A 115,343-nucleotide genomic window follows, 5' to 3' on the forward strand; every position below is an offset into this window, starting at 1 on the left:
CCTATTATTACTATCGGAAACAACCATAAATATTTTTACTATTAATTTTATTTTTTACCTAAAACAAAAAAACTTGAAGATCATTCGTCTCCAAGTCCTTTTTCTGTAGGCACTAGTTTTGATAGCTGTGACCAATCCAATTTGGTTTGGGTGGCCATTTTATTCTCTTCCTGTATCGCAATATATATCTCCTTGCGATGTACATCAACATCTCGAGGCGCAGATATTCCGATCCGAACCATGTCTTTGTCAACGGCAATTACCTTTATTTCAATCTGATCGCCAATCATAATCGACTCATTTTTTTTCCGAGATAGTACCAGCATGTTCTCACCTACTTTTTCACAGGCTTATTCTGTTGAGGAAGCAATGGTTGGCGTAGATCGTACGTATCATCTTTCAAGATGATTTGCTTCGCTTGACCTGTTTTCACATTTACAATCAGCGGAGCCTTTAGGTTAACTGTAATTTGATTATTACCACGAACAGTCATGATGTTTAGTACACTAACATCATGTTGTTCGTTAATATGTAGGCTTTCTTTTACGGATTCAGGTAGATTGAACTCATATTCTGGATAAAAAACAAATGGTTCTACTACCCAGAAACTAACATTCTCATCTTTTTCAGCTTGTAAAACAAAGAACGGAGAGCCCTCTTCCTCTTGGGTTAGTTGATACTCCTGCAATTGTGTAAAACCAATCATTCCCTCTATTACATAGAGTTTTCCCATTTTTTGCTTCTGATACATCATTGGACAACTCCTCTTATCTTGCTAGGTTCACATTCATGCCAACGACTTCAATATCTAGCCGATTCCACTGACGTACATACGCCTCTACCTTTGCAGGAGTGTATATATGAACAGGTGGATTCACTTTTACATCTATTTTAGCTCCTCTTTCTTGCACAGAAATAGAAAGAGGCTCATGCTGATAGTGGATTTCGAGTCCATCCCCGACCATGAACCCTGCTGCCACGAATGGTTCTCCAGTAAAGAACTTGGTCTTCTCAAACCCAATATCTGAAAAAACATTATTATTCTTCTCAACTGCCATCATGCGGTCACCTTCAGATGCAGCATCCGCAATCGCTTCCATTGCCTGACGATATCCATAGTCCGCATTATCTCGGGTACGCGCCAAAGGACCCTTCAAATCAATATTTTCCCTGGCTTCCGAAGAATCCATGGTCAAACGTCCACGTGCTTGCCTGATATCCATGATAGCAGGCTCTTGTGTAATATTTTGTTCAGCACGTGGCTGTTCGATCTCTTGTTTACCTCGCGGGCTTTTAATATCAAGCAACAGTGGGGTTGATGTCATGCTTAAACGAGCAATTTGCATGGTTATTTCCCCCTATCGTCCTATCTCAGGAAATCTAGTAAAGATGGTTGAATAATGCGTGCACCTGCTCCTAATGCCTGACGATGAACCGACTCCTGCATTTTTAGCTGAGTGATTACTTCGGCTTGGTCAACATCCTCATTTTCAGATAACATCGTATAAAGACTTACTTCTTCGGATTCTAAACGGCTCATCATCATATCCAGACGATTCGATTTAGCACCTAGACCGGCACGTTGTACTAATAAATTCTCTACCTGTTCATCCATTTCATCAAGGGAGTCAGCGGCAGATTCACCTTTTTCCAGCTTAGCTATAATTTGTTCCAGCTTAGTAAAAATATTGTCTGTCGCAGATGGATGGTTAAAAATCTTCTGTCCATCAATATTAATTTGCATCTGGATTCCTGTTCCCATTTCTACTTCCACTGTACCATCATTACCTTTAAAAGTTTCTTTTCCTAGTGGATCAGTTGTAAGCGGTGGATTAGAGGTATCGTCCCCTGCAAAAATATATTTACCATTCACTGTCTGATTAGCAAGTGATCCTAAATGTTTTTTTAGTTCTTTTATCTCTGCTGCAATTGTTTCTCTATCTTTTTCACCATAAGCTCCATCCCCCGAACTAACTACTAACTCACGAATACGATGATACACTTTTCCAACCTCATCCATTGTAGTATCATACGAATCCATCCAGTTTTTTGCTGTCCCAGCATTGCGGGTAAACTGCTGATTCTCAGTCAATGATGTTCGATAATACATTCCACGTGCAGCAACAACGGGGTCATCAGAAGGACGAGAGATTTTCTTTCCAGTGGACAATTGCTCAAAGTATTTACTCATTGAACTCATAGAATTATTCATATTTCTAATCATGGCGCTGTTCATCATATTCTGTGTAATACGCATCCTGATCACCTCTCTGATATTTCTACTTCGTCATATTTTTTTAGAAAACTTGGCTTTACCAAGCCTCTGGCGCAGGTAAAGCCTTAGATGCACTTATGCAGATAAGAATTTTTATTAATTCTTATCTGTTAAAAAAGGTACCGTCCCTGACGGCACCTAATAATCATTCGAATCTTTCCTTTAATAGGTTATTCTATAACCCTACTCTACCCATGCCATTAATTATTTTATCCAAAATCTCGTCCATACTAGTCATTACACGAGCCGCAGCAGAGTACGCTTTTTGGAACTTGATTACATTAACCATCTCTTCGTCAACGTCGACACCAGAGACAGATTGACGGTTCATCTCAATCATATTTCCAGTGATGTTTGCATTTTTAAAGTTACGAACTGCTTCTTGTCCATCGACACCCAATTGAGCAATAGCATGTCGATAAAATTCGTCAATGGTAGTATCCTGAGGAAAATCATTAGGACCCGTTCCTGCTGGAATAGGCTTATTTTTCAACTTGGCAATTTCTAGTGCCATCTTGTTATTACCATCATTTGGAATACCAGGAGTACCTTGTGCAGCTGCGATTTTATCCAAACTTTTGAGGATCTCTGGATTAACCTTAATATTTCCCGCACTGGTAGGATCACCTGTACCTCCTTCAATAACAAAGAAACTAATTTCCGGTCCTTTTTGACCGTTTTTGATATCGTCTAGGTTGTACCCTTGGCGGTGAAAATTATTGATTTCTCTTGCCATATTGGTAGCAAGGATATCCAGTTTCTTCTTCATATCAGCTGTTGTCTCATCACGACCAACAATCGCAGCAGAAAGTGTTCCTGATCCTTTTGCCGGCTGGAAAACAGCTCCTCCAAGTAAAACTTCATTTTTACCTGTATCCGCATTTTTCTGGGTAGTCACTGGAGTGGAAGTAATACCAGTAACAAGTGGCTGCCCGCCAATTGTCACGTTTACAATACCATTATCGGCATGTGTCACTTTTACATCTGCCATCCCAGATAGTTTATCGATTAGTACATCGCGTTGATCGTATAAATCATTTGGCTGATAGCCATGAGGTACGATTTCTCCAATTTGTTTGTTAATCGCTGCAATTTGTTTAGCGATTGAATCTATCGAGGAGGCTTGAATAGCCACTTCGTTATCCTGATCCGCCTGTAGTTCATTTAATTTTTTATTTAAATGGTTAAAAGTATCTGCAACAGCTACAGCTCGCTCACGTAATACAGAGCGTGATGATTCATCTTTAGGATCAGTGGTAACATCTTCCCATGCTTGCCACATTTGGTCCATAACCTTTTGTAAGCCACTATCGGAAGGTTCATTCATAATATCTTCCACTTGGCTAATTGTGTTCACAGTGTTATTCCAATACCCCGTATTCTTATTAGCATTACGGAACTGTACATCCAGAAAATCTTCCCTAATACGCTGGATATCTGTTACATATACCCCTGTACCGAGTAATCCGGGTGCTCGATCAGCATTCATGCCAATAGCAGGAAGTCCTGTAGGAGTAGCCATGTTGGCACGTTGTCTGGTGTATCCTAAAGTATTTATATTGGAAACGTTATGACCTGTTACGCTAAGTGCTGCTTGCTGAGCAAATAGCGCGCGTTTACTTACTTCGAGGAGATGAAATGTCGAACGCATGTAGGCACCTCTTTTTCTTAAGCTTTATGGTTAATAATGGAACGGTTTACTTGTGAAGATGGTTGGTTACCTGGATGTTGATAGATAAAATCTTCCTCTGGACGATCTGTAAATAAATCGAGACTCAGTTCAACGTATTCCAGAGAGTGTCCCAGTAACTGCTGGTTTAACTCATTTTCTATTTGTAATTGACCGATCACGCGTAATAACTCATCACGATACCCAGTCAGTTTTTCTTTTATTTCAATATCTGTGCTCAGTTTAATCAGGTCAAGTAAGGTACCGTTCACAACAGATACTCCCTTTTCCTGAAACAACATGGTTGTCAGGTTTTGCCGCTCTGCTTCTAGTTGCTGAATTGCTTTTAATAGTTGTTGTTCGGACTTCATCAGCTCTGTCAGCTTGGGTATATCATTTTTTACAAGCACTTCCCTTTTATCATTGGCTAGGGTATATAGTGCTTGATGTAGCTTCGTCGTATTCTCCAAGACGGCAAAAAGTTGTTGTACATAAGTATTGTTCACGCTTTTTGCCTCCTATGATCTAGACCAAAAAGCAAGCAGCTTCTCGGCAATTTTTTCACTTGATACATGGTACGTACCATTGTTGATCTGATTTTTCAAATCATCAATTTTAGTTGTACGAGCTGCATCCATTTCCTGCTCCTCACCCATTTTCAACATCTCCATACCTTCATTGGAAATGGAAACCTCATCTTTACCCCATTTATGTTTGTACTCACTTTTTTGGTGCATCGGATTTGTCTTGTTATAGGCTTGAATCATACCTGTTCGATTTGGTTCATGAATACGCAACGCGTTCACCTCGCAATCTTAAACTAATAAAGCTGGCCTGGCACTTTTCGCTACTTGATCCATTTTCAAAAGTGACTTTGTAACAGCCTGTTTGTTATACTAACCGCAATAATGTTCTAGTAGTTACATCGGCAAAATGGCGACATTCGATTAATGAAAAGCCAGAAAAAGGATCTATTTCCCTATCCCTTTCCCTATTCCCCTGCCATTTGCACCGTGCTATTTGTCCTCTCTTTTGTACTGATACACCTTGTTATTAGTCTTTCGCTCTTCATCTGCCAGACGACGATCAACATCCATTTGTTGTGTGATCTGTCTCTGTAGAGATCCCATGCATTCTGTGCACAAATTCCCTGTACGAATGAGCGTTCCACATTTTTCACAAGGATAACCAAGATTCGGACTGTTCTGTAAAGAAATTCGTCCCTCACGTATAAATTTAGTTATCTGCTTAACAGCAACGCCTGTCCCCTCACTTAACTCATAAATGGTTGAACCGCGGTTTTCCCGTTTACGCAAATATTGTGCACAAACATCATATTGTTTCTCCTGCTCTTTGTAGCAATTGTTACAAACGTCCCGAATTCCTTTTACAAATAACGCATCACAGATTGGGCAGTTAGCCAATTGTCCTAAACCCATTTTTCATTCCTCCTTCATGCAAGTTATCTATTACAGAACGATATTTTGATGTGTTTGATCCCCCTCCATTTATTGAAAGGAAGTCAATTAAATAATTGTGGTATGATTAATGAAGAGAAGAATTCTTCAGAGTAACGAAAGTCGTACCGTTATTACTAACGGATGAATAGACTGTTGTCAACTATAAGAAGCTTGGAGGTTTCCGTTTTGGTCGTACTTAAAACAAAAGAAGAAATAATGAAGATGCGTGAAGCAGGCATCTTGCTAGCTACTATCCACCAAGAAATTGCCAAGATGATCAAACCAGGCATTACCACTTGGGAGATTGACCAGTTTGCAGAACGCTTCATGAAAGAACATGGAGCAACACCTGAACAAAAAGGCTATCATGGCTATCAATTCGCTACCTGCGCTTCTGCGAATGAGGTTATCTGTCATGGTTTCCCATCAAAAAAAGCGCTAAAAGATGGTGATATCGTTACCATCGACATGGTTGTTAATCTAAATGGTTGGTTAGCTGATTCCGCATGGTCGTATTCAGTAGGCAATGTGTCTGAAGAAGCTGATCGCCTCCTGACTACTACCAAAGAAGCACTGTTTCTAGGTATCGAACAGGCGGTTGTTGGTAATCGAATCGGTGACATTTCCCATGCCATTCAAAAATTCGCTGAAGGACGTGGTTACTCCGTTGTTCGTGACTTTACAGGTCATGGTATCGGAAAAAGTATGCATGAAGATCCTTATGTTCCTCACTACGGCCCTGCCGGAAAAGGTGTCCGTTTGAAAGAAGGCATGGTTCTTACCATCGAGCCAATGTTAAATGTGGGAACCTATCATGCTGTCGTTGATGAAGAAGATGGTTGGACTGCTCGCACACGCGATGGAAAACTATCAGCTCAGTACGAACACACTCTCGCCATCACAGAAGATGGTCCCTTGATTCTAACTCAGCTATAACCCTCTATTATCTACATCGGCAAATTCTGCTTGACAGGTTTGCCGTTTTTTATTATTTACGTGAATAATATTTTGGTTGGTATTGACCATGCTACACAAACTACCTGGCAAGTGTCATACTCCGAACCTCATGATCGCCCCATAACTCGCTCGATAAAAGCACATCGGCACAAGCCTGCAAAGTTGCTCCTGTCGTATAAATATCATCTATTAATAAGATTCGCATTCCACGTCTCGTTTTGGTGAATGGTCTCATCCACCAGGTATTTCGTGGGACCGAAAAATCTTGACTGGCTTCTACCCGTAATTGAAAAGCATCCTGCATACTGAAAAAACGATTCGTTCGTCCTTTTTGTTTACTTTGCTTCGTCGTTTCCTTTGTGCGCTCCAAAAGAGGGCGACAAGGAACTTTCAGCTTGATACTTAATGCTTGTGCCAATACCTCTGCTTGATTAAACCCTCTCTCTTGTAATCGACCAGCATGCATTGGCACATAGCTGATACAATCAAACCGTTCATTTGAATAATAACGAATAAAACCAATCTGTAAAAGAGTGCTACACAGTTTGGTTAGACGTTCATCTCCACGATATTTCCATTGACTAATCAACTCTTTAGTCCATTCTTCATAACGAAGTACACTACGGTTATGTATAGTAGTAGTCCGCTCTACCTGCTGCTCCCGCTTCACACAATCTCGACAATGCGACGTTCCCCCTACCCTCTCATCTCTCCCACACTGGACACAGGAGAATAGACTAATAATCGGTAGCTTATCTATGCATGTCTCACAAAGCTCCATGCTTTGAAACAACTGATAACAGACAGGATATTGATCAGAAGTAAAATATGTAGGAAGACGATCCACTAATAGTTCTGTTTTTCTTCCAGAACGCAACCATTTCCTGCATCCCAGACATGTCTGATAGCCCACTTTCATTCCCCTTTTTTCGACAGTTCTCTCATCTATAAGCTTCCTAATTTATTCATGCGCTGAATTTGTCGTATTGCCTTCCGTGGTGCTGTCGCTTTTTGACCTACTAAGAAAAGAACATCGCCATCTGGTGAATCCGCCGAACGTCCAACTCTACCAGCAATCTGTACCAGTGAGGCTTCATCAAAGATCGCTGCTTCTGCCTCCAATACTACACAATCACTACGCGGTATCGTGACGCCCCTTTCCAAAATCGTAGTGGTAACTAGCATGATGTATTCTTTTTGCCGAAAAGCCTTTACCTTATGCTCCCGTTCAGGATCAGCAGCATGAACCCCCTCTATCTGCCCTACGAAATCTGGAAAGTGTTTTCGTAAATAAGTAAGTACGACAGGAATCATTTCGATACGGGCAACAAAGAGAAAAATCTGCCGGTTTTCACGTAGGGAATCATTGCATAATTCCAGTAATGGAGGGATGGGGAGCTGTTTTTCCAGCTTGTATCGCAAGCGAGATATCCGTTCCACTCGTGGTACAGGAAGCGGAAATCCATGATAGCGGGCAGGTAGAATAGCGTGGCTCTGTGAGGATAATGGTAGGCTACTGTAATTGGTCTTCCTCCTCAAGAAGCAGCCACTTCTTGTGGTCATATCACCGAATTGTACCAATTGTTTTTGTAAATAGGTTGGCGGTGTAGCACTTAAATAGAGGGTCTTCCCACCAGGTACGAGTGAGCGTTTCACTGCATGATATAGCATTTGATCCCCGTGATAGGGAAACGCATCAACCTCATCAATTATTATTAAATGAAAGCGTTGATAATTACGTAGCATTTGATGAGTGGTAGAAATAACGATCCTGCTATTTTCCCATTTTTGGAGTGAACTACCGTGGATAGCCAATACCGAGATGGTAGGAAAAACCTGTGCAATGCGTGGCGCTAATTCCAGGACAACATCTTTACGTGGAGTAGCAATGCAGACATTTCCCCCGAGCTGAAGAATCTCTTCCATAGCAGGGAAAATAAGCTCTGTCTTACCAGCACCGCAAACTGCCCAAATAAGAAAAGAAGGTGAAACGGATGTTACGAATGATCTCGCCTGCTCTGCCACTGATGCCTGTCGTGGTGAAAAGTTACCTTTCCACCGTAAGTAAACGTTATCCTCTGCATGCATGTGTAAGGGTCCCTCTTGTTGCTCTAAGGATGCTAAGGTAGCAGGCGGTGATAATCTGGTAGCCAGTGTATTTAATTGCGAAATCGGACGAGTAGGTAAATTCGCATGTAGAGAAAGAGAAAGCTTATCCCCATTTGGTATACAAACCAGTGGAACACAGCACTTGCATCTTCCCATGCTCAAACAGTTAAAACAGTACGCACATGCTTGTCCACATGTGTAACATTCCACCTTATCAATAGTAGCCTGACTACTGCAACGTTCACAGGTAAACAGCAACTGGTTCTTCCAGGCTGATCGCTTTACTTCTAATCGTACGCTGGGTTTCCATTCAGCCTTTTCTAACAATACTAGCCTTTGAAAACCTGCTATCCAGCCTGTTTCTAAATGTGGGGCTTGCTCCAACCACTTTTTTGTCTCTTCTAACAGAAGTGCTCGACCTTTTACATGAGTTTCGATGAATGTGGCGCACTGATCTACCAGATTTTGAGTCAGGAGCTGATTATTCGATTTTGATTCCGACTCCAATTTGTACTCCTCATGTTCTTGAATACTCCTCTTAAAATCTCTGCAACTCTGCCCAAGAGCTTTTTCAGTCTGTTGTATATCCATTTGAAAACAAACAGTGTTACCATAGCCTGTTTCCCTTGTTTCACGGACATATAACCTATTTACCTCCTTCGTATAGTCACCAGCCGCTTTTTTTGCTCTATCCAATGTTTTATCTAACCATTTATTCTCTGGAAGACCATCTTCATTTCGTACATCCTTCAATTGTTGATTTACCTTTTCCCGTAATGCAAAAATCAAGGCAAGCGATCGGCTCCTACCAATTATGTGAAGCCTGCTTCCTTCCTGTTCAGCCCAAAATTGCTGATCCACTTCATACACAGGCGTAATATGTGCACTTGCTGTCCGATCTCTTTCTTTTACATACAACACATATTCTCGCATGCCCTTTCCCCCGCTCCCATTCCAATTTCTTTCATTTTGGTAAAAGACAGCGAGCGCCGCAAGAAAATCAAAAAAAGCCGCCTCTTTGGCGACTTGGTAAAAAATGAACTGATTTTCCTATTCATTACTTATTGAAATAATAGATAAAAATCCCTAAAAAAATAACGGTACATACTGCATAGATTGCTATTAATCTGGTTAGATTTTTTTTGGTCCTCGTTCCGTAACCTGATTCTTTCGGTTTCAAGCCTACCATGACTGTACCTATAGCTGCTACTACAACGAGAGCAAGAATTACAAAAATCATTTGCATAACTCATTTCACTCATTTCAGCGATTTTCATATATCATACCCCAAGTTTTACATTAGACCTACAGTTAAATTTGAATGAATTGGTAAATGTATGTAAAATTACCCAATTAACATAAAAAGAAGCTAGCCTTTTCAGCCAGCTTCCCTTTGCAACGTTCGTAGATCAATAATTACCACGTGCTCCAAACCATCTTGCTCTTCTGTTAATGTGCTTTCATGTACACGATGCAGGATCTCCTTCATTTTAACAGTGTCGTCTGACGAACCATCGTCCACAATGGAAATCTGAATCGAACGTCCATATAAGCCTGACTGAAACATTAACTTGCGGACTACTGCTTCCAATCTATGCTCAGAATTGTATACAAGCAATTGATAATGGGTCATGGGTTCCGTAACCGTAATGAGGGTCGTCTCTCGATTCAACAATATGTAGCCCATTTTAAGCAAAAGAGTGGAGCAGCCATAAGCTGCAAGCAACCAGATCATAAAATCAGTCACCACGGTCATCCCCTCCTGTAATAAGGTATGCCGCAGTGCTTGACTTGGTTGCTTAATCTCCACTCTTTTTATTAGAAAACTTGGCTTCATTATTCCTCGTTTTACAGCTTCACCCAACCATTTTTGATTGAGATAACTACCGCTTGCGTACGGTCCTGCACATTTAGCTTTTGCAGAATGCTACTTACGTGATTTTTTACTGTTTTCTCACTGATAAACAGGAATTCACCAATCATTCTGTTACTCTTACCTTCTGCCATCAGTTGCAGTACTTCACGCTCACGACGTGTGAGAGATTCAATAATTCTCGGGTCCATAACCGGAGCCTCTTCAAAGGATACATTACGATCCATCGACTCTTCCTGTTCGCTCAAGCGACGGAACTCATCAATCAATTTCCCAGTAACCTTAGGATGAATGTACGCTCCACCTTGAGCTACGACACGCACAGCTTCCACCAATTCAGATGTACCCATATCTTTAAGCAGGTATCCTGAGGCTCCAGAACGAAGTGTACGATATACATAGCCCTCGTCATCATGAATAGACAGAATAATTACTTTTGTTTCTGGGCTGATTTTTACTACTTCTTCAGCCGCCGCTACACCGTTAACGTTAGGCATATTGATATCCATAAGCAATACGTCAGGTTTATGCTCAGCTACCAGTGTAGGGGCATCTGTTCCATCCGAACCCTCCCCCACGACCTTAAAGCCGGTTTCCATATCTAGAATACGTTTAACACCTTCACGAAACAGTTGGTGGTCATCCACAAGTACAATTTTAATTTCATCTATTACTTTTTCCACTGTATTCAACCTCCTCTATTTCTATCATTTTTTTGATTTAGCAGATGAACGGAGTGGTAATTGAATGACCACCTTCGTACCACCATGGATATTCGAAGTAATCCCCAATCTTCCGTCTAATAATTGACAGCGCTCTTTCATACCCATAATTCCAAACGAGTTACCTTTTTTCTTCACTTCTTTCATGTCAAATCCAATTCCGTCGTCTTTAACAACAATAAATACGTTTTCCATTTGGAATTCCACTTTTATCTGCACAAAATTGGCCTTCGCATGTTTATCCACATTATTTAAACATTCCTGCACTAGACGAAAAGCTGCTGCTTTAAAGGAACTTTCCAAATCTTGTTCCTTTCCAAAAACAATCAGATCAATATGTACTTTGCTTCGATCCTCAAATGTTTGAATATATTTTTGGAGGGTTGGAATTAATCCTAGATCATCAAGTGCCATAGGACGTAGATCAAAAATAATTTTGCGTACATCTGACAAACTCATTCGAACTATTTCTTTTAAGGAAGCTAATTCGGTTTTTGCATCTTCCACCTGCTGATTTCGTAGCATCTTCTCTACAATCTCTGTGCGTAAAACCACATTCGCCATTGATTGCGCAGGCCCGTCATGAATGTCGCGTGCAACGCGTTTACGCTCTTCCTCTTGAGCCTGGATAATTTTCAGACCCATCAATTGATGTTGCTTGGCTGACTCTAAAGCTTCCTCAACCTGAGATAAGTCACCTGCCAAAAAGCTATGCACTACACTAATTTGGCTAAGAAGTCCTTCTGCTCGATCGATCGTATCCAGGATATTGCGCAAGCGCAGTTCCAATTCATCCCGTCTCTTTTTTAAATTATTTTCTCTCTCGCGCATCAGAGAGAGTTCGATCTGGATGTTATGAGCTTCCTCGTAAGCAGAGCGAATATTTGATTCTGAAAAACTTTGAAAATTGCGGCTTACTTGTACTAGTCGTGCCCGAGAACGCCGTGATTGTAATTCCAGGTTGTCCACGGTTTGAATGACATCTGCCAATAACTGACGAATTTCTACAATTTCTTTTTTTATGGTATTACTCTCAAGACGAGCGCTTTCCGCAATCTGAAAGATTTGTTCCTTGCTCATCTCGACAGTTTTAATTGTTTTTTTAATGACCCCATCCAGAAGACTAATATTTATGCCCTGATCCATGTGCTTCCCCCTTACTCTTCCAGTTTCACCTTCGTAAACAACTCGTGAAGTTGAGCTGCACCGATTTCTTTTTTGCCCACATCAATTCGCGGGATGGCATAAGGGTTCTCATTAGGTCCTACAGTACCAGGACGGGAGGTAAACGCATACTGATATCCAGCTTCTTTTGCAGATTCTATTACAATATTGCTCGTAAACCCTAGTGGCATTGATATCACCTTGGCACCTTGATCCAAGAGATCCTCCAGTGCCACTCTGGACATCATAAAGTCCACGTACAGTCTATCTCGATATTCTCCCTCGTTTTCAACGCGATATAGATCTTCCAGAAATACAGGTTCCGTACCTGCTTTAGGCTGTCCCCACTCGTTAGTCGCTTCCTGATGATGTAAGCTGTATGTATGCGATCCGATTGAAACCAGACCGGAATCAAGCATTTCTTCAATCTGTTGATGTGTCAATGGTGTAGTCATATTCTCACGCTTTCGGTCCAACGAATCTCGTAATCTGCTTGTAATAACAAAATTAGTTGATGGATAGCCGAATTGTCGAAGTAATGGATACGCCTCGGTATAGTAGCTTTCATACCCATCATCGAAGGTAAGAAGAACTGCATTAGGTGTCGAAATATGTTTTGTCTCCATGAATCGGATAAATTCATCCATACTAATCACATGAAAACCATTTTCCCTTAAAAAGGTTAAATGTTCCCGCAGCCGATCAGATGTCATAGCATAAGCCTGACTTGAATCTTGATTAATATGGTGGTAATTCAATATGACAACCTTATTCTTATACCACTCTTTTGAAGGGACTGAGGCATCCTGTTTACTACCAGGTAAAGTATCTGTTTTTGAGGAGTTTGCATCTTTATTCATTTTCGTATCAGGATATTCGCCACTATTTACCATACCATTTTCATTCGCATTTTGGCTACTCTCTCTGCCCAATGTTGTATTCCAAAAGTTTTCTTGTTGCAAATTCTGCATATTTTCACTCTTATTAGAAGAAATGTAAAGGAATATCCCCGTTGCTAGTAAAGCCGTGATAAACACTACAACCACAATCCAAACTGGATTATTTTTCATGTTGCAAAAGTTCCTTTTCTTCTTATTATAGTGCTTTTCGACAAAGATTTACAGATTCCTTTGTTGTGCTATTTATCACAATCATATATTTTTTCATTTTGATGTTCTTTTTACGTTTATTATTCTTACCACTTAAAAAAGCCCCAAATCACATTATCTCGTGATTTGAGGCTTTACCTACTTATCTAATGGTCCTACAAAGAGGCTGCATCCTTCTTCAAATCTTCCGCTTTATCTGTTTGCTCCCAAGGAACATTCAAATCGTTGCGTCCGAAATGACCGTAAGCTGCTGTTTGTTTGTAGATTGGGCGACGAAGGTCCAATTGCTTGATGATTCCTGCTGGGCGTAGATCGAAGTGCTTACGGATCAATGCTACCAGATCGGATTCAGAAATAGTTCCTGTGCCAAAAGTATCAACAGCGATTGATACCGGTTGTGCTACCCCGATTGCATACGCTACTTGTACTTCACATTTTTCAGCAAGTCCTGCTGCTACGATATTTTTCGCTACATAGCGAGCTGCATAAGCACCGGAACGGTCAACTTTGGTTGGATCCTTACCAGAGAATGCTCCACCGCCATGACGAGCGTATCCACCGTATGTGTCAACGATGATCTTACGTCCTGTAAGACCAGCATCCCCTTGAGGACCACCGATAACGAAACGTCCTGTTGGGTTGATGAAATACTTCGTGTTCTCGTCCAACAATTCAGCTGGAACGATTGGCTTGATTACATTTTCAATTAGATCTTTTTTGATCTGATCCAGTTCTACTTCTGGAGCATGTTGCGTAGAAATAACGATCGTGTCGATACGAACTGGTTTATCACCATCGTATTCAACCGTTACTTGTGTTTTACCATCTGGACGCAGGTAAGTAAGCGTACCATCTTTACGCACTTCAGTCAGACGGCGAGACAATTGGTGAGCCATGCTGATTGGAAGTGGCATTAATTCAGGAGTTTCATTACATGCGAAACCGAACATCAAGCCTTGGTCACCAGCACCAATTGCTTCGATTTCTTCATCAGTCATGCTACCTTCGCGAGCTTCTAATGCTTTATCTACACCTAGTGCAATATCAGCAGATTGTTCTCCGATAGCAGTAATTACACCACATGTATCTGCATCAAAACCATACTTGGCACGATCATAACCGATCTCACGGATTGTTTCGCGCACAAGCTTTTGAATGTCTACATAAGTAGAAGTAGTAATTTCGCCTGCTACTAGTACAAGACCAGTAGTAACAGAAGTTTCACACGCTACACGTGCATTCGCGTCTTTAGACAAGATTGCATCTAGAATGGAATCTGAGATTTGGTCACAGATTTTATCCGGATGTCCTTCCGTTACAGACTCAGAAGTAAACAAACGACGACCTTTTTGCAATGCCATAAATAAACCTCCTCAATCTAATTACGTCATACTTTATATAAAAGATTGCCGAGCCAGGTTCTAATCACTACAAAACGTTTGAATTCGTTTTGTTGTTCACATGTAGTAATTTCTTTTTTGTAAAAAAAATGAAAATACTTCTTTACACAAAAAGAAAAACCCTTCCCTCGGCAGAGGAAAAGGTTGCTTTTTACATGCGTTCCCTAACCTCTTATCGGCCAGAGTGAATCATTCTCACTCTGCTGGTTAGCACCGCTCAAAACGGTTGCCGGGCTTCATAGGGCCAGTCCCTCCACCTACTCTGGATAAGAGTAATATCCATGATTTATAGAATAATGCTTTTTCTATAGCGTGTCAACGTCGTTTTGACATTTTCCATCCACTCCTACAGTTGGAACGCTTTGGTTAGTACTGTGGAGGTCTCACCACGCAAAACAGCCCGATCTGGATAGAATTTTCCATCGTTGTAACCTTTTAACCAACCGTGAGCTGCCAATGTTTCAATTGCTGCAGCCCCCCAATGAGTACTAGGTACATCTTTAAAGGAAATGGATGTGCGCGTATAGGTAGACAGATTTTTTGCCCGCGCGATCATTAAAGCCATCTCTGCTCTAGTTACAGATCTGTCTGGCTCAATTTTTTTGTTTGCACCATTCATGATTCCAAGTGATGATGCTTGAAGTAAGCTATTGTAGGCCCAATGTCTTCCATTCAAATCTTTATAAGGATTGCTGCCTACACTTCCAGTAGACAAGCCCTTTGCCCGTAACGTACGAATCAACATATCTGCAAATTCTGCACGAGTTGTATTGGCATCAGGACGAAATAATTGATTAGATGGTGCAGAAACAATTCCATTGCTAGCCAGCTTACTAATGGCAGGCTTCGCCCAGTGCTGTCCGATATCCCTGAATCCGCTCACCATGTCTTGTCGTGTCATGCTAAAACGATACGCATCATAGAAAAATGGCGTCGTACTGGAAATTTTGATGTAATACGTTCCTGGAGCTAATTTATCTTCAAAAACCACCTCGTTATCTTCCCCGCTCGCATTACGAGCATCAATAGAATAATCCATGTTACGGCTATTATAGACCGCAAGACGAACCGTAGCCTGAGGTGGAATATATGGAGCACGAATGGTTACATAACTTTCATTAGATATCGTAAATGTGAACCAATCCGTATCCGACTGAGACGGAATTGTTCCAGTTAATAGATTGGTGGTGCCCCCGCCAAGCTTGGTTGCCAACCTTGGGTTATCATTCGGCTCATTCGTATCCTTGCGCTGAGGCATATAATGCAACTGCATGAAGTACTCTCCGTTTACCGCAGCAGGAAAGCTGTTCTGCAGTTTAAACAGATAACGCCCCGGCGTCACATCTATATTCACCTTTTCCGTGGTATCAGTTGGGGTGCTTGCATCGAGGAAATATCCTTTTGCATTCCCCTCTTTACGTACACTTATTTGGGGATCGAGACGCAGTGTGTCTGTATCCACCTGAATGAACATCTTGCCTGTATCTCGGACATAGTAGGAGTACCAGTCCACATCATTAGCTGTGTGAAAGTTCCCTTTTACCTCAATACGATTTCCCGCTGGCAGTGGACGAATTGCTTCCATCGTATTGTTAGGCTCATAGCGATCGGGAGCTATATTGAACTTACTGGTAATGGTGTAATTCACATTGCTTACACCAGCTCCACGCAAGTTGTGATGAACCTTTCCTTTTTTAACGGGAATGGTAAGTGAGCTATTATTAGACAGCGAATAGGTATCCTGTACTTTTCCGTCCTGATATACAGTGATAGCAAGAGCTCCCCTAAAATTGGTATTTAGCTGCGTGTTTATTACTAGACTCCCATCGTATGGAATATCAGTATAAAACCAGTCATTCGGATCACTAGCACTGATTTGTCCCCGAATCTGATTATCCATGGGAAAGGCTGCCGCTTTACTCATCGAATTGTTCGGTTCATTGATATCACCAGTCGGAGTAAGCTTTAGGGCTCTACCAACATGTAAGACTCCATACCCCGTTTCCTTCGTCCAGCGTACTCCGTTAATTTTTGTAGCAGAGTGATACAGCTGCTGTCTTACATCGATGGGCTTCATGGAAGGATTTTTTGCTAGCAATAAGGCAGCCGCTCCAGCTACTTGTGGGGCTGCTGCTGATGTTCCACGCATTGAGCTATACCGATTGGAACGAGCCGTCGTAAAAATATCCAGTCCAGGAGCCACAATATTTAGTTCAGGACCAAAATTAGAGCGATTGTGTACTTTATTGTTGTTCGTTACAGCACCTACAGCAACCACGGTAGGAAAAGCTGCTGGATAGTTGACCCTGCTGCCTTCATTTCCACTCGCTGCAATAACAACGATACCGCGCGATTCCGCCAGATTAACAGCGTCCTCCAGCTCTTTGGAATAGTAAAGCGTGCTGGCAGACATCAGAATGACCTTTGCCCCTTCAGCAACCGCCCTACGTATACCGCTAGCTAAGCGCTCTGAAGATGCTTCTCCATTCCGATCCAATACCTTAATTGGCAAAATTTTCGCATCCCAAAGTACACCTGTTACTCCAATGCCGTTATTTCCTTTAGCCGCCAAAATTCCAGCTACCTGTGTACCGTGACCGTTTAAGTCATCTGCACTTTCACCTGGTACCAGATTAATGGTAGGAAGCATATTATCTTTCAAGTCTGGATGATCCTGATCGACTCCTGAATCAAGTAGTGCAATTTTAATTGCCGGATTTCCTTTCACCAAGCTCCACGCTTCTGGGGCATTAATGATATCCAGGTGGGTTTGGTTAGGAAAATAATAGTCATTAGGTTTAACAGCCGCATACACCACGCTTGCCTCTCCCGTAATAACGGTACACAGAACGACCGCGATAGCCGTTATCCAGATCAAACCTTTTTGTAGTTGTGGGTATAACATATGCTGTTTCCCCTTCCTCTAACTCACAACCAAATAATTAGGCAAATCCCCTAATATATTGGACAACTTTCACCTTCATTTGGTGACAACATTATACAAGTTATACGTAACATTTTTGATTACGTTTCAATTTATATCATCCATATCCTTCTGTTATATAGTATCAAAATATAAAACTCAACCGCCAGCCATTGCCTTTCACCAAATATTTCCAAAACTTCATACATTATTCGTAAAATATTCGTAAAATCCTTTTTTACTGCAAAAAATCCCTCTGAAAAAATTCAGAAGGATCATATTTTAATAGAAAATAAATGAATGTATCCGCGAACCGTGAGTGAATTACTGAATAAGTCCGTTTTGATCGTTCATTCGTTCTTGTTGACGCTTTACATCTTTGTCTTGTCTTGCTTCTGGAACGTACGCTTTACACTTGCTAACATCCATATCTTTTGCCTCAATCGAGCTAACTGGTATATAGAAGCCCCACAATCGACGATTGTTTGGTTGAACTTGCAGGCTTTGCATTCCAAAGTGCATATTGGCGATCTGACGGCCTTTTTCATCACAAATGATAACAGGAACCTCTGTAAATTCTACACGTTTTTCTAGCCCATTCATGAAAGCAACGATTACTTTTAATCCACCATCTTTCACTTGTACCAAATCGATGGCTTGTAATTCTACCTGACCTTTTTTGATTGGGAAAAGTTCTTCTACTTTTTGCGTATAGGTCTCTTCTTCCTCATCAGTCAAGCCATTATGTTTCTCTACTAGTTCCTCGTCACGCTTAAACTGTTTTACTGTGTCATTATCATAAACCATAGTCAATTGAGTATCTTCATCAGGCATTTCAATGAAGTTCTCCCAATCGAACTTGAACTCCAACGGGCGGCTGGACAATTTAGGCACTGGCCCAACAGCTAATAATTCAAATGTCTTGCGAGCATATACGTTACCCTTTGCATCAACTAGTGCAAGTGGAAGCTTGTTCAAAATGATATCTTTCTCTGTTGCATTGCGCAGGAATGTTATAACCAAGAATCCATCATTTAGTACATTCGTGAAAAATGGAAAAACACCAATTTCATCACGCACCACACTAGGTAGTTCGTCGTGGATCATTTGCAGGAATTCTAGTTCGACATCATCTAGTTCTTTTGCCCAGAAGCTGTTTTCATAAATCTCCAGTTCCTTCGAGGATAGACGGTTGGATGACAGCTCAGGTTGTTCAAGACCAGATACACCTAAATAAACTTCTTTTTGCAGGTGATCATGGATATCTTTACGAGCCTGATCCAACCCTTCCGTAGATCCAAATAAATTAGCCAATTTATAACTCATTGTTTAACCTCCTATGCATGAACAAGGGAAGGTGACTGACCAACTAAACAGTCACCCTCCGCCCTCAACTTCCTTACACTTCTTTTACTTGGATTGCCCAGTTTTTCTTCGTTAAGTCTTCTGTATTCTTCACCTTATCAGCAGGGAAGACCAGAATCCATGGACGACTATGTCCAGCTTGTACTTTTACACGGCTAGCATCTACTCTACCTTGTGCTACTATTTTGTTTGTTTCGGTGTTACTAATTACTATATCCCATTTTTTACCATTATAAGTATTACGTGTTGCATTACGTATCAACATAGCTGCTACTAACTGCCCATTTTTCGCCAATCCAACATCATATCCAGTAAACGAGATCGTCCCTTCTTGAAGTGGCGGTAAATTTTCAACCAAAAAATGTAATTTCTTTTTCATGGAATCAGTCATTTTGGCTTCCATTTGTGGGTCTATCTCAAGAGTTTTTGGCCAAATATATTCTGGCTGCCCCATTCGAATAGCAAGACTCCAGTTACTAAAGTCCAGCGAGCGATCGTAAACGATGAATTCATCAGCAAAAGTTGCTTCCCACGGACGACTGCTGTATGGAGGAATTTCTCCTGCATGGCTTAGGTCGATGTTTCCTTCTGCAAAAATCTGATCTTCTATCTTTAGGATCAAATCCACGTCTTTTAAATTAATCGGTTTTGAAGATGCGTTACGTAAAAACATAGATACCGTAACGCCTTTCTCACGAGGAATTAAGCTAAATCCGGTAACAGCAAACGTACCTTCAGGAATCTTAGGTAATCCTTCATTTATAAAACCTAGCGCATACTTTTTCGATTGATCCAGATTCATATCCCACATTGGGTGTAAAGATAACTCAAGATCCACTTCTTTCCTCTGTTCAGCGGTTTTCTCCTCAATGCGATTAACCGATGTCTGAGACAGGTCTTTTTTCAACTCTTCTGTGTTGCGCATTTCATCGCTGTCTTTGTTCAACCATGACTTCAAAAAACTAAACATACTGCTCCTCCTCACCGTTCCAACGGAATCTTTTTCTATCATATCATTTCACATGTATAGGTCAATTAGCTGATTACTGGGAAGGAACTTGCACCTTCCAACGTGATAAATCAGGTTCTTGTTTACAAACACTGTCTGCCGGGAAAATAAACATCCACGGCTTGCTTGTTTCTTTATGGACCACAAAGTTAGTAAGAGTAAACAATCCTTCCGCCACTTTGTCCCCTGCTGCATCATACATCGCGAGCGGGAGTTTCTCAATAGATAAATCTTGGGTGGAACCATTTCTTATTAAGAGAATCGTACGAATCGTGCCATCATCTTGCTTGGATGCCTGAACACTTTGTACATTTACCTCGCCTTCTTTTAATGGAGGTAAACTTTTCGCCAATTGAATGAAGTAATCCTTTTGTTTATCCGTAAGCGACCTCATCCATGATTCTTCCAGCTCCAGGTTTTGCGGGAGAATCATCTTCTTCTGTGCCAGCTCAAAAGCGAGCTTCCAGTTAGCTAGAGCAATATTCGTTATGAGATAATGCTCTTTTTTAAAGAGGAATGACCATGGTCTGGCTGAGTAGGCAGGGATTTCACCTAATTCACCCATGTCGAACTCTTGACGAGTAAACAGACGGTCGCCTTCGATCAGAATGAGAAGTGTCATTTTCCCTAGTCGTGTCGGTCTATTCGTACCATTCCGCACGAATGCAGTTACTTCAATTCCTTCTTCATGAGGAACCATATGTAAGCCCGAAATCGCGATATTCCCATCTTGCAGTGGTTCTAGCTCGCTCGCCATAAAAGAAAGGCTGTATTTCGCATTATTATCTAATTCTCTCTCCCATTGCGAATGGAGTGAGAGCTCCGTTACATGTTTGGAATCCGTAGCAGTAACTGAAGATGCTCCATTTGTAGGAGTTGTCTCCCTGGTTTCTTCCGTCGAATCTGTAGAATGATGGTCCTCTACTGGCAATACCGACTCTTCGGTACTTTTTGGCAACTCTTCTTTCTCTTTACCCGAAAGCATGTTTTTAATAAAGGAAATCATCTGATTCTCTCCTAATAAATAGTATCGTCGGTCACATACTCCATCTTTTCACTATATCATAACCAGCGTATGAAACACAAAATACGACAACTGATAAACTCTGTTTCTTCCTTATATATAGGTAGACGTTTCTACTTGTAAAAAGTTGTATCAGAAGCGTTACCAGTCTTTACAAAAAAACGGTCATGACCGTTTTTTTGTTTGACCGCAAGCGGTCACATCCAATGTTATGAAAAACGTCGAGACGTTTTTCACAGAAAAAAAAAAGGCCGTATTAAACGCCCGTTTAGATGTCAATTCATAGCGAATGGTGACCGTTCTTCTGTTTCTTTCCCCCTGTTATTCCCTGTTTCCCGGTTAGGAGCCTTCTTTAACAGATCTTGCAAAACGTCTCTGAAGCAAGATCAATCTCCACATAAGCAGAATCGCCCCGAAACAAAGACCAGCAATTAATCCGATCCAGTAGCCATACGCTCCCAGGTCAGTAATCCGCACAAGCAGAATACCCAGTGGTAAACCTACTATCCAGTATGAAATCAATGAAACCACAAAAGTAACATTCACATCTTTATAGCCACGTAGCGCTCCCTGTATTGGTGCAGCAACCGCATCAGATAATTGGAAGAAAATCGCATACACAAGGAAATGCTGTGCCAGCTCGAATACTTCAATATCCGTAGTATAAAGGCTCGCCACCTGCTCATTAAACAATAGCAGGACAATCGAACAGACTGTTCCTAACGCCACTGCGATCCCAATGCCTAAAAAGCTGTATTGCCTTGCATCCTGCAACCGTTTCGCTCCTACCTCAAAACCAACCACAATCGTAAGCGCCATGGCGATACTCATCGGGATCATATAAAGGAAGGAAGCAAAATTCATTGCCACCTGATGAGAAGCAATCGTAATCGTATCAAATTGACTCATCATCAACGTAACCGCTGCAAAGATACTCGTTTCGAAAAAGATGGAAAAACCAATCGGTACGCCCAGCTTAAGCAATTCTTTCCATGCGCTCACCGCTACTTTATATAGCTTGCTAAAAATCGCGTACTCCTGGAATGCACCTTCTCTTCTAATAACATAGAAGGTAATAAACAGGATGATCCAATACGTAATCGCAGTAGCCACCCCTGATCCCACACCTCCAAGACGCGGAAAACCAAACTTACCAAAGATCAATAGATAGTTAAGCACGACGTTTACCGGTAAAGAGATCAGCGAGATGATCATGGTAACTCGTGTATAGCCGAGTGCATCGATAAAGCATCGTAACACGGTATAGACAAAAACGGGAACAATCCCAAACCCAAGGGAAACCAGATAGTAAAATGCTACATCACGTACCCCGGATTCCAGACTCATGCTATTTAATAGGGGCGCAAGGAAAAAGACTCCTAATAAAATGACAAGCACAGCGATTGCGACTGCCAGATAAACTCCTTGCATGACCATAAACGGAACACGTTCACGATTTTTGGCACCAATTAATTGCGCCACAATAGGTGTAACCGCAAGCAAGATCCCGTTCAATCCAGTAAAAATCGGTGACCAAATGCTCGTTCCGATCGCTACACCAGCCAGATCAATCGCGCTAGCATGCCCCGACATTATCGTATCGAAGAAGCTCATGGAAAAAAGCGCCACCTGCGTGACCAGGATTGGTAATAAGATGATCATAAACTGTTTTGATTTTTGTGAAAGAGTAAAGGTTTGATTCATGGTTGACCTCAAATTTGTTTATTTGTGAAGAATAGTATGGTTTTATGCCACTCTGTTGCCATTCATTACAACTGAAATGAATGCATAAAAACTATTCTACTACTTCTCTTCACGTAACACTATCCTACTTTCTGTATTATTTGCTACATACAGCATCCTTTACTCCAAAATGAAGTCACTATTAGCAATATCCCATAAAAAAATGGAAATCTCACTTCCAAATTACGTTTTTTTCCATTACTTGTTTTTTGGCGTGTTCTATATTCCTTTTTTCTACAAATGGTCATTCAACATTGGGTTAAAAAATGGTTTTATTGAGGTAGTTTTAGCAATTGTCAAAAAAATACTAATAGTTGTAAGCGTAAGTGCTATTACCCTTACAACAGTAGAAGTTACTCTTGAAGCACCAGCTGAAACTGTTGCTGCAGGAGATTTTGTAGTATCTCTAGGTGAAGAAGCTATTACCGTAACAGATGTTGCATTGAAAGAAGGAACAGAAAAAACTTATGCACTAACGATCCCATCTCTAGATGGTAAATCTGGTACTTTGACTGTTAATTCTGTCGAGTCTTCTTTTGACTTCACTTCCGCTACACTTTCTGCTGCAATTGATGCACTAAAATCAGCAACAAATGAAACAATTATCGGGCTATTAAATGCTCCTGTTCTTAATATTGCTAACGTTAATCCAGCTTTAGCAGCTGAATATAAAGCTGAAATCGATAGTAGCTTCACAAATACACGTGAATTGATTCAAAAAGCTGTAGATCGCGTGAACGCTGATGCTACAGAAGCAGATCAAGCAAAAGTTGACGCTGTTAAAAATGCAAAAGGTCCAGTAGAACTATTAGCAGCACTTGATGCTCTTAGCATTGAGCGCGAAATTGAATCTATTGCATACCCATATTTCGTAGCAATCTCTTCTAACACTTCTATCAACACAAAAGCCGATATCCAAGGAATTATTGATTCCGTAAATACTGCTGAAGTAACTAAACTTGTTGTTGACGCAGAAGCAAAAGTTACAACTGAAGCTGTTGCTACAGCTGACGCATTGCTAACTAACTTTACTGGAACTGAAATTGTAGATGATGTAGACGTTGCTAAGGAAGCATTTGAAGCTAGACTTGCTGTAGTAACGGATATCGTGGCTGTAAATGATACCGTTTCAGCTACAACAGTTGAAGCTGATCTTCTAGCTGCATTACAATCTGAAACACTTGCTCTAGGCGAGATCGTTATCCCAGCTAACGCAACAGATTATGTTACTGAGGCTTCTGCTAAAGTATCTGCTGATGCGAACTTCAAATTTACAACAATTGATCAAATCAAAACATTTGTAAATGAAACAAATGCAAAAGCTGCTGCTAGCCTGATTACCGCAGTAAACAATGCTGATACAGAAGAAGCTTTCTTCACTGCACTAACTGCACCAAAACTTGGTTTGACTGATGTTAGTGATAATCCAGTTTATAAAAAAGTTTACTTTGAAACTGGTAAAGATCTAACGTTCAAAACTCCTGCAGACATTCAAGCATTCGTAACGAAAGCTAACGAAGCTGCTAAAGAATATGCATACGTTGATGCAATCAACAATGCTTCTAAATCTACAATTGTTGCAGCTGTAACGGACTTCGTAAAAGTATACAACAATACTGCTTACATTAACCTAAGCACAGATAATCGTCTAGAAGCAATTTCTACCTTCTGGGTAAACCACGGTGAAGGAAGAGCGGAAGCATTTACAACAACTGCAGAAGTATCTCAAGCTTTGACAGATGCTGTTACTGAATATCAAGGATATCTTGATGGTATCAATGCTTCTACAAACACTTCCGAACTTCTAGCAGCATTCAACGTAATGATTGATGACCTTGAAGTTGCTTATGGTGATGAACTTGCTTCAAAAGTAAAAGAATTGAGCTACACTGAAATCTATGATAATGGCTCACTTACTATCGAAGCAGCAACTGCGATCTTCGAACAATTGCAAGCAAATCGTTCTGATGATATTACTAGTAACGATAATTTCGCAACCGTTGCTCAAGCTTATGAGCCTGCAGCAAAGTTGATCACAACCCCTTAGTCATTTCGGCTTAAATAGCATACGAACTATAGTTGGTAAGGAAAATCCCCTTAGATATGATTATCTAGGGGGATTCCTTCTACCTAAAGCTACTCTTTAGAATACATACAATAACAATGTTGAAAAAAAGAATGTTGAAAATAGTGAAATGGTTACATCAAGAATGATACTTTAGAGAACCACTTACAATAATTGTATTTTTATGTAATTTAAAGTCTGATTTTTTTATATTCATTTAATATTTTTAATTAAATTAACAAAGTTATAAAACTATCAAAAATGGCTACAATGATTACTAGATTTCTCGAGTGAATTAATATGTTTGCACTATGCTTATTCGCGTAAGGTGGGTTGAAATGATGGTATTAATCAGCACAGTTCAAACCTTTCTTGACTATATGTTGTCTATTGGTCGGAGTGAAGAAACCATAAGTGGTTATCGAAAAGATTTGGTTTTTTTTACTCGCTTTCTAGAAGATAAATATAACTGTGAGGCCTATATCGATGAAGTAACTGTCACTGATATTGAAGATTATCTCTTTTATTTAAAAGTAAAGCGTGGTTATGCCCCAGCAAGCAGGCTTCGTAATCTACATACCCTGCGTTCTTTTTTCGCCTATGCCTGTAAAAAGGAACTGATTGTACGAAATGTCGCATTATCTGTGGAAAAGATCAAGGTTCAACAAAAGGAAAGAGTCTATCTAACTGAGGATGAAGTAGAGAAATTGGTCCATTCTATTACTCACGAACTCATTCGTCTAGTCGTTATTGTCTTGTATATGACTGGTTTACGTATTTCAGAATGTCTGAATCTTACTGTAAACGACGTCAATCTAGAAGATAAACTGATCCAGGTAATTGCAGGGAAAGGAAACAAGGACCGAATTATCCCTATTTCCAGTCGATTACTCCCACTGCTTGAAGACTATCTTATGTTCAAACGGCCAAATACCAGCTCTCCTCTCTTTTTTTGCACAAAAAAAACTGGAATGTTATCTCCAGTCTATGTGAACAAAGAAATATCAGATGCTGTAAAAAGGCTAGGGTGGAGAAAGAAAGTAACTGCCCATATTTTGCGTCATAGCTTTGCCAGTCAGTTAGTGAAAAACGACGTTAATCTGGTGCAAATTCAGAAATTATTAGGACATTCATCTCTGAATGTTACGAGTATCTATACCCATACCAATCTAGATCAACTGACAGAAGCAATTAATACGTTATAAACATAGAGACAATCGGTTGTAAATAAACGATATATTTTCGTAGGAGTGTGTAAGTTGGAACAATCTACTGATAAAAAACCGATTTATGATGATCGCGTGCAACTAATCTTGCGCAGTATGGTAGAAGGAAAAACCAGAGATCAGCTAGCTTTGGAGCTAGGACATAAAAGCTACAAGACACTAGACATTTATATGCGCCGCAAGAACTTCATGTGGGATCGTGATCGGCAGAGCTATGTACCTATCTACAACCGCTTGGATCATTACGATTCAGGTAAAGAGGTCTTCAGTTCTTCTAAGCTATCTACCATAATCTCTTTGTTCAACAAGGAAGATGCTGATGCGAAAACGATAGCAAAACGATTAGGCTTTACCAATCATCGTGAAATGGCTACTTACATGAAGTCCAAAGGATACGTATGGTCAGCCGAAAAGAAGAACTATCAAAAAATGCTTGGTAAGGTACAGGAAGAAAGAGAAGTTATTCAGGACATTCCTGCTGTGGAAAAAGATGAAATCTCACCTGAGCCACTACAAGCCCTTCCAGCGAGTGTAAAGACAGGACGGTTAGGTACAGATCATCTAGGTGATTACATTCCGCTATTGGAGCTTCTAGACCGTAATAGAGATCGCTTGATTGATCTGATCGTCCCGGGGTCTGAAACAGGTAAAGTACCTCGCTATGCTGTTCCAGGAATTTTTGTAACCAAATCGGTTCATATGACTAATACTTTGGATCAGTTAGTGCGAGAATACAGCAAGGAGAAGAATATTAGTCAGCGCGATATTTTTGCCGTTGCCTTGATTGAATTCTTTCAGAGGTACGGGTATGAGAGAGAGATGGAGACTTTGTTAGGGAAAAGGTAGGGCGTATAGACTCCTAGATTGGCATAAGATAAGCGAAAAAGGGTGAGTTATCCTTTTTCGCTTTTTTGATTTGGAAAATGACAAGTAAGCATTGTCTTTTTGCATCTCCTTTCTACAATAATAGAATTGCTCTCCCTTTCTCTTCTTTACTTGTATGAATGTAGTAGTAAGCCGTCGTTTGTATATGTCCATGCCCTGCTAACTTGCTCACAGTGGTGAGTTCTACACCTTTTTTTAACAGTCTCGTGCAGAAGGTGTGACGAAATTTATGAGGATACATGCGTAATCCTAGTCGCTTACCCAATCCTTCTAACATCGTGTTGACAGCATCTTTGTGCAATTTAGAAGAACGCTGACTTAACAAAAGATAAGGGCTATCTTGGTGTTTACTTTCCTGTCGATCCGTTTTCATATGCTCCTTGATTAGTTCCATAAGATCGGGACGTATGGGTATCTCACGATACTTCCCACCTTTTCCTGTTACCTGAAGATTGCTGGTAAGGAAGTCTATGTCACTGAGTTGGATGCCACACAATTCACTCACACGGACACCCGTGTACAAAAGCAACCAGATGATGAGATGGTTTCTTAGGCTGACCTTGATTCTGTCTTTCCGCAATGTAACCACTTGATCATTGGTCAGTCTGCGATCAATCAGAAACAGATTGAATGCTTGAAGGGAGTTAATTTTCTTATTGATCGTTGCTACCGCATACTTGTTTTCCATCAGGTGGTTTTTGTAACTGGAGACATAAAAACGTTTCAGGTCAGTTAGTTGCTCCACACCCATCTCTATCAGGTACACAGAAAAAGCTCTCACGTCACCAACATAGGATTCAATTGTTTTTGGTGCGATTCCATTTTCAACTAAATACTGCTCAAATTCTTCGATTGGGTTCATACCATTTCCCTCCCCTAACACATTCCTAACGTATTCCAAAACAAAATACCCTCCATCATCTTGGTAGGGAGGCTAAGAAAAAGCATATAAAACAACTCCTTCCATTGTTCATTCAAGGAAATAATATATGCTTCACTTTTAGCTTATTTCGAAACAAACAGGGGTGATTTAACTTGTTGAACGGATCACAACTTAGGTAAGGTTGCGTATGGAAATGACTACTAGGTTTCGAGGGGTGTTGCTGTAACTAGCCGCAATTTTTATATTCTTCAGTAAGAGTACCAAAGTATTAAGACTTTCCGCTTGTTGGCGTGCTTGGAAAGTATTTTTCCAATCGAATATAAGTGGTTTTTTCAGTGAACTGAATCAGAGTTTTACAGTAAGTTGATGGGACAAATAAAAAAAGACCCCGTACACATTTCTGTGTATAGGGTACAGTTTCTGCTTTCTATCGCCCGCGTTATTTGAGCTTATTAAGAAAGTGTTTTACTTTTTAACAGGTACACCAACAATAGCCTTCAACTCATTTGTATTTACATCAGTAATATTGTTATCCTTTTTGATGTTTACTACCACTACAGCAGATTCAAATTCATCTGCTGATACAAAATCGTCACCAGTAGTTGTTACTAGTTTAATAGTATTAGTAGCTACATCAATCTCAGCGATAGGAGCAAGTGATGCTTTTGTACCATCAACCAGTACTTCAATACCTGCTACTACATCATTAGTTACAATGTTTTCAGAGAAAGTAAGAACGATCTCGCTTGCACCGTTAAATTGAGCTTTAGCAATAGTTGGAGCAACATTCTCTTTGAAATCGCCAGTGTAAGTGTATGCTTTTGCCAAAGCCACACCATTTTTGGCTTTTACATTTTTACTGATCTCTAAGTCGTAAGCACCATCAAATTCAATGGCTTTATCATTTAGAGTCAGTTCAACCACGTTTTCCTCTTCTATAAAGATTGCTTTATCAAATACTTTCTTACCACTCACTGTGTAATTATTTACATCAAGGGCAGATTGTCCCATAGGAATGGTGTACTCTACACGTACCGCTTTATTGGTGATTTCAACCTTATCATTACCGGTTCCTGCATCAACTTTAATTGCAGGTACAGAAGAATCTACAGATTTTGCAATGTCAAATGTAAGTTTCAAATCCTCTTGAAGGCCTGGGCCAAATACAGCTTTAGGTACGCTTACTTCGTATTTACCAACAATAGGAGTTAGAACTTTAATTTTTACTACCTTCGCGTTTGCTCCATCCAGTGATAGGTTTCCTGAAACAGGATAGTTGACTGCTTTCACTACATTTTCTGGGGTAGTTACTTTACCGATGATGTCGCCAGTTAGGGAAGTAGCAAGAGTTACATCATTCTTGAAAGTAAGCTTAACGATAGTATCGGTGCCATCTTTCACAACTTCTGTTTTATCGACAGTCGGAATAATATCACCAAACACTACGTTTGAAGTGAAACTATCTCCATCATTGCCAGCCAAATCTTTATAAGCAGATACAGTAACTGCTTTAACTCCAGCTGCATTAACACCGGAAACTGTTAAAGTTACAATGTTAGTCTTAGAATCATAGGCTTGTGCATCTACAGTAACTCCAACTGCATTCAATGTGAGGTAGTTAGGAATTTGAGGTGTACCTTGATTCTTAATTGGTTCGCTAAACTTAATTTCGACTTTATTAAAACCAACTGCTTTAACAGAAGTAACTTCTGGATTAATTGCATCAACCACAGTTGATTTCACAGTAACTTCCAATGGATTTGGGTTAACCAAGTTGTTGCTCCAGTCTTTAGCACCAAGAATAACTACACGGTATTCTTTATTCGCAGCAAGACCAGCCAACTCAATGCCTTTTCCATCAGCAGTCAGTTGAGAATTAACTGTTTGAACTTCGCTACCATCAGCAAATACTTTTACTGTACCGGCAGCAAGAGGTTGCAATTCTTCAGTGAAGTTAACTACAGCCACACCAGATTGTGGATATTTTACATCAACAAGAGCAGGTTTTACAGTATCACTAAAAGAAATGGTTTTAGTAAACTTAGGAGATTTTACTTCCGCATCTGCTTTAGACTGAATTTCATCCACTGTTACTACAAAAGTTGTGCCGTTAGCAATAGGATTTGTCAACGTAATTACAAGTGTTTTGTTGTCGTCTTTAAGATCATAACCATTCGCAATTACTGGATTTGTACCAAGCCCTACAATAGTATAGTTTGCTACATCTTTAGCTTCAGTTGCATCAACTTCTTGGCTAAATTTAATTTCTAGTTTTTTAGCGTTAATAGCACTTACGCTTTCAACTTTCAAATCACCAGCAGGAGTTTCGTCTTGCTCAGGAACTTTTACTTTATCAGTAGCAGCAGTACCATCTGGGTTTACTGCGAAGAAACCTTGTTCTCCACCGATTGCATCAAAAGCAGCTCCTGTAGCTGGTTTGAAAGCAGATGCGCTACTGGTATTGCCTGCATCTAAAGCAGCTTCCATATCTTGAAGAGTAGCTACTCTATTTTGGTTATCTACGAATAGAATTTGGTTTTTACCCAAAGCTGGTAATTCTGATGCAAATTTAGCAGCAGCTGCTTTGTTAATTAGAGCATCGCCGCTGTAATATTTATCTACATCGCCACCTAGGTAGAAACCTGTGGATGCTGCAAATGCAGAAGTTGCCATGCTAGTAACAAGTGCTGTAGATAGCACTGATAGGACTACTTTTTTATTCACTTACTACCCCTCCAAACAGAATTGTTGTTGGAAATCTATTTTTCTGTAAATTCATATATTGTAATACCTGTAAATCACTAGGCAGATCAGAGGATATTATCCTCTGATCTGATTCGTGATTAATATAGTTTTTTACTTATTTGCTCTCAACAATTTTAACATCTTCTTCATGAATCTTTTCAGATCCTTTATAAACAGTTACAGTTGCTTTAGTTTCTAGAGCTGCACCAGCATCGCTCCAGATACCAGCAGAGAACTTAGCATCTTTTACATCAACTGTTTTAGTTACAGAACCTACTTTAATAGTAACAGAGGTACCTTCTGCAGCCTTACCAGTCAATTCCCCTGCAATACCGTATAGGTACAGTCCACCTGCATATTTTTCATAAGTGTTGTTAGTGAAGTCGATATATTCTGGGTCTGGATCAACTGGGCCTGGTTTACCATCCAAGAATTTCTTCATATCCCAATCTTTTTCATCCACTTCAGATTCGTCAGTAACGATCAATACGAATTCAAGAACTTCATCATCTTCTCCAGAGAATACGAATGCATAGTCGTCTTCGTTAATTTGACCAACTTCTTCACCATCAATATCGAGGTAAATAGTGTCAGAATCTGTACGATATTCTTCTTTACCAAAATGGATAATTTTACCTTTAATGTCATCAACAAAGATTGGTGCTTTAACAGTCAAATCTGCTTTAGCAGCATCATCATCAAGTCTCATATCTGGTGCATCAGGTTTAGTGCTTACTAGTTTGTAGATGTCATCTTCATCAATTTCATCTTCGTTAGTAGCAGTGAAGCGGACGAAATGGTCTCTGAACTGTGCAGGTTTGTCTCCTTCATATTTGAACTTCTTGGAAACCCATTTGCCATCCTCATCAAGGTAGTTCATTTCTAGGTAATCTTTACCATTATTGTAAGTAGCGCCTGTTACAAAACCGAATTCGCTAGTGCTAGCTAGGCTATCAGCATCCAATACGAATGCTGCATCTAGTTCAGAGCCATCAACCAATGCCCATACAGTAGCTTTTTTCTCAGCGATGCTTTTCCATTTAAGCATTTTAACATTGGTATACTCGTCGTCTGCTGCTTTGAATCTTGTTAAGTCAAAGAATGATGCGTCAGAAGCTAGATCGTAAGTTTTGCTACCGATTGTTACACGGTTTTTGTCTTTGTTGGAGTTATCTCTCCAGTTTTTAACTTCTTTAAGATCACTGGAATCAACTAGACGAACTTCTTTAACTTTGTCATCAGCGTCGAACTCAACTTTAACTACTACTGGTTGGTCTGCAGAGATTTGAAGTTTATCAACATCATTTTTGCCAAATTTATTACCTTTAGCATCACGGATGTCAGATGGATCAAGTTCTAGTTTTTTCTTTTTACCTTTTTCAGTTACGACCGTGAATACATATTCATTGTTGATTTTGTCGTACTGAGCAGATCTGGAAACAACTGCAGTTTGTTTGCGAGCGTTAGCTTCCAATGCTTCGATATGACGAACAGTACCAGCTGAATCTAAGAAGAGTTTTACGTTAGTGCCGTCAAGAGATTTGATCTCGTCGTTAGTAATTTCGTTAACAGCATCTTTCTTCTCATCATATTTGTAAGAAGCTTTGTTTAATTTGTAATCTTTACCGTTGATTCTGATTCTGTTTTTCTTAGCATCAGTATACAGTTTAACTTCTTCAACTTTACCTTCAATCATAGTACGGTTAGCGAAAATAAGAAGTTTGTCTTTGTCTCCATCAGGACGGTATGCAGAGTACGTATCGTTTTCTTTCAGGTCAGCCAGTTTAGCTGGTTTTCCATCCAAGAATACCAAGTAATCTTTGCCTTCTTCTAAATCTTTCAGAGATAGATCTTTACCAACTAGGGTTTTGATTTCTTTCGTAGATACAGATTTAACTGTTTCAGAACCAAATTTGTTTTCTACCCAGTTTCTGTCAACAGTTTTGTCGTCAACGATGTACAGATAGCTAACTTTACCCTTTTGGTCAAGAACAACTTTGATGGAGTACTCATCAAGGTATTTAACCATTCCTTTTAGGGCTTCAGCAACTTTTTTCTCGCTATCACCAATGCGTTGGTAGTTGTAAGTCAAAGTTACGTCTTTAGCTAGATCGTATTTTTTACCGTTAACTAACTCGACAGATACGTCTCCATCATCAAGAGCGTCAGCTAGATCAGCTTCTTTAACGTCATCTTTTACTTCTTTGCTCTTGATATATAGGGAATCCAAACGATCTTTAACAACTGTTTCGGATTCAGAATCTTCCATCCAAATTACAGTGTTATCACGGTTTTTAACCCATACTTGTACGTGTTGACCAATGAAGTCGTTTGCGTTGATTCCTTCAGTAACAACGTATTTTGTTTTGTTGAATGCGTTAGATCCAGTAAATTCAACTTCGTTAGCAGCCAATTTACCAAGACCGATAACTGGTACGTTAGTTACAACTGGAAGATCTTCTGGTTTGTTGTTACCAGTTTGAGTCCATTTTGTATCATAAACGTTAACTTGTAGGTACTCGTTCAACAGGTTACGACCTTTAAGGATTTGGAAGTCGTTGTTAGTACCCCAAGAGCTTTGTTTTGCAATGTCAACAGTTAGAGAGTTGTCAAGCATTTTGAAAATGTCGCCACGAGTAGCAGCTTTGTTAGGGTCGATAGACACACCTTGAGAGATTCCAAGTTCGGAAGCTACAGCGATGTGGCTGTTAGGCCATTCGCCTTTTTGTTGTGCGTATAGGTCATAACCTAGTGCACGAACCATCATAGTTACTGCTTGTGCATAGTTAACATCGTTGTTAGGTTTGAATGTTTTGTCAGCATAACCAACGATCAATTTTTCGTTAACTGCGATGCTTACCCAACCTTTGAACCAGTCAGATGCAGTAACGTCTTTGAAGTAAGGAACGAAAGTAGCGTTTTGAGCTGCTTCAGCTTTTCCTACAGAACGAACCATGATAGTCGCGAATTCAGCGCGAGTAATCGTTTTGTCAAGTTGAAGATCTCCTGTCTCATTACCTTTGATTAGGCCAAGAGCAGACAAACGTTGTACTACTTTCTCCATTTGTGGATCCAATTTTACAGGTGTTGCCGCATCTTCTGCTCCAGCAACTGTTGGTATTACGGATAGTGCTAGGGCACTCACCAATAAGCTATTAACAACCTTTTTCATAACCTTAGGTTCTCCTCCTCTGGTATATAACAAATTATTTTGGGATATCTTATTACTAGATGTCTCTTTCTTTTTCCAGCCCGAATCCTGCAAGCGCGTTTCACCTCCTTTCGCAGGATCGCTTTATTGAAAGAATAACTTCTTCATACTTCCATGCATTAAACTAGCGAATCGTGTCTAAAAGTGCAACAGTCATTAGTGTATCATAGTTGCTAGACTTCGTGAATCCTTTTTTAGGAATTTAGCCGCAATTGCTTCGACATTCTATTAAACGTGTTTTAGCTTAAAAAGTTGCGGTGATTCAAAAAAATTTTTTAAAAAACTTCTCTTATCCCATTTTTTAGGGACGTCTTACTACAAAAATCATTATAATATTGCCAAATCTGGCTGTCATCAACATCTTTTTACCAATTTTCCAAGTGAAACTTTGTCAGAAATTCGCGAAGCTTCCTATATTTCCAGTTTATCTAGTGACCTCCACCGGATACTGGCAGGTAAATCGCGTTTTCGAATTGCATTACAGCAAGGTTCAATTGGTGTACACGTTGCTGATAACTGGATTCACTCTTCGAAAGTTCTTCTCCGGCACCCATAACCTCAATTGCCGTTGCCAGCCCATTCTCGAAACGCAGTTTGCTCAAGCGATAGTTTTCTTCTGCTGCCTCTTTACCCTTTTTCAGAGCATCTAACGCATTCTTTACCGAATCAACCTGGTAATGTGCCTGCATCAGATCCACTTTCACTTGTTCCTTGGTTTGTTCCACATCCAGTTTTACTTGTTCCATCTTATTTTTTGCCAGACGAGCAGCAAAACCGTACATGGTGGCATACTCGTCGATGACTTTCAGCTCTTTCTCTGCTAGCACTACCTGTTGCTCTGCCTGTTTCACATCAAGCCGCTCTTTCAATGCTTTGTCGATAGCTGGCTGCAATGCGATAACATCAGTCTTGATATTAGTAGAGTTGGTTAGTAGCTCCCATTTCTTGTTTAAGTCTACGCCCATGAACTTGTTTAAATTCAGGCGTGCTGTTTCAGCCTCAATTTCTGCCTGAGTTAAGGCAGCTTTCGCCTGAGCGAGGCCTGCCTCTGCTTGCAAGACTTCCGTTTTCGCACGCGTTCCTACATCAAAGGCAGCATTTGCAATTTTTAATTGTGATTCAGAACGATCGAAACTGAGTTTTTTCAGATTCAATTCGTCTTGTGCATGTAACAGATCATAGTACGCTTTTTCAGCACCTAGCTTATACTGTCCCTCAGACAACTCTACACTTAACTTGGAAAGCTGTGCACCAATTTCAGCACGCATTGTCTGAACATACTTGGCTTGAGCCGTGCCTAGATCCTGTACCCAGTCAGATTTAATCTTGTTACTTCCGAACTCTACTTGGTCAGACGTAATGTCCGCTGCAGCTGTTTCAAGTTTTTGCTTTTTCAGGCTTGTGTTGTTAGCAAGGGTCAGTTCAATTGCTTTTTCTACAGTCAATTGGTTATCTGCAATTTTCTTATCCTGCTTAGATACCTGTGACGCTGGCTGCTCCTGCTTCACCTCCGGCTTTGCCTCCTGAGGGGTTGCAGCAAAAGCCACTCCACCACTTGATGTCATGACCATCGCTGCTATGGTGAGCGCCATCCATTTTTGTTTGGAATAAGGAAAATTCATTTTTAATCTACTCCTTTAGCTCAATCATTTTTAATAATCTTTCTGGCTACGGTCACTTACTATAATCATACGTTATCTATCAAAGAAAAGAGCAGTATCTCTTGACAATCTGTCAAACGCTACAATTGGTAGAATCAAGCTCAACCTTTATTATGCTTATCGGCTCATTCACTCTGATATGACAACTTTTTTCATAGAAGTGCCCCACACTTCATATGGAATACGAATATTCCTGCAAAAAATTTCAGCCTAGTTTGCAACAAGGCTTATTTCTAGATATGCTTACCTATGGGGTGATTGATATGTTACAACATTATAAAACCGTGGCCGGATATGGCGAGGACGAAATCGTCATCGATCGGTCACGTTTTATTGGATATGCACAGCGAGTTACCACAGAAGAAGAAGCTGTGGCGTTTATCGCCATGATTAAAAAGAAACATTGGGATGCTACCCATAACTGTAGTGCATTTATCATCGGAGAGAACGACCAAATCCAACGTTCCAACGATGACGGCGAACCAAGTGGTACTGCCGGTAAACCTATTCTGGAATGCATAAAGAAAAACGGTGTAAAAGATACAGCCGTCGTGGTTACCCGTTACTTCGGTGGAATTAAGCTGGGTGCTGGCGGGTTAGTTCGAGCTTATACAGCAGGAACTGTAACCGCGCTAAAGGCAGCCGGAATCGTTGCTCACATTCTACACCAGGAAGTCATCATTACGCTGGACTACCATTGGTGGGGAAAGATTGAGAACGAGCTTCGCCTTGGTAACCACCGCGTAGACGGGATTGATTATGCTGAATTGGTTGCTGTTCGTGTCCAATTGCCAGCAGGTGAAGAGATAGCCTTCATGGAACGCATCACTGATCTGACGAATGGACAGGCTAGACTTGAGCTAGGTAATAAAGATTATATCGAACTGCCAGTCGAAGCCATTCAGGATACCGAGTAACATTTAGTTTATGGACAAACATTTTTGCAAGTAACCATATTATATAGAAGAAACTCATTTTGACTCTGATATGTTAGACGCTCCAAGTTGCAGATAGGTTGCGCCCAACTATTGGATAATAACCTTAACTTTCTCTGAAGAGCCTCTTAAGAAGTGGCTTTTTTCTTTGGAAAGCGGCGGAATAACTTGAACAAAAATCTTCATCCTACTTTAGTGGAGAAAACCAGCTTCTCTTTTCACACTTTGCTAAGAGTCTTCGCCCCAAATGGGGTTAGACTGTCCGCTCCGCACTATTCATCGGGGAAGCTCACAACGAAGTCTTCACTGTAAGACTTGCTGGGGCTCGCTTCTTTTTCCCGATGAATAGTGCTCCGCTGGGTCGGCCTACGCCAAGTCGCTCTGTGTGAAAAGAGAAGCTGGTTTTTTCATGCTTTTGGTTTTAATTGTATTTTTTCTTTCCACAGTAGCCCTTGGCAGAAGAAGCACATTTTTTGGCTAGAACTATTTAAGGTCCTACCTAGCTACACAGCAAAGAGTGCGGATTAAAAAGCGCAACCCATGAGATACTGCGTAGCACTTTCGTCTTTTTGCGCTTTCCGCACTATTTGCTGTGTAGCGGACAGTCTCAGCATCCTTGCTGGACCTTAACGAGTTCACGGACAAAAAATGTGCTTCTTCTGCCAACCCACTACAGTAGTCATTAAGATCATTCAAATTACAAAAAAGAGCCACTTCTTACGAAGCGACTCCCATTTATTACTGACCTCTGCGGGTCGTATTATTAACCTTTTTCAATCGTAAACGCTGATACGTGTTAATGATTGGACGATTTTTCTTACCAACCAGTCCAACGATTTCAGTGACCATATGAATCACAAAACCCAGAACTGCCAGAATAATAAGCGTCATCCAAAAAGTGTGACCAGCCGTGTTTATCTGAGTTAAGAGAATCGCAGCTGCTCCAAAGAAAGCACTCATTCCATAGATCGTGATTACCGTCATCCGGTGAGACAATCCCATATTCAACAGACAATGATGCAAATGACCTTTATCTGCACTTGAGATTGGCTTGTTGTTCAGCAAGCGACGCACAATCGCAAAGAATGTATCCCAGAGTGGTACACCTAGAACGACGATCGGGATGATAAAGGAAACAAATACCGCTTCCTTAAAGCCCATGATCGAAAGGGCAGCTAGGTTAAATCCAAGGAACAATGCTCCTGTATCACCCATAAAGATTTTGGCTGGATGGAAATTGAAGTACAAGAACCCGATGATCGCTCCGAACAAAATGAAGCTGTACATCGCAACGCCTGTATCCTTCATGATGATAGCCATAATCGCCATCGTCGCTGTTGCAATCGCTGATACACCTGCTGATAGACCATCTAGTCCATCAATCAGGTTAATCGAGTTGGTTACCCCAACGATCCAGACCATCGTGATAGGAATCGCTAGCCATGCTAACCATCCTTGAGTAAAATCAATACTATTTACGCCAAGCGGCAAGTTAACGACACCAATTTTGAGTCCGAATCCTGCAACAACAACTACTGTTGCTAACAATTGCCCGGCAAGCTTCCACTTAGGAGATAACTGATACTTGTCATCCAGAATCCCTGTTATCAGGATGATGACTCCCCCGATAAAAATCCCCATCATCTCTTTCGACAACAATTGCTGTGTCATTGGTGCGAATATCGCAAATGACACCACAAAACCTATAAATATCGCCAAACCGCCCATGCGGGGCATAATTTTCGTATGAACTTTTCTGTGATTTGGTGCATCAACCGCCCCAATTTTTTCAGCTAGTCGCTTCACATATGGGGTAGCGATAAAAGCTACGACCATTGAAGTTAACAGTCCGAGGACATAACTAGACATGATGTTTCCCCTCTCTACTGCGATTAGGTTCGCTTATTTAACCGACCCCACAGCACTGCAACAATAAACTTTGGTATTGCCACTTGTCTTCTCCAGCGTGACGGTGTGGCTAGTAGACGATAAAACCATTCCAGATGAATCGCTTGCCAAAATTTTGGCGCTCGCTTCACCTTTCCAGAGATGATATCCAGACTTCCTCCTACACCCATCGCTAAGTTAACAGGCAATGCCTCCCAGTGTTTAGCAATCCATTCATCTTGTTTTGGAGCTCCCATAGCGACAAAAAGTAATTCTGGCTTCTTTTCTCTAATGTCTGCCACAATCTGCTTTTCCTGTTCCGAGTTAAAAAATCCATCTTGCCTTCCCACAATTCGTGCATGTGGATAACGTTCGGCAAGAATTTCTGCTGCTTTTTGGCTTACATCTGGCGCAGCACCCAAGAGGTAAACACCCCAGTTATTTTCATTAGCTTTCTCCATCAGGCTTACTAATAATTCAACGCCCGTAACTCGTTCTGGAATCGGCTGATTAGTCCAGCGTGCTGCTTTTACAATACCAATTCCATCTGGTGTGACGTGGGCTTGTTCAATAAGTTTCCTCATGGATGAATTCCCTTGAGCCATCATGACCATTTCCGGGTTGACCGTCATAACACGCGTCCGATTCCCCGCCTTAATCTCAGCCGTAAAATAATCGACTGTTTCCTGAAAACCCAGTTTAGAGAAAGGGACCCCAAGGATCCGAATGACGTTCATAATATATGCCCCCACTATATCTATTATGTAGGCAATCAGTATTAGGTTGCACGTAGCCAATTTTACTCTAAAAGAAAAGCACATTCAAGATAAATTCCGCGAATGTGCCTTGGTGTTTGCTGGGTACTATTCCTGTTTGTTACCAATTGCAAACATAATTTCGCCTTCTGCTGCTATCTTTTCGCCTATACGTGCGACAGCATTTCCTTTGCCGACAGAACCACGTACACGGGTCATTTCTACTTCCAACACGAGTGTATCACCCGGTTTTACCTGCTCCTTGAAGCGGAAGTTATCAATCCCTGCAAAAAAGGCTAATTTTCCTTTATTCTCTTCTTTACCTAAAATAGCTACCGCACCTACTTGTGCTAACGCTTCAACAATCAGTACACCAGGCATTACGGGGTATCCAGGGAAATGCCCTTGAAAAAATGGTTCGTTCACGGTTACGTTCTTAATCCCCACCGCTTTTTTCCCATATTCTACTTCAACAATACGGTCTACCAAAAGAAACGGGTAGCGATGCGGAATAATCTCCTGAATCTGTACAGTATCCAATACGGTTGTAAATTCCATCTAGATTCCCTCCACTTCCAATATTTCACCATGATTTTGACGAATGACATTACTCATATGTACTTACAATAACAGTATTCTCTTGCTCTTAACCGGGCAAGGGGTTTCTATAAGGGAGCACTTCGTTACGGAGTGCTCTTTTCATTCCAATCCTTATTTAACAAGAGGAATTTGGATAAATAAATCGCACTGGTTAAAAAGGAAAAAACGATAACCGCCCACAGCATCATTTCTCCATAAGGTATCTTAAACATGATCATCGTAAACACGATATAGAATAATACGGTTGTTACTTTCCCAAAAATATTGGCTGGCACGGTCTGCTTTCCTCGAAAGTGAAAAAAGGCAGACAAGACAATCATCGCAATATCTCTGAAGAAGAATACAGAAGCAGCCCAAATGCTGATCCGATCTGAAAGCAGAAAAGATAAAATAACTGCAATCATCATCAATTTATCAGCAAGCGGATCGAGCATTTTACCAATAGCAGTGACTAATTTATACTTACGTGCAATGTAACCGTCCGCCACATCCGTTATTCCAGCAAGGACCAGAATGAGATATGCCACAGTAATATGGTGTTCATAGCTTGAGAAAAAGACAGCTAGGTAGATCGGGACTAGTACAATGCGGAAGACTGCGAGCGCATTCGGGACATTCACCGAACATACCTCCATTCATCCTCGCCTACATATAGTAAGGGAGATTCGTATACTTTTTAAACATTTATGACAATAAACAAGCTTTCTTATTATACCCTTTAGAAGGAAAGTAGATCAACTGTAACTACACGGTTCAACTTACTCCTACAGTATGCTCTCCCTTAGAAAACTAGGATTTTTCATGGATGCTGCTCCATTTCATCCTGCTTTAGAGGAGAAAACCAGCTTCTCTTTTCACCCTTCGCTAAAAGTCTACGCCCCGCAAGGGGTTAGACTGTCCGCTCCGCACTAATTCTCGGGGAAGCTCAAAACGATGTATTCACTGTAAGACTTGCTGGGTTTCGCTTCTTTTTCCCGATAAATAGCGCTCCGCTGAGTTGGGCTTCGCCAAGGCGCTCTATGTGAAAAGAGAAGCTGGTTTTTCAGGGTGTTGGGGTTGGTTTTGCTTTACCTCTGAAGCCGTTTGCAGAAGAAGTACATTTTTTGTCCAGAACCTTTAAGGTCCTACCTAGCTACTGAGCAAAGAGGGCGGATTAAAAAGTGCAACCCTTGAGATTACTGCGTAGCATCACATCTTTTTGCGCTTTCCGAACTCTTTGCTCAGTAGCGGACAATATTTGCTTTCTTGCGGGACCTTAACAGTTCGCAGACAAAAAATGTGCTTCTTCTGCATACCCACTACAGTATTTTATCAAGGAAGCAGTCCTTTCCCATACAGTAAAAAAACGACCCTCTTCCAGAAGAAGAAAGTCGTTATTATCCTAAGCAATATTACGTGCCAGCAAACATTAAATCAAAGATATGCTTGTAGGTCTCTATGCTAAATGCTTGCGAGAGAGGCATTTTCCCTAATACAGAGTACCCGATGGAAAGGCCTATTACCATAGAGAAAAATAGAAGTAATGGAACCATGCCCATCTTGAGTAGCCTCTTTGGCCAGCTTTTCTTCTCTTTTGGGGTACCATTCTCTTTTTTCACTGTGTCTTGTAGTTCTTGTCGTCCTTTCACCTGGCTCACTGCCCGGGTCCTCCAATCTATTCAGTAAATTAACGGCTACGCAGCATATTGGCTGTGCTCATCATCTGATCACTGATGGACAAAGCTCGTGCATTTAATTGGTAAGCGCGCTGTGCCATCATCAGCTGGATCATTTCCTGATTCATTTCTACGTTGGAACCTTCCAGCATTCCTTGACGAATCGTTGTCTCATCTGGACGCAATGACTGTACATTAGCAAGACCAGCTACATCCGTCGCTACCAACAGCCTACCCTGACCTGCATGCTCATAATCATCCGGATTATTGATACGAATCAGTGAAATGGAGTCTGTTGTTGGAGCACCGTTTATCATGATTTGTCCAGTTGGACTAATCGAAAACTCCCCACCAGCTGGAATATCCAGTTCAACCTCTATTCCTCGATCATCGACCAAGGTATCTCCTGAAGCTGTTACCAGATTATACAATCCATTACCTGCCATTTGCAAATGGAAATTACCATTACGCGTCGCATAATATTCTTCTACAGGTTGACCATTTTCAAATCGAACTTGTCCATTAGCATCCAAAAACTGCTTGCGGACCATGAACATTCCGTTCCCCTCGATCATCAAATCGGTCGGATTATCCGTCTGTTTCACACTGCCTTGTGCCATATTAAGACGAGTCATTCCCACTTTTACCCCACTGCCAATTGGCAATCCAGTAGCAGTCATACGGTCACTCTTGTCTTTATCAGGCTGCTTGTCCATTCTATCATACAATAACTCAGAGAACTGCGCATCTCGTGCTTTATATCCAACCGTATCGATGTTAGCCATATTATTGGAAGTAACATCAATTACGTTCTGTACAGCTCTGAGTGCAGACGTACTAATATGAAGCGATTGCATTATGATCCCCCTTCTCTAACCAGTTAGACACGTCCTATTTCATTAGCCGCTTTTTCCAGCGTTCCATCCAATGTGGAAATAACGCGCTGGTTGGCTTCATAGGCTCGTAGGACCATCATCATATCGGTTGTGGTACGAGTAGGGTCCACATTTGAACGTTCTTGCCAGCCTTGACGAAGGGCGTAACGACCTTCATCCGCTGCTCCAAGTGCCACGACATTATCCGGGTCATCAGCACGATACAGATTATTTCCTTCACGAAGCAATTGATATGGATTTGTTACACTGACCAGATTCAGATCAGCATTTGTATTATTAGAGAGTGTTACTCGACCATTTGCACCTACCTGGAACGTACCGTTTAATGTGTCAGTTCCATTATTAATTTGAATAGGGCGATTCGCTCTGTCAAGTAAATAATAGCCATCGTTCGTTACCAAATATCCTTGTTCACTCACATTCCAGCTACTATTACGTGTTAAACGAATGGTATCGTCTTCTGCTGCTTGAGTAGGATCGCCCATACGTGCCACGCTAATAAACATTTTAGGCTGAATAGGTTTATTATTATATTCCTCTGCATCTTGTGGGATCTCAAGGTTGTCTGTAAAAGCTACATCAAAAGGGCTATACGTCTGTGCAATGTCCCCCTGAGAAAATACAGGAATGGCTTCCTGCATATAAACACCATGAGCTAACCTGCCAACTGGAGCAGGAGTAACACCTGGAATAGGATACCCTTTTACAATTGACTCGTCCTGATCGTTCATTCTCAGAATTAATTCTTCCGGAAAGGTACGTAGTACTCCCTCCGTCTGCTTGTAACCGGGCGTATTAACATTTGCCAGATTATTTGACAGCGCTTCCTGACGATTCTGTAAAGACGTCATGCCTGAAGCTGCCGTATACAGTCCTCTGATCAAGCGAACTCCTCCTTATCCAAAAAACTTTCTTCGACTGCTCGGGAGCTTATCCAGGTAATCCAGCATCATTCCTGTACCCTTGGCAACGCAGTTCATCGGCTCTTCAGCAACTAAAACCGGAACCTTCAATTCTTCTGACAGAATATGATCTAGACCATGAAGCAATGCTCCTCCGCCTGTCAGAAAAACTCCCTTATCAATTATATCGGCAGAAAGCTCTGGAGGTGTTCGTTCTAAAACATTTTTGGAGGCTTGTACAATCTGACTAACCGATTCAGCCAGTGATTGGCGTATTTCCTGCGAACAAATCGTGATTGTTTGCGGTAAACCGCTTACCATATCTCGTCCGCGGATATCCATTTCGTCCTGGCGTGAATCGGAGACTGTTCCAATCTCGACTTTGATGTCCTCAGCAGTACGTTCTCCGATTAATAATTTATATTGATTTTTTATGTATTTCATAATAGCTGAATCAAATTTATCTCCTGCAATCTTGATAGATGAGGCGGTGACGATATCTCCCATGGAAAGAACAGCTACGTCCGTGGTACCACCGCCTATGTCAACAACCATGTTACCGGATGGCTCGAAGATATCCATGCCAGCTCCGATCGCAGCCACTTTTGGTTCTTCTTCAATAAACACTTCACGTGCGCCTCCGCTGCGTTCTGCCGCTTCACGAATCGCTTTTTGTTCTACAGAAGTGATATCAGTCGGGCAGCAAATCAATATGCGGGGCCTTGCGAATAAGCTTTTTGCTCCAATTTTGGCAAAAAAGTGTTTCAACATAGCTTCTGTCACTTCGAAATCAGCGATAACCCCATCACGCAAAGGACGGATAGCGACAATATTACCCGGCGTGCGACCTACCATTCGTCTTGCTTCATTTCCTACTGCCAAAACTTTTTTCGTTTTTTCGTCTATGGCTACTACAGACGGTTCATCTAATACAATTCCTCTGCCTTTAACATAAACCACTACGTTAGCAGTTCCTAAGTCGATTCCAATATCTTTGCTTAACATGAAAAGGGCCTCCCTGTACTCATTAACCTTGTAACTACTACTATAGGAATATTTTCGCAATTGTACAAGGAAAACCTTTCACGTACTTCATAATTCCTATACACTCTCTTCCTGCTCTTTACGAGCTTTTTTATTTTTTCGCTTGTACTTGATCTTGGTTGCCTCACCACCACGCAAGTGACGTATCGCTTTGTGATATTCCAGAATCTCCTTTACCTGGTTAGCCAACTCGGGATTTATCTCCGGCAGTCTCTCTGTTAAATCCTTATGCACCGTGCTTTTAGATACCCCGAACTCCTTGGCGATCATGCGAACCGTATTCCTTGTCTCCACAATATATCTGCCAATCTTAATGGTTCGCTCCTTGATGTAATCGTGCACGCCCCTCGCCTCCCTGCATCAAATTGTCTGATACAATATATGGGTAGGCGAGGACACATATTCTACATATCCGTAACGTACAAGCTAACAAGTACCTACTTTTTTCGAGGGTTTGTACAATTAGGTACATTTCTTCATTCAAAAACTTGGCTAAACCATTAAAAAAAATCGTCTTCATCCAACTTTCGGGGAGAAAACCAGCTTCTCTTTTCACCCTTCGCTAAAAGTCTTCGCCCCGCAAGGGGTTAGACTGTCCGCTCCGCACAATTCATCGGGGACGCTCAAAACGATGTCTTCACTGTAAGACTTGCTGGGTTTCGCTTCTTTTTCCCGATGAATAATGCTCCGCTGGGTCGGGCTTCGCCAAGACGCTCTGTGTGAAAAGAGAAGCTGGTTTTTCATGCTGTAGGTTTTGTATGAGTCTTTTCTTTCCAGTGCAGCCGTTTGCAGAAGAAGCACATTTTTTGTCCAGGACTATTTAAGGTCCTACTTAGCTACACAAAAAAGAGTGCGGATTAAAAAGTGCAACCTATGAGACACTGCGTAGCATCACTTCTTTTTGCACTTTCCGCACTCTTTGCCCAGTAGCGGGCAGTATTTGCTCCCTTGCGGGACCTTAACGAGTTCGCAGACAAAAAATGTGCTTCTTCTGCCACCCCACTATCAATGAAGTCCATAAAAAAACCGGGATGTTTCACCCGGTTTTTCTTATAGACTACGATATACGTTTTTGTTATTGCGCCTCAGCTGTTTTGATAAATTGGTGTGGATCTACAGAGTTACCATCTTGACGAACTTCGAAGTGAAGATGTGCTTTCAATTCTTTTTCAAAGTCGTTGCGTCCTGCTGCACCAATTACCTGGCCTTGTTTTACTACATCGTTCACTTTTACTTTAACGCTTTCCAAGCTTTGATATACAGTTACCAATTTGTCTGCATGTTCAATCTCGATTAAATTGCCAACCAATTGATCGTTGTGTTTTACTTTTGTTACCTTACCATCTTGGGCTGCTGTCACATCGAATGACTTACCATCTTTGGATACAAGATCGATTCCTAGATGCGGTACGAAGGTGTTGTCATTAAATTTTACCATCGTTTTCGCCTGTTCATCAGCAGTAGCTTCTTCGTTGAAGAATCCCATGCCTAGATCATAAACTGCTTCTTTGGCTACTGGCCATGAAAGCGTCAATGGTTGCTTGTTAACCGCAACTGCTTCTCCATCTTCATTAACGTTTGCAGGGTTATTAACACCCTCATTAACCGTTACCGTTTCAGTTGCTTGCGGCTTTTGTGTTGCTTCTTTCACTAAACTACCCTGATACCACATCACGAATGCTAGAATAATTGCGGCTGAACCGATGTAGATAGCAGGAAATGCCCATTTTTTGCCCAAGATGCTTCTCCATGCTGATTGTTTTGCTGGAACAGATTTCTTTTGATTTCTTTGTTCTTCCATTTATTATCACCTCATCCCTCAGTATCGCCAGTTTTTTGACGTATAAACCTGAAAAAGATGAGGAAATGAAATAATTTACTAGATTGAGACTATTTTTCGATAATCTTGTAAGGCAATCCCCTGGTAGTAATACATGACGATTTGTTCAGCAGACCTGCCCGCTTTTGCCATTCCGTTCGCTCCCCACTGGCTCATTCCCACTCCATGTCCATATCCTTTTGTGGTAATCTCCACTTGTCCTTTACCTAATTTCATAGTAAAAGCACTGGAAGACAGTTGTAGCTTCTCTCTGATCTCCTTACCGCTGAACTCTTTCTCCCCGATTACAATTCTTCCAATCCGGCTTCCCTTCGTCCACTCTGTTATCTCGTACCAACTCCCATTAGATGCTGCTTGGGTGATTGTCACACCCAATTTTTGTTGAAACAAAGTGACGGGGATTGAAGTCACCTGAAGATAGTCGGGAGATTCGCTGTCCCAAGGACTTGCGACACTACGTAGATAAGGTATAGGCTGCGTCCAATAATCCTCTGCATTCTCGGTAAATCCATTACTAGTGGAGAAAAAGGTAGCATCAATCGGTTTGTCTTCATAAGTAAGTACCTTCCCTTTCGTGCTAGCTACCGCTTCCTTGATGCGTTCATTTTTCCACTCAAATAATTTGCCCCAGCGTTCTTTCCGTTCTGTTTCATCTACATATACCTGATGCTTGGTCGTATCCAAGACATGAGCTCCATTTGGCACATCATCCCATTTACCTTCTGCCAAACGTCTCACAATGTACGTACGAGCTGCCAATGCCTGCGCCTTTAAGGCTTCCATTTCAAATTCTGCGGGCATCTCAGCCGCCAGCACCCCTTCAATGTAAGTTTCTAGTGGCATGGATTCTACTTGTTTGATCTTGGATCGATAGACGTTAATTTGCGGTCCTCTTTCTTCCGGTATCACTATCTCCTGTTTTGGTTGCATAGCTGTTGGTTGCTTTTCTTCCGATGAATAGAGATGAACGACTGCAGCAGGTAGGATAACCAGCAGAATGGGCAGCAAGATTACGACGTGAAGAATATATCTTTTCACAAAAAAATCCCCCCACCTGTCAAACTGGACAATTCGTTGTTGTTCCAGTCTATGAAAACAGGTGAGAGGATAGAACGTTACTAGAGAATGAAATGCTAGGAAAGACGTTTGGATACGAAGCGGTCCATACATTCCAGTGCTTTTTTTAGTTGTTCTAGTGAAGTTGCATAAGAACAGCGTATGTGTCCTTCTCCGCTAGTACCAAATACATCTCCGGGTACAACTGCTACTTTTTCTTCCATCAATAGCTGTTCAGCGAAATCTGCGGCTGTAAGCCCCGTTGCTTTGACGGATGGGAAAGCATAGAATGCACCAGCAGGTGTGTGACAGGTCAGGCCCATATCAGAGAGTGCCTTCACTACGTAATTGCGTCGTTGGCTGTAGCTTTCTACCATTTTCTCTACATCGCTACGATTGCCTCGAAGTGCTTCAAGAGCCGCCATTTGAGCCATTACAGGTGCACACAGAATCGTGTACTGGTGGATTTTAAGCATTCCAACAAGTAGATCTTCTGGAGCACACACATACCCAAGACGCCAGCCAGTCATGGCAAAAGATTTAGAGAATCCTGACATCAGGATCGTCCGGTCTTTCATCCCTGGCAAAGTGACGATACTTTCATGTTTTTGGCCAAAGGTAAGCTCTGCATATATTTCATCCGATAGCACGAGTAAATCATGCTTTTCAATGATAGGCACTAATGTTTTCCATTCTTCCAGGGTCATTATACTACCTGTCGGATTATTAGGATAACAGAAGATAATGGCACGAGTACGGTCCGTAATCTTAGATTCCAGCTCTTCAGGCGTCAGCTTGAATTGGTGCCGAGCACTGGTCTGCAAGAAAACAGGCACTCCTCCTGCCAAACGGATAATTGGTTCATACGAAACGTAACAAGGCTCTACAATCAGAACTTCATCTCCTGGATCGATAATCGCCCGTAGCGCAATATCAATCGCCTCGCTCGCTCCAACTGTCACAAGAATTTCTGTTTGCGGATTATATTGAACTTGAATTAAATCTTCGGTGTAATAGCTAATCTCTTTGCGTAATTCGAGCAAACCTGCATTGGAGGTATAAGCGGTATATCCTCTCTCCAAAGAAGAGATAGACGCTTCTCTGATACGCCAAGGCGTTACAAAATCAGGTTCCCCTACCCCAAGCGAAATAACTCCTTCCATCGAGGCAGCCAAATCGAAAAATCGACGGATACCAGACGGCTTCAGTTCTTCTACGGTTGCTGAAAGTCGACTTTTTTGCACGATCGAACTCATGGCGTAACCACCATTCTACGATCATCTTCATAATCTTCCAGAATCGTGCCATCATGCTTGTAACGTTTCAAAATAAAATGAGTCGCTGTGGATACCACGTTATCGAGTGGAGCCAACTTTTTCGTTACAAAGTTAGCAATCTCATGCATGGTTTTTCCTTCGAGAAGGACGGAAATATCATATCCTGCACCCGACATCAAATATACAGCTTTCACCTCCGGGAAGCGAGCAATGCGCTCTGCAACTTTTTCAAAACCAATATCCCGTACTGGTGTCACTTTTACATCGATCATCGCTGTAACTAATGGGTTGTCCTGCACCCGTTCCCAGTTAATTAACGCTGGGTATTTCACAATGATCTTTTCCGCTTGCAAACGCTTGATTTCTGCTTCGATCTCTTCTTCCGAGCAATCAAGTAACAATCCCAGTTGGTGGCTACTTAGTCGGCAATTTTCCTCTAGCAGCATCAGCAGTTTCTTTGTTGTACTTTGGTCCATTTGTGTCCTCTCCAATCCTTCCTAGCAAACTGCACGTTTTTCTTAACCCCCATCATACCACGACACTTTTGTGATTTACAGTGATAAGACGCTGATAAGTTATTGACATGTCTGTCAAAAAGATTTGGTCCTGATTTTTTAATACAAATGAAACCGAGTATGGTATCCATCCGTCATTTTTATTACAGGATAATCTAGTCTGTCATACAAAAAAACACCCTGTCTCCACTATCTCTAGCGAAACAGGATGCTTCCTATTCTTTTTTATACAATATTAGCTGACAATTTGATCGGCAGAGGTCTCACTTTTTTCTCGAGAACTTCTGCAGTAGCCGCTTGTTCTTCAATCTTGACACGCATAACGTTAGCACCAAGCTGTTGCAATTTACCTGTAAAATTCACGTAGCCACGATCAATGTGATGCAATCCGCCTACTTCAGTCTCTCCTTCGGCAACTAAGCCTGCCAAAATGAGAGCAGCACCCGCACGCAAATCTGTTGCGTTTACTTTTGCTCCTGTTAGCGGAACGCTTCCTTCTACGATCGCACTGCGACCTTCGATTTTAATATGAGCACTCATGCGGCGGAACTCTTCCACGTGCATAAAGCGATTTTCAAAAACCGTCTCGGTTACAATGCTAGTCCCTTCCGCAAACAGTTGCAACGCCATCATTTGAGATTGCATATCTGTTGGGAAGCCTGGATGAGGCAACGTTTTCAGGTCAACTGCTTTTAGCGGACCTGTACGCGTTACACGAAGACCATTCTCTTGTTCTTCAATGGTTACACCCATTTCACGTAGCTTTGCTGTTACCGATTTAACATGATCAGCAATTGCACCTTCCACAAAAACGTCTCCACCTGTAATAGCAGCAGCAACCATGAAAGTACCTGCTTCAATACGGTCAGGAATAACGCAATGTGTGCAACCGCTCATTTTTTCTACACCTTCAATGCGGATGGAACCTGTTCCAGCACCGCGAATCTTAGCGCCCATGCTGTTCAAGAAGTTAGCCAGATCTACAATCTCAGGTTCTTCCGCAGCATTTTCGATAATTGTGGTACCTTCAGCCAAGCAAGCAGCTGTCATAATATTTTCAGTGGCACCAACGCTCGCAACATCCAGGTAGATTTTTGCCCCTTGTAAGCGTCCATCTACTGTAGCTTCAATGAAGCCTTGTCCGATCTCGATTTTGGCACCCATTGCTTCAAAACCTTTTAGATGTTGGTCAATTGGACGAGTTCCAATTGCACATCCTCCTGGAAGAGCAATCCGAGCTTTCCCTTGTCTAGCCAAGAGCGGTCCCATCACGAGGAAAGAGGCTCTCATTTTACGCACCAGTTCATATGGAGCTTCCATACCATTCAGCTTCGTTGCGTCAATACTCAACGTCTCGTCTTGGTATGTAATATCAATCTGCAATGTTCGCAGTAATTCACAAATGGTATAAACATCATCCAGACCCGGAACGTCATGGATGAAACAAATTCCTTCTTCTGCCAATATAGACGCAGCAATAATCGGTAGAACCGCATTCTTTGCTCCAGAAACTTTTACATTTCCCGCTAATGCCTTACCACCGCGGACCATAATTTTTTCCAATGTTATACCCCTCCGCGTGCTTAGTATTCCGCTGTGATGATAGGTGACCCTATTGTAATTCGTGTTAGATTGTTTACTGAATCTACGTGTGTAGCTACTTGTACATTCATTTTGTGTTCATTCGTTATAATGTAGGAATTCCATTGATTGATATAGCCAGAAATACTAGTTACAGATTCATCCTGTAAACGCTCAATTTCATTTGCTTGGAGGAGGGAAAAAACATTACCAATTCTAGCCTCCTGCCAGCCAACACTCAGTTTATCATTGTATATTCCGCGAATACAAGTGCTAAATTGCGGAATCAGATCCATACTTTTGACCTTAGCCACAACATTTACATATGAAGTCTCAATGTCTTCTGCATGCTCCTGTTTTCCTTCCAATGACAACACAATATAAACTTGAATGCCCTTCTCATCAGGTATCCCTATTAAGCGAAGTTTACGTTCAGTGTGATCAATTGTACCTTCAGACTGGTATAAGAGATGTTCCTCTTTTGTTAAAGCTTTGGTGATCGTAATCCCCAACATCTTGCTCCATGTCTGACCGAGAGAAAGAAGCTCTTCTTCTGTTCTCACCGGAGGTAACTGTAAGCTGGTTCTATGTTGTATATCGGTAATAATAGCACCTGATTTTTCTGCTGCCTCTATTAATTTCTTCGCAACCGAATGGTTCTGATCTTCGGACCAAAATGAAAAACCACCAAAAACAAACAAGCTCACAATACTTAGAGCAAGGTAAAGCAAAACCGCCTGCTTTTTCATCTTTTCCCTCTCCCCGAACACAACTTTTATCTCTTATTTTCATTGTGTACGTAAAAATGGAGGGTTATACCAACTACTGGAACAATTGATTAAGTAGTAGGGAATGTCCTAGATAATCAAAAAAGAAAGTGGATACTCCGTGACCTATAACAATGGCTAGGAGAATTTGCAATAACTTTGCCTGAGCACCTTTTGGATTTTTCACAAAAAGGTCAAAGCGGAAAGATTGCAACGCCCACCAACTAATACCGATACAGACAATTGATATTGTAATGTTCATGAGGGAAAACAATCCGCTTGAACCAAACATCAAATCTCTCACTTCTTTCTATAAACGCTTTTTCACATTTTGTAACACATTTTCAGTGATTGAATCAACATCTCGTATATAAACATATACTTAACCTACTTTACCATAGTCCGATACCCATTGAAAGGCACGATAATAGCTCTATTTTATGATAAAGCGATGATAATTACATAAATTTTCTGTTCTTTCACTAATGTAGCAAGATATTACTTAACAGGATTTTTAAGGATAGATCTTCACCTGCTTTAGTGGAGAAAACCAGCTTCTCTTTCCACTCTTCGCTAAAAGTCTTCACCCCTCAAGAGGTTAAAACTGGCCGCTCCGCACTATTCATCGGGGAAGCTCAAAACGATGTATTCACTGTAAGACTTGCTGGGTTTCGCTTCTTTATCCCGATAAATAATGCTCCGCTGGGTCGGGCTTCGCCAAGACGCTCTGTGTGAAAAGAGAATCTGGTTTTTCATGCTTTTGATTTTATTTTCCCCTGAAGCTGTTAGCAGAAGAAGCACATTTTTTGTCCAGAACCTTTAAGGTCCTACCCAGCTACACAGCGAAGAGTGCGGAATAAAAAGTGCAACCCATGAGATACTGCGTAGCATCGCATCATTTTGCACTTTCCGCACTCTTCACTGTGTAGCGGACAGCCCTCACTTCCTTGCTAGACCTTAACAGTTCGCAGATTAGAAAACTTGGCTTTACCAAGCCTTGGCGCAGGCAAAGCCTTAGTTGCACTTATGCAGATAGGAATTTTTATAAATTCCTATCTGTCAAAAAATGTGCTTCTTCTGTTTATCCACTACAGTTGTCATGTAAAACACATGATAAATTTATATAAATTCTTTTCTATAAAAATAGAGGATGGTACATGACCACCCTCTACTTACGCTATAGCATATCACCTAAATTAAAGTACGGATTAAAAAAGTCGTGAATATAGTTGATCAGAATTTCTGGCAAAATACCGAGCACAAATGTGCCTAAAGCCGCTACAATCACAACAACCAAAACACCAGCTGGGAGCTTAAGCGCAGCTTCCGTCTCTCCAGGACGCATATACATCTGTCTGATGATTCCAAAATAGTAGTAATACGAAATTACGCTCGTAGCAAGCATAATTCCTACTAACCAGAAGCTTCCGTTACCAATCGCTCCGAGGAAAATATAAAACTTACCAAAGAATCCTGCTGAGATAGGAATCCCAGCGAGCGATAGTAGAAAGAGTGTCATCGCTACTGCTGCTAGTGGAGCACGATGATATAAGCCGGCGAAAGCCTTGAGATCTTCTGTCTTCCTATCTCTTGTTACAACCATAATGATCGCAAAGGTACCAAATGCTGCTAATAGATAGGCTGATAGGAAAAAGATCGTTTGCTCAAAGATAAAAGATTGGGTGAAAATGACCAGTGGTACCAAGAGATAGCCAGCTTGAGCAATTCCCGAATACGCCATCAATCGTTTAATATTCGTTTGGCGCAATGCCATCGTATTACCAATGATCATGGAGAGCGCTGCAATAATGGATACATACCAGAGTAAATCCATGAACATGCTCATTTGTGTCTCTGGATTAAACAATCCGGCAAAGCTAAGTATCACTACACGTATGATCAGGGCAAAACCAGCCGATTTCGATACAACCGCCAGAAATGCTGTAACAGGAGTGGCAGCACCTTGGTAAACATCTGGAGCCCACATATGGTTGGGGATTGCCGAAATCTTGAAGGTCAGACCGACGATCATGAAAGCAAACCCAATCAGAATCATGAATCCAAACCCATTATGGTACGCCTCTGCCAACCTTTGCGTCATCTCATATAAATTGGTTGTGCCACTAAACCCATATAGATAAGAGATCCCGAACAACGTGATTGCCGTAGCGATGGAACCAGTCACAACATACTTAAAGGCTGATTCATTGCTCGCCAGATTCTTCTTACGCATTCCCACCAATATATAAGACGAAAGGGATAGAATCTCTAACCCAACAAAAAGTGTGATTAAATCTGCTGAGGATGCCATTACCATTGCTCCAAGGAGCCCTGTTAATAGCAAGTAATAAAACTCACCCGTATGCTTTACCTCATCCGATTCTTTTATATAACTGATGGACAAAAGAATCGCAAATGCCACACCAGTTAAAAACAGGAGCTTAAAAGCATTACCAAATGAATCAACACGCATTGTATCAAAGAGATATGAGTAAGGTTCTTGTAATGTTGCAACATTATCCAAAACAAAATAAGTTGCTATCGCAATCCCTACCAGAGCAAACCAGCCGAGTATCGTCCGGTTTAACCTTTTTCCTGCGATCATATCCATGATGGACAGGATGGTTGCAAAACCAAGGATGGTAATCTCGGGCATAAGGTAGGTCCAGTCATATGCAAAGATATCTTTTACACCCATAATTTACCCTCCTATTCCTGTCACTTGGATGACTAAAGTTTTTAACGTTTCTTGCAGTGGATTACTCAGCATAGCCGGGTAAATACCAATTAAAATAATAAATCCAAGCAGAACAACAATCGGAATGACTTCCATCGGTTGAGCATCTGCCAACTGCTGATACTTCGTCGGAGTTGGTCCAAAAGTCGCAGCCATAATTGCTCGTAGCACGTATACTGCCGTAACAATTAAGCCCAAAGCACCAATTGCCGCCAATACCGGATGACTGCCAAATAGACCTAGGAACGCGAAAAATTCACTGATAAACCCAGACATCCCTGGCAGACCAAGTGAAGCCATACCCCCAGCAAGGAATACACCGCTAACAAATGGCATCGATTTTGCCAATCCACCCAGTTCATCTATTTGAGACGTACCCGTTCGTTCCCAAATGACGCCAATCAGGAAAAACATCAACGCAGAGATGAACCCGTGGGAGATTACTTGGAACATTGCACCTTGGAAGCCGAACAGATTCATCGCGGCAAATCCGAGCAAAATAACCCCCATGTGGCTAATACTTGAGTAGGCAAGTACCATTTTTAAATCCCGTTGAACAAAAGCAAGCGTCGCCCCATACAGGATATTGATTAAACCAAGGATCGCCATTCCGACAGCCATTTTCTGTGCCACATCCGGGAAAAAACCAATTCCCATCCGTAATAGTCCGTACGCACCCATTTTAAGTAGAATCCCTGAGTGAATCATAACAATGGCTGGCGGAGCTTGAACGTGCACCTTCAGCATCCAGCTGTGGAATGGGAAAATCGGTAATTTGATCCCGAAAGCTATGACAAATGCCATGAACAATCCAAACTTGAATGACTCTGGAACATTAGTCACGAATGCATTTCCTGGCGTAGTTAACGCTTCAACCAGTCTCCAAATGCTAATAGTAGGCTCTGGGGAAACTAGTGAGCTAACAAACAGCATAGCAATGAAGCCAAGCAGCATGATCGCTGAACCAATTCCGTTGTAGATCAGGAAGCGATTGGCTGCTTTTTCTCGATCTACATACCCCCAGATTCCGATCAGGAAGTACATCGGCACTAACGTAAGCTCGAAAAACAGGAAGAAGAGTAACAAGTTTTGAGCAGTAAATACACCGAACATCCCGATCAAAAGAAGATGGAACAGGATAAAATATTCTTTCGTGCGTTTCTTGATATTCCATGAAGCTACTGCCGCTAATGTAGCGATAATAGAAGTCATGAATACCAATGGCATGGATATACCATCTACGCCCATTTCATAATCAATGTTCAAATAGTACGTCTGATTGTCTGCCATTAACGACAGAGGTATCTGAATCCACGATGCATGCTCGTAAAATTGCATACCTATCTGGTGATAATCAAATGATACGAACAGCATTGTCGCAAGAATTAGCGGTAAAATTGTTCCCAATATGCCCAGTTGCTTGATAATCGTAATCTGGGACTTAGGCACAAGCAGTAGAATAAGAATCGCTAAGAGCGGTGAAAAGGTAATCAGTGATAAGAGAAAGCTATTGTCCATAAGGCACACCTCCCAGCGTTGTGAGACTTACCACCAGGATGACGAGTCCCATCAGAACAACTAAGCCGAACATCTGCAATTGACCTGTTTGCAAGCGACTATTGACTCCCCCAATTGCTCTTGCTGTCCAGCCTACTAAGAAGCCAATTCCACCCACTACGTATCGATCAAACAGGGATAGCAAGTGACCAAGTCCTCGGAAGGAACGCACAAAAACTACATCATATATTTCATCAATATAATATTTTCGATAAGACAAGCGGTATAACCACGGTACTTGCTCAGAAATGATATCGCTTGATACGCTCTTTTTACCATACATCAGATAGGCAAGTCCGATACCTAATAGCGAAATGACAACCGCAGTCACTTGCAGCCATACACCACCATGACCAGCTTCTTCTGTATATCGTTCCATAATGTACTGACCTACTGTTCCGCTCATTAGCCAGTTGCCCAGAATAGGATTATTTGGCAGATTAATAAATCCAGCTATAATCGCTAGCACTGCCAGAATCAGCATCGGTAGAGTCATTGTGCTAGGAGATTCATGCGCTTTTTTGGTCGCCTCTGTCGTTGCCTCTCCCTTAAAGGTGAGATAGTAGAGTCGGAACATGTAAAAAGCAGTACAGAATGCAGCTAACATAGCAATAATCAGTAGATCAAAACGACCTTGTGAAAAGATAGCAGCCAGAATTTCTTCCTTCGACCAGAATCCTGAAAACGGTGGAACGCCGGCAATTGCCAGACATCCGATCAAGAATACAAAACTGGTGATCGGCATTCGTTTTGATAACCCACCCATTTGAAAAACATCCTGAGTATGCACAGCATGAATAACGCTTCCAGCTGCCAGGAATAGCAATGCTTTAAAGAAAGCATGCGTCATCAAGTGGAATGTACCAGCCACATAACCAGCTGCTCCAGCCACCCCAAGTGCCATCATCATGAAACCTAGCTGACTTACTGTGGAATATGCTAACACTCGCTTAATATCTCGTTGCGTAATCCCGATGGTCGCAGCAAATATCGCTGTAAAACCACCCACATAGGCAACCACATTTAATGCCTCTGGAGAAGCAATAAATAGCGGGAAGGAAGCAGCAACCAAGTAAACACCCGCCGCTACCATCGTGGCAGCATGGATTAATGCCGATACGGGCGTAGGACCTTCCATCGCATCAGGTAACCAGGTATGTAGTGGAAATTGACCTGATTTCCCTGCTGCCCCTACGAAAATTAGAATGGCTGAAAGCGTAATGATCGCAGGTTCAACCTTTCCATTTTCAACTGCGGTAAAAATATCCTCAAATGCAAAGCTTCCTGTTTGCCAGAACAGTAGACAAATAGCGATAAATAGCCCAACATCACCAATTCTGGTAACAATAAATGCTTTCTTTGCTGCCGCTTTCGCCTGAGGTTTGAAGAAGTAATATCCTACAAGCAAGAAGGAACATGCCCCTACTAGCTCCCAGAAGATATATACCTGTAGCAGGTTTGGCGAAATGACCAAGCCTAACATAGCAAACGTAAATAGCGCTAAATATTGATAAAAAACAGGAAAGCGACTATCGCCATGCATATAGCCACGTGAATAGATTTGTACGAGCAAACTTACTGTGGTTACAATAACCAGCATCATCGCATTCAGCTGATTTATCTCAAAACCAGCAGGAATTACATAGTCGCCCACCTTCAGCCATGTCATGCTAAAAACGTAATCTTGTGCTCCATCTTTAAAACGTTCCCAGAATGTAAGGAGGGAGAGCAATAATGATGCTCCGGTAAAAAGAATACTTATGTATGCGGCTCCCTCTTTCAGTTGCCTTCCGAACGAGAGGATAATGGCAAAAGCAATTAGAGGGAAAAGCGGCACAAGCCAGGCGTATTGCATCATTGTATCCATATCTTCACCTTTCCTTTTCCCTTTCTAGTCTTTCAACTGATCCATCTCGTCCACGTTAACCGTATCCCGATTACGATAGAGCGAAATTAGTATAGCAATTCCCACAGCAACTTCAGCCGCTGCTACTGTCATAGTAAACAAGGTAAAGATTTGACCCGATATGGCAGCATTTACACCGTATTTGGAGAAAGCCACCAGATTAATATTAACCGCGTTTAGCATTAATTCGATTGATAGTAGTACCACGATAGCATTTCGTTTTGTTAATGCGCCGAACAGACCAACACAGAATAGGATGAGGGCGACGAGCAAATAGGAAGAAATATGTACATCCATACGCCTTACTCCTCCTCTTTTTTAGCCATAACGATTGCGCCTACCAATGCTACCAACAGTAGCACGGAGACTAATTCAAACGGAATGACATATTTCGTAAAAACTTCAATTCCAATTTCTTTTACATTACTTAGCGAGGAAGTATTCTCTTTAACAGGAATAGCGGACCAATTTGTATTCTGGATGCCTGTAAAAATTACGACAAACAGTGCTGCTACACCTAAAAACGTCAGCCACACCCGTCCTTTACTCTTGGAACCCTCTTCGGAAGCATCATGTTTTGTTAACATGATTCCAAATAGCATGAGAATAGATATAGCGCCAGAATAAACGAGTATTTGAGAGATTGCTACGAACTCTGCACCGAGCAAGACAAACAATCCCGCTATGCTCAGAAAAGAAACCCCTACTGCGATCACCATGTGCACAACTCGTTTGAAGTTAATCATAAATACGGCTCCACCGATTGTGAGAAGACCTAGCAGGAAGAATACTAGATAGGAAGCACTCATGTTAGTTCTCCTCTCTCACGTTGGTGTTATTGTCATCTAACCATTTCAAATCCTTATACAATTCATCACGGCTATAGGCGGCCAGCTCAAAATTATTGGTCATCACGATCGCTTCTGTTGGACAAACTTCTGTACAGAGATCACAGAGAATACAAATCTCGAAATTGATATCATACGTATCAATTATCTTCCCTTTTTTATCCGGGTCTGGATGTGATCTACCTGTTAACTGAATACATTCGGTTGGACACACACGAGCGCACTGATTGCAGACAATACACTTCTCCGGTGAAAAATGCTGAATTCCCCGGAAGCGAGGTGGCATTTGATAAGGAACGTCCGGATACAGCGTCGTTATTTTTTTCTCAGATAACTTTTTCAAGGTATATCCGAGACCTTTGGCAAATCCCAGCACGTCATTCCCCCCCATCAACTAAGTAGTAGGCTGTTGTTTCGAACGGTTCTATCTACATGAACCCATTTTGATACGTAATCACAAAAGCAGTCAGCATAATATTGAACAAAGCGACTGGCAGTAATACCTTCCAGGCAAAACCCATTAGCTGGTCCGCACGGAAACGTGGCATTGTAGCCCGAAGCCAGAACTGTAAAAACACATAAAACATGAATTTAATAATAAACCAGATAATCGGCGGGATAAAGTCTAGGCTAGGGTGAATCGGTAGCCAACCTCCCAGGAATAAAACAACAATCAACGTTCCCATGCCGAACATGTACACATATTCAGCCAGCATGAACATGGCAAAACGGAAGCCGGAATACTCCACGTGATAACCGGCTACCAATTCAGACTCTGCTTCTGGCAGGTCGAACGGCGAGCGGTTCAACTCAGCTTGAGCAGCAATCAAAAAGACAATAAAGCCTAAAAATTGCGGGACAATATTCCATACATCCTGCTGTGCGTAAACAATATCCTTCAAGTTCAGACTGCCTGTCATCAAGATAATACCAACAACAGACATGACAAGAGGTACTTCATAACTAATCATTTGGGCAGCAGAACGCATACCCCCGATTAATGAGTACTTATTGTTAGATGCCCATCCGGCAGTAATGACACCCATAACGGTGATGCTGGAAAGGGCAATATAATACAAGACTCCAACTCCCAAATCTGCGAACTGAATCGTGTCCGTAAATGGCATTACTGCAAGTACAGCAAATGCCGGAGAGTAGGCAAGGATTGGAGCTAGCGTGAAGAGTGCTTTATCAGCATGCTTTGGTCGTGTATCTTCTTTAAGCAATAGCTTGGTTACGTCCGAAATCGTTTGTAGAAGCCCAAGTGGACCAACTCGGTTAGGACCTGGACGCAGCTGCATCCATCCAATTACTTTCCGTTCAAAGTAAATCGCATAAGTAACAAATCCCAAAACCACCAGGAGCAGAGCAACGGCAGCCAGGCTGTAATGAAGTACATTAGTAAGGGATGGGGCTTGTTCTAACCAACTGCTCATCTAAGCGTCAACCTCCCCTACCACGATATCAATACTACCTAGAATCGCCACCATGTTGGACATGTTGACACCCTCCAGTAATTTCGGCAAAATTTGCAGATTGACGAAAGAAGGTCGGCGTAGCTTGAATCGCCACGGTTTATCTTTACCTTGGCTAGCTATGTAAACGCCCAACTCACCGCGTGGCGCCTCGATTCTTACATAAACCTCTCCGACGGGCGGTCTGATCACTTTCGGAACCTTGCCCATGACCTCGCCTTCTTCTGGGAACTGATCCAGAGCCTGTTCGAGGATACGAATAGATTGCTCGATCTCTTGTAGTCTCAGATGGTAGCGTGATAAGCAATCTCCCTCTGTGGCAACTGGTACATCGAATTCAAAACGATCATAGATGGAATATGGCTCATTTTTTCGAATATCCCAATTTTCTCCTGTACAACGTAACATGACGCCAGAGAGTGAGTGATCCAAAGCATCCTGTCGGCTATACGTTCCTATTCCTGTTATACGGCTTTGGAAAATTTCATTACCACTTACCAATACATGATAATTTGGTAGCTCACTTTTTAGATATTGCACAAATTCCTTTGCTTTTTCAATCCACCCAGGGGGTGCATCCCATTTCACTCCACCAATTCTCATATAATTGTAAGTTAATCGGGCACCTGACAGCTCATTGAACAGATTAATGATGGTTTCCCGGTCACGGAATGCATACAAAAACGGTCCAATCGCTCCAATATCGAGCAAATATGTACCCCACCAAACAAGATGACTGGCGATGCGATTCATTTCCATAACAATGACGCGAAGAAACTCTGCTTTTTCTGGGATGCTTAGTCCCATTAACGTCTCAACAGCATGACATAACACATAATTATTTGTCATGGAAGACAAGTAATCTATGCGATCCGTATAAGGAATGATTTGTGTATAAGTCAAATTTTCCGCCAATTTTTCTGTTCCTCGATGGAGATAGCCCATAACAGGAACTGCTTCCTTTATCGTCTCACCGTCGATTTTAACCACTAAACGAAACACCCCATGTGTACTAGGATGCTGTGGCCCAATATTTAAAACCATCTCTTCTGTGCGAATTCCTGTAGAAAATGGAGTAGGCAAGGTTATACCCCCTCGTCAAATGGCTCGTAGTCTTTGCGTAACGGATGACCTATCCATTCATCCGGCATCATGATTCGTACCAGATTTGGATGTCCGGGAAAATCAATGCCTAACAAATCAAAAGTTTCCCGCTCATTCCAGTCGGCCCCTGCCCAAATATCGGTTACAGATGAGACTGAAGCATTCTCGCGAGTTGTTTTTACTTTGACAGCTAAGCTGTGATGATGCTCATACGAATAAAAATGATAGTAGACTTCCATGCGGTCTTCATAATCAACCCCATGCAAGTTAGATAGATAATCAAATTGTAATGCTGGTTCTTCCTTTAGAAATTGAGCAATACCATGCCAGTGTTCATTCTTGATGAGTAAAGTGGGGACTTCTTTTGACAGCCTGTTGATGTAGGAATCTTCTATACTTTCCTTACCGAATCGCTCTGTAAGGATTTGAACATATCGATCAAGATAAGGCTGATTCTTGGAGGGTGGGGCTTCTTCTGCTGTTGGTTCTACTGAGCTAGCTCCCGTATTTGACTTGATCGCTGCTGCCGCTTTTGCTTTCGCCGCTGCTGCTGCTTTTGCCTTGGCTGCTGCCGCTGCTTTTGCCTTCGCATCTTCATCCATACCTGCATCAGATGTTTCACCTGCATTGGCTTCTCTAGCAGCTTTCGCTTTTGCCGCCGCCGCTGCTGCCGCTTTCGCCTTGGCTGCCGCCGCTGCCTTTGCCTTCGCATCTGGATCAGCATCGCTTGTTGTTCCATTTGCAGCTTCTCTTGCTTCTTTAGCAGCTTTTGCTTTTGCCATAGCTGCCGCCGCTGCTGCTGCTTTTTCTTCCGGCGTTGGCTTGCGTTTTTCTATAGGTGGCTCTGCTTGGGGTGCGTCTGCTCTGCCTTCTCCATTCGGTTCGCCTGTGTCGGATTCCGCTGCATTCGCCTGTGCTTCTCTTGCTTCTTTAGCAGCCTTTGCTTTCGCTCTAGCTACCGCCGCTGCTGCTGCTTTTTCTTCTGGCGTTGGCTTGCGTTTTTCCTCACTCACTGTAGATCCACCCGCTTTCCTGTCTTGGATTCATAGCGGATTTTTTCTTGCAACTTGTTAATTCCATAAATTAAAGCAACCGGACTGGGCGGACATCCAGGAATATAAACATCCACAGGACAAATCTGATCGACACCTTTAACTACACTGTACGATTTGATATAGGGACCTCCTGCTGTTGCACATGATCCCATTGCAATTACCCATTTGGGCTCAGGCATTTGATCATACAACCTTCTTAATAGAGGTGCCATCTTTTTCGTTACTGTTCCAGCTACAATCATGACGTCAGATTGTCTTGGTGAAGGTCGAAAAATGACTCCAAAACGGTCTAAATCATAATGTGCTCCACCTGTTCCCATCATTTCGATGCCACAACAGGCAAGTCCAAATGTTAACGGCCAAAGAGAGTTACTTCGAACCCAACCTTTAAGTGTTTCTAGAGATGTGAATAATACATTGCGGTTTAGTTCTTCTTGCAATTCATGTTCGATGCTTTGTAAATCTATTCCCATTCCAGCACCTTCTTTCTCCATGCATACAGTAGTCCCGTAACAAGCAGAACAATAAAGATGCACATTTCTACAAATGCAAAAAGACCAAGTTGATTGTAGGCGACTGCCCACGGATAGAGGAATAACGTTTCAACATCGAAAATAACAAAAAGGAGAGCAAAAATATAATACTTTACATTAAAACGAACCCAACTGTCTCCAATCGGGATGTTACCACTCTCATAGGTGGTTTGCTTCTCAGGCGTAGGCCTATGTGGGCGCAGCATTGGCCCGATTATACTTACCGACGCAACTGGCAGCAGTACACCCAGGAGTAAAAAGATGGCTACGATTACATAGTTGTTTGCATAAACTGCATCCATCCACTTTCCCTCCCTATTACTCTAGGTCTTTAAATTTCTTCATAATTATAACAAATCTGTACATTACAGTACAAGAAAGCCCTTTCATTCATCTCAGGATTTTATTGTAATGAGTACATCAATGCACTTATTTATTTTATCAAAAATTTCATTTAATTTATACTCAAAGAAAAAAAGACCATATCCACTACTGATAAATTGTAGGGATGTGGTCTTTTTACTATTCTTCTTACTCGCTACTACTTATCCTTACTTACATACTTTTTTTAACGTCATCATCGTCGTCATCATCTTTTACTTAAATTTAACTCTAACTTCAACCTTTTGTTTAATTGAAGGCACTTTGGAAGAAGAGATTTCGACTGTAAGAATCACTGGATCTTTTAGTTTCCCTTTTGGTACAGAAACCAAGTATCCATCATTGTCAATGTAACGAGTTCGAGAGCTCTCCACGACTTTATAAGTGATATCTTCCGTCGTTTCTGGCAATTCAAGAACTGCCTTATTTACCTCGTTTACATTTACAACTTTTGCTTCGAAATCTTTTGCAGCTTGCTTAATCGCTGCTTTTATTTCCGCATTTTCCGTACTGTCTATATCATTTTGAATAGAGAGTGTTTTCCATGCTTGATAAATCAATGGCTCTTCTTCCGTACTTTCTGGGTCCTTATACATAGCTACAGCTCGAACGTTGTATTTACCGCTTTCCGCTTTAACAATCTCGTTTGTTTCGTAGCTTATATACTCTCCATTAATATCAGAAAATGTGATCTTACCTGGCTCCAGGATACTCCAGTTACCATTTGCATCTTCTTTGTAGTATGCACCTAAAATACCTAGTTCCACATCATCCAGAGAGATCAATTCCAAATAGACTATATTCGCATCTTTTGCCTGTAAGTCAACAGTGGCTGTCACAGTAGGAGTATCCGGGTTAATATTACCTGTGAATTTGAAATCATCTAAACCAATTCGGTTATCAATTCTTTCATCACCGATATGAACTACAAATGGCAAGTGAAGATCAGGGTGTCCATCTTTACTAGTCAGACGCACTTCACCTTCGTATACACCATCTTTCGCTTTCTTATCCGGTTTTACCTCTAGTGTAAATTGGGTTATTTCCCCATCATCAGCCTTAATATTGCTCTTCGATACATCAACCTTTATGTCTTTTACATTTGGTGTAGCTTCCGGATATTTCGGATGAGTAGTTACCTCATCATGCATAATAACCTCTGCTTTGTAGCTCACGTCATCATCAGAAAGGTTTTTCAACTGAAGTGTTTTTACTTGCTTCTTACTATCAGCTGACATCATACCGAAGCTCAGGTTAGAGCCATTGTACATAATCGTTTTTGGGTTAAAGTTGGTATCAAGAATCGTTACTTTTTCAACTGTTTGCAGAACTGCAGGGGTCTCAATTGCTGCTAAACCATTAGCGCGTCCTGAACCTTGCGAGTATACATCATATTGAACATTTTCCTCATCTTGAATGTTATCAGCCGTATTAGCCAGAGCTGCTTTAATATCCATTGGAGTCCAATCTGGATGCGCTTCTTTTAATAAGGCAACTAGACCAGAAATATGTGGCGCAGACATACTTGTTCCATTGGAGCGGCCATAAGCGGTGTCATAGTTAGCATTTGGGATGTCCTTTTGCCAAGCTGGTCTTGCAGACAAAATAGAAACCCCTGGAGCCGTAATGTCTGGCTTAATAGAGTAATAATCATCCATAGCAGGTCCACGGGAACTGAAACCAGCCATTAGATCTCCTTCATCTTCCGTAATTGGATAGTCCGCACTGAATGTCATTGTTAATGAAGCAGCACCTGCTGGGTCAGCCAAAATTTGCTTAGCCAGTGCCCATCCATCGGAACCTTTCATATCAAAGGTAGGTACACCATCAGGTTGGTCACCTAGGTTGGTGTTGCTATAGCCTTCACGTCCTGGATTATCCAGGTCAGCCAGCCCATCACCGTTTGCATCATTACCATTGAAGATAATAACAGCAACTGCTCCTGCCTTGTATGCATTAGAGACTTTATCTACAAATGCAAATCCTCCACGAGAAACCACTGCAACCTTTCCTTTGGCATCAACCTTATTGAAATCATCTGGACTGCCTAGATTTGCATATACCACAGGCAATGGGTTAGTGCCTAGAATTTCTGCAAAATCAGTTTTTCCAGTTTGGTTAGCCATCACAGGCAAATTGTAGTTTCCTCCAAATGAAGTGGAAGCACTGCCTTGATACGTTTGTGAAGGTGGAGTTGTAGCTCCTACTGTGATTGGAAGTAGAGTTTGCGATGGTGAGCCTGTCGTAAAGTAGAACTGATCAGGATTTTCATCCGCATAGTTACCACTGGATACAACAGGTACAACCCCAGCCAAAGCTGCGTTATTCAGTGCGATACCAATAGGAGAATTGGCATTCTTTTCATTCTTGTCTCCTAGAGATAGGTTAATTACATCCATACCATCCTTAACGGCACGCTCAACACCATCAATTACCTGTGCATTCGAACCGCCTTTACGTCCTAATACACGATACACATATAAATCTGATTCATAAGCAATACCACGAACATGCACATCAGATGTTTTATTTTCTGCTCGTCCTGCAATTGTACCCGATACGTGTGATCCATGACTGGAACCTGCGTAGCCTTCTCCTTCTTCATCATCTTCGATAGGGATTGGTGCCTGCTCATACGGGTCACTATCGTTATCAATGGAATCATATCCACCTTTATAAGCACCCTTTAAATCAGGATGCAAATAGTCTACACCTGTATCTAATACCCCTACTTTAATACCTTTTCCTGTATACCCTTTTTCCCACATTTCCGGTACTTTTAATACCTTCAATGGATTTACATCGTATTTGCCCTCTGGTAAATTCTCTACCGTTGGCACTGTATAGATTACATCGTTGTTAAAAATCGCTTTAACATTAGGGTTTTCAGCAAGTTTAGGAATTTCATTGGCAGGCAAGGTTACTACCATACCATTAAATACAACATCAAATTTGTTTTCGATCTCTACATCTAATCCTTCACTGGATGCAAATGATTCAAGATCATCCTGCTCAGCAGCTACCAAAGAACGAGCTTGTTTTTCCGAGCTTTTTGTTTTATTAGTTGCTACTACCACAGGCTCAGCCTGAAGTTGTACAATGACTGTTACCGTTTCAGTTGAGCGCACATTCAACTCAGGCGCTATGTACGTTGCTGGTTTTGAATCTTTGTTCCCCTTGGCCTCTGCAGTAGTTTGCAGTTTGTTTACTTTCTTAAGTGTATCCAGGCTTAGCCCATCCTTTGAATTGGCTGCCATTGCATTGTACGGAACAGAACCAAGCAATAAGCTGGTTGTGAGCACAATACCGGTTAATTTCTTTGTTTTGTGCAACATACTCTTCCTCCCCATAATAAAATATAATTAATTAATCTGATTTTTTTAATTAATCAGTATATATCATTTCTTCAGGTAACTTTATTTTCCTCTATGTCCAAAGTAAGTATTTTCCGACAAACGTATGATTCATTTTTACCATTTTTAGTTACATTATCTATTTCATCACATTATTCACATTATTAATCAAAGTAATATACACACAAAAGAGGCGTATCTTATTTTTTCAAAGATACGCCTCTTACTATTCCACACTATTATTGAAGACCTCCAGGATTAGAAGTACCTAAGAAATCTTCATAAATACGTTCCCATATCATGGTAAATGTAAACTGATCGTCTTCACCAAGTGCTGGGAAGTTATCAACCGGTTCTTCCATGTAAGGAGTAAGTTTAACGAGAACTTCAAGCAACATGTTATCGTTAATTTTCAATAAATCTTTTAATTCATTTTTGGTGAAGGTAAATGTGTTCTCCTCTTTTTCATGCAAATGTGCAACCAATTGGCTGAACACTGGATGAATTAAAGATTCCAATCGGATGTGATATAGAGCTTGTGCCTCATCATCACGAAGTTGGAATGTGTCAGCTACCTCTGGGAACGGTGTAACTGGTATATCAAAGGAGCTATCCTTATCAATAACCAATCCCCATTTAATAAACATCTGGATAGCTTCATCCGCTGTTTTTGGGTAATCATAATCAGAACGCTTCAGGAAGGCTTTAAATTTTGCCAGAAGAATCATGTAGTTTTCATAGTTTTGTTCGTCCTGGAATTTAGCCTTGTCCAACGTGTCAAAAGTTCCTTCCAAAGCTTTTGTTGCTCGGACGGACTTCAGCATTTCTTCTTTTGAGTCAAAATTGTTCACAGCATAGCACAATGCCTTAAACAGTACATTCATCTCGTGGGAGAGAACACTGCTCCAGCCATTCGTATCATATCCTTTTGGAATGACAACGTCATCGCTGCCCTTTTTGCGAAGGTCTTGTATTGTTTGCATATTACACTCTCCTTGTTCACAACTAGCGTTTCACTAAGTTTCTTTCTTAGGAACCGTAGAAAGTATTAGCTATATTATACACAAACTGGGCGGTAACTTTCCAATTTCCAAAGAAAAATCCCCAAGCATGCCTGATGCCGGGGATTTTTGTTTACTATTTCTGAGAAACATCCAAACGCATAATAGCACGTTGTAGTGCATATTCCGCACGCTTGATATCAAGATCCGAAGTTTTGTCACTAAGGCGTTTCTCAGCGCGTCTCTTCGCTTCTTCAGCACGATCAGGGTCAATATCACCTGGTAGCTCGGCAGATTCTGCTAAAATCGTTACCTTATTATCGCTTACTTCCATAAAACCACCGCTAACGGCAATTATAGTTTCCTTGCCTTCTTCAAACAAGATCCGAACAGGAGCAACTTTTAACGGTGAGACAATCGGCATATGTTGAGGGAGAATACCTAGCTCCCCCGACACACCACGCACAATTACCATCTTCGCTTCGCCGCTATAGACAACCCGTTCAGGAGTAACGATTTCCACTGTGAGTTTACTCATTATGGCCTCCCCCTTTCAGGGTTGTCTTACATCATGGATTTTGCTTTTTCTACTGCCTCTTCAATCGTACCTACAAGCAGGAACGCTGCTTCTGGAAGAGAATCGTGTTTACCATCTAGAATCTCTTTAAAGCTACGCACTGTTTCTTTAACAGGAACATATTTACCAGGTAAACCAGTAAATTGTTCTGCTACGTGGAACGGTTGAGACAAGAAACGTTGTACGCGACGAGCGCGATAAACTGTAACTTTATCTTCATCACTCAACTCATCCATACCTAGGATGGCGATGATATCTTGAAGTTCTTTGTAACGTTGCAGGATCGTTTGAACGCCACGAGCTACGTCATAGTGTTCTTGACCTACAATATCCGGTGATAGAGCACGAGAAGTAGAAGCTAGTGGGTCAACCGCAGGGTAGATACCCATTTCAGAGATACCACGATCCAGGTTTGTTGTTGCATCCAAGTGAGCAAACGTTGTAGCAGGTGCCGGGTCAGTATAGTCATCCGCTGGTACGTAGATTGCTTGGATAGAAGTAACAGAACCTTTTTTCGTAGATGTGATACGCTCTTGCAAGCTACCCATCTCAGTTGCAAGGGTTGGTTGGTAACCTACTGCTGAAGGCATACGGCCTAGAAGGGCAGATACCTCAGAACCTGCTTGCGTGAAACGGAAGATATTATCAATAAACAGAAGCACGTCACGGCCTTCTTCATCACGGAAGTATTCCGCCATTGTAAGACCTGTAAGTGCGATACGCAAACGTGCACCAGGTGGTTCGTTCATTTGTCCGAATACCATCGCTGTTTTGCTGATAACGCCGGAATCCTTCATCTCATTGTACAGGTCATTACCCTCACGAGTACGTTCACCTACACCAGCAAAAACAGAGATACCGCCGTGCTCTTGTGCGATATTGTTAATCAATTCTTGGATTAGTACGGTTTTACCTACACCGGCACCACCGAACAATCCGATTTTACCACCCTTAACATATGGAGCTAGCATGTCTACTACTTTAATACCTGTTTCAAGGATTTCAGTAGAAGTAGCTTGGTCTTCATATGGAGGTGCTTGACGGTGAATTGGATCACGACGAGGAACGTCGCCCAGTTCAATCATGTCAATTGGTTCACCTAAAACGTTAAATACACGTCCTAGTGTAATATCCCCAACTGGTACAGAAATAGCTGCACCAGTGTCAATTGCTTCTGTACCACGGATCAAACCGTCTGTGGAAGACATCGCAACTGTACGAACCAGGTTATCACCTAGGTGAAGTGCTACTTCACATACTAGGTCGATATCGCGCTCACCAGAGGATTGTGCTTTGTAATTAATCTTGATCGCATTATAGATAGCAGGCAGATGACCACGGTCGAACTCAATGTCAATAACCGGTCCCATTACCTGAACTACGCGCCCTTTCGCCATCTTAATTCTTCCCTCCTAAAAGCTAATTGGAAGCCTTTATAAGTAACTTGTTTATACTTGTGCGTTCGCACCAGCAACAATCTCAGAGATTTCTTGTGTGATTGCAGCCTGTCTGGCACGGTTATAGAAGAGTGTTAAGCGATCGATGATGTCTGATGCATTATCTGTCGCATTGCCCATCGCTGTCATACGCGCGCCATGTTCGGACGCTTTCGCATCAAGTAATGCACTGAAGATTAATGTCTCTGCATATTTAGGCAAAATTGAAGCCAAAACCTCTTCTGCATCCGGTTCGTATTCATAGTTAGAACCCGTTTCAGCAGAGTCAACTGATTGAAGTGGCAACAATCGATTTACCTGTGGAATTTGAGAGATTGCACTCTCAAACTCGTTATAGCAAAGATATAGTTCATCAATCTGTTCATCCGCATACAGCTTAACTGCTGTACTGGCAATATCTTTAATATCAGCAAAGCTAGGCAATTCCGGAAGTCCTACGACTTCACCGATAACCGGGTAGTTTCTTTTTACAAAGAAATCACGACCCTTACGCCCGATTACAAAAATTGTATACTCGTCTTGTGATTTATGGTTTTCATTAATCGTTTGGATAAGCTTACGAATAATGTTCCCGTTGTATCCACCAGCGAGACCACGGTCAGATGTAATAATGATGTAACCTGTCTTTTTAATCGGACGGGTTTGCAACATTGGATGCTTGAAGCTGGTATTACCAGCAGCAATGCTTGCTACTACCTGTTGTACCTTTTGTGCATACGGACGACCTGCTTGTGCCTGGTCCTGTGCACGGCGCAACTTAGCTGTGGATACCATTTTCATCGCTTTGGTAATCTGACGTTGGTCTTTTACGCTTTTGATACGGCGTTTTACTTCACGGATACCTTGAGCCACTCATTTTCACCACCTTGGGAAACGCATGCTGAATTCGCAAATGAACCCAGCATGCACAGTATCTATCGATGCCCGATGATTAACGGCTAGGAGCAAAGCCTTTTTTAAACTCTTCGATCGCTGCTTTTAGTTCGTTCTCATCCGGCAGCTCTTTCGTTGTACGAATGTGTTCGAACAATTGTGGTTTATTGGAGTCAAAGAATGCAAGCATCTCTTTTTCAAAACGGCGAACGTCTTGAACAGGAATTTCGTCAATGAAACCTTTTGTAGCTGCATAAATAGCGATAATTTGTTTTTCAACAGGCATCGGATTGTATGCTGGCTGTTTCAGGATTTCAACAACGCGCTCCCCTCGAGTCAAACGAGCTTGAGTTGCTTTGTCCAAGTCAGAACCGAACTGCGCAAACGCAGCCAACTCACGGTATTGAGCAAGATCCAGACGAAGTGGACCAGCAACTTTTTTCATTGCTTTGATCTGAGCCGCACCACCTACACGGGATACAGAGATACCGGCGTTAACCGCTGGACGTTGACCTGCGTTAAACAAGTCTGTCTCTAGGAAAATCTGACCATCCGTGATAGAGATAACGTTTGTCGGAATATAAGCAGATACGTCAGAACCTTGGGTTTCAATGAAAGGAAGTGCAGTCAAAGAACCTCCGCCCAGTTCATCAGAAAGCTTAGCTGCACGCTCTAGTAGACGGGAGTGCAGATAGAATACGTCACCTGGATAAGCCTCACGACCTGGAGGACGACGAAGCAATAGGGACAACTCACGATAAGCAGCTGCTTGTTTTGTCAGGTCATCATATACACAAAGTACATGTTTACCTTGGTACATGAAGTATTCACCCATTGTTACACCAGCATAAGGAGCCAAGTATAGCAAAGGAGCTGGATCAGAAGCTGTTGCAGATACAACGATTGTGTATTCAAGAGCACCGTGTTTACGCAGTGTTTCTACTACACCAGCTACTGTTGATTGCTTTTGTCCGATAGCAACGTAGATACAAATCATGCCGTTGCCTTTTTGGTTAATGATCGCATCAAGCGCAACTGCCGTTTTACCAGTTTGACGGTCACCGATGATCAACTCACGCTGACCACGACCGATTGGTACCATGGAGTCAATAGCTTTGATACCTGTTTGCAATGGCTCATGAACGGATTTACGATCCATTACACCAGGAGCATTGTTCTCAATAGGACGATATTCTGTAGTCGCAACTGGACCAAGACCATCGATTGGTTGACCAAGCGGGTTAACTACGCGTCCAAGAAGCGCTTCCCCTACTGGAACTTCCATAACACGGCCTGTACGTTTAACCGTGTCACCTTCTTTAATATCACGGAAAGGACCCAGGATAATTACACCCACGTTATCGCTTTCCAAGTTGAGTACCATACCCATTTGGCCGTTTTGGAACTCAAGAAGCTCACCTTGCATTGCTTTTTCCAAACCATGTACACGTGCGATACCGTCACCTACTGTGATAACTGTACCAACGTCTGCGATTTCGATCTCAGCTTTATAATTAGCGATACGCTCCTTAAGAAGCGAGCTAATTTCTTCAGGTCTGATTGCACTCACTTTACGATTCACCCCATTCAACCAAGCGTCATTTATATTTGATGCGCGAAATTATCTAACTTCGTTTTCAGGCTGCCGTCATACAGACGATCACCGATTTTCACTACAACGCCACCTAAGATAGAAGGATCAACTACGCTTTGCAGACGAAGTTTTTTGTTAATCAATTGGCTGAACTGTTCACCCAATTGAGCTATCTCCTCTTCACTTATCGGTTTTGCTGTCGTTACTGTTGCATCGGCAAGTCCACGTTTCTCATTTGCCATTTCCACATACGCTTTGGAGATTTCTTCGAGCTCTCCCTCACGTTTGTTATCAATAAGCACATAGAGAAAATTTAGCGTTTCGTGTGTTACTTTTCCTAGAAACAAATCATCCAGTAACCCTTTTTTTGAAGAAGCATCGATATGCGGGTGCATAAAAATTTTCTCAAAATCCGGTACTTGTTGAACTGCTTGATGTAAATCTTGCAATTCAACTTCAATTTGGTCGATTAATCCACGCTCATCCGCAATTTCAAAAAGAGCGCGTGCGTAGCGTTGTGCGATCGCTCCACTCATAAGCGATCCCCTACTTGTTTCAGGAACTGATCAATTGTTTCTTTTTGTGTAGCTTCGTCCAATTCTTTTTCAATAATTTTGGAAGCCAACATAACAGAAAGCCCTGCCATTTGTTTGCGCAGTTCTTCTTTAGCTTTTTCTGTTTCGCGTGCGATTTCTGCAGTTGCTTCTGCTTTAATGCGAGCAGCTGCTTCTAACGCTTCGTGTTTGATACGTGCTTCTTCGTCTTGAGCTTGTTTCGATGCACGTTCAAGAATCGCTTTTGTTTCTTGACGAGCTTCGTCTAACAAACGACGTTGTTCCGCAATAAAGCCTTCTGATTCTTTGCGGTTTTTTTCTGCTGCCTCAATTTCAGATGCAATATTTTGGCGACGCGTTTCCATAATTTTTGTCACCGGACCAACCGCAAACTTCCTTACAATTACCAGAAGAATGAGGAAAGCGATGAATTGGAAAAGCATCGAACCCCATTCAAGCGTTAAGGCTCCCAAGTCGATCAATGTTTTTCACTCCTTCCTGACTATCAGGAAAATCTAGACATTAGTCATTATCAATCATTTCACAACAAGGAAGGCGAAGACCTAGCCTACTAGCCCCCGCCCACAACAAGTTTTTTGCAAATTACATTTGTGCGAACAGAATGAAACCAACCGCAACCGCGATGATCGGAACCGCCTCAACAAGACCAAGACCAAGGAACATAAGACCCATAAGATTACCACGTGCTTCTGGTTGACGCGCAACACCTTCAATAGTACGAGAGATAACAAGGGAGTTACCAATCGCTGCGCCAAGCGCTGCTAAACCAAAAATTACACCAATTGCGATTTCCATCATTTTAAAATTACCTCCTCAAGGTTTCAAAAAAGTTAAATTGCCTTACATATCTTTAGTGTCCATCACTTAGTTTTTGTGAAATATACACCATCGTCAATGTTGTAAAAATATAAGCCTGGATAGCACCAACGAATACTGAATATCCTAACCAAATGATCAACGGAATTGTACTAATGAAAATACTAGCACTTAATAAGAAAGAAATTAGAACTTCACCGGCAAAAATGTTACCGAATAAACGAAGTGGTAACGTCAACGGTTTAATTACCAACTCTTCCAATAAGTGAATTGGATTCAGGAAGTGTTTAAAGTACTTACCTACACCCACCCGACGAATGTCAATCCATTGAGAATAAAGCAGCACAGTCAACGCTAGCGTGAAAGTTACACTTGCTGTAGCTGTAGGAGATTTCCACCAAGCAACATGGACACTATGATCTTCAAATGCATTCATGATTTTTGCCTCTCTTGCGGCAGTTGCTTGATCACTAGAAGAAATAGCCAACTGGTGTATAAACTCCGAACTGGTATTATCCGGGGTGTGCACGGTCAGGACGTTAAACGCAAGGCCAAGCCAGTTTCCTAAAATAATATATAGAAAAAGCGTAACCGCCAGCGTTACAAATCTCGCAGCTGTTTTGGTATCCATAAAGCTTCGAACTATTCCTGCTACGAAGTCTACGATCCACTCAAGGACGTTTTGCGTCCCTCTTGGTACACCAGCTGTTAGATTACGTGTCATGGCTACCAGCATAATAAACACCACAAGCGCTGTTACAACTATCATGATAATGGTTGCTAAATCAAAAACCAGTGGTCCTAGCTGAAATCGATAGGTAAAATGATCCACAATGTGTTCACCCCTTTCTGATATAGATGTATTGCAAGCATACTGCTCAATTAAAAAAACGTATTCTTTATTGTAACGTTTAATCTGAGCAAATGCAGTTAACATTTAGTGAACCTATAAGACAACTTTTAGGTAATTCATCTATTTTATGGATCGATATATAAAAAATAAGCTAATTGCCTGAAAAAGGAATAGCGCTAGTAAAACTCCAGAAATGACAAATAAATCTGTAAATCTCACCGCCAAGAATACAGCAAATATTGAAACTGCAAATCTTGTTACCATACCAGTTCCTCTAGGCTTAATTGATGGGTCTTCTACAAACCTACCTACTCGCCATGTTTTCGCGAAAAGAACGAGTCCATTCACAAGGCTTGCGAGTGCTCCAACCAACAAAGATTGCAAGAATATTCTATGCTCAGGTAATATGAACCAAAGCAAGGCGATCACAGCGATGACTATAGATATTAAGCGGATAACGTGACGGATCGCAGTCGTAAAATTTTGCATTCTTCATCTCCCTACAGATATGGACGGATCAGATGGTACATACTGATAATACCTGCGCCTAACCCTAGAAATAACCCAACCATCATAATCCACGGGGACGTATGTAACCAGTTATCTAAGTATTTCCCACCCATTACGCCTGCTATGATACAAATTGCCAGATCTGCTCCAATTACACTGACTAATCCTAGAGCTCTCCAAGGATTATTTACCTTTTTTGACAATTTTTTCGCGTCTCCCCTCTCACAAAAATGGAAGAGCTTGGCTGACACCCTATACATATTAACGAAAATTTATTCATATTGTCAACTTACCAATTTGTTGGTCACAAAGCTTTCACATATTTGACTAAATTTTCTTAATTATCAAAGAAACTCCTTGACCCCCACCTATGCAAAGCGTTGCTAAGCCATAACGAGCTTCCTCTCTCTTTTGGAGGGCATGCACCAGCGTAACCAAAACTCTGGCACCACTCGCACCTATTGGATGCCCAAGAGCAATAGCGCCACCATTAACGTTAAGGATTTCCTGATTGATTCCTAATTCTTTTCCTACAGCCAATGATTGAGCTGCAAAAGCTTCATTTGCCTCTATTAGATCCATTTGATCCAAAGTAAGACCAGCTTTTTGTAATGCCTTTTCCACTGCAGGAACAGGACCAATACCCATGATTTCTGGGCTAACGCCTGCGCTTGCATAAGAAACAATGCGAGCTAATGGAGTAAGTCCCAATTCTTCTGCTTTAGCTTGAGACATTAGTAATACAGCAGCTGCTCCGTCATTAATACCAGAAGAATTACCTGCTGTGACACTGCCATCTTTTTTGAAAGCAGGTCGCAATTTACCTAAAAAGGCAGCCGTAGCGCCAGCACGTGGAAATTCGTCTTGTTCAAATTGAACTGCTTCCCCTTTGCGTTGTGGGATGGATACAGGAACGATCTCATCTTTAAAAGCACCTGATTCGATCGCTTTCGTAGCCCGCTCCTGGCTTCTAGCAGCAAACTCATCCTGCTCTTCACGAGTAATTTGATATCTATCACAAAGGTTTTCTGCCGTAATACCCATATGAAAATCATTAAAGGCGCACCAGAGTCCATCTTTAATCATAGAGTCAATTACTTTTTGATTTCCCATGCGATAGCCACTTCTTGCACCCTCCAGTAAATAAGGTGCCTGGCTCATATTCTCCATACCACCAGCTACCACTACTTCTGCATCGCCAGCTTTAATCGCTTGACTTGCAAGGTGCACTGCTTTTAACCCAGAACCACATACTTTGTTAATGGTAAACGAAGGTTTTTCTTCCCCAAGACCTGCACGTATTGCAGCTTGCCTTGTTGGGTTTTGTCCCAAACCAGCCTGTAATACATTCCCCATGATTACTTCGTCTACTTGTTGTTTGTTAACACCAGCTTTATCTAAAACTGCTTCGATGACTACAGCACCCAAAGTGGTTGCGCTTACAGAGGAGAGCGAACCTTGGAAGCTTCCAATAGCTGTGCGAACCGCGCTTACAATAACTACGTCATTACCCTTCATGATATTCACTCCTTAGTAATATATCAGAATAGACGATTTTATAAGTTGATTCTATTCATTCCTAATAATCAGATATTTATATACATTTTTGCCGCTAAACTCTACTTTAGCATATAAGAACTATCATTATAAAGAAATATATGTGCAACAAACTGTACACATCGCCACATCATCTTACTGATAATAAAATAAAACAAGACCATCACAGCTTTTTCAGTCGTGAAGGTCTTGTTCTTTCCTATTTAATAGGGTAGTTGTGTAATACTCTGTATAGTGCCACTACAAAAGTTGCACGTGTTGTTGGACTATTTGGTTTAAAGTTACCTTGGACCGGATCAATCAGACCTAGGTTCGCAACATTTTGCACAGCATCAGATGCCCAAGAAGGAACTTGATTTTTATCCTTCAGGGTAACCGTTTTGCTTCCCTTCTGATTAACAAGTCTATCTAGGATGATCGCTGCTTCCGCACGTGTTACTACCTTATCAGGACGGAAGGTGTTGTCATCATATCCTTTTATCAGACCCTTTGATACGGCTACCTGTACAGCTCCTTCTGCATAAGCAGGTACAGAATCTTTAAAAGTCAGATTAGCAGCAGTAGGAATTTCCCAATCAAAGACACGTGAGAGAAGCGTTACATACTGGGCACGCGTTAGAGAATTCTCAGGTCCAAACGTAGTTGGAGTAATTCCTTTGATATAACCTTTGGACGTCATATAATCAATTTCTTTTTTTGCCGGATGATTAGCGATATCCGTAAATTGTTGCCCCTGTGGCATCAAAAGAGATAATTCGTCAAAGTAGAGTGTTCCCATATCCGGGCGTAAACCTGCATTCTCTGCTACATTCGCAATGTATATGCTTTTCAGCTTAAGTGGATAAGCTGCATTGGATGGGAAATATCCTCTAACTTGTTTCCAGCCTGCCCAATCAATTTCCTTGGCTAAGTCAACGTACAAGGTTTTACCGTTGGCATCAATTACCTCTGCACGTAACCAGTGATGACTGTTATCCCCATACACCCATAATCCTAATCCAAATGGCTGACCTGGAATTACTTGTGGAGTTGCTCCCATTTTAGCGTAAACAAAACGGTTTGCACTCGGAGATGAGTTACTGAAATCATAGGCAAGCTTGGCAGAGTTACGAGAGCCATAAACTGGATCTGTTTGATTAGTTACTAGTGAGAATGAGCCTTGGGATGTTAATCCAGCTGGATTACCCTCAAATGAAATACCTGTTACATTATCAAAATTAATCCACGGCTGTTCCGTAGCACCAATGGAGATTGGTACGGTTGTCGTTTTACCGTCATAGGAAACCGTGAGCGTCGCTTTGCCTTCTTTATCACCAACCACTAATTGCAATTGATCGTTAACAATTGCCAAATCATTGTTAACAGAAGCATTTACGCTAAGTGGTGTAGCTTTTACAAGCTGACCTTTCTTGGTCTTGATCTTAATATCAAGCGGTAAGGTCTGATTCGGCATCACGTTAAGTGGTGTAGGTGTAACGATAACCTGTTCCACTTCTGCTCCACTTACTACGTGAATATTCATTTTGGATTCTACTCCATTAACATTCGCTGTGATAACGGAAGTACCAGAGTGTGTTGGAGTATAGCTGTTTCCACTGAAGCTTCCTGTATCACCTTGTACGCCCCAAGTGATTTGGTTAGGCTCAACCTTGTATGGCAAGAAGTGATTGTCATATCCTTTTGCCTCAAATTGCACAGTTTGACCAATTAATGTCTCTGTAGGTCCTGATAATTTAAATCCTGTTAGCTCTCCTGGAGGAGCAGTATTAAAAACACCAATTCCTGTTGGGACACGACGCTCTGTTCCTTCTTTTGGTCGATTAGCTAGTGTAGCTTCTGTCTCACCTAGCATTCGTACAGCCAGGGTTTGAGATCCCCCACCATCCAGATTGGCAGCAGTATAAGCACCAACCTCTTTCATCAAATTGGCAAACTCTTGAATATTCAAGCCACGACTTGAACTGCTCATTTCTACGCTAACCAGATAAAGAGTTTTTCCGTCTTGAGAAACACCGACACCTGTCCGCGAATTAGTTCCCGTTACCCCACCATCCGCAGTAAATTTAGTCAAGGCTTTTCCATCCTTCACTAAAAGCAGATGTCCACCCATTGCTTGCTCCCACTCTTTAGAGGAGGCAATTGATTGGTAGTCCACCTGAGCCACTGAACCAATCGGGAATTCTGTCTTCAGGAATGATGCTGCTGTACCATGTCCCCATAGCACATATCCATTACTTGGAATAGCTGTGCCAGGCTGGTTCTCCCTAACCGCTGTTACGATGTCGTTCTGAACGACAACCTCCACAACACCTTTGTAGCCACTAATTGTTCCCAAACTATTTTTACCGAAGGCAGGAGTATACAAATTCAGTTGATTTTCATGGCTTTTCCCCGCCGAAGACAAATATTCTTCTTTATTAACTCCACGCAAACTTAAAGTGTTGCCACTTTGGGCTGTTACCTTACCCGTAAAACCAAAGTCTTCAATGAAAGCAGTCTTATCTTTGGTAATCCCCAAGCTGTACCAATAGGGTAGATGACCCATCGAAGAGATGGTTTCCCCATCTTTAACCACTACACCAAAAGGGGCTCCTTTTTTGGACATATTGAAGAAGTCAGAATTGACACCCGCAATTGCTCCTGCTTCATTGGTCATTTTGGTAATGGTTTGTCTCTCTGTTAAGTTTCCATTTGTTCCGTAGATAGGTTTGACTTCTACATATGGATTGTTTAAATCAACCTTCGTTATGTAGATTTTTGATTTCTTGTCGCCGTATGCCTTCTCAGAATGAGTCAAAGTCGTTCCTTCACCGATTGGCGTCTGCCATACCGTAGTCAAAGGACCAATAGTTGCTGCTTCCGCTACATAAGCGGGCATCACAACTGGAACGATCACTCCGCATGCTACTGTGGTAGCCAGCAATAGCGATAGAAACCTCGCTGGCTTCGTTTTCATTTTCGCTAAAATCTCCTCTCTCCGGGTTACTCTCTTTTATCCCAATTACAATGTTTAGACGTAAAGAAACGCATACAAGTTTCAATATTGTCCGTGTTTTTTCTCAAAAAGACTTATTTCGAATCAGCGGATGATTCCGATATAAAAAAAAGAGGCGATCTTATTTGTTCGCCTCTTTTTTTGCCTTTATTTGTATAATAACTTTTCTGCTATAGGTTGAAAAGGTTGGGGTGGTTGAGAAATGTTACCAAAATGGTATAGAATCGCTTCTACGATCCGTCTGGATGCTTGTCCGTCACCATAAGGGTTAGCTGCCTGTGCCATTTGTTCATAAACAAGGGCATCAGTCAATAATTCATTAGCCATCTCGTATACCTGTTGTTCATCCGTACCAGCCAGTTTTAATGTACCCGCAACAATTCCTTCTGGACGCTCCGTTGTATCACGCAATACTAACACAGGAACTCCAAGGGAAGGTGCCTCTTCCTGAACTCCGCCAGAGTCAGTCAATATCAAGTGGGCATGTCGTGCGAAGTTATGGAAATCAGATGCATCAAGCGGATCAATCAATTGAATTCGCTCATGTCCACCCAGATATTCATTCGCCAATTCTTGCACGGCAGGATTCAAGTGAACTGGATAGACAACTGCAATTTCTTCATGCTCATCCACCAATCTACGAACAGCACGAAAAATACGTCGCATTGGATCACCTAGATTTTCACGACGATGTGCAGTCATGAGCACCATCTTTTTCCCCGCTACTTTATCTAGTACAGGATGATGATAGTCATCATTTACTGTTGTTTGCAATGCATCGATTGCTGTATTTCCTGTGATGTAGATGGTTTCTTCTCGCTTATTCTCACGCAGCAGATTATCTGCCGAACCTTGTGTTGGAGAGAAATGTAAATCTGCCATAACCCCAGTAAGCTGTCTATTCATCTCTTCCGGGAACGGAGAGTATTTGTCCCATGTACGTAGACCTGCTTCGACATGACCAATGGCTACTTGATTGTAATAAGCAGCCAAACTAGCGACAAAGGTTGTAGTCGTATCGCCATGAACCAGAACAATATCAGGCTGTGCCTCTTTGATTGCCTTATCCAGGCTCTCTAAGCCACGCGTCGTAATATCGATCAAAGTCTGACGATCTTTCATGATGTTAAGGTCAATATCAGGTGTAATGTCAAAAATCTCTAATACCTGATCCAGCATTTGACGATGCTGTGCTGTTACACACACGATTGATTCTATATGTTCGTTGTGCTTCTTCAGCTCGTGAACAAGCGGAGCCATTTTGATCGCTTCAGGCCTTGTCCCAAATACCGTCATTACTCTTACCTTTTTCATATGGTCCCCCTATTTCGTTCCATACAAACGGTCGCCGGCATCTCCTAGTCCAGGAATGATGTAGCCGTGATCGTTTAGATATTCATCTACTTTCGCTACAAAAATGTCAACATCTGGATGTTCATCTTGTACTACTTTAACTCCTTCTGGAGCTGCAATCAAGCACATCAATTTCATATGCTTTGCACCACGCTTCTTCAAAGCTTCAATAGCAGCAACTGCAGAACCACCAGTAGCAAGCATTGGATCAATTACGATCAGTTCACGATCAGCGATATCAGTTGGTAACTTCACATAGTATTCAACCGGTTGCAGGGTTTCTGGGTCACGATATAAACCCACATGTCCTACTTTAGCAGTTGGAATCACTTTCAATACGCCGTCTACCATTCCTAGACCAGCACGTAGAATCGGTACTAATCCTACTTTTTTACCAGCGATAACATTAGACTTACATGTCGCAACTGGAGTATTAATCTCAATTTCTTCAAGTGGCATATCGCGAGTAATCTCATAAGCCATAAGCGTTGCTACTTCATCCACTAGCTCACGAAATTCTTTTGTACCCGTATTTTTATCACGAATAAAAGTTAGCTTATGTTGAATTAATGGATGATCAAAAACATATACACTACTCATAGGCAGTACCTCCATTTTTATAATTATATTCTTTATGTACATATAGACTATCTTTTCTCATAAAGCTTTTACTATCATAAAGGAGCACAGCGCTAGCGTCAATTCGGGAGAAAATTAAGAATAATAGAGTACATCACAGAAAACGCCTTCCAAATCTAGACTTCCCCAGGTGCATGAATATATGTAAAACCAAATACCCTCAAAAAAGCAGACTACCCAATCAGGCAGCCTGCTTTCTATCATTTTTTCCTTACAAACTCAATCCATCATACAACGGGAACTTCGCATTCAATGCTGCTACACGTTCACGAGCTTCTTGATGTTTTGTTTCGTCTTGTGGATTTTTTAGAGTAAGCGCAATAATTGCTGCTACTTCTCTCATAGCTCTCTCATCATAACCACGGCTTGTTACAGCTGGTGTACCCATACGAACACCACTTGTTACAAATGGGCTAGCCGGATCGTAAGGAATTGTATTTTTGTTCGTAGTAATACCTACTTCATCCAGAAGATGTTCTGCTTCTTTACCAGTAAGGTTCAGGTTACGTACATCTACCAGTACCAAGTGGTTGTCTGTTCCATTAGATACCAGATTCAGACCTTCTGCTTTCAACGCTTCTCCAAATGCCTTCGCATTATCAATAATGCGTTTTGCATACTCTTTAAATTCTGGTTGCAATGCTTCACCAAAAGAAACAGCTTTTGCAGCAATCACATGCATCAGAGGTCCACCTTGTACACCTGGGAACACAGACTTATCGATCGCTTTTGCAAATTCTTCTGTACACATAATCAAACCGCCACGTGGTCCACGCAAAGTTTTATGTGTAGTTGACGTAACAAAATGAGCATACGGTACAGGGTTTTGGTGTAATCCAGCTGCTACCAAACCAGCAATGTGAGCCATATCAACCATGAAATAAGCGCCTACTTCATCAGCAATTTCACGGAATCTAGCAAAATCGATAGCACGAGGATACGCGCTTGCACCCGCTACGATAAGCTTCGGTTTGTGTTCCAATGCTTTTGCACGAACATCATCATAGTTAATCAAATGAGTTTCTTCATCTACACCGTAATCTACGAAGTTATATAAAGTACCAGAGAAGTTAACAGGGCTACCATGTGTTAAATGACCACCATGGGACAGGTTCATGCCTAGAACTGTATCACCTGGCTGTAGAATTGTGAAATAAACAGCCATGTTAGCTTGTGCACCGGAATGCGGTTGTACGTTAACGTGCTCAGCACCAAACAGTTCTTTCAGACGATCTCTCGCAATATCTTCTGCGATATCAACATATTCACAACCACCGTAGTATCGGCGTCCAGGATATCCTTCTGCATATTTGTTCGTTAGTACTGTTCCCATTGTCTCCATAACAGCACGGCTAACAAAGTTTTCAGAAGCGATCAGCTCAATTTTGTCGCGCTGACGTCCTAGCTCCAAGCGAATTGCATCGGCGATTTGTGGGTCTTTTTCTTTTAAAAAGTCAAACATTACCTTGTCCCTCCCTAATGGTCTCTACTATCCATTGATAACAACCGTAGCAGAGTCTTCTCTCTCACTGTGATTTATGATCTATTTTTCTGACTAAACACAGATGTCTACTTGCATGCTTGTTGGTCCACTTGTTCATATACAGCACGTGAACCGCCAATTAACTTAGGTCTACTGCGGGCGGCAATCAGATGGGCTTCTCCCAGCTTTTTGACCTGCAAACGCACAGGTACAGCTACTAGTTTAAGATGCATACCAATCAATGTACCGCCAATATCAAGACCGGCATGTGCTAGAATGTTTTCTACCACAACCGGATGTTTCATCTGTGTAAAGGCATGTGCAGCCATAGAGCCTCCAGCTCGGGGTACGGGAATTACGCTTACCTCTTCCAAGCGATGAGACTCAGCTGTCTTCGATTCCACGACCAGCGCTCGATTCAAGTGTTCACAGCACTGAAAAGCAAGAGAGAATCCATATTTGTCCTGCGCCTTGCTGATTCCCTTCCATAATGCAATAGCAGCATCAGTACTGCCTGCTTTACCAATATGTTCTCCAATTACTTCACTGGAGCTACATCCAATCACCATGATTTGGTCACTTGTAAGCCCTGCAATTTCGGCCAGTTCAGAAACTGCTTGATATGCCTGCTCTTCCAGAAGCTTCATGTCCAACGTATTTCACTCCCGGTTACATGGATTCAATGTTCATCATTTTTTCAATACGATTAGTATGACGGCCACCAGCAAACTCTGTTGTTAGCCATGTTTTTACAATCTCTTGAGCCAGGCCTGGTCCAATTACACGCTCACCCATTGCAAGCATGTTTGTATCATTATGTTCACGTGTTGCCTTAGCAGAAAACACATCATGAACTAATGCACAGCGAATACCTTTTACTTTATTAGCTGCAATCGACATACCAATACCAGTTCCACAAATTAGAATACCACGGTCAAACTCTCCCGCAACAACCTTTTGTGCAACAGGCAGGGCGTAGTCAGGATAATCAACTGAGGTGCCACATTCGCAACCGAAATCTTCAAAAGTAATTTCCATCGAAGTTAATAATTTTTTTATCTCTTCTTTTAAATTTACTCCACCGTGATCAGATGCAATTGCTACTTTCATGTAGGAACCCCTCACTTTTGTAATCTTATTTTGTATTATACATCATTCTACAAAAAATAATAGATTCCTGTCTGCTTTTTTGTACATTTTAAATAGCAAAAAGCATACATTAATGGATATATAGCCTTTAATTGTTCGTGTTTTACCATAGTCAAAAGAAACGTTTCACCCTGTAGAGACAAGGGTTGAGACGCTTCTTAACTTAGGAGCATCATCTATTATTGTGTGTCATTTTTGTTCTTTTATTTTTCCCATCACAACATGTAGATCTTTTTCCATTTCTTCTGCTGTCATCCGATATATGTCTAACGAGCCACCAAACGGATCAGAAATATCATCCGTTGTACCGTATGCATATTCCTTGAGTGAAAAGATTTTCTCTCTTATCTCTGGAAAATGGGCCAAAATTGTGGCCTTATGACCTTGTGTCATCGTTATAATTAAATCAGCTTCCTTTACGCCTTCTTCCTTAAGCTGCGTTGCCGTATGCTGATAGTTTATTCCTTTTTCCTCCAAGACTTGCTGTGCATGAAGAGAAGCCTGCTGCCCTTCAAACACTGCTACTCCCGCTGATGAAATCATAAGGTCCATATCTTTTGTTTTTTCTCTGAATATGGCTTCTGCCATCGGGCTTCTACATGTATTCCCTGTACAGACGAATAAAATGCGCATCTCTTTTCGCCTCCTTATCCGTGAATCTAGCTACAAAATAAATTGTAAGCCAAAAATAAGCAAAATGACACCACCAAATATTCCACTATAATTACCTAACCAGCTACCTACACTTCTTCCCAGCAATAAGCCAGATCCTGCCATCAATCCACCAATTACACCAAACAAAGAAACCGCCAACCACTTATTAACTGCCATCAGCCCCAAAGAAAATCCAACGGACAGTGCATCTAAACTAACGCTAAAGGAAATTAGCAATATTCCTAGGCCTGTTGTATTAATCAAGCTTGTTTCAGTCTCTCCAAAAAATGCACTCCATAACATATGGACGCCAAGTATAACCAGAATCCCCCCACCAATAAGAACGGCGATATCTCCAACCATATCGGACAAATATATCCCAATAACGATTCCTGTTAATGGCATTATGATATGAAAAACACCTATTAATGTGCTAATCGCTATGATTCTACGTAGACGAATCCCGCCCATTCCGATACCAATTCCAAGAGAAAAGGCATCCATACCGAGCGCAAGCGCAATAAGTAGTAGCGTCACTACCTGTCCAAAGAGATAAAGTGCCCCCTCCACAAACGTCCCCCCTGTCCTTTTCACCATATGCGGACAAGAGGGTAAAGATTCATGTTATCAGTTAGGTTACTTACGTTACCCCAAAAACGTGTAAAGATATCCTATCTGGTACGATTCATTACGTGCTTATTATTCGATGTGATGCAGCTTTTTCCAGGCGATTCATAATAGCCATACCTAATCCTTTACGAGGAAAGGTCTCAGCCAAAATGAACTGAACACCACTCTCATCAAAACGGCGTAACGCTGTATACAAATCATGTGCCACGTCTTCTAGGGAATAAATAGAACCACAAGGCACTATCAGATCAACTAACGCGCTATCTTTCCATGCATCTACTTGTTCAATTGGAACCATAACTCCCGTGGTAAGACCTTTTTGCTTCGCTTCCTGCAAAAGGCTTTGCATTTTTTCCTGAGCCTGTTTCCCCTCTACTAGCCACAGCTCTCCTTCAGGGGCATAATGCTTATATTTCATACCAGGTGAAATCGGTTGTTGTTCTTTCTCTCCCAAAAAGGCGGGATCAATTGCCACATCTCCGATTACTTCCCGAATTTGTTCATATGTGATTCCGCCTGGGCGATGAATCATAGGAGGTTCGGTCGTCATGTCAATCGTTGTCGATTCCACCCCTACACCTGTACTGCCTCCATCTACAATTCCCGCGATTCTCCCATCCAAATCAAGCTGGACATGCTCTCTGGTTGTTGGACTTGGACGACCAGAACGGTTAGCGCTGGGTGCTGCAATCGGAACACCAGCTTCTTTAATCAGGGCTAACGCAATCGGATGATCTGGCATACGCACACCAACTGTTGACAATCCAGCTGTCACCCTTGCAGCAATTCCTGCTTTTTTCGGTAAAAACATCGTAAGTGGTCCCGGCCAAAATGCGTCGATTAATTGTTTGGCTTTAGGGGGAACATCTGAAACAATATCGTCAAGCTGGGAAGCTTCTCCAATATGGACGATCAGTGGGTTATCACTAGGTCTTCCCTTCGCCTTAAAGATTTTTTCTACGGCTGTATCTGAAAGCGCATTGGCTCCCAATCCATATACGGTTTCTGTCGGGAAGGCCACTACCTCTCCTGAACGAATGAGCGATGCCGCATCCACAAGCTGTGAACAACTTTTATTCTCTTCCACATTTTTATCCACAACCCAAACTTTTGTTTGTATTATCGGTTCCATCCCATAAATCCTTTCCTTTCGATATTCATGCTCGTTTTGTTTACCTAGTATAAGTTGTTACAAAAAAGTTTTCAACAGGTTGTGAATAACCTGTGGATAAATCAACTAAATTTACTGATTGTTTACACAAAAATAGCCCATTCTATGAGGAATGGACTTATAGGGGGAGCGATGTAATAACTGCTTAAAACCAAGCGCTAATTGTATCCCAAAAGTAAGAGCGAATCTCCACTTTTGGAGCATTAGAAACTTCCTGAGATTCTGATAATTCCACATCTGATGCGTTGTCTGAGGATTTATCCTCACTACTATCCATGTCGGCTTCTTCCTCTATAAGGGTAACCTGTTCAGATGCTTCTTCCACACTTTTCACAGACTCAGATTGAAGGGTTTCATTGTTAATCGATTCTGTTAATTCATTATCCACATTTGTATCAAAGTTATCCACAGACCCCGTGTTTTTCACGATAGCATCTCCATTTGACATGTCGACAAAACAGAGAGGCGGGAAGAGAACACACCACCAATTTTGTCCTTCAGCCTTGCCAATACGAATTCGTAGGGCCTCATACTCGCCTGCTGGATACACATACGCACCATATTGTTTGGTAGGAAAATCAACTTTACCAACAAATACGTCCGCAGAATAAATAAATCCGTGCTTTTTAATGGTGCCGTCCACTACCTTTTGTAGATCAGGAAGGCGATCCTTGACCATCTGACGAGCTTGATCCAATGTTGTTTGGGTGGTTGCCCATTCGTTCATTTCAGCAATAATGGCATCTCTTACCTGTTGCTTAAGCCACTGATCCTGCATGGAATCACTATTTGCTATGATTCTCAGGCGAATGGATTCCCGAGGAATGAGTCCCTTATTCACCACATTAGCTTCCGTGAGTTGATGTTCCCAACTCATCATCGCTATCATTAGACCGAATAGAACAAAAAAGAACCGTTTCATTGCAATCAAACTCCCCTCAAGACCTACTTTTTCTAGTGGAGATTACCTCTCCTATCTGGTACTCAGTATGGTCAGGGAAGCATGTCAATAAACCCGGTTCTCTAAAATATTTTTAATTGTTTAGCCAATACCCTACAACAATGCGGTCAATTCCTGCTAGATCGGGATAAATCTCCACATTTTCGATCACACCCGATAGTTTTAGCAGGGAAGCGACTTCCACTGCCTGGTGTATGCCTACTTCGAAAGCTACCAGACATTTTTGCGATGAGAGCAATTTCGGGAGAGCCTCACAAATTCGACGATAAAAAATGTATCCGTCCTCTCCACCATCCAGAGCAAGGCGAGGTTCATAAACGCGTACCTCGTCATCCAGTTCCTCTACATCCTGAGAGGGAATATACGGTGGATTAGAGACAACAATGTTAACTCTTTCATTCCTATCAAGCATCGGTTCTACCAGATCACCGTGCAAAAATTCCACACGCTCACTCACACCAAGCTGATCTGCATTTTTTCTTGCTATCTCAATTGCATCCAAGGAGATATCGACGGTCTTTATATGCCAGTAAGGTTTTTCAGCCGCTAGAGTAAGAGAAATTGCTCCACTTCCTGTACCAAAATCCACAACAGAAAGCTTTGCATCCTTACCCCAGATACACTCCGCATGCAAGAGTACCTGTTCAATTAACAGCTCTGTCTCTGGTCGCGGAATTAGCACACCTGGTGCTACATAAAAATCTCGACCATAAAAGTTTTGCTCCTGCAAAATGTATTGAATCGGTTCGTTCGTAGCCCGTCTCTCACATAATTGCCTGATCTGCTCCATGTCTGATTCGCTCACTGGGTCAGGAAGGGAAGAAAGAAACTGAGATCGGTTCATACCTATGACTGATCGAATTAATAGCTCAGCTTCAAATCGCGGGTCCTTCGTATCCGCTTCTCGCAAAAAGGAAGAAGCCCAGACCAGGGCTTCTCTTATCGTAACGGTTGTATGCTCATTATGCGCTGGCATCGTTTTTCATTAACTCCGTTTGCTCATACATAATTAGGTTATCAATAATTTCATTCATATCGCCATCCAGGATAGTCTCCAAGCGATGCAGAGTCAAACCAATACGGTGATCTGTTACTCGGCTTTGCGGGAAGTTATACGTACGAATACGTTCACTTCGATCTCCAGTACCTACAAGCGATTTACGATTGGCATCAATTTCAGCATTTGCTTGTTGCATATAAAAATCATACAAGCGAGCACGCAAGACTTTTAAAGCCTTATCCTTGTTGGAATGCTGAGATTTTTCATCCTGACAGGATACCATGATTCCAGTCGGTATGTGAGTAACACGAACCGCTGATTTGGTTGTATTAACAGACTGTCCACCAGCACCGCTGGAGCAGAAGGTATCAATACGAATATCTTTTTCGTTAATTTCTACTTCCACATCTTCAACTTCTGGCAGTACCAGTACTGTTGATGTAGAAGTATGGATACGTCCACCAGATTCAGTCGATGGAATACGTTGCACGCGATGCGCACCGCTCTCAAATTTCAGCTTGCTGTAAGCACCTTGACCATTTACAGCAAAGACGATCTCTTTGAAACCACCAATATCTGTTTCATTCGCTTCCATTACCTCAACCTTAAAACCATGACGTTCTGCAAAGCGCGTGTACATCCGATACAAGTCAGCAGCAAACAAAGCTGCTTCGTCTCCACCAGCTGCTCCACGAATCTCGACGATAACGTTTTTGTCATCATTCGGATCTTTTGGCAGTAGCAAGATTTTCAGACGTTCTTCCAGCTCTTCCTTTGTTTTGGTCAAATCAGAAATCTCCATTTTGACCATTTCACGCATTTCATCATCCAATTTTTCATCAAACATGGCTTTGGCATCATTAAACTGCTCCAAAACCGATTTATATGCACGATACGTTGTGACCGTTTCCTCCAGGGAAGATTGTTCCTTGGAAAGTTCACGCAGCTTTTTAGTATCACTAATTACGTCGGGGTCACACAATAGATTGGTTACTTCCTCGTAACGCTCTTCAACAGCAGATAAGCGTTTAAACACAGTTTCTCACCCCAATTTCCCAATATCCCATAAATATGCATGATAACATGAAAATTATAGTGGAAGCTGCGCAAAAAGTCAAAAGGGAAACTATGTTATCTACACATGCTACGTATGATTAGGGACGAAATCCATTATAGGAGGTAATGTGAAACTGGTAATTATCCTTGCTTGCTTTTTTTATTGCCGCTGTAACCTCTTTTTCAATTCGTCTCGCTTCTCCAGCCGTTAACTGTTGCTTCACATCCAGAGTAACGAAAATCTCATTCCCTTTCATCGTCACTTTGACATTTTCCACACCCTTCACTCGTTTTGCCGCAACTTTCATACGGTGAAGTTCATGAGCTGCAAGTGTTCCTTTATCCTGTGGAAGCTGTTTAGCAGGGCTGTTCGGGACGTTCGAACTATGTGCATTCTCCCCTTCGCTCTGCTGAATAGGTGCCTGTCCTTGTACACCAGGCTGATACATTTGTGTTGTTTGATTCTTTTCTTGTGTTGGTGACGAACAACCTGTTACAAGAGCAATCCCACACATAGCTAAACCGACCAACTTCCAGATCTTTTCCACTTTTATTGGCTTATCCATAAAAAAAGCCACCTCCTTTTGCCCTAGTGTGTGCTCTAGCACCTACACCCATGCAAAAAAGCGGTGACTTATCTTCTATCTTTCAAATCACTTACTTGGCTTAGTTATGACTACATTCGCATTCTGCAAGTAAGGACTGCGGAATGCCCGGGGGATTGTAATAATGACGACGACATACACTGCTGTATGTTTCTTCTCCGCCAATCTGAATCGTCTCTCCAGCGTAGACTGGTTGACCCTGCTGGAATTTTAAGATGTGGGTTGCTTTCTTATTACAGAATACGCAAACCGTTTTAATCTCTTCTATCTTGTCAGCTTCACATAATAAAGCATTGCTTCCTTCAAATAACTCATTCTTGAAATTCTTCAACAGCCCGTACACAATTACAGGAATATGAAGCTCATCTACGATTTGTGCCAACTGCTTCACATGAGCAGGGTTCAGGAATTGCCCCTCATCCACAAGTACACAGTGAGGTTTACATTCTTCCCGTTTCACTACATGTAATAGATTGGTATCGCACTTTATAGGAAATGCATCTCTAGCTATCCCTACACGTGATGCTACTCGTCCAGCACCATATCGATCATCGATGGCTGGTGTGAATACCATTACCTTTTTTCCTGACTGCTCATAGTTGTGTGCTACGGTGAGCAGTTGAATTGATTTGGATGCGTTCATTGCACCGTAACGAAAATATAACTGAGCCACTCCGCACTCTCCCTTGTCGTCAATCTGCTTATTTTTTGCTCCCGCCCTTTATACCTGTACCATCATAACATGTTCCCGAAACGACTTCCATGAAGAAAAAATCATTTTTATTGCCTATTTATTCTTATCTGTGACAGCCAAAAAGCGAACCGCTTTAAACTGTGAAATCGCCTTCTCTCTCTGCACGAGCCTCCCTTTAGAAACCCTAAACATAACAAAACCAGGCCGAAATGAATCCAGCCTGGTCTTGGTATCGCCCTGTAATTAGGACAGATTGTATTTACGTTTGAAACGATCTACACGGCCACCAGCGTCAATAAACTTCTGTTTACCAGTGAAGAAAGGATGGCAAGCGGAGCAAACCTCTACACGAAGTTGATCTTTAACAGAACCAGAATCGAACTCGTTACCGCAAGCGCAAGTTACTTTAACCGCTTTGTAGTTAGGATGAATACCTTGTTTCATCTCGTACACCTCTTTCCGCCCTGAATCGTTTGCCGAATCAGAGTATATAAACACATAAACGAATAGTAACATGTCTCCCTTTTGATTGCAACCACCTTACTGTTATTCCCAACAAAGAGATTAGCCTCGCATTTTTTTGCGACGGAACTGTTCTGGTGGTACATGTGTAAAGGAACCAATGATGACATCTGGAAGCTCCTGCTGATAAATCTCTATCGCTTGCTTCATTCCAAAAATCTCACCTTGTGCTTTTGGAATCATGGATAGGTAGCTTTCCGGATCAATGTTTAAATTACGCATTTGAATCAATTTAATGCCTGTCCGCTTGATAAAATTAATCATCGCTTCCATCTCTTCTTCTCGGTCGAACACTCCCGGGAAGCAGAGGTAGTTAATGGACGTATACACACCCTGGCTCGATGCGTATTCGGCTGAACGAGCTACGTTCTCCAGTGTATAAGCTCTCGGGCGGTAGTAAGCATTGTAATGCTCGTCGATTGCGCTGATAGTACTAATCCGCATCAGATCAAGTCCTGCATCTACAATTCCCTTACTATGATCAGTCAAACCTGCATTCGTGTTGATATTAATATATCCCATATCGGTTTGTTCACGTACGCGTTTCATTGCAGGAATAATAATAGATGCCATTGTGGAAGGTTCCCCTTCACATCCTTGCCCGAAGCTAATAATGCTATCTGGTTTCTCTAAATGATGCATCATTACTTCTACCAGCTCATCAACTGTTGGCTTAAAATTCATTCGGGTTTGGGGAGCAATGAAGCCACTCTCTTCCGGCTGCTCGGAAATACACCCGTAACAGCCTGCATTACAGGTATAAGATACAGGCAGACTTCCTTCCCACCGATGGAAAAAGTTGTTGGAAGCCGTTAAGCACTCGTATTCCAATGCACAGTGCGACAAATGCTGGTAAATACGATTTTCAGGAAACTTCTTAACTGTTTGATCTACAAGCCCACGCAGCTCGTCCATCGGAAAATTGAGTGGATTCCAGTTGTGTGGTTCATCACTTTTACGTGCAGCTACCCAGAATGCATCATCCTTCCAGACTACTGCTGTGTAGCCAAAAAGCGGAAGCTTGCAATCTTTGTTTGTTTTAATATATCCAGGCAACAACAGGCGTGTAAAACCTTGTGGAATCAAAGCACCTACAGCTGTGTAGCCATCTAATTTAATCATACCGCCCGTTTCAGGGTCCATTCCGACAGGAACCGTATCTGGCAAGCTCACTAGCGTAGAACCATCAGGCAGTGGAATCAGTTCTTCTTCCAGAATCTCGGTTAAAATGTCACCGTTTCTAGCAATCGCTAGAACATCTGAATGATCATAAACCTGTCCTTTTTTATCTGCATAAACTAGATACATCTCATGCATTCCGCCTCTCTATTCTGCTGCAGATCATTGTAGCGCACCTCGAGAGCGTTGTAAATGCGAGGACTATCTTCTTAGATATCGCAGCGGATTAATCGGATTATCATTCAGTCTTACCTCAAAATGCAAATGATAATCTGTGGAATCCCCCGTTTTCCCCATAAACCCAAGCATTTCTCCTTGTTCAATCTCCTGCCCCTCACTCACTGTGATTTTACGCATATGGGCATAAAAAGTTTGTAAGCCTCCACCGTGATCGAGAACCACCATTTTTCCATAGCCGCTTCGCTTAGCTCCTGCTTCGACTACAACCCCGTGCTGTGCTGCCATTATAGGTGTATTTCCCCTGCTTTCATTCCACATATCCAGTCCTTTATGCAAATTCCCCCATCTTGAACCGAATTCGCTCGTGACCGTTGCTGAATCGACAGGCCAGCTCATCGCCTGTCTAGCAGAACTATTTCTACTAGCTAGCTGCGTCATCTGTCTGCGCATCTCAACATTACCAGGTAGCGCTGCAGGAGATGCTTCTACAGGAATCACTAGTAATTGTCCGTTATATAAACAATCTGGCATCACTTGCAATAAAGGATTTTTATTTATAATTTCCTCAGCAGTCAGGTTATATCTCTTCGCAATGCTTTCAATAGTTTCCCCTTGCTCCACGGAATGCGTTATCTCTTTCCGATTAATTACTAGCTTCAACCCAATACCTACCATGTTCGGATTTTGAATCTGATTATCTTGGACGATCTCTTTCAGACTAACCCCATATTGATCTGAAATAGTAGAAAGTGTATCCCCTTTTTGTACGGTATAGGAGGCGATACTGCGATGTTTTTTCGCTAGTTGTTCATTCTTCTCTAACGAAGAAAACGGGTTAAATACTTCAAATAAAGCTTGCTCGACAACTGCTTGTTTTGCTTCTTCTTTATTATCCCACTCATTAATCAGCGTAGGGTGATTAGCATCCATCCCTCTTCCCTCCCCCTCTCGACTTTAGATTATATGCTATTGTCCAAAAAAAATGACGGTGGGTTATCCCACCGTCGTTGATGTATAATTTTTGCTACCTTTTGGTTTAGAAGGACTAATACTTTCAAGGCTTTGCAAAAATTCTTCATTTGTTTTCGTATCTGCCAATTTCTTCAGGAACATTTCTACATAATCGTAGCTTTCGTTCATATTTTTACGAATTAACCACAATTTATCCAACTCTTCTTTAGACAGAAGCATTTCCTCGCGACGAGTACCAGATCTTCTGATATCAATAGCAGGGAAAATACGTCGTTCAGACAATTTACGATCCAGGTGCAGTTCCATGTTACCTGTACCTTTGAACTCTTCATAAATCACATCATCCATGCGAGATCCCGTTTCAACAAGCGCTGTAGCTAAAATGGTCAAGCTACCGCCCTCTTCCACATTTCTCGCTGAACCAAAGAATCGTTTTGGTCGGTGGAAAGCAGCAGGATCAATACCCCCTGATAGTGTGCGTCCACTAGGCGGAATGACTAGGTTATATGCACGAGCCAAACGCGTAATGGAATCCATCAAGATGACTACATCTCGTTTATGTTCAACCAAACGTTTTGCTCTCTCTAGTACCAGTTCCGCAACCTTAATATGATTTTCCGGTAGTTCATCAAATGTGGAAGCTATTACTTCCCCTTTTACAGAACGTTGCATATCCGTTACTTCCTCAGGACGTTCATCGATAAGAAGAACAAATAAATCGATATCAGGACGATTCTCTGAAATACTATTAGCAATTTCCTTTAACAACATGGTTTTTCCGGCTTTTGGAGGAGCAACAATCAAACCACGCTGCCCCAAACCTACGGGAGCGAGCATGTCCATCAGACGAACCGACAATTTGGATGGTGATGTTTCCAACGTTAGTTTTTCTTGCGGATAAAGCGGTGTTAAAGCGGGGAAATGTAGACGCTCAGAAGCAATTTCTGGATCTTGTCCATTCACTGCCTCTACTTGCAATAACCCGAAATATCGTTCCGTTTCTTTAGGTGCCCTTGCCTTACCTGAAACCAAGTCACCGTTACGCAAATCAAAGCGGCGAATCTGGGATTGAGAGATGTAAATATCCTCAGCGCTAGGCAGGTAATTAATCGGACGTAGGAAACCGAACCCTTCCGGTAAGGTTTCCAGTACGCCCTCCATAAACATAAGTCCTTCTCGTTTTGCCTGCGCTCGCAGTATCGAGAAAATGAGTTCTTTCTTTTTCAATTGAGAGTAATAAGGGATTTGGAATTCCTTCGCCAGCTTATACAAATCCGTTAATTTCTTCTCTTCTAATTCGCTTAAAATCACGTATTATTCCACCACTCTTTACACATTCTACTTTTATTATATCCCATGATTTCCCTATCCTATAATAGTAGGAGAGGTTTCTTTTCTAAACGATGGGTTCCCTCGATAAAGCGCACCGTTCCAGTCTTCGCCCGCATTACCACAGAATGAGTGGTAGCCATCGTGCCCTGGAATCTGACTCCGCGCAGCAATTCACCATCTGTAACGCCAGTTGCCGCAAAAATAGCATCGTCTCCTCGCACTAAATCTTCCATGCGAAGTACCTGATTTGGATTAGTTAGACCCATCTTCATACAACGCTGTAACTCTTCTTCGCTTTGCGGAAGTAATCTACCTATTATTTCCCCACCAAGACACTTAAGTGCAACAGCTGCCAGCACACCCTCTGGTGCACCGCCAGAACCAAATAAAATATCAACACCTGTATCAGGAAAAGCCGTATTGATGGCTGCCGCCACATCTCCATCAGGGATTAGCTTGATTCTTGCTCCAGCCTCTCTGATCTCTTCAATGACTCGAGTATGACGATCACGATCAAGGACAATAGCAACCAGATCACTCATATCTTTTCCATTTGCCTGAGCTACTGCTTTTAAATTATCAATGATAGGAGCATCGATGTCTACCTTTCCTACTGCTTTTGGTCCTACTGCAATCTTGTCCATGTACATGTCAGGTGCATGCAACAGGTTACCTCTATCTGCAATGGCGATAACAGAAATGGCATTCCATGTTCCTTTTGCTACAATGTTCGTACCTTCCAATGGATCAACTGCTACATCGACAAAAGGTGGTATGCCTTGCCCCAATTTCTCACCAATATATAGCATTGGTGCCTCATCCATTTCTCCTTCTCCAATTACGACTACACCATCCATAGGAACGTTTTCGAATTCTGCACGCATGGCTGATGTTGCTGCACCATCCGCTTCATCCTTTTTGCCAAGCCCCATCCATCTTGCAGAAGCAAGAGCAGCTCCTTCTGTGACACGAACCAATTCAAGCGATAAACTACGCTCCATCTTGATTCTTCCCCCTCATTATTGTTCGGCTTCTCCCAAAGTAACTCGTTCTACCTTGGCGCCTAAATTAGATAACTTTTGAACCAGATTTTCATATCCTCTATCGATATGTTCCAGTCCTTCTACTTCTGTATTTCCTTTAGCAATCAAACCTGCTATAACCAAAGCTGCACCAGCACGTAGATCAGATGCCATCGCCTTGGCACCCGTAAGCGGAGTGACTCCCTCTACAACCGCTGAACGCCCTTCGATTTTAATTGCAGCACCCATTCGACGCAATTCATCGGAATGGCGAAATCTAGAACTATATATATTATCGGTAACAATACTCGTACCTTCAGCAAGTGTGAGTAATGTTGTCATTGGTTGTTGCAAATCTGTAGGGAATCCTGGATATGGACTCGTCTTCACATCAACAGCCTTATACTCCTTCTTGCCAATTATACGAATCGCGTCATCACCTTCGATAATTTCCACACCTAGTTCACGTAACTTGGCTGAAACAGGTTCCATATGTTTAGCAATTACGTTCTCTACTACCACATCTCCACCAGTTGCAGCAGCTGCAATCATATACGTACCTGCTTCTATCCTGTCAGGTATGATAGTATGACGGCATCCACGCAAAATGTCTACTCCTTGAATACGAATGACATCCGTACCTGCTCCCGAAATCCTCGCTCCCATATTATTTAATAGGGTAGCTACATCGACTATTTCAGGCTCTCTCGCTGCATTTTCAATGGTAGTGATCCCTTCAGCTCGAACCGCAGCTAACATAATATTTATGGTAGCTCCTACACTAACCAAGTCCAGATAGATTCTTGCTCCACGTAATTTTTTTGCGCGTACAATCATAACACCTTTGCAATTTTCAACCGTGGCACCCAATGCTTCAAAGCCTTTTATATGCAAATCAACCGGCCGAGGACCCAAATCGCAACCACCTGGTAAACCAATCTGCGCTTCACCGAACTTACCTAGTAAAGCTCCCCATAAATAATAGGAGGCTCTCAGTTTTTTTACTTTCCCATTGGGCATGAATGTTTTGTGAATGGGTCTAGCATCAATCTCCATCCAATCATCTTCAAACAACACACTTGCACCCATATCCTTAAGTAAGTTCACATAGATCTCGACATCCTGAATATGCGGAAGGTTTTCGATTACTACCGGACCATCCGCAAGAATAGCAGCAGGTATTAGAGCAACAGCACTATTCTTAGCACCACTTATTCCTACTCTTCCCTGCAGGGGTGTTCCACCTTGTATCAGCAACTTTTCCATTGATTCGATCTCCTCAAGTCATGTTTCTTGCACTTATTCAGAATATACCCTCTATTACTGATAGTCTAGTCGATAATATGTTTAACTTTGTTGACAAAATTTTATAATTGAAAAGAAGCACCTTCTCCACGGGAAAAGGTGCTATCTTGTATTTTTTATTACTTTTGCATAGCTTCCCAGTCAGCTAAGAATTTTTCAATTCCGCTTGTCGTCAAAGGATGCTTCAGAAGTTGTTTAAATACTTTATGTGGAATGGTAGCTATATGAGCACCAAGCTTAGCAGCGTCAATTACATGGATTGGGTGACGCACACTAGCTGCAATGATTTCTGTATCGATATCATGAACAGTAAAAATCTCAGCTATATCAGAGATAAGTTGCATTCCATCAGAACCGATATCATCAAGTCTGCCTAAGAATGGTGATACATAAGTAGCACCAGCACGTGCTGCCATTAATGCTTGGGTAGCACTAAACACGAGAGTTACATTTGTTTTAATCTTACGTTTAGAGAAAGCTTTCGTTGCTTTTAAACCTTCTTCAGTCATCGGAACCTTAATTACGATATTCTTGGACAAAGCAGCTAGCTTTTCCCCTTCTTCAATCATACCTTTTGCGTCCAGACTAATAACTTCTGCACTGATAGGACCATCCACAATATCTAAGATTTCTTTTAACGTTTCAACGAAATCTCTGCCTTCCTTTGCTACGAGTGAAGGATTAGTTGTTACTCCTGCAACTACTCCCCATTCGTGGATTTCTCTGATTTCGTCTACGTTAGCTGTGTCTATGAAGAAACGCATGGTTACCCTCCCGGTTTTAAAGGCGATTGGTGAAACGTAAATGAAAGATTACTATACTCGGTTGTTACTTCCAAACAGACGAATTTTTTCAATTACAGTTTGCTTGATTGCTTCACGAGCTGGCCCCATATATTTACGAGGGTCAATTTCGTTTGGTTTTTCTGCCAAGATCTTACGGATTGCCTCCGTGCAAACAACTTGGTTTTCAGTGTTTACATTAATTTTACCAGCACCGTATTTGATAGCTTCACGGATAGACTCATCAGGTACACCAGAACCACCGTGCAATACGATAGGTGCATCAATGCTATTGGCAACTTTTTCAATGATATCATAATGAATTTTTGGAACGCCTTTGTACATACCATGAGCAGTACCAACAGCGATAGCCAAATAGTCAACTTTAGTTTCTTCCCAAAAACGGATAGCTTCTTCTGGTTTTGCCAGGTTTGCATCTTCTTCTGCTACCTGTACATCATCTTCTACGCCGCCAATTGTACCAAGTTCGCCTTCAACAGAAACGCCAACAGCGTGAGCTGCTTCAACTACTTGCTTAGTTAAACGGATGTTGTCTTCATATGAATGATGGGAACCATCAAACATAACAGATGAAAAACCAGCTTGGATACATTTCATGACAACATCAAAGCTACTACCGTGGTCCAAATGAAGAGCAATAGGCACACCAGCGGTTTTTGCTGCAGCTTTGGCCATAGCCACAGTGTAGTCAATACCCATGTAACGCATTGCGCCCTCGGATACCCCGAAGATTACTGGAGATTTCTCTTCCTTGGCTGCTTCGGTAATCGCTTGCGTGAATTCTAGGTTGTTGATGTTAAATTGACCTACCGCGTACTTATTTTTCTTCGCGTCCTCAATAAAGGCGGTCATAGGTACTAATGTCATCAGTATGTCCTCCTAAGCTTAAGTCTGGTATTCATGAATACGGAATTATTATACCATAAGAAAGTTGACGTTAACAAAATAACTGTGTCTAACTAACTAACTGTTGATTTACCACATTTCGCAATTCATCGATATCAAAAGGTTTTGTAAAATGCGTCAATGCTCCCAGTTGCGTCGCCTCTTTTATCATATCCAATTCTCCATAGGCGGTCATCATAATAACCTTAATATCTTGATTTATTTTTTTAATATGCTTCAAAATCTCAATTCCATCCATCCCAGGAATTTTCATATCTAGGATAACGAGATGCGGTGATTCTTTTTCCACAATTTCAAGAGCTTGCTTACCATTAGCAGCTTGAAAAGTACAATATCCTTCTTTACCTAATACTTCATACAACAGGATACGAATTCCGTACTGATCATCTACAACAAGCACTTTCTTGTCTTGCATAACGTTATCCCCTCTTTCGTTCACTTATCATTGTACATACAATACGTCCCAATCTATGGAAATTCCTGCCCAATCTTAACCGTTTTTTTCCTATTTAGCACATTATCTACCCTTCAAGGATATTCCTTGCTAGGATTTTAAAGAATTGTCTTGATCCTACTTCAGTGGATAAAACCAGCTTCTCTTTTCACCCTTCGCTAAAAGTCTTCGCCCCCCAAGGGGTTAGACTGTCCGCTCCGCACTCTTTACTGTGTAGCGGACAGTTTCTCTTCATCGCTGGACATTAACGAGTTCACAGACAAAAAATGTGCTTCTTCTGCCTGCCCTCTTCAGTAGTAAATTAAAGTCCATTAGAATTTTTATAAATTCCTTTCTATGAAAAAAAGATCACCGGCACTAAACCGGTGATCCTTCTATCTATGTTCACGTATATCTTATGAATGTTGGTTCAGAGCAGCTTTTACGAAATCACGGAACAATGGTTGTGGTCGGTTCGGACGAGACGTAAATTCCGGGTGGAATTGTGCAGCCAAATACCAAGGGTGATCAGCTAATTCAACCATTTCTACCAATTTACCGTCTGGAGTTGTTCCCGCAACAATCAAACCGGCTTTTTCCAATTGCTCACGATACTCGTTGTTCACCTCGTAGCGATGGCGGTGACGTTCATAAACAAGCGTGCTACCATAGGCTTGTGCAGCCATTGTGCCTTCTTTAGTCTTAGTAGGTCCAAGACCAAGACGCATCGTACCACCTTTATCCTCAATGTCCTTCTGCTCAGGCAAAAGATCAATAACAGGATACTTGGTTGAAGGATTAATCTCAGAGCTATTGGCTCCGTGGAGTCCCAATACATGACGGGCATATTCAATAACCGCCACTTGCATTCCAAGACAAATACCAAAGAATGGGATTTTTTGTTCACGAGCATATCGAGTAGCAGCAATTTTACCCTCTACTCCACGATCTCCAAATCCACCTGGAACCAGGATACCATGTACATCTCCCAAGATCTCAGCAGCGTTCTCATCGGTTACTTCCTCTGAGTTCACCCACTTGATTTCAATATCGGTGTCATTAGCAAAACCACCATGATACAGCGCTTCTGCAACAGAAAGATACGCATCATGCAGCTCTACATATTTACCAACAATGGCTATTTTAGTCGTATGCTTCAGGCTTTTCACCTTTTCAAGCAGGGCTTTCCATTCAGACATATCTGCAGCCTTGCAAGTAAGACCTAAATGACTGCATACATAGTCATCCAATCCTTGTTCCTGCAACATGAGCGGCACTTCATATAACGTATCAGCATCGCGACATTCGATAACAGCATTTTTATCAATATCGCAGAAGAGAGCCAGCTTGTCCTTCATGTCCTGGGACAACGGTTTCTCTGTACGAGTTACGATTACATTTGGCTGAATACCTAAGCTACGCAATTCTTTTACGCTATGCTGGGTTGGCTTGGTTTTCATTTCACCAGCGGCACGAATATAAGGCACCAATGTTACGTGAATATACATGACATTGGATGGGCCAAGATCACTCTTGATTTGACGGATCGCTTCTAGGAACGGAAGACTCTCAATATCACCAACAGTTCCACCAATTTCAGTAATGACTACATCTGCATTGGTTTCACGACCAGCACGGAAGCAACGTTCCTTAATTTCATTTGTGATATGTGGGATAACCTGAACTGTGCCACCCAAGTAATCGCCACGACGTTCTTTGCTGATTACAGTTGAATAAATTTTACCTGTAGTTACGTTTGAATTGGCACTTAGGTTAATGTCAATAAAACGCTCATAGTGCCCTAGGTCAAGGTCTGTTTCTGCTCCGTCATCAGTAACAAATACTTCACCATGTTGAAACGGACTCATCGTACCTGGGTCAACGTTAATATACGGGTCAAATTTTTGAATCGTTACCTTACATCCTCTGTTTTTCAACAATCGTCCTAATGAAGCCGCTGTAATACCTTTTCCTAGCGAGGAAACGACCCCACCGGTTACAAATATATACTTCGCCATCGCTTACGTCCCCTCTTTCCCCTTGCTTATGCTAATTAGTTTTCGTGGTCAGGGTGCTACCAAAAAAAGAAAAAACAAAAGTGGGACCTATATCAACATAATTGTTGAATAGGGGCACTTTTGTTTATTATTCTTTCATATATAACCGTTCTTCATGTGAAGCCCAAAATGTATTTTATAATGGGTTCAGAGTAAAGTCAAGTAAAACCCGAAGTTGATTACTTCTCGAGACCATCCTCTTCTTCTTCCTCTTCCTCAAAGAGCTCATCTTCTTCATCTAGCTCTTCATCTTCTTCATCTTCTTCATCTATTTCGTCAATGTCTTCATCATCAGCATCGATATCGTCTTCATCAGCGAAATCTTCCTCTTCTTCCTCTTCTTCCTCTTCCTCTTCGAAGAGTTCAATATCATCTTCTTCAAAATCATCGGCTGCTTCTTCTTCAAAATCATCGAAGTCATTGGTAACGACAGCTTTCTTCTTCTTACCGCCACCCTCTTGGCTCTCTTCTACAGCCTCAGTTGGATACCAGCGTTTTAGACCCCATGTATTTTCCCCGATGCAAACAAAACGACCGTCGATATTCACTTCGGTATATACTTGTGCGATGATAGCCATCAGTTGATCTTCTTTCAGGTTGCGCAGTTTCGCAATCTCATCCATCAATTCACGGAAATTATAAGGGCGATTCTTTTCTTTTAAAATTTCAAAAGCGATATCAACCATCGCCATTTCTTGCAATGCTTCTACTTTAATATGCTGAAGTAATTGACTCAAGCAAGGCACGTCCTTTCAAACAATAACTTGGCTATTTTACAGTATTCCTTATTTTATCCCAAAATGCAAGAGATTCAACCCTTACGACAAAAATGGACAAAAGTTGTAGGTACATTCAAATCTTTTATGCTACTCCGTTCTATATTTTTCGAAATATTGTAAAATCATCATCTGTACTTTAAGATTACAAAGTGGTCGTACTTACACTTGTAACTACACCCATCAAATAACCTTATAAGGAGTGTTTTAGCATGTTAAAAATCTTCTTCCATTCCCCAACTACTATTTTTATTTCTACATTTAATCCGTAGTGACACGCCTTAATAGAATCAATTAGCGTGCCACTGCGGATAAACATCTGGAGGAGCACGTCTTATGAAGCCTGAACAATTTTCTGTTCATAACCTACGCATACTGTATTGGAGTCATTTTTTTGAAGGAATTAACTTCTTGGTACCTGTAATGACCCTACTATATTTCCAACGTGGTCTCAGCTTGGCAGATGTCTTCTGGACAACCATTTGTTGGACAATTGCTGTTCTAATTTTCGAGATACCTACCGGCATAATAGCTGATCGGTACGGAGCTAAGCTCTCCTTTATTGTTGGCAGCTTGGTTGGTCTTAGTGGAAAAATGATCCTTCTATTTATACACGAACCATGGTCCATGTATGCTTACAATATTTTTTGGGGAATCTCTATTACCTTTTTCTCAGGAGCAATGGAGGCTTTTATCTATGATTCACTCAAGGAAACCAAGCAAGAGCATAAAATGACAGAGATACTGGGCAAGCTGCACTCTGTCTCTCTCATTCCTATGGTAGTAGCATTTATAATTGGTCCTCTTCTAGCGAAAGATCTACAAGCCGATCAATTTAATCTGCTTATCAGCCTAAATATACTTATGCAACTGATTGAGATAGGTCTGTATCTTGCTCTAAAAAAACCTGCACACATAGAAAATAACAACTCATCATCCCTTCTTCAAATCAAGCAAGATTGGCATACCATCAAAAACACGCCCATGCTGGTTCGTATCTTTATTACGTTTACCCTCGTGTTTATCTGTGGAACTATCATTTTTGGCAAAATGGAACAGCCATTTCTGATTGGAGCTGGATTACCTAGCAGTGGACTTGGATTTCTTTATGCTGGAGCAACTCTGATCTGCCTTCTTGTCTCACGCAGACTGGACTTTTTCACATCCCGGTTCTCACACGAGCATCTCATGTACGCGACCGGAGCAATTACGGTGTTCCTTCTTTTAATAGCAAGTAGCCTCGGTCAGCATTTGGGAATGGCTATTCTCGTATTTCTACTACTCCGTCTTATGCATACGATACGAGTTCCGGTCTATTCACAATTAAGCAACGAGTATATACCAAGCGGTAGCAGGGCAACTACCTTATCCATGCTAAGCATCTGGGATGCTGCATTTGATGTTGTTTTACTATCTAGTTTTGCTTTTCTATCCAGCTACCCATCTCCTCTTGTTTATGGAGCATGTGCACTGATCTGTGCTATAGGTACCCTGATATCGATTAAAAGGCAGGGGAAAATGAATAATTAACAATGAATACTCTTCTTATACTGCGGTATAAGAGGAGTTGTTTTATTTTTTGGTGGTAATGAGTAAATAATTTAAAGAAGCGTGCAGACACTGTACCTTTCCTTACTTTGTCTACACGCTGTATCTATTAATTATTACTTATTCATTGTTAATTGTTTCTTACATGTTGCGTCGATATTTTCCGCCTACTTCATACAAAGCTTCGCTAATTTGTCCCAAGGAAGCCACTTTTACTACTTCCATCAACTCGGAAAAAATATTTCCACCCAACAAGGCAACCTCTTGTAATTTTTTCAATGCTTCAGGGGCTTGATCAGAATATCTCGCCTGAAACTCTCTCAAATTATGAATTTGTTGCTGTTTCTCCTCTTCTGTCGCCCGCGCCAACTCTATCTCATAATCTTCTTCTGAAGACTGAGGATTCAAGAAGGTGTTAACCCCAACAATCGGTAATTCTCCCGAGTGTTTTTTCATTTCATAGTACATGGATTCATCTTGAATTTTACCTCGTTGGTATTGTGTCTCCATGGCTCCCAGAACGCCTCCACGCGTACTGAGACGCTCGAATTCCTGTAGGACAGCCTCCTCTACCAAATCGGTCAATTCTTCAATAATAAAGGCTCCTTGCAGCGGGTTTTCATTCTTTGCCAAACCCAGCTCCTTGCCAATAATCATTTGAATCGCCATTGCACGACGTACTGAATTTTCTGTTGGTGTTGTAATGGCTTCATCGTAAGCGTTGGTATGCAGGGAGTTACAGTTGTCATAAATAGCGATCAAAGCCTGCAACGTGGTACGTATATCATTGAAATCCATCTCCTGCGCATGAAGAGAACGCCCTGAGGTTTGGATATGGTATTTCAATTTCTGACTGCGTTCATTGGCTCCATAGCGACGGTTCATCGCCACTGCCCAGATTCTACGCGCCACCCGACCAATTACTGTGTATTCCGGATCAAGGCCGTTTGAAAAGAAGAACGAAAGATTAGGTGCAAAATCATCTATTTTCATGCCTCTGCTCAAATAATATTCTACATAGGTAAAACCATTTGCCAGAGTAAAGGCTAGTTGCGTAATCGGATTGGCTCCTGCTTCTGCAATATGATACCCAGAGATGGAAACAGAATAATAATTACGCACCTGATTCTCGATAAAGTAACTCTGAATATCTCCCATCATGCGAAGGGCGAACTCCGTAGAGAAAATGCATGTATTCTGTCCCTGATCCTCTTTCAAAATATCTGCCTGCACTGTACCGCGTACTGTGGACAGCGTATACGCCCTGATTTTTTCGTACTCTTCCTCTGATGGCTGTCTGCCTTCCTTCTCAACAAATACCTCTACCTGTTGCTCAATGGCTGACAGTAAAAACATCGCAAGGATCATGGGCGCAGGACCATTAATCGTCATGGAAACGGACGTGGACGGAGCGCACAAATCAAATCCTGCATACAGCTTTTTCATATCATCTAGTGTACAGATGCTAACACCGCTTGTTCCAATTTTTCCGTAGATATCTGGACGCTCATGAGGGTCCTGCCCATATAACGTTACGCTGTCAAAAGCTGTACTAAGCCGTTTGGCATCATCATTCTTAGATAAGAAATGGAATCGGCGGTTGGTACGCTCTGGGGTCCCTTCCCCTGCAAACTGGCGACGAGGATCTTCCCCTTCTCGTTTAAATGGAAAAACACCAGCGGTATACGGAAACTCTCCAGGAACGTTATCTCTCATGCACCAGCGTAAAATATCTCCCCATTCGTTAAATGCAGGCAAGCTAATTTTGGGAATGCGAAGACCTGAAAGAGATGTGGAGTATAGTTTGGTCCTTACTTCTTTCTCACGGATTTTGGTGATGAACTCGTCTTGTGTATATCTTTCCTTCATAGACGGCCACTCTTCTATCAGTGCCTTATTAGCAGAATCGAGCTTACTGGTAAAGAATGCGATCTGTTCATCCAAATGGAGGATTAGCTGTGTCTCTATCCCAGACTTTTCTTGTAGGATCTCTTTAGCCCCATGTAACTGGTAGAGCTTACGAGCATACTCAGCCTGTTCTTCTACATAACGATGATAGCTACGAATTGTGCTTGCAATATCCTGTAGGTAACTCAGCTGTTCAACAGGAATAAGCGGTTGTTTACTAACAGGCACAGGAGTTGGATCTAAATGGTCAACTTTCCAATCCAGATTACATTTCTGAGCGATCGCTCGTACCATGCCCGCAAAAAGAGCTGAGGTACCAGGGTCATTAAACTGACTGGCCATCGTTCCATAGATCGGTAGCTGATTGTCCTCAGCATCAAACAAATTATGATTCCGTCGATACTGTTTACGAACCTCTCGTAATGCGTCCTCCGAGCCTTTTCGATCAAATTTATTGATTGCTACTAGCTCAGCAAAATCCAGCATGTCGATTTTTTCTAACTGAGTGGGTGCTCCGAACTCACTGGTCATCACGTACAAGGAAAGATCACATATATCCGCGATTTTGGCATCTCCCTGACCTATACCACTTGTCTCGATAATGATCAGGTCAAAAGCTGCTGTTTTTACGACTTGCAATGCGTCCGTAATCGCTAGCGATAATTCCGATCCTGATTGCCGCGTTGCCAAGCTACGCATATACACGCGAGGCGTTTGAATGGCATTCATCCGAATACGGTCACCAAGCAATGCCCCTCCCGTCTTTTGCTTGGAAGGATCGACAGACAAAATTGCTAGCGTTTTATCCGGAAACGTATTCAGAAAACGGCGAACGAGCTCATCTGTCAATGAACTTTTCCCCGCCCCACCCGTACCTGTAATCCCTACAACAGGCGAGGACTGATTAAGTTGAGCCAGCTGTTCCTGTACAGGAACAAATATTGATTTATTTTGTACACCATATTCTGCAAGCGTAATTAAACGCGAAATTGCCGTATGATCCTGATTCTCCAATTCTTCTACTTCCCGCTCTAATGAAGTTACAGTGGGGAAATCACATTCCTTCAGCATTTCATTAATCATGCCTTGTAAGCCTAGAGCCCTGCCATCATCAGGAGAAAAAATCTTGCTAACACCGTAATTCTCCAGCTCTCTTATTTCACGAGGAACGATTACTCCTCCACCGCCACCATATACTCTAATATGGGAAGCGCCATGTTCCTTCAGCAAATCGATCATATATTTAAAATATTCGACATGTCCGCCTTGATAGGAGCTGATGGCGATTCCCTGCACGTCTTCTTGAATGGCAGCATCCACGATTTCAACAACAGATCGATTGTGTCCGAGATGGATAACCTCTGCACCAGAGGATTGCAAAATTCTTCGCATAATATTGATTGATGCATCATGTCCGTCATAGAGGCTGGCTGCGGTTACAAAACGAACTTTATGGTTCGGTCGATACACTTCTGTTTCCATCTGAATTCCTCCCTCATAGTAGGAGGGATTCGCTCTATTCTTCTACGCTGATATCACGCAAAAGTAAGTCTGTCTGTTTCTCGATGTATTCTTCTAGCGTATAGTGTTTGGCAAGAGTCCACCGACGGAATACCCACATTTCCCCCAAGACCATGATATTATTGGCCATCAGCTTTACATGCCGCTCTTCAGTACGAATAGAGCCATCCTCCATGCCTTTTCGTAATATTTCCTCAAAGATAGCTGTTATTGCTTCTTCACGACGCAATACGTAGCTCATCGCTTCCTTTGGTAATGACTTCGTTTCTTGATAAATCAAAAGGACGCGATCGTTCACTTGATCCATGACTCGGATTAAACTGCGCAACGCCACTTTTAATACCTTAATTCCTGGACCTTTGTAAGTAATGGCTTCACGTAATCGTTCCTCTAATTCATTATGGATCGAGTCGCATACTAAATAGAGTACATCTTCTTTTGATTCAATATATTCATACAATGTACCAATGCTAAACCCCGAAGCACGAGCAATCTCCCGTGTGGTTGTTTTATGAAATCCTTTATGAATAAAAAGATCAACAGCTGCTTCGATGATTTGTTCTCTTCTTTTTTCTATCAGTTTGGGATCTTTTACTAGAGAAGGTATTGTTTTTTTGCGTTCTTTCACGGATTAATCCACCTCACAACTATTTGACTGAGCGAACGATAGAGCGTGACATCTCTACCAGGACTTTTGTAACTTTTCTCATTATACTAACCCCTAAAATACGCTACAATCCTTAATCCGTGGAAAAACGTTCCAGTCCTGTAACAAGCCTATCTTTCTTTGATTACGAAGATTCAGACTCTTGTTTAATAAGTTGTCTGACCATCCGCTCTGCTACCGCATAAGGATCTATTTGTCGATCGACCGCTTCCTCTATATCGCTCGCAAAAGCCTCTTCCTGCAAACGTTGTAATAGGAGGTTATATAATTGCTGGTTAACCAGCTCCGTTACCTCTTGACGCATACGGTAAACCTTTCTCTCTTCTCCTTCACCTGAAGCTCTCAGATGATTGGTATGGCGTTTGATCTCCTGCCACAGCTCTTGCATTCCTTTTTGCTCAGTGGCTATCGTTTTTATAATAGGCGGACGCCAGGTAGCATCATGCTTTACCAGATCCAGCATCTGTTCTACTTCAATCTCCAGCTTTTGCACCCCTGGTATATCTGATTTATTGATAACAAACAGATCAGCTATCTCCATAATTCCTGCCTTGAACGCCTGAACGGAATCTCCACCGCCAGGATTAAGTACAACGAGAGTAGTATCAGCGGCTTTCATGATGTCCAGCTCAGTTTGTCCCACACCTACCGTTTCGATAATGACTACATCGCACCCATATGCATCCAGAATACGGACTGCCTCCTTGGTATGGCGTGATAACCCACCTAGATTACCACGCGTCCCCATACTTCTTATAAACACACCCGGATCTGGTGCATGATGTTGCATGCGTACACGATCTCCCAATAGAGCTCCGCCAGTAAACGGACTTGTCGGATCGACTGCAACGACACCAACCGTCAGTGATTCTGCCCGTAAAAAGGTGAGTAATGCATCAACTAACGAGCTTTTTCCCGCTCCAGGTGATCCCGTAAATCCTATGAGTATAGCCTTACCTGTATGAGGATAAATCTCCCTTAGAATCTGTGCCTTATCCGGAAAATCATCCTCAATCCAGGTAATCGCTCTCGCAGCTGCGCGAACATCTCCCGATAAAATCCTTTTCGTAATGGGGTGCACGTTATCTCCCCTATTCTTTTAATAAGAAATTGCTGATCACAATACGCTGAATCTCGTTTGTTCCCTCGTAGATCTGAGTGATTTTCGCATCTCGCATAAAACGCTCAACCGGATATTCACGGGTGTAACCATATCCTCCAAATACTTGTACCGCCTCCGTTGTTACCTCCATAGCAATGTCACCAGCGAATACCTTGGACATGGCAGAAGCTTTACCATATGGCAGTCCTTGGTCCTCTCTCCAGGCAGCCTGATAAGTGAGCAGTCTTGCCGCTTCAATCTGTGTCGCCATATCTGCCAGCTTAAATTGGATTGCCTGAAGGGAAGCAATTGGCTTTCCGAACTGCACGCGCTCTTTCGCATAGGCAAGTGCATGATCGAATGCCCCTTGTGCAATTCCCAATGCTTGAGCGGCAATTCCATTTCGGCCACCGTCTAATGTCATCATAGCTATCTTAAAGCCTTGCCCTTCCTCACCCAATCGATTTCCGACTGGCACTCTGACATCTTCCATGATTACTTCCAAGGTGAGAGACGAACGGATACCCAGTTTTTTCTCTTTCTTACCCATAGAGAATCCCGGCATATCTTTTTCTACAATGAAGGCAGTTACGCCTTTATGCTTACTAGACGCATCCGTTACGGCAAATACAATATAAATCTCTGCTTCACCTGCGTTTGTAATAAAGATTTTATTCCCATTCAGGACATAGTGATCGCCATCACGAACTGCTGTCGTCCGCATGCCGGCTGAGTCTGATCCCGACCCTGGTTCGGTTAGGCAATATGCGCCCATTTTTTTACCTTCTGCCAATGGGCGCAAGAACTGTTGCTTTTGCTCTTCTGTACCAAATTTATAAATCGGCCAGCTAGCTAGCGAAACATGTGCAGACAACGTTACACCAATAGAAGCATCTACCCGAGATAGTTCTTCTACTGCAAGCACATAGCTTACATAATCTGCGCCTGCACCACCGTATTCTTCACCCCAAGGAATACCTGTAAGCCCCAATTCAGCCATTTCTTCAAAAATGGAGCGGTCAAACCTTTCCTCTTCATCCCGCTCAGAAGCAGTCGGAGCTACTCTGTTTTCTGCGAACTCCCTCACCATTTTACGAATCATTTCTTGCTCTTCACTCAGACGAAAATCCATTCTCTACACTCCCTCACTCTTTTACTTGTTTAACAAATGTTTTGCCAATACTATTTGTTGGATTTGTGTAGTTCCCTCATATATTTGAGTAACCTTGGCATCTCGGAATAACCTCTCTACTGGATATTCCCTCGTATAACCATAGCCACCAAAAATTTGTATGGCTTCCGTAGCTGTAAACATCGCCGTATCAGCTGCAAACCGTTTCGCTATGGATGCTTCCTTACTACAAGGAAGTCCTTTCATTTGCAGAGAGGCTGCTTGGTAAACCAGCAATTTGCTTGCTTCCACTCTGGTAGCCATATCAGCCAGTTTAAAAGCGATGGCTTGCTGCTTGCCGATCGGTCCACCAAATTGCTTTCGCTCCTTGGCATAATCAACGGAATACTGGAGTGCTGCTTCTGCAATCCCTAGCGCTTGTGCAGCGATACCAATTCGGCCAATGTCCAGATTGGAAAGGGCAATTTTGAAGCCATCTCCCTCTTCCCCTATACGATTACTTACAGGGATCTCAGCCTGATCAAAAATAAGCTCTGTGGTATTGGAGCCGAACAGACCCATTTTTTTCTCTTTTTTACCTACAGTAAATCCTGGCGAATCCTTCTCTACAATGAACGCTGTGATTCCTTTGCTACCCATAGATGGATCGGTAACTGCAAAAGTGACGTAAGTATCAGCTTCTCCGCCATTCGTAATGAATACTTTGTTACCATTTAGCAGATAATGATCGCCTTTTCTGACGGCAGAAGTGCGGATACTTGCTGCATCCGAGCCTGCTTGAGGTTCCGTTAAGGCAAATGCCCCCAGATACTCGCCACTAGCTAGTTTCTTTACATACTTGTTCTTTTGTTCGTCTGTACCAAAATAAAGAATAGGCGTTGTCCCTACCGAGGTATGCACAGAAAGTATCACCCCAAGGGCTGCGCTTACTTTAGAAATCTCTTCAATGGCAATGATATAGGAGAGAAAATCCGCTTCTGCACCGCCCCACTTTTCAGGAATCGGGATTCCCATTAATCCGAGCGTTGCCATTTTTGCAATCAACGGTCTCGGAAATTCCTCGGTTTCTTCCATGTGCGATACAAATGGCAAGACCTCATTTTTGGCAAAGTCTCTAACCATGTTGCGCATCATCAACTGTTCATCTGTTAAGCGAAGCTCCATAATCAATTCCTTCCCTGTATACATAGTTTTCCGATCTTACTCGTACACGTAAAATCCTCTACCCGATTTTTTGCCGAGCCAGCCTGCTTTAACATATTGGCGCAAGAGTGGACAAGGACGATATTTGGAATCCCCGAATCCTTCGTGCAATACCTCCATAATGTAAAGACACGTATCAAGCCCAATAAAATCAGCCAATGTAATCGGTCCCATCGGGTGATTCATACCCAGCTTCATAATGTCATCGACCGCTTCTTTGGTTGCTATCCCTTCATACACACAGTAGATCGCTTCATTAATCATCGGCATAAGAACACGATTTGAGATAAACCCTGGAAAATCGTTGCAGCTAACGGGCACTTTGCCCATTTTTTTAGTCAAATCCTCTACGCATTCATAGACCGCATCAGATGTCTGCAAGCCTCTAATAATCTCGACCAGCTTCATCACAGGTACCGGATTCATAAAATGCATCCCGATTACCTGTTCAGGGCGCTTAGTAACCGCAGCAATTTCTGTGATTGGAAGCGATGAGGTATTGCTAGCTAAAATGGTGTGAGATGGACATATTTGATCCAGTTGAGAGAAAAGCTGCTCTTTCGCTTCCATGTTTTCTACAATGGCTTCAATTACCAAGTCTGCCTCTCTGCCGTTTTCCAGTTCAGTTGACGTATTAATCCTAGAAAGAATCGCTTCTTTCTCGTCAGAAGTCAGTTTCCCTTTCTCCACCTGTCTGGCAAGGTTGTTCTCAATGGCACCATACCCGCGATTTACAAATTCTTCTTTCATGTCATGTAGCAATACTTGAAAGCCAGCATGTGCAGCTACCTGGGCAATTCCGCTTCCCATCTGTCCTGCGCCTACAACCATGATCGTTAGAATGTTCTGACTCATTTCCTTACTCCTCTCCTTCTACCTGTAACAAGATTGCATCTCCTTGCGCCGCACCACTACAGATTGCTGCGATACCAAGCCCGCCACCTCTTCTTCGTAACTCATGGATTAACGTAACGATAATGCGAGCACCGCTTGCCCCGATTGGGTGTCCCAGCGCGATGGCACCTCCATTTACGTTAACTTTTTCTTCATCCCAGCTAACCAATCGGCCGCTAGTGAGGGTAACTGCGGCAAATGCCTCGTTTACCTCGAACAAGTCAATCTCTTCTATGCTAACCCCTGTTTTCTTCAATAGCTTTTGAATGGCTAGACCTGGTGTTGTCGCAATATATGGTGCTTCTGCTGCAACTTCTGCATGACCAATGATTGTCGCTAATGGCTTTATCCCTAATTCATTTGCTTTTTCTTCTGACATTAATACAAGTGCAGCTGCGCCATCATTAACCCCTGGCGCGTTGCCTGCTGTTATCGTGCCATCTTTTTTATATAAAGGTGATAATCTAGCGAGGCCCTCCATCGTCGTATCAAATCTGGGTGTTTCGTCTTCCGTAATCAAGATGGGCTCTCCTTTACGAACTGGTATGGGAACAGGGACTATTTCTTCTGCAAAATACCCCGCTTCAATAGCCCTTTTCGCGCGCATCTGACTACGGTATGCCCATGCATCCTGTTCTTCACGGGAGATATCATACTCCTTCGCCACATTACTTCCATGCACAGCCATAGGAACCTGATGAAACGTACAGGTTAAGCCATCATGCGTCATCAGATCAAGAATGCTACCGTCTCCCATTCGGTAACCCTGTCTAGCTTTTGGCAAAGCATACGGTGCATTGCTCATGCTCTCCATGCCACCTGCCACAATAATCTCTGCATCCTGACCACGGATAATCTGTTCCCCTAATGTAACTGCTCTCATGCCTGAGGCACATACCTTATTAATCGTTTCACTCGGTACTTCCCAAGGGAGTCCTGCTTCTCGCGCTGCCTGTCTGGATGGAATTTGACCTGCCCCTGCTTGTAGCACCATACCCATAATTACCTTGTCTACAAGGCTACTATCCACATTGGCACGTACGAGTGCTTCTTTTATCACCAATGCCCCTAACGATACAGCTGTCACACCCTTAAGCCCACCCATTAGTTTGCCAAAAGGCGTTCGGACCGCCCCCACAATTACTGTTCTCATGATCTGGTTCCCCTTTCTGCACGCACGAATACACTCACTAATCTGATCGAGCGGTCGTTCACTTTCTTACTTTATATTTTGCATCTAGTAGAAAAAATAGTCAATTTGTTGTTTTCAATCAATTCACTCTGATACAGCAAAAGATGGCGACCCATACCCTTGGTCGCCACTACTTTATTTATTAAATCGCATCTGCCAAAATTTCAGCAATATCTCTCGCTTTTACTTCTTCTACTTCTTTTGTTTTCAGCCCATCATCCATCATGGTCAGGCAATATGGACAAGCACTGGCAATTGCCGTAGGCTTCACTTCCAAGGCTTGTTCGGTTCTGGCTACATTTACCCGTGTTCCCTCATGTTCTTCCATCCACATTAATCCGCCACCAGCTCCACAGCACATGCTGTCACAGCCACTTCGTTTCATTTCAACGATCTCAACGCCTGGGATAGAGGTAAGGATTTGTCTAGGCATATCGTATATATTATTGTAGCGACCTAGGTAGCAGGAATCATGATAAGTAATTCGTTCTTTTACTTCCTTGGTTGGTTTCAAGCGACCTTCTTCCAGCCATTTCACCAGCAGTTCAGAATGATGATATACTTCGGCTTGCAATCCGAATTCTGGATATTCGTTTTTAAACGTATTAAAGGCGTGTGGATCACATGTTACGATTTTCTTTACCCCATAAGCTTCAAACAAGGCAACGTTCTCTTGCGCTAATTGCTGGAACAAGAATTCGTTCCCGATTCGACGTGCTGTGTCACCAGAGTTCTTCTCTTCGTTCCCCAGAATAGCAACCTTAATTCCGGCAGCATGCATTAGCTTGACAAAGGAATGAGTAATTTTCATGCTTCGATTATCAAATGAACCCATTGAACCAACCCAGAACAGATATTCAAATTCATCTGTCTCTTTAACAGTAGGAACGGTGTACTCTTCAGATAATCCTTCCATCCACTTCATACGATCCTTCCGGTTAATCCCCCACGGATTACCTTGGCGCTCAATATTATTTAACGCGCGTTGTGCTTCCTGCGGCATACTGCCTTCCGTCATAACAAGGTAGCGTCGCATATCGATAATTTTATCCACATGCTCATTCATGACCGGACACTGATCTTCACAGTTACGACAGGTCGTACATGCCCACAGCTCCTGTTCCGTAATAATCTCTCCAACCAATGCCTTATCGTAGACAGCCTCGGCTGTAGCTGTGCCACCCTCAGAAGTAGCAGCTACTTCACTAGCCTCGATGGCAATCTGATTTGCCTTCGTTTGCGAAAAGGCGAAGCTTGGCATCCAAGGTGTACGTGACGTTACACTTGCTCCTTTTTCCGTTAGATGATCTCGCATTTTTACGATTACATCCATAGGCGACAGCATTTTGCCTGTACCAGATGCTGGACACATATTGGTACAGCGCCCACATTCCACACAAGCGTATAGATCAATCAGTTGTGTTTGAGTGAAATCCTCAATTTTGCCATTTCCAAACACCTCTTGTGTCTCGTCCTCAAAGTTGATCGTAGACAATTTCCCAGGAGGGCTGGTCCGCTTAAACCAGACATTGATTGGAGCGAAAATGAGGTGCGCATGTTTGGACTGAGGTACATACACGGCAAAAGATAATAAAATCAACGTATGCGCCCACCAAAACACATAAAATAGTGTAGCAGCAGCAGCCGTGCCAATTCCCGCAAACAGCGCAGCAATCAAGGAAGAGAATGGCGCATAGCCAGATGGTTCATGACCAAGCCATATCTGTTCGAACCCAAGCGACAAAATTACCGTAGTCATAAGGGAGCTAATAAAAATCAGGACTAATCCAGATTTAAGACCTCGTTTCAATCGTTTCAGTTTCTCAATGTATCGACGATAAAAGGCGTAGGCAACTGCAGCCACAATCAGAAACGCAGTAATTTCCTGCATGAGACTGAAGTATTTATGAGCCGAACCAAAAGGTAGCTCAAATCCTTTTACCAAGCCTTTCATAATTAGTTCAATTGCACCGAATTGCAAAATAATAAAGCCATAAAACATAACGATGTGCATGATACCGCTTTTTTTGTCTTTTAACAGCTTTTTCTGTAAGAATACATTGTTGATGATGAGTTGAAGCCGTGTTCCAAAGTTATCATGCTTGTCAGGCTTTTTCCCCAATTTCAGGAACAAATAGCGACTGTATAATACATGAGCTACAAGATAAAGCCCGTAAGCAAGTACAAGGAAAAATGCAATCAGATTAAACAAAGCCAAAGTTTCCATCTCTGCCAGCTCCTCATTCTTACTATTTGGATATTTCGAAATTTAATGTTTTTATTATCTTAACAGAACTGTCTGCAAAAATGAATGACTATTCATTCAAAAATACAACTTCATTCAAAATT

General features: G+C 41.9%; 104 protein-coding genes and 1 riboswitch. Of the genes, 6 read left to right on the plus strand and 98 right to left on the minus strand.

Features of this window, described 5'->3' with window-relative positions:
- Positions 1–80: 80 nt before the first annotated feature.
- The 8 genes from csrA to LM917_RS12450 all read right to left on the minus strand — a co-directional run bounded on the left by csrA (position 81) and on the right by LM917_RS12450 (position 5,383).
- Positions 81–326 (minus strand): carbon storage regulator CsrA, encoded by a 246-nt coding sequence (gene csrA, locus LM917_RS12415; protein ID WP_232697841.1) that lies wholly within the window; start codon positions 324–326, stop codon positions 81–83.
- An 8-nt stretch (positions 327–334) separates the two neighbouring features.
- The gene (gene fliW / locus LM917_RS12420; RefSeq protein WP_232697842.1) at positions 335–754 is read right to left on the minus strand and encodes a flagellar assembly protein FliW; all 420 of its coding nucleotides are present in this window, start codon (positions 752–754) and stop codon (positions 335–337) included.
- Positions 755–767: 13 nt separating this feature from the next.
- Positions 768–1,346, minus strand: coding sequence for a DUF6470 family protein (locus tag LM917_RS12425; RefSeq protein WP_232697843.1), 579 nt, complete (start codon positions 1,344–1,346; stop codon positions 768–770).
- A gap of 20 nt (positions 1,347–1,366) precedes the next feature.
- Positions 1,367–2,257 carry a flagellar hook-associated protein FlgL gene (gene flgL, locus LM917_RS12430; RefSeq protein WP_255668254.1) on the minus strand — a complete coding sequence of 297 codons (891 nt, stop codon included), beginning with the start codon at positions 2,255–2,257 and terminating at the stop codon, positions 1,367–1,369.
- A 193-nt stretch (positions 2,258–2,450) separates the two neighbouring features.
- Positions 2,451–3,926: a flagellar hook-associated protein FlgK gene (gene flgK, locus LM917_RS12435; RefSeq protein WP_232697844.1), complete on the minus strand. Its 1,476-nt coding sequence runs from the start codon at positions 3,924–3,926 to the stop codon at positions 2,451–2,453.
- Between the two features lie 17 nt (positions 3,927–3,943).
- Positions 3,944–4,450, minus strand: coding sequence for a flagellar protein FlgN (locus LM917_RS12440; RefSeq protein ID WP_232697845.1), 507 nt, complete (start codon positions 4,448–4,450; stop codon positions 3,944–3,946).
- 12 nt (positions 4,451–4,462) lie between these two features.
- Positions 4,463–4,750: a flagellar biosynthesis anti-sigma factor FlgM gene (flgM, locus tag LM917_RS12445; RefSeq protein WP_232697846.1), complete on the minus strand. Its 288-nt coding sequence runs from the start codon at positions 4,748–4,750 to the stop codon at positions 4,463–4,465.
- A gap of 210 nt (positions 4,751–4,960) precedes the next feature.
- On the minus strand, positions 4,961–5,383 hold the full coding sequence (locus LM917_RS12450; protein WP_232697847.1) for a TIGR03826 family flagellar region protein: 423 nt from the start codon (positions 5,381–5,383) through the stop codon (positions 4,961–4,963).
- A gap of 207 nt (positions 5,384–5,590) precedes the next feature.
- Here LM917_RS12450 and map point away from each other — a divergent pair, with 207 nt between their 5' ends.
- A complete protein-coding gene (gene map / locus LM917_RS12455) occupies positions 5,591–6,340 on the plus strand; it encodes a type I methionyl aminopeptidase (protein ID WP_232697848.1) in 750 nt (249 codons plus the stop codon).
- A gap of 100 nt (positions 6,341–6,440) precedes the next feature.
- Here the strand turns inward: map and LM917_RS12460 are convergent, their stop codons facing one another.
- The 13 genes from LM917_RS12460 to LM917_RS12520 form a co-directional block, all read right to left on the minus strand.
- The gene (locus LM917_RS12460) at positions 6,441–7,274 is read right to left on the minus strand and encodes a ComF family protein (RefSeq protein WP_232697849.1); all 834 of its coding nucleotides are present in this window, start codon (positions 7,272–7,274) and stop codon (positions 6,441–6,443) included.
- Between the two features lie 32 nt (positions 7,275–7,306).
- Complete coding sequence (locus tag LM917_RS12465) at positions 7,307–9,403, minus strand: ATP-dependent helicase ComFA (protein WP_232697850.1); 2,097 nt, start codon at positions 9,401–9,403, stop codon at positions 7,307–7,309.
- Between the two features lie 124 nt (positions 9,404–9,527).
- Positions 9,528–9,710 carry a hypothetical protein gene (locus LM917_RS12470; RefSeq protein ID WP_232697851.1) on the minus strand — a complete coding sequence of 61 codons (183 nt, stop codon included), beginning with the start codon at positions 9,708–9,710 and terminating at the stop codon, positions 9,528–9,530.
- A 138-nt stretch (positions 9,711–9,848) separates the two neighbouring features.
- The gene (locus LM917_RS12475; protein WP_232697956.1) at positions 9,849–10,226 is read right to left on the minus strand and encodes a glycosyltransferase family protein; all 378 of its coding nucleotides are present in this window, start codon (positions 10,224–10,226) and stop codon (positions 9,849–9,851) included.
- A 92-nt stretch (positions 10,227–10,318) separates the two neighbouring features.
- The gene (locus tag LM917_RS12480; protein WP_309241949.1) at positions 10,319–11,026 is read right to left on the minus strand and encodes a response regulator; all 708 of its coding nucleotides are present in this window, start codon (positions 11,024–11,026) and stop codon (positions 10,319–10,321) included.
- A 24-nt stretch (positions 11,027–11,050) separates the two neighbouring features.
- Positions 11,051–12,211, minus strand: a complete 1,161-nt coding sequence (locus LM917_RS12485; RefSeq protein ID WP_232697852.1) for a sensor histidine kinase — start codon at positions 12,209–12,211, stop codon at positions 11,051–11,053.
- An 11-nt stretch (positions 12,212–12,222) separates the two neighbouring features.
- Positions 12,223–13,299 (minus strand): polysaccharide deacetylase family protein, encoded by a 1,077-nt coding sequence (locus LM917_RS12490; RefSeq protein ID WP_232697853.1) that lies wholly within the window; start codon positions 13,297–13,299, stop codon positions 12,223–12,225.
- 194 nt (positions 13,300–13,493) lie between these two features.
- Positions 13,494–14,699 carry a methionine adenosyltransferase gene (gene metK, locus LM917_RS12495; RefSeq protein WP_232697854.1) on the minus strand — a complete coding sequence of 402 codons (1,206 nt, stop codon included), beginning with the start codon at positions 14,697–14,699 and terminating at the stop codon, positions 13,494–13,496.
- A 208-nt stretch (positions 14,700–14,907) separates the two neighbouring features.
- Positions 14,908–15,011, minus strand: a riboswitch (SAM riboswitch).
- Between the two features lie 73 nt (positions 15,012–15,084).
- Positions 15,085–17,643 (minus strand): S8 family serine peptidase, encoded by a 2,559-nt coding sequence (locus LM917_RS12500; protein ID WP_232697855.1) that lies wholly within the window; start codon positions 17,641–17,643, stop codon positions 15,085–15,087.
- Between the two features lie 342 nt (positions 17,644–17,985).
- On the minus strand, positions 17,986–18,987 hold the full coding sequence (locus tag LM917_RS12505; protein ID WP_232697856.1) for an SLAP domain-containing protein: 1,002 nt from the start codon (positions 18,985–18,987) through the stop codon (positions 17,986–17,988).
- A gap of 73 nt (positions 18,988–19,060) precedes the next feature.
- A complete protein-coding gene (locus tag LM917_RS12510) occupies positions 19,061–19,996 on the minus strand; it encodes an SLAP domain-containing protein (RefSeq protein ID WP_232697857.1) in 936 nt (311 codons plus the stop codon).
- A 73-nt stretch (positions 19,997–20,069) separates the two neighbouring features.
- Complete coding sequence (locus LM917_RS12515) at positions 20,070–21,041, minus strand: accessory Sec system S-layer assembly protein (RefSeq protein WP_232697858.1); 972 nt, start codon at positions 21,039–21,041, stop codon at positions 20,070–20,072.
- A 357-nt stretch (positions 21,042–21,398) separates the two neighbouring features.
- A complete protein-coding gene (locus tag LM917_RS12520; protein ID WP_232697859.1) occupies positions 21,399–22,763 on the minus strand; it encodes an MATE family efflux transporter in 1,365 nt (454 codons plus the stop codon).
- Between the two features lie 253 nt (positions 22,764–23,016).
- Between LM917_RS12520 and LM917_RS12525 the strand changes: the two genes are divergently transcribed.
- The 3 genes from LM917_RS12525 to LM917_RS12535 all read left to right on the plus strand — a co-directional run bounded on the left by LM917_RS12525 (position 23,017) and on the right by LM917_RS12535 (position 26,939).
- Positions 23,017–24,849 (plus strand): hypothetical protein, encoded by a 1,833-nt coding sequence (locus LM917_RS12525; RefSeq protein ID WP_232697860.1) that lies wholly within the window; start codon positions 23,017–23,019, stop codon positions 24,847–24,849.
- 359 nt (positions 24,850–25,208) lie between these two features.
- Positions 25,209–26,072: a tyrosine-type recombinase/integrase gene (locus LM917_RS12530; protein ID WP_232697958.1), complete on the plus strand. Its 864-nt coding sequence runs from the start codon at positions 25,209–25,211 to the stop codon at positions 26,070–26,072.
- Between the two features lie 45 nt (positions 26,073–26,117).
- Entirely contained in the window at positions 26,118–26,939 is an 822-nt protein-coding gene (locus LM917_RS12535; RefSeq protein WP_309241950.1) for a hypothetical protein, read from the plus strand.
- 112 nt (positions 26,940–27,051) lie between these two features.
- Here LM917_RS12535 and LM917_RS12540 read toward each other — a convergent pair whose 3' ends face one another.
- The 4 genes from LM917_RS12540 to LM917_RS12555 form a co-directional block, all read right to left on the minus strand.
- Entirely contained in the window at positions 27,052–27,840 is a 789-nt protein-coding gene (locus tag LM917_RS12540) for a tyrosine-type recombinase/integrase (RefSeq protein WP_232697862.1), read from the minus strand.
- Positions 27,841–28,326: 486 nt separating this feature from the next.
- Entirely contained in the window at positions 28,327–30,585 is a 2,259-nt protein-coding gene (locus tag LM917_RS12545) for a hypothetical protein (protein WP_232697863.1), read from the minus strand.
- Between the two features lie 136 nt (positions 30,586–30,721).
- Positions 30,722–33,871, minus strand: coding sequence for an S-layer homology domain-containing protein (locus LM917_RS12550; protein ID WP_232697864.1), 3,150 nt, complete (start codon positions 33,869–33,871; stop codon positions 30,722–30,724).
- 374 nt (positions 33,872–34,245) lie between these two features.
- Complete coding sequence (locus LM917_RS12555) at positions 34,246–35,439, minus strand: TolC family protein (protein ID WP_232697865.1); 1,194 nt, start codon at positions 35,437–35,439, stop codon at positions 34,246–34,248.
- Between the two features lie 302 nt (positions 35,440–35,741).
- On the opposite strand from LM917_RS12555, the gene LM917_RS12560 reads away from it, so the two are divergent.
- Positions 35,742–36,395, plus strand: coding sequence for a YigZ family protein (locus LM917_RS12560; protein WP_232697866.1), 654 nt, complete (start codon positions 35,742–35,744; stop codon positions 36,393–36,395).
- A 756-nt stretch (positions 36,396–37,151) separates the two neighbouring features.
- On the opposite strand, the gene LM917_RS12565 is transcribed toward LM917_RS12560, so the two are convergent.
- From LM917_RS12565 to rpoE, 65 genes are all read right to left on the minus strand, one after another.
- On the minus strand, positions 37,152–38,282 hold the full coding sequence (locus tag LM917_RS12565; RefSeq protein WP_232697867.1) for a glycosyltransferase family 4 protein: 1,131 nt from the start codon (positions 38,280–38,282) through the stop codon (positions 37,152–37,154).
- Positions 38,283–38,305: 23 nt separating this feature from the next.
- The gene (locus LM917_RS12570; protein ID WP_232697868.1) at positions 38,306–39,037 is read right to left on the minus strand and encodes a WecB/TagA/CpsF family glycosyltransferase; all 732 of its coding nucleotides are present in this window, start codon (positions 39,035–39,037) and stop codon (positions 38,306–38,308) included.
- A 126-nt stretch (positions 39,038–39,163) separates the two neighbouring features.
- Positions 39,164–39,613, minus strand: a complete 450-nt coding sequence (fabZ, locus tag LM917_RS12575) for a 3-hydroxyacyl-ACP dehydratase FabZ (protein ID WP_232697869.1) — start codon at positions 39,611–39,613, stop codon at positions 39,164–39,166.
- Between the two features lie 125 nt (positions 39,614–39,738).
- Positions 39,739–40,275, minus strand: a complete 537-nt coding sequence (locus tag LM917_RS12580) for a CDP-alcohol phosphatidyltransferase family protein (protein WP_232697870.1) — start codon at positions 40,273–40,275, stop codon at positions 39,739–39,741.
- Between the two features lie 771 nt (positions 40,276–41,046).
- The gene (locus LM917_RS24635) at positions 41,047–41,292 is read right to left on the minus strand and encodes a DNA-directed RNA polymerase subunit beta (RefSeq protein ID WP_232697871.1); all 246 of its coding nucleotides are present in this window, start codon (positions 41,290–41,292) and stop codon (positions 41,047–41,049) included.
- A 29-nt stretch (positions 41,293–41,321) separates the two neighbouring features.
- On the minus strand, positions 41,322–42,167 hold the full coding sequence (locus tag LM917_RS12590) for a flagellar hook-basal body protein (protein ID WP_232697872.1): 846 nt from the start codon (positions 42,165–42,167) through the stop codon (positions 41,322–41,324).
- 23 nt (positions 42,168–42,190) lie between these two features.
- Entirely contained in the window at positions 42,191–43,090 is a 900-nt protein-coding gene (locus LM917_RS12595; protein WP_232697873.1) for a flagellar hook-basal body protein, read from the minus strand.
- Positions 43,091–43,102: 12 nt separating this feature from the next.
- The gene (locus LM917_RS12600) at positions 43,103–44,113 is read right to left on the minus strand and encodes a rod shape-determining protein (protein WP_232697874.1); all 1,011 of its coding nucleotides are present in this window, start codon (positions 44,111–44,113) and stop codon (positions 43,103–43,105) included.
- 96 nt (positions 44,114–44,209) lie between these two features.
- On the minus strand, positions 44,210–44,494 hold the full coding sequence (gene spoIIID / locus LM917_RS12605; protein WP_232697875.1) for a sporulation transcriptional regulator SpoIIID: 285 nt from the start codon (positions 44,492–44,494) through the stop codon (positions 44,210–44,212).
- A gap of 733 nt (positions 44,495–45,227) precedes the next feature.
- Positions 45,228–45,953, minus strand: coding sequence for a M23 family metallopeptidase (locus tag LM917_RS12610; RefSeq protein WP_232697876.1), 726 nt, complete (start codon positions 45,951–45,953; stop codon positions 45,228–45,230).
- 78 nt (positions 45,954–46,031) lie between these two features.
- On the minus strand, positions 46,032–47,030 hold the full coding sequence (spoIID, locus tag LM917_RS12615; RefSeq protein ID WP_232697877.1) for a stage II sporulation protein D: 999 nt from the start codon (positions 47,028–47,030) through the stop codon (positions 46,032–46,034).
- A gap of 95 nt (positions 47,031–47,125) precedes the next feature.
- The gene (locus LM917_RS12620) at positions 47,126–48,304 is read right to left on the minus strand and encodes an aminotransferase (RefSeq protein WP_232697878.1); all 1,179 of its coding nucleotides are present in this window, start codon (positions 48,302–48,304) and stop codon (positions 47,126–47,128) included.
- Positions 48,301–48,801, minus strand: coding sequence for an Lrp/AsnC family transcriptional regulator (locus LM917_RS12625; protein ID WP_232697879.1), 501 nt, complete (start codon positions 48,799–48,801; stop codon positions 48,301–48,303). Before LM917_RS12625 ends, LM917_RS12620 begins: the two co-directional genes overlap by 4 nt.
- A 264-nt stretch (positions 48,802–49,065) precedes the next feature.
- Entirely contained in the window at positions 49,066–50,403 is a 1,338-nt protein-coding gene (gene murA, locus LM917_RS12630) for a UDP-N-acetylglucosamine 1-carboxyvinyltransferase (RefSeq protein WP_232697880.1), read from the minus strand.
- Between the two features lie 20 nt (positions 50,404–50,423).
- Positions 50,424–51,170, minus strand: coding sequence for a YwmB family TATA-box binding protein (locus LM917_RS12635; RefSeq protein WP_232697881.1), 747 nt, complete (start codon positions 51,168–51,170; stop codon positions 50,424–50,426).
- Positions 51,171–51,243: 73 nt separating this feature from the next.
- On the minus strand, positions 51,244–51,450 hold the full coding sequence (locus LM917_RS12640; protein WP_232697882.1) for a DUF1146 family protein: 207 nt from the start codon (positions 51,448–51,450) through the stop codon (positions 51,244–51,246).
- A gap of 915 nt (positions 51,451–52,365) precedes the next feature.
- On the minus strand, positions 52,366–53,886 hold the full coding sequence (gene nuoN, locus LM917_RS12645) for an NADH-quinone oxidoreductase subunit NuoN (RefSeq protein WP_232697883.1): 1,521 nt from the start codon (positions 53,884–53,886) through the stop codon (positions 52,366–52,368).
- Positions 53,887–53,889: 3 nt separating this feature from the next.
- The gene (locus LM917_RS12650) at positions 53,890–55,443 is read right to left on the minus strand and encodes a complex I subunit 4 family protein (RefSeq protein ID WP_232697884.1); all 1,554 of its coding nucleotides are present in this window, start codon (positions 55,441–55,443) and stop codon (positions 53,890–53,892) included.
- On the minus strand, positions 55,433–57,349 hold the full coding sequence (gene nuoL / locus LM917_RS12655; protein WP_232697885.1) for an NADH-quinone oxidoreductase subunit L: 1,917 nt from the start codon (positions 57,347–57,349) through the stop codon (positions 55,433–55,435). The genes LM917_RS12650 and nuoL overlap by 11 nt, the downstream gene beginning before the upstream one ends.
- Before the next feature lie 24 nt (positions 57,350–57,373).
- Positions 57,374–57,685, minus strand: coding sequence for an NADH-quinone oxidoreductase subunit NuoK (gene nuoK, locus LM917_RS12660; protein ID WP_232697886.1), 312 nt, complete (start codon positions 57,683–57,685; stop codon positions 57,374–57,376).
- Between the two features lie 5 nt (positions 57,686–57,690).
- Positions 57,691–58,197, minus strand: coding sequence for an NADH-quinone oxidoreductase subunit J (locus tag LM917_RS12665; RefSeq protein ID WP_232697887.1), 507 nt, complete (start codon positions 58,195–58,197; stop codon positions 57,691–57,693).
- A 1-nt stretch (position 58,198) separates the two neighbouring features.
- A complete protein-coding gene (gene nuoI / locus LM917_RS12670) occupies positions 58,199–58,612 on the minus strand; it encodes an NADH-quinone oxidoreductase subunit NuoI (protein ID WP_232697888.1) in 414 nt (137 codons plus the stop codon).
- 52 nt (positions 58,613–58,664) lie between these two features.
- Entirely contained in the window at positions 58,665–59,672 is a 1,008-nt protein-coding gene (nuoH, locus tag LM917_RS12675; protein ID WP_232697889.1) for an NADH-quinone oxidoreductase subunit NuoH, read from the minus strand.
- A complete protein-coding gene (locus LM917_RS12680; RefSeq protein ID WP_255668258.1) occupies positions 59,673–60,794 on the minus strand; it encodes an NADH-quinone oxidoreductase subunit D in 1,122 nt (373 codons plus the stop codon).
- 2 nt (positions 60,795–60,796) lie between these two features.
- Positions 60,797–61,828 carry an NADH-quinone oxidoreductase subunit C gene (locus LM917_RS12685; protein WP_232697890.1) on the minus strand — a complete coding sequence of 344 codons (1,032 nt, stop codon included), beginning with the start codon at positions 61,826–61,828 and terminating at the stop codon, positions 60,797–60,799.
- Entirely contained in the window at positions 61,825–62,343 is a 519-nt protein-coding gene (locus LM917_RS12690) for a NuoB/complex I 20 kDa subunit family protein (protein WP_232697891.1), read from the minus strand. Before LM917_RS12690 ends, LM917_RS12685 begins: the two co-directional genes overlap by 4 nt.
- A complete protein-coding gene (locus LM917_RS12695) occupies positions 62,334–62,705 on the minus strand; it encodes an NADH-quinone oxidoreductase subunit A (RefSeq protein ID WP_232697892.1) in 372 nt (123 codons plus the stop codon). Before LM917_RS12695 ends, LM917_RS12690 begins: the two co-directional genes overlap by 10 nt.
- Positions 62,706–62,999: 294 nt before the next feature.
- On the minus strand, positions 63,000–66,119 hold the full coding sequence (locus LM917_RS12700; protein ID WP_232697893.1) for a S8 family serine peptidase: 3,120 nt from the start codon (positions 66,117–66,119) through the stop codon (positions 63,000–63,002).
- Between the two features lie 257 nt (positions 66,120–66,376).
- Complete coding sequence (locus LM917_RS12705) at positions 66,377–67,120, minus strand: DUF6042 family protein (protein ID WP_232697894.1); 744 nt, start codon at positions 67,118–67,120, stop codon at positions 66,377–66,379.
- 154 nt (positions 67,121–67,274) lie between these two features.
- Complete coding sequence (locus tag LM917_RS12710) at positions 67,275–67,676, minus strand: F0F1 ATP synthase subunit epsilon (protein WP_232697895.1); 402 nt, start codon at positions 67,674–67,676, stop codon at positions 67,275–67,277.
- A 26-nt stretch (positions 67,677–67,702) separates the two neighbouring features.
- Positions 67,703–69,112, minus strand: a complete 1,410-nt coding sequence (atpD, locus tag LM917_RS12715; protein WP_232697896.1) for a F0F1 ATP synthase subunit beta — start codon at positions 69,110–69,112, stop codon at positions 67,703–67,705.
- A 51-nt stretch (positions 69,113–69,163) separates the two neighbouring features.
- Positions 69,164–70,024, minus strand: coding sequence for an ATP synthase F1 subunit gamma (gene atpG / locus LM917_RS12720; protein WP_232697897.1), 861 nt, complete (start codon positions 70,022–70,024; stop codon positions 69,164–69,166).
- A 79-nt stretch (positions 70,025–70,103) separates the two neighbouring features.
- Positions 70,104–71,615, minus strand: coding sequence for a F0F1 ATP synthase subunit alpha (atpA, locus tag LM917_RS12725; RefSeq protein WP_232697898.1), 1,512 nt, complete (start codon positions 71,613–71,615; stop codon positions 70,104–70,106).
- 32 nt (positions 71,616–71,647) lie between these two features.
- Entirely contained in the window at positions 71,648–72,175 is a 528-nt protein-coding gene (locus LM917_RS12730) for a F0F1 ATP synthase subunit delta (RefSeq protein WP_232697899.1), read from the minus strand.
- Positions 72,172–72,675, minus strand: coding sequence for a F0F1 ATP synthase subunit B (gene atpF / locus LM917_RS12735; RefSeq protein ID WP_232697900.1), 504 nt, complete (start codon positions 72,673–72,675; stop codon positions 72,172–72,174). The genes LM917_RS12730 and atpF overlap by 4 nt, the downstream gene beginning before the upstream one ends.
- A gap of 121 nt (positions 72,676–72,796) precedes the next feature.
- Entirely contained in the window at positions 72,797–73,012 is a 216-nt protein-coding gene (atpE, locus tag LM917_RS12740) for a F0F1 ATP synthase subunit C (RefSeq protein ID WP_232697901.1), read from the minus strand.
- 52 nt (positions 73,013–73,064) lie between these two features.
- Positions 73,065–73,862: a F0F1 ATP synthase subunit A gene (atpB, locus tag LM917_RS12745; protein WP_507236592.1), complete on the minus strand. Its 798-nt coding sequence runs from the start codon at positions 73,860–73,862 to the stop codon at positions 73,065–73,067.
- A gap of 141 nt (positions 73,863–74,003) precedes the next feature.
- On the minus strand, positions 74,004–74,372 hold the full coding sequence (locus LM917_RS12750) for an ATP synthase subunit I (RefSeq protein WP_232697902.1): 369 nt from the start codon (positions 74,370–74,372) through the stop codon (positions 74,004–74,006).
- Between the two features lie 11 nt (positions 74,373–74,383).
- Entirely contained in the window at positions 74,384–74,596 is a 213-nt protein-coding gene (locus LM917_RS12755) for an AtpZ/AtpI family protein (RefSeq protein ID WP_232697903.1), read from the minus strand.
- A 124-nt stretch (positions 74,597–74,720) separates the two neighbouring features.
- Entirely contained in the window at positions 74,721–75,911 is a 1,191-nt protein-coding gene (locus LM917_RS12760; protein WP_232697904.1) for an acetyl-CoA C-acetyltransferase, read from the minus strand.
- A gap of 238 nt (positions 75,912–76,149) precedes the next feature.
- Positions 76,150–78,906, minus strand: coding sequence for a phosphodiester glycosidase family protein (locus tag LM917_RS12765; protein WP_232697905.1), 2,757 nt, complete (start codon positions 78,904–78,906; stop codon positions 76,150–76,152).
- A 186-nt stretch (positions 78,907–79,092) separates the two neighbouring features.
- On the minus strand, positions 79,093–80,259 hold the full coding sequence (gene wecB, locus LM917_RS12770; protein WP_232697906.1) for a non-hydrolyzing UDP-N-acetylglucosamine 2-epimerase: 1,167 nt from the start codon (positions 80,257–80,259) through the stop codon (positions 79,093–79,095).
- A 9-nt stretch (positions 80,260–80,268) separates the two neighbouring features.
- On the minus strand, positions 80,269–80,898 hold the full coding sequence (gene upp, locus LM917_RS12775) for a uracil phosphoribosyltransferase (protein WP_232697907.1): 630 nt from the start codon (positions 80,896–80,898) through the stop codon (positions 80,269–80,271).
- A gap of 250 nt (positions 80,899–81,148) precedes the next feature.
- A complete protein-coding gene (gene glyA / locus LM917_RS12780; RefSeq protein WP_232697908.1) occupies positions 81,149–82,399 on the minus strand; it encodes a serine hydroxymethyltransferase in 1,251 nt (416 codons plus the stop codon).
- Between the two features lie 107 nt (positions 82,400–82,506).
- Entirely contained in the window at positions 82,507–83,067 is a 561-nt protein-coding gene (locus tag LM917_RS12785; RefSeq protein WP_373688788.1) for a TIGR01440 family protein, read from the minus strand.
- A 22-nt stretch (positions 83,068–83,089) separates the two neighbouring features.
- A complete protein-coding gene (rpiB, locus tag LM917_RS12790; RefSeq protein WP_232697909.1) occupies positions 83,090–83,530 on the minus strand; it encodes a ribose 5-phosphate isomerase B in 441 nt (146 codons plus the stop codon).
- Positions 83,531–83,758: 228 nt separating this feature from the next.
- Positions 83,759–84,202 (minus strand): low molecular weight protein arginine phosphatase, encoded by a 444-nt coding sequence (locus tag LM917_RS12795; protein ID WP_232697910.1) that lies wholly within the window; start codon positions 84,200–84,202, stop codon positions 83,759–83,761.
- A gap of 30 nt (positions 84,203–84,232) precedes the next feature.
- Positions 84,233–84,793 (minus strand): manganese efflux pump MntP, encoded by a 561-nt coding sequence (locus LM917_RS12800; RefSeq protein WP_232697911.1) that lies wholly within the window; start codon positions 84,791–84,793, stop codon positions 84,233–84,235.
- 118 nt (positions 84,794–84,911) lie between these two features.
- The gene (locus LM917_RS12805; RefSeq protein ID WP_232697962.1) at positions 84,912–85,973 is read right to left on the minus strand and encodes an L-threonylcarbamoyladenylate synthase; all 1,062 of its coding nucleotides are present in this window, start codon (positions 85,971–85,973) and stop codon (positions 84,912–84,914) included.
- Positions 85,974–86,169: 196 nt separating this feature from the next.
- Positions 86,170–86,946 carry a stage II sporulation protein R gene (spoIIR, locus tag LM917_RS12810; protein ID WP_232697912.1) on the minus strand — a complete coding sequence of 259 codons (777 nt, stop codon included), beginning with the start codon at positions 86,944–86,946 and terminating at the stop codon, positions 86,170–86,172.
- A 112-nt stretch (positions 86,947–87,058) separates the two neighbouring features.
- Complete coding sequence (prmC, locus tag LM917_RS12815; RefSeq protein WP_232697913.1) at positions 87,059–87,961, minus strand: peptide chain release factor N(5)-glutamine methyltransferase; 903 nt, start codon at positions 87,959–87,961, stop codon at positions 87,059–87,061.
- Positions 87,948–89,021, minus strand: a complete 1,074-nt coding sequence (gene prfA / locus LM917_RS12820; RefSeq protein ID WP_232697914.1) for a peptide chain release factor 1 — start codon at positions 89,019–89,021, stop codon at positions 87,948–87,950. The genes prmC and prfA overlap by 14 nt, the downstream gene beginning before the upstream one ends.
- 118 nt (positions 89,022–89,139) lie before the next feature.
- Positions 89,140–89,607: a YhcN/YlaJ family sporulation lipoprotein gene (locus LM917_RS12825; RefSeq protein WP_232697915.1), complete on the minus strand. Its 468-nt coding sequence runs from the start codon at positions 89,605–89,607 to the stop codon at positions 89,140–89,142.
- A gap of 100 nt (positions 89,608–89,707) precedes the next feature.
- The gene (locus LM917_RS12830; RefSeq protein WP_232697916.1) at positions 89,708–90,319 is read right to left on the minus strand and encodes a thymidine kinase; all 612 of its coding nucleotides are present in this window, start codon (positions 90,317–90,319) and stop codon (positions 89,708–89,710) included.
- A gap of 264 nt (positions 90,320–90,583) precedes the next feature.
- The gene (rpmE, locus tag LM917_RS12835; protein WP_232697917.1) at positions 90,584–90,784 is read right to left on the minus strand and encodes a 50S ribosomal protein L31; all 201 of its coding nucleotides are present in this window, start codon (positions 90,782–90,784) and stop codon (positions 90,584–90,586) included.
- Between the two features lie 120 nt (positions 90,785–90,904).
- Complete coding sequence (locus tag LM917_RS12840; protein ID WP_232697918.1) at positions 90,905–92,170, minus strand: radical SAM family protein; 1,266 nt, start codon at positions 92,168–92,170, stop codon at positions 90,905–90,907.
- A gap of 72 nt (positions 92,171–92,242) precedes the next feature.
- Positions 92,243–93,151, minus strand: a complete 909-nt coding sequence (locus LM917_RS12845) for a M23 family metallopeptidase (protein WP_232697919.1) — start codon at positions 93,149–93,151, stop codon at positions 92,243–92,245.
- Between the two features lie 63 nt (positions 93,152–93,214).
- Positions 93,215–94,504 (minus strand): transcription termination factor Rho, encoded by a 1,290-nt coding sequence (rho, locus tag LM917_RS12850; RefSeq protein WP_232697920.1) that lies wholly within the window; start codon positions 94,502–94,504, stop codon positions 93,215–93,217.
- Positions 94,505–94,563: 59 nt separating this feature from the next.
- Complete coding sequence (glpX, locus tag LM917_RS12855) at positions 94,564–95,526, minus strand: class II fructose-bisphosphatase (protein WP_232697921.1); 963 nt, start codon at positions 95,524–95,526, stop codon at positions 94,564–94,566.
- Between the two features lie 18 nt (positions 95,527–95,544).
- Positions 95,545–96,813 carry a UDP-N-acetylglucosamine 1-carboxyvinyltransferase gene (gene murA, locus LM917_RS12860; protein WP_232697922.1) on the minus strand — a complete coding sequence of 423 codons (1,269 nt, stop codon included), beginning with the start codon at positions 96,811–96,813 and terminating at the stop codon, positions 95,545–95,547.
- Positions 96,814–96,971: 158 nt separating this feature from the next.
- Positions 96,972–97,616, minus strand: a complete 645-nt coding sequence (gene fsa, locus LM917_RS12865; protein WP_232697923.1) for a fructose-6-phosphate aldolase — start codon at positions 97,614–97,616, stop codon at positions 96,972–96,974.
- A 51-nt stretch (positions 97,617–97,667) separates the two neighbouring features.
- On the minus strand, positions 97,668–98,522 hold the full coding sequence (gene fba / locus LM917_RS12870; RefSeq protein WP_232697924.1) for a class II fructose-1,6-bisphosphate aldolase: 855 nt from the start codon (positions 98,520–98,522) through the stop codon (positions 97,668–97,670).
- An 88-nt stretch (positions 98,523–98,610) separates the two neighbouring features.
- The gene (locus tag LM917_RS12875) at positions 98,611–98,976 is read right to left on the minus strand and encodes a response regulator (RefSeq protein WP_232697925.1); all 366 of its coding nucleotides are present in this window, start codon (positions 98,974–98,976) and stop codon (positions 98,611–98,613) included.
- 434 nt (positions 98,977–99,410) lie between these two features.
- Complete coding sequence (gene pyrG, locus LM917_RS12880) at positions 99,411–101,012, minus strand: CTP synthase (protein WP_232697926.1); 1,602 nt, start codon at positions 101,010–101,012, stop codon at positions 99,411–99,413.
- 218 nt (positions 101,013–101,230) lie between these two features.
- A complete protein-coding gene (rpoE, locus tag LM917_RS12885) occupies positions 101,231–101,788 on the minus strand; it encodes a DNA-directed RNA polymerase subunit delta (protein WP_232697927.1) in 558 nt (185 codons plus the stop codon).
- 375 nt (positions 101,789–102,163) lie between these two features.
- Here rpoE and LM917_RS12890 point away from each other — a divergent pair, with 375 nt between their 5' ends.
- A complete protein-coding gene (locus tag LM917_RS12890) occupies positions 102,164–103,357 on the plus strand; it encodes an MFS transporter (RefSeq protein WP_232697928.1) in 1,194 nt (397 codons plus the stop codon).
- A 159-nt stretch (positions 103,358–103,516) separates the two neighbouring features.
- Here the strand turns inward: LM917_RS12890 and icmF are convergent, their stop codons facing one another.
- The 8 genes from icmF to LM917_RS12930 all read right to left on the minus strand — a co-directional run bounded on the left by icmF (position 103,517) and on the right by LM917_RS12930 (position 115,221).
- On the minus strand, positions 103,517–106,765 hold the full coding sequence (gene icmF / locus LM917_RS12895) for a fused isobutyryl-CoA mutase/GTPase IcmF (RefSeq protein ID WP_232697929.1): 3,249 nt from the start codon (positions 106,763–106,765) through the stop codon (positions 103,517–103,519).
- A 34-nt stretch (positions 106,766–106,799) separates the two neighbouring features.
- Positions 106,800–107,432 carry a TetR/AcrR family transcriptional regulator gene (locus LM917_RS12900; protein WP_232697930.1) on the minus strand — a complete coding sequence of 211 codons (633 nt, stop codon included), beginning with the start codon at positions 107,430–107,432 and terminating at the stop codon, positions 106,800–106,802.
- 163 nt (positions 107,433–107,595) lie between these two features.
- Positions 107,596–108,552: a methylmalonyl Co-A mutase-associated GTPase MeaB gene (gene meaB, locus LM917_RS12905; protein ID WP_232697931.1), complete on the minus strand. Its 957-nt coding sequence runs from the start codon at positions 108,550–108,552 to the stop codon at positions 107,596–107,598.
- A gap of 10 nt (positions 108,553–108,562) precedes the next feature.
- Entirely contained in the window at positions 108,563–109,705 is a 1,143-nt protein-coding gene (locus LM917_RS12910) for an acyl-CoA dehydrogenase (protein WP_232697932.1), read from the minus strand.
- A gap of 21 nt (positions 109,706–109,726) precedes the next feature.
- On the minus strand, positions 109,727–110,869 hold the full coding sequence (locus LM917_RS12915; RefSeq protein WP_232697933.1) for an acyl-CoA dehydrogenase: 1,143 nt from the start codon (positions 110,867–110,869) through the stop codon (positions 109,727–109,729).
- A 36-nt stretch (positions 110,870–110,905) separates the two neighbouring features.
- Entirely contained in the window at positions 110,906–111,763 is an 858-nt protein-coding gene (locus tag LM917_RS12920) for a 3-hydroxybutyryl-CoA dehydrogenase (RefSeq protein ID WP_232697934.1), read from the minus strand.
- A gap of 4 nt (positions 111,764–111,767) precedes the next feature.
- The gene (gene mmgA, locus LM917_RS12925) at positions 111,768–112,955 is read right to left on the minus strand and encodes an acetyl-CoA C-acetyltransferase (RefSeq protein ID WP_232697935.1); all 1,188 of its coding nucleotides are present in this window, start codon (positions 112,953–112,955) and stop codon (positions 111,768–111,770) included.
- 181 nt (positions 112,956–113,136) lie between these two features.
- On the minus strand, positions 113,137–115,221 hold the full coding sequence (locus LM917_RS12930; RefSeq protein ID WP_232697936.1) for a (Fe-S)-binding protein: 2,085 nt from the start codon (positions 115,219–115,221) through the stop codon (positions 113,137–113,139).
- Between the last annotated feature and the right edge of the window lie 122 nt (positions 115,222–115,343).

The organism is Brevibacillus daliensis (assembly GCF_021245735.1).
Taxonomy (GTDB): domain Bacteria; phylum Bacillota; class Bacilli; order Brevibacillales; family Brevibacillaceae; genus Brevibacillus_B; species Brevibacillus_B daliensis.

Bases quoted from the DNA above. Each gene is read 5' to 3' on its own strand.
- LM917_RS12695 (WP_232697892.1), bottom strand. From the start codon at position 62,705: ATGGATGCAGTTTATGCAAACAACTATGTAATCGTAGCCATCTTTTTA.
- LM917_RS12505 (WP_232697856.1), bottom strand. From the start codon at position 18,987: ATGAGTTATAAATTGGCTAATTTATTTGGATCTACGGAAGGGTTGGAT.
- LM917_RS12750 (WP_232697902.1), bottom strand. From the start codon at position 74,372: ATGCAAAATTTTACGACTGCGATCCGTCACGTTATCCGCTTAATATCT.
- LM917_RS12600 (WP_232697874.1), bottom strand. From the start codon at position 44,113: ATGTTAAGCAAAGATATTGGAATCGACTTAGGAACTGCTAACGTAGTG.
- LM917_RS12785 (WP_373688788.1), bottom strand. From the start codon at position 83,067: ATGAAGCTTCTGGAAGAGCAGGCATATCAAGCAGTTTCTGAACTGGCC.
- fsa (WP_232697923.1), bottom strand. From the start codon at position 97,616: ATGCGTTTCTTCATAGACACAGCTAACGTAGACGAAATCAGAGAAATC.
- flgL (WP_255668254.1), bottom strand. From the start codon at position 2,257: ATGCGTATTACACAGAATATGATGAACAGCGCCATGATTAGAAATATG.
- LM917_RS12515 (WP_232697858.1), bottom strand. From the start codon at position 21,041: ATGATTTCCTTTATTAAAAACATGCTTTCGGGTAAAGAGAAAGAAGAG.
- LM917_RS12825 (WP_232697915.1), bottom strand. From the start codon at position 89,607: ATGGATAAGCCAATAAAAGTGGAAAAGATCTGGAAGTTGGTCGGTTTA.
- LM917_RS12540 (WP_232697862.1), bottom strand. From the start codon at position 27,840: ATGAACCCAATCGAAGAATTTGAGCAGTATTTAGTTGAAAATGGAATC.
- LM917_RS12795 (WP_232697910.1), bottom strand. From the start codon at position 84,202: ATGCGCATTTTATTCGTCTGTACAGGGAATACATGTAGAAGCCCGATG.
- LM917_RS12425 (WP_232697843.1), bottom strand. From the start codon at position 1,346: ATGCAAATTGCTCGTTTAAGCATGACATCAACCCCACTGTTGCTTGAT.
- murA (WP_232697922.1), bottom strand. From the start codon at position 96,813: ATGGAAAAGTTGCTGATACAAGGTGGAACACCCCTGCAGGGAAGAGTA.
- glyA (WP_232697908.1), bottom strand. From the start codon at position 82,399: ATGTTTGACTTTTTAAAAGAAAAAGACCCACAAATCGCCGATGCAATT.
- LM917_RS12490 (WP_232697853.1), bottom strand. From the start codon at position 13,299: ATGAAAAATAATCCAGTTTGGATTGTGGTTGTAGTGTTTATCACGGCT.
- rpmE (WP_232697917.1), bottom strand. From the start codon at position 90,784: ATGAAACAAGGTATTCATCCTAACTACAAAGCGGTTAAAGTAACTTGC.
- LM917_RS12590 (WP_232697872.1), bottom strand. From the start codon at position 42,167: ATGCAATCGCTTCATATTAGTACGTCTGCACTCAGAGCTGTACAGAAC.
- flgK (WP_232697844.1), bottom strand. From the start codon at position 3,926: ATGCGTTCGACATTTCATCTCCTCGAAGTAAGTAAACGCGCGCTATTT.
- LM917_RS12915 (WP_232697933.1), bottom strand. From the start codon at position 110,869: ATGGAGCTTCGCTTAACAGATGAACAGTTGATGATGCGCAACATGGTT.
- LM917_RS12640 (WP_232697882.1), bottom strand. From the start codon at position 51,450: ATGAACATTACAATATCAATTGTCTGTATCGGTATTAGTTGGTGGGCG.
- nuoK (WP_232697886.1), bottom strand. From the start codon at position 57,685: ATGGATGTACATATTTCTTCCTATTTGCTCGTCGCCCTCATCCTATTC.
- glpX (WP_232697921.1), bottom strand. From the start codon at position 95,526: ATGGAGCGTAGTTTATCGCTTGAATTGGTTCGTGTCACAGAAGGAGCT.
- LM917_RS12475 (WP_232697956.1), bottom strand. From the start codon at position 10,226: ATGACCGTGGTGACTGATTTTATGATCTGGTTGCTTGCAGCTTATGGC.
- LM917_RS12665 (WP_232697887.1), bottom strand. From the start codon at position 58,197: ATGAGTGCTTCCTATCTAGTATTCTTCCTGCTAGGTCTTCTCACAATC.
- LM917_RS12565 (WP_232697867.1), bottom strand. From the start codon at position 38,282: ATGTCTAGTTATGTCCTCGGACTGTTAACTTCAATGGTCGTAGCTTTT.
- LM917_RS12610 (WP_232697876.1), bottom strand. From the start codon at position 45,953: ATGGAAGAACAAAGAAATCAAAAGAAATCTGTTCCAGCAAAACAATCA.
- upp (WP_232697907.1), bottom strand. From the start codon at position 80,898: ATGAGTAGTGTATATGTTTTTGATCATCCATTAATTCAACATAAGCTA.
- mmgA (WP_232697935.1), bottom strand. From the start codon at position 112,955: ATGAGAACAGTAATTGTGGGGGCGGTCCGAACGCCTTTTGGCAAACTA.
- LM917_RS12520 (WP_232697859.1), bottom strand. From the start codon at position 22,763: ATGAATCAAACCTTTACTCTTTCACAAAAATCAAAACAGTTTATGATC.
- LM917_RS12875 (WP_232697925.1), bottom strand. From the start codon at position 98,976: ATGCAAGACAAGAAAGTGCTTGTTGTAGATGATCAGTACGGAATTCGT.
- LM917_RS12930 (WP_232697936.1), bottom strand. From the start codon at position 115,221: ATGGAAACTTTGGCTTTGTTTAATCTGATTGCATTTTTCCTTGTACTT.
- fba (WP_232697924.1), bottom strand. From the start codon at position 98,522: ATGACATTAGTACCTATGACCGCCTTTATTGAGGACGCGAAGAAAAAT.
- LM917_RS12890 (WP_232697928.1), top strand. From the start codon at position 102,164: ATGAAGCCTGAACAATTTTCTGTTCATAACCTACGCATACTGTATTGG.
- atpE (WP_232697901.1), bottom strand. From the start codon at position 73,012: ATGATGGAAATCGCAATTGGTGTAATTTTTGGTTTAGCAGCGCTTGGC.
- pyrG (WP_232697926.1), bottom strand. From the start codon at position 101,012: ATGGCGAAGTATATATTTGTAACCGGTGGGGTCGTTTCCTCGCTAGGA.
- icmF (WP_232697929.1), bottom strand. From the start codon at position 106,765: ATGGAAACAGAAGTGTATCGACCGAACCATAAAGTTCGTTTTGTAACC.
- LM917_RS12570 (WP_232697868.1), bottom strand. From the start codon at position 39,037: ATGAACGTCATTCGGATCCTTGGGGTCCCTTTCTCTAAACTGGGTTTT.
- LM917_RS12840 (WP_232697918.1), bottom strand. From the start codon at position 92,170: ATGTATCTAGTTTATGCAGATAAAAAAGGACAGGTTTATGATCATTCA.
- csrA (WP_232697841.1), bottom strand. From the start codon at position 326: ATGCTGGTACTATCTCGGAAAAAAAATGAGTCGATTATGATTGGCGAT.
- fliW (WP_232697842.1), bottom strand. From the start codon at position 754: ATGATGTATCAGAAGCAAAAAATGGGAAAACTCTATGTAATAGAGGGA.
- LM917_RS12650 (WP_232697884.1), bottom strand. From the start codon at position 55,443: ATGGACAATAGCTTTCTCTTATCACTGATTACCTTTTCACCGCTCTTA.
- LM917_RS12635 (WP_232697881.1), bottom strand. From the start codon at position 51,170: ATGAAAAAGCAGGCGGTTTTGCTTTACCTTGCTCTAAGTATTGTGAGC.
- LM917_RS12710 (WP_232697895.1), bottom strand. From the start codon at position 67,676: ATGAGTAAACTCACAGTGGAAATCGTTACTCCTGAACGGGTTGTCTAT.
- wecB (WP_232697906.1), bottom strand. From the start codon at position 80,259: ATGAAAAAGGTAAGAGTAATGACGGTATTTGGGACAAGGCCTGAAGCG.
- nuoH (WP_232697889.1), bottom strand. From the start codon at position 59,672: ATGAGCAGTTGGTTAGAACAAGCCCCATCCCTTACTAATGTACTTCAT.
- spoIIR (WP_232697912.1), bottom strand. From the start codon at position 86,946: ATGAAACGGTTCTTTTTTGTTCTATTCGGTCTAATGATAGCGATGATG.
- LM917_RS12620 (WP_232697878.1), bottom strand. From the start codon at position 48,304: ATGAGTTCGATCGTGCAAAAAAGTCGACTTTCAGCAACCGTAGAAGAA.
- LM917_RS12530 (WP_232697958.1), top strand. From the start codon at position 25,209: ATGGTATTAATCAGCACAGTTCAAACCTTTCTTGACTATATGTTGTCT.
- LM917_RS12500 (WP_232697855.1), bottom strand. From the start codon at position 17,643: ATGTTATACCCACAACTACAAAAAGGTTTGATCTGGATAACGGCTATC.
- LM917_RS12920 (WP_232697934.1), bottom strand. From the start codon at position 111,763: ATGAGTCAGAACATTCTAACGATCATGGTTGTAGGCGCAGGACAGATG.
- nuoN (WP_232697883.1), bottom strand. From the start codon at position 53,886: ATGGGTGTAAAAGATATCTTTGCATATGACTGGACCTACCTTATGCCC.
- nuoL (WP_232697885.1), bottom strand. From the start codon at position 57,349: ATGGATACAATGATGCAATACGCCTGGCTTGTGCCGCTTTTCCCTCTA.
- LM917_RS12700 (WP_232697893.1), bottom strand. From the start codon at position 66,119: ATGTTGCACAAAACAAAGAAATTAACCGGTATTGTGCTCACAACCAGC.
- prmC (WP_232697913.1), bottom strand. From the start codon at position 87,961: ATGCCAGCGCATAATGAGCATACAACCGTTACGATAAGAGAAGCCCTG.
- fabZ (WP_232697869.1), bottom strand. From the start codon at position 39,613: ATGGAATTTACAACCGTATTGGATACTGTACAGATTCAGGAGATTATT.
- LM917_RS12510 (WP_232697857.1), bottom strand. From the start codon at position 19,996: ATGTTTAGTTTTTTGAAGTCATGGTTGAACAAAGACAGCGATGAAATG.
- LM917_RS12845 (WP_232697919.1), bottom strand. From the start codon at position 93,151: ATGGATGCTAATCACCCTACGCTGATTAATGAGTGGGATAATAAAGAA.
- LM917_RS12470 (WP_232697851.1), bottom strand. From the start codon at position 9,710: ATGATTTTTGTAATTCTTGCTCTCGTTGTAGTAGCAGCTATAGGTACA.
- LM917_RS12690 (WP_232697891.1), bottom strand. From the start codon at position 62,343: ATGGGAATAGATTTACAAAGCATCGAACATGAATTGCAAGAAGAACTA.
- LM917_RS12760 (WP_232697904.1), bottom strand. From the start codon at position 75,911: ATGAAGGGTAATGACGTAGTTATTGTAAGCGCGGTTCGCACAGCTATT.
- LM917_RS12910 (WP_232697932.1), bottom strand. From the start codon at position 109,705: ATGGATTTTCGTCTGAGTGAAGAGCAAGAAATGATTCGTAAAATGGTG.
- metK (WP_232697854.1), bottom strand. From the start codon at position 14,699: ATGGCATTGCAAAAAGGTCGTCGTTTGTTTACTTCTGAGTCTGTAACG.
- LM917_RS12555 (WP_232697865.1), bottom strand. From the start codon at position 35,439: ATGAATTTTCCTTATTCCAAACAAAAATGGATGGCGCTCACCATAGCA.
- LM917_RS12560 (WP_232697866.1), top strand. From the start codon at position 35,742: ATGTTACAACATTATAAAACCGTGGCCGGATATGGCGAGGACGAAATC.
- LM917_RS12625 (WP_232697879.1), bottom strand. From the start codon at position 48,801: ATGGACCAAAGTACAACAAAGAAACTGCTGATGCTGCTAGAGGAAAAT.
- LM917_RS12730 (WP_232697899.1), bottom strand. From the start codon at position 72,175: ATGAGTGGAGCGATCGCACAACGCTACGCACGCGCTCTTTTTGAAATT.
- LM917_RS12450 (WP_232697847.1), bottom strand. From the start codon at position 5,383: ATGGGTTTAGGACAATTGGCTAACTGCCCAATCTGTGATGCGTTATTT.
- LM917_RS12705 (WP_232697894.1), bottom strand. From the start codon at position 67,120: ATGCAAACAATACAAGACCTTCGCAAAAAGGGCAGCGATGACGTTGTC.
- LM917_RS12765 (WP_232697905.1), bottom strand. From the start codon at position 78,906: ATGAAAACGAAGCCAGCGAGGTTTCTATCGCTATTGCTGGCTACCACA.
- LM917_RS12465 (WP_232697850.1), bottom strand. From the start codon at position 9,403: ATGCGAGAATATGTGTTGTATGTAAAAGAAAGAGATCGGACAGCAAGT.
- rpiB (WP_232697909.1), bottom strand. From the start codon at position 83,530: ATGAAAGTAGCAATTGCATCTGATCACGGTGGAGTAAATTTAAAAGAA.
- atpD (WP_232697896.1), bottom strand. From the start codon at position 69,112: ATGGCGAAAGGGCGCGTAGTTCAGGTAATGGGACCGGTTATTGACATT.
- LM917_RS12485 (WP_232697852.1), bottom strand. From the start codon at position 12,211: ATGGATCAGGGCATAAATATTAGTCTTCTGGATGGGGTCATTAAAAAA.